Raw genomic sequence first — 114,701 nt, forward strand, 5'->3', positions numbered from 1 at the left:
TGTGATGATTAAGCAGCCAAACTCTTCGCCGCGCATTTCATTGATTCCTTTAGAAACAACCTTCAATGCATCGATATCCAAACCGGAATCAATTTCGTCAAGGATCGCAATTTTAGGCTCAATCATCATTAATTGAAGAATTTCATTGCGCTTCTTTTCACCGCCTGAGAAGCCTTCATTTAAATAACGCTGAGCCATATCAAGATCCATTTCAAGAAATTCCATCTTGCTGTCCATTTTGCGGATGAATTTCATAAGAGAAATTTCATTGCCTTCCTCAAGGCGGCTGTTAATTGCAGAACGTAAAAAATCGGCATTTGTTACACCGCTGATTTCACTTGGATATTGCATTGCAAGGAATAGGCCCGCTCGTGCGCGTTCGTCAACTTCCATTTCAAGAACATCTTCACCATCTAATGTGATGCTTCCCTGTGTAACTTCATATTTAGGATGGCCCATGATTGCAGAAGATAGAGTTGATTTACCTGTACCGTTCGGCCCCATAATGGCGTGAATTTCTCCGCCTTTGATTTCAAGGTTTACACCTTTTAATATTTCTTTTCCCTCAATAGCAACATGAAGGTCTTTAATTGTAAGTACTGATCCTGCCATAATATATACCTCCGTCAATAAAAGAAGATTTGTAAATCGGCCTGCAGCCGCAAATCTCTATTCTCATTTTATTCTCATTACAATCTTATAACAAATCAAATGTCATAGCAACTCTTTAAGACCATTAACAAACTTTTCAAACAAAAATGTTTAGAAAGCCTGTAAATATAGATTTTATCATATTAACTTAATGGCATCAAAGTGAAAATAACCGGGAACCTGGCATGTCCTATCTATTTTTTCCCGGGACTGTAATTTCATGTATTGCAAAAAAGAAAACCAGTGCATAATTGGCACTGGTTTCTATTTTCTTCATTATTATATATACCATTAACCTAGGAATGAATTTTTCTTTCAAGATCTGCAACTAAGCGCTGACTTTGAAGATAATCTTCTTCGCGTTTTTTTTCAACTTCCATTCGAATATCATGTTTCCGGCTGTACACTTCATATCCAACTCCATGGGCAGCTTGCATAGCTTTTTCCATTTCACTCGTGTAGTTCAGCTGTAACTGACTGATAATGAATCAATCCTTTCGGTTTTTATGCTTTCGCATTTAGTTTTACATCTAAAATCTTAACACTCACCATATACCCCGCACAAAGCGGAAAAAACCTGATTTTTTTAGCAAAATAAGGAACGAGAACCCATGAGGCGCTTTCATAATGCGCATTCTTAAAATACTGGCCATATCCTCTGGATTAATGGTTGTTTCAATAATTTTCTGAAATTATCATGGAAATAATAAAACTCCTGCTATTGAGCAGGAGCTGATTATTAATGATTTTGCTGATTTAATTCTGTCATAGCCTCCTGGACAAGCGTAACCGCCTGGCTCATTGCGGCACCGCCGCCAAAAGCTGCAGTAACTCCTACTGCCTCTAGAATTTCTTCTTCTGACGCACCTTGATCGATGCATCCTTTCGTATGATAAATAATGCAATATTCATCCTGAGAATATAAGCTGATTCCAAGTGCAATCAGCTGCTTCTCCTTTTGGGATAAAACCCCTTCCTTAAAACAGGCTTCTGTAAAAGCATTATAATGCTGTGCTAAATCAGGCATTTTTTCAGTGAAAACACCCAATCCAACTTTATAGTCATGAAGGGCTGCTTCTATCGAGTTTGAAGGTTCATGATAATGTTCCATTCGGCTCCACTCCATTTCGAAATAGTTTCAAGGTTAGTATGTTTGATTACTATTCAATCTATACGGGAAGCAGGCCTGAGATATGGCAATTAAAGCGGAAGCGCCCTGCCCACTCCCGACCTTCGAGGAGGCAGGCGCTAGAACTGGACTGTTATCGACGTTCAAAAATTATACCTATACTATAAAAAAACAGGCGCATAGACGCCTGCCTTTTTAACTCTTACTCAGATACCGGTACAACGGCACCTTCATATTTTTCAAGAATGAAATCCTGAATTTCTTTAGAACGAAGGACTTCTACAAGAGCTTTAATTCCTTCTTTTTCTTCATCGCCTGAGCGGACAGCAATTACATTTACGTATGGGGAATCTTTGTCTTCAATTGCAATTGAATCCTTAAGAGGATTCAAACCGGCATCAATTGCATAATTGGAGTTGATCAGGACTGCATCCCCTTCTTCATTATTGTAGATTTGAGGAAGAAGTGAAGCTTCATATTCAGTATCAAACTTTAACTTTTTAGGATTGTCTTTAATATCTTCCAGAGTTGCTTCGGTTTTTTCTACATCTTCATTTAAAGTAATAAGTCCCTCTGCTTCAAGCATGGAAAGTATACGGCCATGGTCTGCTACTGAGTTGCTCATGATGATTGATGCACCCTCAGGAAGTTCGTCAAGGCTCTTATATTTTTGAGAATATACTCCGATTGGCTCGATATGAATTCCGCCTGCATTTGTAAAATCATATCCATGTTCAGCTTTCTGTGACTCAAGGTAAGGAATGTGCTGGAAATAGTTTGCATCCAGCTCCTTAGACTCAAGAGCCTGGTTTGGCAATACATAATCCTGGAATGGTACAACATCAAGTTCAAAGCCTTTTTCTTCAAGTAATGGCTTTGCCTCTTCAAGGATTTCAGCGTGTGGGACGTTGGAAGCCCCTACTGTAATTTTAGTGCTTTCTTTACTTTCTCCGCCTTCACCGGCATTGCCGTCTTCTTCTGACGTTCCGCAAGCTGCAAGAACAAGTGCTACTGCAAGTGCAAGAGCAATTGATAACCATTTTTTCATATGAATCTCTCCTTAACGTTTGTCTAATTTAGTTGTTATGATATCTCCAATAAACTGGATGATAAATACGATGATTAGAATAATGACAGTCGCCATAAGCGTCACATCACTGCGGCTCCTCTGGAATCCTTCCAGGTAAGCAAGGTTTCCAAGTCCGCCAGCACCGATGACACCGGCCATGGCCGTGTAGCCAACAAGCGCGATGGCTGTAACGGTAATTCCCGAAACAAGGGCGGGCATTGATTCCGGAAGCAGAACCTTCCAGATAATCGTGCTTGTTTTTGCCCCCATAGACTTGGCCGCTTCAATTACACCTTTATCTATTTCCCTCAAGCCTATTTCCACCATACGGGCATAAAACGGGGCGGCACCAATAATTAATGCAGGCAGTGCTGCATCTTCCCCGATCATTGTTCCAAGAAGAAACTTGGTAAATGGAATCAATAACACGATCAGAATAATAAACGGAATTGAGCGGAATATATTGACGAAAGCGGAAATAACTTTATTAATTGCTGCGTTTTCCCAAATGTTACCCTTGGAAGTCAGGAAGAGCAGCAATCCCAGAATTGCACCTAAAATAAAAGTTGCGAGAACAGAAATAGCTGTCATATATAGGGTTTCCATTGTAGCTTCCCACATGGAATCCCATTTCACATTTGGAAACCATTCGTTAAGCATTGGAAATCACCTCCACGCCAACCTGCTGAGAATGAATAAATTCGATGGCTTTTGCAACTTCCTCTGCTTCTCCATCAACATGGATGAATAAAGTACCGTAAGAACCATTCTGTGTCTGGGAAATCTTTCCTTGAAGGATATTTACGGTTACCTGGAAATTACGGATCAGGTTTGTAATCAACGGCTGTTCAGCTGATTCGCCGACAAACCCTAATTGCACTACTTTTCCTTTTGGATACAAATCGACCAGATGATCAATCGTTTCCTTAGTTTCTTCAGGCTCTGTCACCTGCTGTACAAACCGCTTTGTAATCACAGCTTTTGGATTCCTAAATACATCCAATACAGGCCCGATTTCAACAATTCGGCCGCCTTCCATGACTGCAACCCGATGGCAGATTTTACGGATAACGTGCATTTCATGAGTAATTAGGACAATCGTTAAGCCCAGACGCTCATTGATGTCAACAAGCAGCTCCAAAATGGAATCTGTAGTCTGCGGATCAAGTGCAGATGTCGCCTCATCACAAAGCAGTACTTTTGGATTGTTGGCAAGGGCTCTAGCAATTCCAACCCTTTGTTTTTGACCGCCGCTGAGCTGGGAAGGATAGGCATCTTCTCTTCCTTCAAGGCCAACGAGTTTAATGAGCTCGTCTACCCTTTTCAGCCTTTCCTGCCGGGAAACACCAGCAATTTCAAGCGGAAAAGCGATATTCTCTCTTACCGTTCTCGACCATAATAGGTTGAAATGCTGGAAGATCATGCTTATTTCCTGACGCGCTTTTCTTAGCTTGCTTCCCTTTATCTTTGAAACCTCATTTCCTGCAACTGTCACACTGCCATGGGTAGGAAGCTCCAGCCCATTCAGCATGCGGATCAAGGTACTTTTACCTGCACCGCTATATCCGATAACTCCGAAGATTTCTCCTTCCTTTACTTCCAGGTTTACATTGTCAACAGCTTTTACCTGGCCTTTTTTTGAAGAGAAAATCTTCTGTACATCTTTTATAGAAATCAACGTGAATTGTCACCTCTTTAATCGAAAGATACAGATTATAATTATTAGACTGCTTATATTCCCCTATTTTTTACTCCTTATAGGCTTTCATGCGCTAAAAGCAAAAATGCCTTTCTGCACATGAGCAGAAAGGCATTAAAAATTAAGTCCTTTCTCTCATCTGTCAAAGCTATGCTTTGAGTGAATTGGCACCATTTCAAATAATTGACGGTTGCCGGGCTTCATAGGGCACTTCCCTCCACCTCTCTTGATAAGAGCGTAACGATTTATATTCAATTAATATTTTAATAAATTAAGCAGTTTATTAATTACGTTTGCTATCGTATCATAGCCATCAAAAAGGTGTCAACGAAGAAATTTTAAACTTTCGGAAAAAAATGAATGGTAAATTTTCCTTTATGCTTTTGCAGAAAGTGATGTAATGCCTGCAGCTGCTTCGATCGCCTGTTCCAGATCTTCAATCAAATCTTCCGCATTCTCGATTCCGATAGAAATTCGAATTAGATCCTCCGGCACTCCCGCAGCTTTTAAACCTTCTTCATCCAGCTGCTGGTGAGTTGTACTTGCAGGGTGGATAATCAGGCTCTTTGCATCCCCGACATTTGCCACATGTGCCCAAAGCTTCAGGCTGTTTATTAGCTTGGCACCTGCTTCTCTTCCGCCAGCAATTCCAAACACAGCCACAGCTCCTGCTCCTTTCGGCAAGTACTTATCCGCCAATTTTTTATCCGGATGGCTTTCATTTCCAGGATACAGGACCCAATTAACAGCTGGATGCGCCTCTAGATACTCCACTACTTTTTTCGTATTGGCAACATGCTCTTTCATCCGTACATGCAAAGTTTCAAGCCCCAATGTGAATTGAAATGCACTTTGCGCACTCATAGCAGGCCCTAAGTCTCTTAAAAGCTGTACGCGTGCTTTGATAATATAAGCCGCCTCGCCAATTGCTTCGCTATAGACAATATCATGGTAGCTGGGATCTGGCTCTGTAAAGCCCGGGAACTTATGGGAATTCCAGTCAAATTTTCCTCCGTCTACAATAATTCCTCCCATTGTTGTTCCATTGCCGAGCAGCCATTTAGTCGCAGAGTGTATAACAATGTCAGCCCCATGTTCGATCGGCCTGCATAGATAAGGTGTAGCAAAAGTGTTATCGACAATCAGCGGCACACCATTCTCGTGTGCAATTGCTGCTACCTTTTCAATATCCAGGATTTTTAAGCTTGGGTTCCCTATCGTTTCGGCAAAGATGGCCTTTGTTTTATCTGTAATCGCGTTACGGAAATTTTCCGGCTCTTTTGGATCAACCAGTTTCACTTTAATTCCATACTTGGGAAGTGTGACTGCAAACAAATTATAAGTACCGCCATATAAATTGGACGCAGCAATAATTTCATCCCCTGCTTCAGCTATGTTTAAAATGGCAAGCGTAATGGCAGATTGTCCGCTTGCAAGAGCCAGGGCACCAACTCCTCCTTCAAGCAAGGCCACTCTTTCCTCAAATACACTTACAGTCGGATTATGTATCCTGCTATAAATATATCCTGGCTCTTTAAGAGCAAAGAGATCTGCAGCGTGATCTGTATTCTTGAACTGGTAAGCATTGTTCTGGTAAATCGGTACCGCCCTTGCGCCAGTTACAGGGTCTGGCTTCAGTCCCCCATGCACTCCAATTGTTTCAAAACGGTAATTTTTTTGTTTATCAGTCATTGCTTTCTCTCCTCTATAAAAATTTTAGTATTTCTTATCGAAGAACTAAGAAAAATGCAAGGTGCCTGGAGCTAGACAGTTATCAAATTTCAAAGAAAAAAGTCTGATATTATGAAAAAACCCTCTTCATAAGAAGAGGGCTTTATCGTCTCTTCTTATCTTCCAGAGCATCCCGCTCTGCTGGATTTAGCACCGTGTACTTTACCGGTTGCCGGGCTTCGCTGGGCCAGTCCCTCCGCCTCTCTTGATAAGAATATTCAGTTAATTGATATTAAAACGATATTATCATACTATTTAAAAAATGGTCAAGTATTGTGATATGAAATTTTCCCTAAACAGAAAAAGGATTCGAGGAGCAATTTTTTTCTGAAGGTGGTTTCCATCTTTATTTTATTTTGGAAAATAGCATCCCTTAACTTTAACTCGCCTGAAATCAATGACAGCACAGCTTCTTCAGAGCCCGAGACCTCCACATCAAAATTACTGGTGTGACTGGCCTTCCGGATTTCCCCATTCATAATTTCCAGAGGAATGCTTATATTTCCCGCCTTAATAAGCAAAGAGAAATTTGATTTTCTTAAAAAGTATCCAAGATGACCTTTAGACTTTAATTCCCGGATAAATACATCAGGTAAATCCTTCACAGCCTCACCTCTTTTAATGGGTTTATCATCTTTAATATTCAGTAATAAATGGCTTCAATCCTTTAATTTTCTTTCGACAAAATCAGAAGATCGCTGGAGCCAGACAGTTCTCGCATTTCAAATTTATTAATTCTGGAAGAACCAGAAAGACAATACCTGTTTATTAGGCATTGTCTTTCATTTCCCGAGAAATATGTCAGATTATACTGTTTTTACGGAAGGTGATGCAGTTTTTGTCTTTTTATAGTTTTTGAAAACAAAGAAAAAATAGAGAGAGCCAATCAAATATAAAGAAGCTGTAATGGAGAATACGAGTGCATATCCCCAATAATCTCCATATCTCATGACAATTCCTGTTGAAATAGGCCCCATTACAGCCCAGCCCAGATTGAAAACCATCTGATTAACGGAGTTTGCCAGCCCTTTCATCGAATCATTTACCCTAGACATCATCAGCGACATTTGTATTGGGTTTCCAGCATTCATTAATGCCTGCCGGAACAAAAAGCCGATGGCAGCCAGCCAAAGATTCTCTGTATAAGCAGTTAAAAGCAGAAAAGGAAGTGACATGAGCTGCAGGATTACAACTGCTCTGACTTCTCCCACCTTCCTTACCACAACCGGGCCGATAATCATAGCAAAAGCTGTGGCAGCCTGCCCTAATGAAATAATAATGCCAATGGTTGAATTGGAAGCTTCAAAACGGTCTGCGAAGTATAGATTTAGATAAGGGATAACCAGTCCTGCTCCAATTCCTATCAGCAGCTGCGCAAAAGCAAACATGGCGATAATTTTGACGCCTTCATTATTAGCGGATAGGTTTTTGAACGAAAAACCTTTTATGCCTCTTACATCGTTTTTATCTTTCGGAGCTTCTGCGAAACGAAGGATGGGAACAAGGCCTGCTATGAAGAAAACACTTGCAATCAGAAGTGTAATCCGGATGCTGGTGAGCTGGTCCACAAATAAAGAAAATACATCCGTAAAGATGCCTCCGCTTAAGTTTCCGATTACATTTGCACCCGTCATAATGGCAAAATGGGTGCTGAATAAATGAACCCGTTGGTCAGCCTTAGAATTCTCAGCCAGCCATGGTATGCCGGATACTTGCAGAAATGCTGTAGTCAGCCCTGTAAAAAAGGCAAATAAAATCAGGAGTTCCTGCATTTCAACCATACTTCTGAAAAGCATAGCGACACCCGTTGCAACAGCCCCGAACAGCATCGCTCTTTTTCTTCCAATTCGGTCGCTTGCGATTCCTGCCGGCACAAGAATCAGTGCTGTGGCGAGTGCAGTCATAGATATGATTTGCCCATTAACACTTTCGGAGTAGCCAAGCTCCCTTATGTAAAAATTATAGATTACCATGAATATCCCAAAGCCTATTTGTGTAAGGGTATTCGCCATAAAAGCCAATTTTATATTGCGGTTATAGCCTTTAAATTGGCCTGCCCACTCCTTGTAAAATGCCATCCGGATCCCTTCCTGCACTGTATGATTATTTCGATTCCCTAAGTATCATACTCTTTCAAAAGGGTTTTGTAAATATATTTAGAATATTGAAAAGTCTAATTTCTATATTTTTTTAAAATGCAAAAAACCAGGAAGCTTTGCTCCTGGCTTTCTCAATAGATGCTTCTGATTCTATCCAACAAATAGGGAACTGATCGGAATGCATATAATTTTCCCTGTAAATTTCCTTCTTTAAAGATGAGAAGACAAGGTACGCTTTCCACTCCCCATTGTTCAGCCAATTGCGGCATATAATTTAAGTCCGCTTTCCCAATCTTTTGCTCAGGCAGCAATTGTTCTGTAACTGTCAGCATCTTTCCTGCCATCTGACAGGTTCCGCACATAGGCGTGTACAAATAGATAAGGGCAGTTTCTTGCCCGTTAACCGCTTCCTCAATCTCCAGCTGCGACCATTCCTGCATTTTATCATCCTTACTTTATCTGTCTAAATATTGTGTATAAACGTCAATATTAGCTCCCAGCAGCACTGTAGCCAAATGATGTTCCGGTGCTGTCGCTACTTCTCTGTACATTCTATCGATGTATAGATGCTCTGCCTCTGGAAATTCCCTTTTAAACTGTTTTCTCAGCTTTTCACCGGCTGAATCGGCATCCACCAATATATATACATCCTTATCAAACAGTGTGTCAATTAATTCATCCAGCTTGGTAATGCTTATTGTTCCATTTGTGCAGATAATCTCTACAGGTTCTCTTATTATGTTTTTAACCTTCGTTTTATCTGACTTTCCCTCGACAATAATAACTTTTTCCGGAATTCCCTCGTTCATCGTCATCACCTGAAAGGAGTTATTTTGAAACTGTTGCTTTAATGTTAGCTGTTTACTCATGAGATTGATCTTAGATTGTAAATGAATCCCGTTGATTTCCGCTGGGAGAAATGAGAGCCTCCTGCAGGATATTGAATAAGCTTCCTGAATTAGCATCGTACAAAGAAAATGCGGAAGCTTTTTCGAGGATCAAGTGCCCTCCGACCCAATCAACTCAGTTGACAAACTTAGTTTATCGTAAGCTAAGTTTACAAAACAGCCAAATTTAAAAAACCAGTCTTACATTGGTACTTATCTTAATATATTCAATATTCTCGGTTATGGTGTGAATCTCCTGCCCATATTGGAGGTTAGGACTGCGCTGATTTTACATATTATTCTACAGCTTGATAAAGGAAATATTTTTGAAGAAAGATAATCATTGTAGTACTCTTAAACAGCCTATTTCATTGTATGCCCGGTAATATTGCTTTATCCTATTAAATAAACAGCGGAATCCATTCCGCTGTTTACAGTAGTCAGCACCAGCCGCCTTCGTCACAGTCTGTGTAGCGCTCTTGCGCTTTATCTGGAACGGAGACATTCTGATATATTTTTTGGTGGTCGGTCTCAAAATGATGGGCCAGGTTAAAGGAAGAGCCTTCAGGAAGGCTGATTTGGCCAATTTTTTCGTTCTCAAGATAAAGATCAATCCCATTACTTTTAAGCTTGCCGACAACCCGATCTGTAATATCGATTTTCTGCTGATTCAATGTCATGGGTAACCAATCCTTTCATGCTTTTGGGTATCTATAGTTTGCCCTTTCTCTGCAAAAGAAAAAATAGCAATTAAAGCCAGTTAGAAAAGCGCAAGCGCCTTGTCCACCCCGACAATCACAAGACGAGCCTCACAGAAAGGCGTCCTTTGCCTTTTTGGGAGGATTGCCTGAAATGTGGAGGCGACTGCCCAGGCACGACAGGCATAAGACGGTTCCTGTAAGAAGGCGTTTTTCCTTCTGAAAGTAATCGGCTTATGCTTCCGAGTCCCCAGGAGCCGCAACTAGACAAACCGAAATGTGGAGGCGATTGCTCAGGGACGACAAGCATAAGACGAGCCCTGCAAGAAGGTGTTCTTTCCTTCTGGAAGGGATTGGCTTATGTCTCGAGTCCCTAGGAGCCGCAACTAGACAAGCTTGTGACCTCGAGGGGGTAGGCGCTGGAGCTAGACAGGTCTCGAAGTACATAGATACAAATTCTAATAGCAGAACCCTTGATCAGCCCCTCAGTTACATAAACAGCATAAAAGCCGGTTCTTATAGAACCGGCTTTCATACATTAGTCTTCGTTTGTCATTTCTTCATATTGCTCAGCAGTCATCAAGCTCTCTACTTCGCTTAAATCTGAAGGCTCAACCACAACCATCCATGCTTTTTCGTATGGGGATTCGTTTACGAATTCAGGGTTGTCGTTAAGGTCTTCATTTACTTCAACCACTTTACCGCTTAATGGCGCATAAAGTTCAGAAACTGTTTTTACAGATTCTACGCTTCCGAATGGCTCGTTTGCACTTAGCTCATCGCCAACTTCAGGAAGCTCAACAAATACGATGTCACCAAGTTCTGATTGCGCGAAATGCGTAATCCCGATACGTACTTTCCCATCTTCTGTTTTTACCCACTCATGCTCTTCTGAATAACGTAATTCTTTTGGTGTGCTCATTATGTATCCCTCCAAATTAATATTTCAATTTATGATCAGTAAATCGATCTCATGGTTAAATATGGCTTAAAAGGCTAAAGTCCAGCGCTTAGGAAAGCCATGTCTTTTCATATTCCTCTTCTTTGAAGCCCACTGTAACCTTTTCTCCATCTGTCAGCAGCGGACGCTTAATCAGCATGCCGTCTGTTGCCAAAATATCGAGCAGTTCTTCTTCCGTAGAGGTCTTCACCTTGTCCTTCAGGCCGAGTTCCCGGTATTTTTGACCACTCGTATTAAAGAACTTTTTCAGTTCTAAACCGCTCTTTTTATAAAGCGTTTCAAGTTCGCTTCGAGAAGGCGGATTGTCTGTTATATGTATTTCTTCATAGGACAGATTATGTTCATCAAGCCATTTCTTGGCCTTTCGGCATGTCCCGCATTTAGGATACCAATAAAAAGTCAACGCCATTTTTTCACCACCCATTTTAGCAAATTCAGGCTTATCCAAAATTGCTGCCTTTTAATTGAATAGTAACATAAATGGATGACAAAGCATAACATTGATCTCCAAATTTATATTCGACAAATTTCTATATTATCCTTCTGGCAAAAAAAATTTTTTGAAGGGTTATTTTTGGCAAAAAATAAAGCTCCCTTCATGATGAAGAGAGCCTAAGATCAATTAAACTGTAAAACGTTCCGCGTCGATCAGTTTTTCTGATGCTTCACGCTTCTTTGCAATGACGTTGATTGGGGTGTGGCGGGTAAATTTGCGAAGTGCTGACATCATCATGCGCAGAGCATCGCCGTTTTCTACTGCCACAAGTGTTTCTTTTGCATCCTGCTCGATTTTGTTAAATGCTTCCTGGCAGAAGATTTGAGTGTAAAGAAGTTTTTGCTTGTTCTTTTCAAGCCCTGCCTTTTCAATAGCCTTTTCCGTACGGAGAACAACCGACTCCATTGCATAAGCATTTGATATAATATCCGCAATGTTTACGAGCACTTCCTGTTCTTTTTCAAGAGCTTTTCCGTACTTCTGTGCTGCTAAACCAGCTGCAAGCAAGCCGATTTTCTTTGCATTTTTCACCAGATATTTTTCCTGTGCAAGCGGCTCGTCACCAGGCTCTTCAGGCATCAACATCATAAGCTCTTCCTGCAGTGCCTGGGCTTTCTGGAATAATGGAAGCTCTCCTTTTAATGCTTTGCGGAGGTACGTGCCCGGCACCAATAGACGATTGATTTCGTTTGTTCCTTCGAAAATACGGTTAATGCGTGAATCACGGTAAGCTCTTTCAATCTCATATTCAGCCATGAAACCGTAGCCTCCGTGGATCTGAACACCCTCATCTACTACATAGTCGAGGACTTCCGTATTAAAGAATTTATTCATGGAGCACTCTATAGCATATTCAGCGATTGACTTCGCCACTTCTTTTCCATCTTTCACTTCTTCGTCCGAAAGCTTGCTCATACGGTCCTCGAATAAGCCTACAGTCCGGTATACTGCACTTTCAGCGGCATATATCTTAGAAGCCATTGTTCCCAGTTTCTCTTTTGTCAAATTAAACTGAGAGATTGGTGTCTTAAACTGCTGGCGCTGATTGGCATATTGAACAGCAAGTTCGAATGCCCGCTTCGCACCGCCGACTGCTCCAACACCTAACTTATAGCGGCCAATATTTAATATATTAAATGCAATCACATGTCCCTTGCCAAATTCACCAAGAAGGTTTTCCTTTGGCACCTGGGCATCTTCAAGAATTAACGTACGGGTAGAAGAGCTCTTAATTCCCATTTTCTTTTCTTCTGCTCCTACAGAAACACCCGGGAACTCCCTTTCAACGATAAATGCTGAGAAGTGTTCACCGTCAATTTTTGCGTATACTACGAATACATCTGCGAAGCCTGCATTCGTTATCCATTGCTTTTCCCCGTTTAATACATAGTGCGTACCTTCTGCATTCAGCTTGGCAGTCGTCTTTGCTCCAAGAGCATCAGAACCTGAGCTTGGCTCCGTCAATGCATAAGCAGCAAGTTTTTCGCCAGTAGCTAATGCAGGAAGGTATTTTTGCTTTTGCTCTTCATTTCCGAAAAGAACAATTGGAAGGGAACCAATTCCAACATGTGCACCATGCGAGATGGAAAAGCCGCCTGCACGCGCCATTTTCTCGGCTATAAGTGCAGAGCTAACTTTATCTAAAGCAAGTCCGCCGTATTCCTCTGGAACATCTGCGCCTAATAGTCCGAGGTCTCCAGCTTGCTTCAATAACTTTACCGAACGGTCAAATTCGTGGTTTTCCAGATGCTCAATTTGCGGAACAACTTCATTTACAACATAATCTTCAGTCGTCTTAGCAATCATAACCTGCTCATCTGTATAGTCTTCAGGCGTAAAAACCCGGTCATAGGAAACATCTTCGATTAAAAAGCTTCCGCCTTTGATAAGGTTTTCAGTTTGGTTTGACATTTTCTTATTTCCTCCATTCTGTTTTGCGGAGAAGCCTTTGGCTTCTCTCCAAATTCCTGCTCAATTTATAAAAGTTCAAATACTCCGGCTGCGCCCATTCCGCCACCGATGCACATTGTTACAACTCCAAATTGCTGATTGCGGCGCTTCATTTCATGAATTAGAGATAGAGTGAGCTTGGCACCGGAACAGCCCAGCGGGTGTCCAAGTGCAATGGCCCCTCCATTTACATTTACTTTCTCTTCATCTAAGTCCAGCTCACGGATAATTTGAATGGATTGGGACGCAAAAGCTTCATTCAATTCAAATAAACCGATATCAGAAAGCTCCAGCCCTGCAAGCTTTAATGCTTTAGGAATGGCCACAACTGGACCGACACCCATGATTTCAGGAGGAACACCGCCTACTGCAAAGCTTCTGAATTTAGCCATTGGCTTCAACCCAGAAGACTCCGCCTTTTCCCTGTCCATTACCATTACTGCTGCAGCTCCATCACTTGTCTGCGATGAATTCCCAGCTGTGACACTGCCGGTTACCGAGAATGCCGGACGCAGTTTTCCGAGTGTTTCAACTGTGGAATCTGAACGGACGCCTTCATCCTGGCGGAACTGGATTGTTTTTTCTTTAAGCTTATTGTCTTTTCCAACGGATCTAAACGTTACGTCTACTGGCACAATTTCTTCTTCAAATTTGCCATCCTGGATTGCCTGTGCAGCTCTCTGATGACTTCTGACCGCAAATGCATCCTGGTCTTCTCGTGTAATGCCATACTTCTTTGCAACTTCTTCAGCTGTATGTCCCATACCCATATAGTATTGGGGGGCTGTTTCGGCAAGTTTGGCATTCGGGCGGACTACATGCCCCATCATCGGCACAAGGCTCATAGATTCCGCTCCGCCTGCAATGATTGTATCAGCATGGCCAATCATGATTTTTTCAGCTGCATAAGCAATTGCCTGCAGGCCTGAAGAACAATAGCGATTAATTGTTATTCCCGGCACTTCATGTGAAAGTCCGGCAAGAGCTCCGATATTCCTTGCCATGTTCAGCCCCTGTTCGGCTTCAGGCATAGAACAGCCGATAATTAAATCATCGATGTTTCCTTCATAATTTCCTGCGCGCTTAAGGGTTTCCTTTACTACAAGTGCACCTAAGTCATCCGGCCTGACGTTTGCAAGCGTACCTTTTTTGGCTTTTCCGACCGGTGTCCTGGCACCTGCAACTATTACCGCTTCTCTCATTATTTTCCCTCTCTTTCTCTTAATGTCTCAAACTATTACTTTAATTACGCAACGGTTTCCCTTTTAAGAGCATGTGCTGCATCCGCTGCTGTGATTTCGGTTCAGCTACAAGGCTTAGGAATGCTTCTCTCTCCAAGTCAAGCAAATATTGCTCATCCACTTCTGTACCGTATGGCACTTTTCCGCCTGCGATTACATAAGCAAGCTTCTTCGCGATTTTTAGATCATGCTCTGAGATATACCCTGAGTAGAGCATTGCCTGCGCTCCAAGCAGGAGTGTTGCATATCCTGTTTCGCCGACAACCGGCACCTTCTTCCTTACAGGAGGCTTATAGCCTTTTTTGTGCAGAGCAAGAACTGCCTGCTTTGCATCATAAAGGAGATGGTCCCCATTCACACTGATGCCATCTGCCAGGTTCAGAAAGTTATTATCCCTAGCTTCCTCGCCTGATGTTGAAACCTTTGCCATTGCAATCGATTCAAATACTTTATTGGCAACCTTTTGAAGGTCAAATTCCACACCATTTGGCATATTTTTAAGATGCTTAATGTAGAGCTCTTTGTTACCGCTTCCTCCTGGAATCAGGCCTACCCCCACTTCAACAAGTCCCATATATGTTTCGGTTGATGCCTGAATATGTGCTGCCGGCAGACAAACCTCAGCCCCGCCGCCAAGTGTCATGCCAAATGGAGCAGCAACTACCGGTTTCGCACTGTACTTAATTTTCATCATGGCATTCTGGAACTGACGGACTACCATATCCAATTCATAAATATTGTCATCCTGCGCTTCCATGAGGATCATTCCAAGGTTGGCGCCTACACAGAAATTCTTGCCCTGATTCCCGATAACAAGTCCTTTGTAGTTCTTCTCCACTTCATCCACTGCAAAATTGATCATTTGGATAATATCCAGTCCAATGGCATTGCTTTGCGAATGGAATTCAAGCAATGCAACACCATCGCCTAAATCAATCAGGTTTGCACCGGTATTTTTTTTAATTACACCTTTTTGCTTTTTAATCTGTTTCAAATTGATTGCTTTAGGGTTTTCCTCGATTAATCTGTACTCGCCATTGTGATAGAAATATTGCTTGCCTTCTTCTTCTTTATAGAAAGAATCAAAGCCTTTTTCCAGCATATCCTTTACCCATGTCGGCACTTCCTCACCTGCATCTTCCATCTTCTGGACAGATTTCCCTACTCCAATGGCATCCCAGGTTTCAAATGGCCCCAATTCCCAGCCAAAGCCCCATTTCATCGCTTTGTCTATTGCTGTTACATCATCAGCTATTTCGCCGAGTAATTGCGCCGAGTAAAGAAGAGCCGGACTCAGGATGTTCCACAATAATTGGCCTGCGCGGTCATCTGAGTATACAAGCGCTTTCAATTTTCCAGGAGTGCCTTTTTCCTGCTTGCTCAATTCCGTCGAAGCTGTCTTAAGCTTTTTGCGCGGACCGTATTCCAGAGATTCAGGATTCAGTTCAAGAATCTCTTTGCCCTTTTTCAAGAAAAATCCTTGCCCTGACTTGCTTCCAAGCCAGCCTTTTTCCTGCATAACTTTCATAAAGCCCGGAACTTCAAATACTTCCTTTTCTTTCCCGTCTACCTGGTCATAAACATTGTTTGCCACGTGTATAAATGTATCAAGCCCTACTACATCAAGTGTTCTGAATGTAGCACTTTTCGGGCGGCCAATCAGCGGACCAGTTATGGAATCTACTTCACCGATACTGTACCCGCCCTTTAGCATCTCCTGCACTGTAACCAGCAGGCCATAAGTGCCGATTCGGTTGGCGATAAAGTTTGGTGTATCTTTAGCTTCAACTACTCCTTTTCCCAGTACATCTTCTCCAAATTGCTTCATAAATGACAGCACTTCGGAAGAAGTGTTTTTAGTAGGTATGACCTCGAGAAGTTTTAAGTAACGAGGAGGATTAAAGAAATGTGTTCCAAGAAAGTGTTTTTGGAAATCTTCCGAGCGCCCTTCTGACATTGCTTCTACAGATATTCCAGACGTATTGGAGCTGACGATGCTTCCTGGCTTGCGGGATTGGTCCACCTTTTCAAAAACCTGCTTCTTAATGGCGAGGTTCTCCACAACAACTTCAATAATCCAATCGACATCCTTTAGACGCTCCATGTCATCTTCAAAGTTTCCTGCCTCAACTAACGCAATATTATTTTTGGAAGTTAATGGAGCCGGTTTTTGTTTTAATAATTTTTGGCGGTTTCCTTCACTGATTCGATTGCGGACTGCTTTATCTTCAAGAGTAAGCCCCTTTGCCTTTTCAGCATCCGTTAATTCGCGAGGCGCGATATCCAATAATAATGTCGGGATCCCGATATTGGCCAGATGGGCTGCGATCCCTGAACCCATGACCCCTGAGCCTAAAACTGCCGCCTTCTTTATTTGTTGGATCAACTTTATTTCCCCCTTTAACTTTTTTGAATGAATACTCATTCATTTTATTCTCAAAAAAAATATGCATCTCTTCTGAATGAGTTCTGTTAGTTATAACTATAAAATATTTGCAAAATTTACGCAATGATTTTAAGCGGAAATTTAAAAATGTTTTGAAATTTTTCATGGCTCAAAGTAATTTATATATTTTATGCGAAATGTAAATAGGTGTTTTGGACACTCTAAAAAGGAAACACTTTTTGTTCGTTACGGAGGTGAAAGAAATGGGAAAAATGAAAAAAGATCCTTCCAAAGCAGGAGTCAGCGCTGCAAGTGTCCAGGGAGATGCAGGTCCTACCGTTGAAAGGCAAGGGCCTAAAAAAAGGAATAGCCAAAATAATCAATATAAGCGGTAACACGCTGTTTAAAGGCTGGCTGCCGTCAGCCTTTTATAGTTTCCATTATGTATATAGGTAATTCATCTTCTGCAGAATAGCAAACGTTTTTCAGAGGAAAGATATCCTCGAAAAGAATTGAAGCTATTATAGGCTAAAAGAATTGGAGGGACAATTAATGCAACAGCAAAATATGAATATGCAGAACCAGCAGGGCATTATGCAGCAGCCTCCTGCGGTTATTTCCACTAAGGATGCTCTTTACTTAACAGATATGCTTACCTGGAACCTTCTCGCCTGTAAAAAAGCGCATTTTTACGCGCAGCAATGCCAGGACCAGGAGCTAAAAACACACTTCGAGCAATGCGGCCAAATGCATCAGCGTCACTACGAACAGCTGCTTGCTCATTTAAACCAGCAAAATCAGCAGAACTTTATGGGAATGCAATAGAAAGGAGTCTTGAAAATGAACCAGAACCAGAATCCAAATACGATTCAAAATCCCGAGACACAGGTAAATAAAACTCCGCAAATGAATGATCGGGATTTTACAAATGATATTTTATCTACAGAAAAATATATGACAGATGCATATTCTGTCGCCCTAAATGAGGCAAGCCATCAGAGCCTGTATCAGGATATTCTTGCGGCTTTTAACGAAACACAAAACCAGCAGAGAGAATTTTATAACCTAATGTTCAAAAAAGGCTGGTATAAGGTTGAAGCGGCTGACCAGCAGAAGCTTCAGCAATCTTATCAGCAGTTCCAGGGCTATACAAATCAATTGCCATATGGCAATGGTCAGATGCAATAAGAAGGAGTGCCAAACAAAAAACCGCTGTTTTTATCTCCAGCGGTTTTTTAGATTCTACAAATTTTTATTTTTTGCTTCTCATCTCTTCATTCATTGTTTTAATTTCAGCGACCAGAGCCTTCATTTCCTCTTTTGCAGAAGGGTATGTATCATTCCAGTGCTTGGCTAGAGGCGGCATGGATTTCGCAATAAAAGAGTACAGCACCCAAGCTTCAACCTTTTCCTTTAACTCCGGGGAGGTCTCTCCAATTAGGAGTTCGGTATATTTTTCAAGCAGGCCATCCAGCTGTTCCTTCAACTCCTCATTCATTGCGATTCCTCCTTTGATTAGTTCAGCTATCAATCATTGGGATAAAGCCGAAGTTTCATTTTATCCTGCAGGCCTGAGGACATGTCCCGCATCGTTTTCCGCTGCTGGTCAAATAGGAATAGCAGCATGTTTTTCTTGGCCTCACCGTTTGGCCGGTACTTTCAATCAGTATTTTAGTACTGTCAAATTTCTTTAAGGGATTCGTTTTTTCGCAGCCGAACAAATTGCCTGAAGCCTTTTCCAGGATAAACTCAAAATCTTCAGCAGCCCTTTCAGAATGTGTTTCCAAAGGCAAAATCTTCTCGTAAAGCCAGAAGAGATAAATCGCTATATTCTCCCAAAGAATTAGTTTAGAAACATTTGCTTCGTTTGCTATTCTATTCAGCACCGGAAAAATATGGCCATTAAAAAGAGTCCGCAAAGCATCCTCTCTCCATTTTTCCCTTTCCTCCTCAATTTCTTGGCCTTGAAGGTGAATAAAACTAAAGCATGGAAGCCATAGTCCATCTTTTTCCTGACTGACAAATGTTATATTTTCAGGCCTTATATCTAATTTGATGTTCCAGGATGTCATGCTATACAAGTAAATTACAGGCAGAAAGGCATATCTTTTAATTAAAATAGAAGCAGCCGTTTTCTTGTCAGTTACTCCTATATGATTTTTCACTTTATCCAGGTATGGACCTGTCTGACTCGAATCCAGCAGCTTTTTCACTTCAATTGTTAAAGGAGAACCTTCTCCTGAATCCAGGACAAGTCTGAACTGCCCGAGAGCTTCTGCCTGTTCTCCAGTTAATTTAATCATTCCTGGAATCCTTGCCCTTTTAAAATACATCTGCCCTTCCCATAAGGAATGCAAAGCGGCGTGCCGAATAATGGATCTATCGTAACCTCGCATTCCATGCCAAATACGGTTTTGACTAATCCGCAATTGATGACATGTTCAGGCTTGCCCTGAGCGAAAACCTTCTGATCCTTTATGGCAACAATATTATGGGCATAGCGGCAGGCTAAATTCAGATCATGCAGCACCATGACGATGGTACGCTCTTCAATTTCATTTAATTCAAATAATAAATCCAGTATTTCAATTTGGTGGGTCATATCTAAATACGTAGTAGGCTCATCAAGCAGAATCGTATCAGTATCCTGAGCCAACGTCATGGCAATCCAGGCGCGCTGGCGCTGTCCGCCCGATAATGAATCCACTGTCCGATCTTTCAATTCCTCCATGCCTGTAGCCTTTAATGCATTTCTGACCTTTATTTCATCTTCAGTTGACCATTGCTTCAGCCAAGTTTGATAAGGGTACCGCCCCTGTTTGACAAGCTGAAGCACTGTGAGTCCTTCTGGAGCAGTAGGGGATTGGGGCAGAATCGCCATCTTTCTGGCAACATCTTTGGTTGAAAGTTTGGCTATAGCCTCACCTTCCAATAAAACGGCACCTGATTTCGGCTTTAGCAGCCGGGCAATGGACCTTAGCAATGTCGATTTTCCGCAGCCATTTCCACCAATAAATACTGTGATTTCTCCCTTGGGAATTTCCAGGTCCAATTCATTAATAATAATGGTTTCCCCATATGACAAGGTTAAGTCTTTTGTTGCGATCGCTTGCCCTGCTGTCATTTCTGCCCTCTCCTTTTCCTTAATATCTATATCTATAGGCTATCCATTTACCAGTACGATACGAGTTTCAAGCTTTTCCAGATTATGCGTTTCTTGTCTTGAAAAGCAGGTAAATAAAGTAAGGTGCTCCAATGCTGGCTGTAAATACACCCGCCGGAATTTCAAGCGGTGAGAACAAAGTCCTGCCTATCAGGTCGGCTGCCATCACAAGGATTCCTCCAATCAGCGCAGAAGCCGGAAGCAAAGCGCCAAAAGCAGAGCCAACCAGCCTGCGGGCCATATGAGGAGCCATCAATCCAACAAAGCCTATCCCGCCGCCAAATGCAACAGCTCCGCCAATTAATGCTGTGCTGACCATGAGCAGAAGAAACCGGTATTTTTGGACTGTGCTCCCTACACCCTTGGCAATATCATCGCCAAGTTCCTGGATATTAACATTTCGTGCTAAAACAAAGGCAAGTATCAGAAACACGATGGTCCAAGGGACCAAAATTGTGACATTATCCCAATTTGAACCGTAAACAGTCCCGGTTATCCAAATATTTGCCTGGCTTGCCTGGTAAATCGGCCCAAAGACCATCATCAAGGTGGTGAGTGCCTTCATTAGGGCTGCAAGCCCGATCCCGATTAAAACAAGCCGTACTGGTGATACCCCATCCTTATAGGCGAGAAAATAAACAAGGAAGGCCAAAATAGCAGCACCCGCGAAAGCTGCAAGAGGCATCCAATTAATACTTACAGTTAATGCATTATTTTTATCACTAAAAAAAGCAAGAAATGCTACAACTGCTGCAGAGGCCCCTCCTGTAATCCCGATTATGTCAGGAGATGCAAGCGGATTTCTGATTATCCCCTGCAGGATTCCACCGGCTGCAGCAAGCGCCATTCCTACCATTAAGGCAACGATAATTCTTGGAAGTCTGAATGACTGAATGACCAGTCTATCCATATCCGAACCCCCGCCAAAGAAAACCTGCACTACCTTCAGAGGGCTGATTTTCATTTCACCCGTGCCGGCGCTGATGACAAATACTCCGGCAGCAGCTGCTGCCAATAATAAAAAAGTGATAAGTGCTTTCCGGTTTACTAAAAAAGAAATTCTATCGCCAAACAGGCGCAAGTTATAATATTTTTTCATTACTGATTGAACCCCCTTCTGGCAATATACACAAAGAAAGGAGTTCCAATTACAGCTGTCATGACGCCAACAGGAACTTCCTGCGGCATGATGATATACCTTGATGCTATGTCCGCTACAAGAAGGAGCATCCCCCCGAATAGACCCGCATAAGGAATGACCCAGCGATGATCAATGCCGACAACCGCCCGGGTTAAATGGGGAATGACAATGCCTAAAAAGCCGATAGGACCAGCAACAGCTACCGCTCCTCCTGACAGAAGCACAATAACAATGCCCGCACCCAATTTCAGCAATCCTGTTTTCAAGCCCAGCCCCTTTGCGACATCCTCGCCCATTGATAAGACGTTCAATTTCCCCGCAATGATCAGGGAAAAGATCCAGCCGGCTAATAAATATGGAAATACAGCTGCGAGGGTGTCCAGCTTCCTTCCCGATACCGATCCTGCCAGCCAAAATAGCACCTGTTCCAGGGCAGTCTCATTAATAACGAGGAAGCCTTGTGTCATCGAAGCAAACATGGCACTCATCGCTGCACCGGCAAGGGTCAATTTCATGGGGGTCAGCCCTTCCCTGCCGATAGACCCAATTATATATACGAATATAAATGAAACAGCAGCTCCCAGAAATGAAACCCATGTAAAGACCTGAAGATTACTAATTGAAAAAAGCGTTACTGTAATAACGACTGCAAATCCAGCACCTGCGTTTATTCCAAAAATTTCAGGAGCAGCAAGGGGATTCTTTGTCAATGTCTGGAGCAGTACACCCGCAATCGCAAGGCTTGCCCCTACGGCCGCCGCAATCAATGCTCTCGGCAGACGGACTGATTGAATGATTATGTGTTCATTCGTTCCATCGAATTGGGTAAAGGCTTCAAGTGCCATCTTCCAGGTTGTGTCGGTATACCCGTATACAATACTGAAAGACATTAATACTAATAATAGGAGCATAGCTGCAAATAGCCCAGCCCACCTCAGAGAATTTGTTTTTAATAGCATAGCGAGACCCTTCTTGCGTCTATTTAATAAGGTTTAGTTACATTTTCAGTCTATTGTACAGAGGATTAGCTGTCAATGAGTTTGAAAATCATTTTCAGTGATGATTTGAAAAAATTAAATGAAAATGATTTTCAATTACCTATTGACATTTTACCGTGGCCACATTACTATAAAAATGTCAAATGAAAATGATTATCATTAACAACGCGATGGAGGAGTACATAATGAAATTCAAATCTTTACTTGCCATTCTTTCAGTTTTCACAATCTTGTTCCTGGCAGCCTGCGGGAACAACAATGAACAGGATGAGACAGCTGACAAAGAAAAAGAAGGAAGCAAAACAGAAGATACAGGTTACACAGTAGAGCATGCAATGGGCACAACTAAGCTTGATAAAACACCTGAAAAGGTAGTAATTCTGACAAACGAAGGTACAGAAGCATTACTTTCCATGGGTGTTACTCCAGTCGGTGCCGTTCAGTCCTGGACTGGCGATCCATGGTATGAACATATAGCAGAAGATATGAAAGATGTTCAGGTTGTGGGAACAGAAAGCGAAGTCAATGTAGAAGCAATTGCAGCGCTGCAGCCGGACCTTATCATCGGAAACAAGATGCGCCAGGAAAAAATCTATGATCAATTAAATGATATTGCCCCTACTGTTTTTGCTGAAACATTGCGCGGAGACTGGAAGGAAAACTTTGAGCTTTACGCTAAAGCACTGAATAAAGAAGAAGAAGGCAAAAAAGTCCTTGCTGATTATGACAGCCGCATCCAGGAAATCAAAACAAGCCTTGGCGACAAAATAAACCAGGAAGTTTCCATTGTCCGCTTTATGGCTGGAGATGTCCGCATCTACCATAAAGATACCTTCTCTGGTGTAATCCTTGACCAAATCGGTTTTGCAAGACCTGAAAGCCAGAATGTTGATGATTTTGCAGAAAAAAATGCTACAAAAGAGCGAATTCCTGCCATGGATGGAGATATCTTATTCTACTTCACATATGAAACTGGCGACGGTGAAGCAAGCCAGCTTGAGAAAGAATGGATTGAAGATCCACTATTCAAAAACTTAAAGGTATCCCAGGACGGCAATGTCCACAAGGTTAATGACACAATCTGGAACACTGCCGGCGGAGTCATAGCTGCAAACCTGCTTCTGGATGATATCGAAAAATATTTTTCCAAGTAATCTCAACTCGTGATTGCGCTCCCATAATACCCCCTCTTTTATAGGAGCTCAAATATATTAAAAGGAACCTGAACCAACCAGGTTCCTTTTTTATTTTTCCATATTACATTTTCCCGATCTTACCTGCCGTACATCCAAACCCTTCTTTTTTTATTGCCTTCCATTCATAAGTTTTCCAAAACCGGCAACAATAAGCGTAATGCCGAAAATGATGGTGATTTTCCTATGAGAAACTGGTTGAAAAACAAACGGATTAAAGAGGATATCCAGCATAAGGATTGGGAAAGATCCTTGATTAAATCCAAAGACTTCAAAAAAATATTTTATTATAACCAAAAAACAAATGTGCGCTTTGGACTTACTTTCATGGCTACTTTAATTGATGAAAATATTATTCAGGATGGTGTTCTCCCTAATCTTCTGGAAGAAGAATTCCGGGAAATAGAGGATATTAAGCAGCTTGTCCCTGTGGCCGATGTACAGATTTGTGATGACCCTTCTCTAATCGAACAAAAGCTTTTAAATGGCTACGTCATGCTGACGATTGAGACAGAACTTAAACATTTCGGCTTTATAGCTGCGCAAAAAGAAATCGTCAGGGGGTTAAGCCAGCCTGAAGTTGAATTTTCGGTTATCGGCCCTAAAGAAGCTTTTGTAGAGTCAATGGGCCAAAATTTAAACTTAATCAGGAAACGTCTTCCGGTAAAAGAACTGATTATTGAAGAGTTTAAGCTAGGAAGCCTGTCAAAAACCGCTGTAGCCATGCTTTATATGGAAGATATCACAAATGAGGATAATGTAAATACTGTCAGGCAGAGACTTACAAACGTGAAGTTTGATGCCATTACAGACAGTTCTTATATTGTACAGCTGATTAGTGATAACTCCAATTCCCCTTTTCCTCAGCTGCTTGATACGGAGCGGCCTGATAGGGTCGCGGGAATTTTGGCAGAGGGAAAAATAGCCATTGTGGTTGACGGCTCACCCCTTGTGTTAATCACACCAACCACGCTTGTTGAATTTTTCAGTTCTTTTGAAGATTATTTTTTAAATTGGATTTTGTCTTCTTTTTTCCGGCTGATCCGGTTGTTCGCGGTTGCGTTTTCAATTCTCATTACACCTATTTATGTAGCAACCCTTTCATATCATTATGAACTTATTCCAAAAGACTTGCTGAGCACATTAATTACATCAAGACGGGAAATTCCGCTCCCTCCCATTTTGGAGGCATTATTTCTGGAGCTGACCATTGAACTGCTGCGTGAGGCAGGAGCCCGCCTTCCGACCAAGGTTGGCCAGACAATCGGTATCGTTGGAGGAATCGTAATCGGGACTGCATCTGTAGAAGCAGGCTTGACGAGTAACGTCCTGCTCATTATTGTAGCTCTCGCCGCTCTCGCCTCCTTTACAACACCTGTATACAGGATGGGCAATACGATCCGCCTGCTTCGCTTCCCTTTCCTGTTTTTTGCAGAACTATGGGGCCTGCTCGGGATTGTGTTTTGTTTCTGTGTACTGCTGACTCATTTAATAAGGCTGACTTCACTTGGAAGGCCATTCCTTGAGCCGCTCTATCCGCCTCGGGTTATGGATATGAAAGATGCCCTTATCAGGCTTCCATTTGAAAAGCAATCCAAAAGGCCGATATTTTTACGGACAAAAAATCCAATCCGTTTCAGTAGGAAAAAGGCCAAAGAGAAAAAAGATATCGACGAGTAATGCCCAATGTACCAACTTAAGTGGAGGTGAACCAGATGAAGGAACAGCCAGTACCAGAGAGATTGCAGATATCTCCCTTTTTAGTATTTTACTTGGTCATGTCCATGCAAATTGGGATCGGTGTGTTAGGCTATCAGAGGATTATCGCAATGGATGCAGGATACGATGCCTGGATCTCCATATTATTTGCCGGCGCATGCATTCATGTAATTGTTTGGATGATCTATAAAATTGGCGATACCGTTGGCGGCGATATTGTAACAGCACATAAATACGTCGTGGGTAACTTTCTCGGCAAGGCACTCTGCTTCATTTTTATTGGCTATTTTATCCTGTATTCCTTAACAGTAGTAAGGACATTTATTGAAGTCATACAGGTTTGGATGTTCCCTGAATTAAGCACTTTCTGGTTCTCCTTCGGTTTTATGATTCTTTGTGTTTATATTATTTTTGGAGGATTTAGAACGGTAGTCGGTACAGCCTTCTTCGGGCTTGTTCTGCCGGCTTACCTCCTCCTCACATTCGGCTGGGCGATTAAATTCTCCAACTTTTACAATCTGTTGCCCATCTGGGATCATTCCATTAAAGAACTGCTTACAGCTTCTTATCATATGTCCCTTACTTTCATTGGGTTTGAGATCATCCTTTTTTTCTATCCATTTATTAAAGAACCAAAAAAATCGCAGAAATGGGCTCATCTGGCCGTATTAACAACTACTCTTATTTACACTATTCTAGCCATCATTACTTTTGCCTATTTTTCTGAAGACCAGCTGGCTAAACAAATTTGGGCCAGCTTAACGATGTGGAAAATAGTTGAGATGCCCTTTGTTGAACGATTTGAATATATCGGGATAGCCAACTGGAACTTAATCATCCTTCCTAATGTTTGCATTTCCATTTGGATCGCCTCCAGACTTATTAAAAGGGTATTTAACATCCGCCAGAAAGTGGGAGTGTTTTTTGTTGTTGCAGCAGTGCTTTCCGTTATACATTTTCTGGACACAAGAGAAAAAATTAATATGCTTAATAACTATGTTGGAAAAATGGGATTTGCTTTTACCTTTCTTTATATTCCTTTGCTTTTCGCTGCTGTAATGATCGCCAAGAAGCTAAAAAAGGGGAAGAAGAAATGAAGAAGCTAATACTGCTCTGTCTCGTCTTGCTGCTTTCCGGCTGTGTGGATAAAGAAATACTAGATGATATTAATATTGAAGTAGGAGTGGGCTACGATTTAGCAGATGATTTAAAAGACAAGTATAGAGGTACTGTATTATTTCAGGAATTTCAGCCTGATAAAAGTGTGATTAATCGGACATTTTCTGGAAGTGGAAAACTGCGCCAGGACCTTCTGCTCGAAGTGACTAAACAATCATCAGAGCCAGTCGTAACAGGAGGGTTAAAACTGGCAGTCTTTGGACCTGAACTTTCCAAGAAAGGAATTTATGATCTTGTAGATTCCTTTCAAAGAGACGCAAGTATCGGAGCACGTGTATTTGTTGCAACTTCGGAAGGGAAGGCAGAAGACATGTTAAATGGTGAGTATGGAACACGAGGAAACTCAACCTACATCTACAATCTAATCCAGCATAATATTGAACATCGGGATATTCCTAAAACCAACTTGCATATCCTAGCCAATGATTATTACCAGGAAGGCAAGGACCCATTTCTGCCGCGTCTAAAAAAATTAGATGATGATAAAGTGGAAATAGCCGGCATCAGCCTTTTCAGCAAGGATAGGGAAGTAGAGGTCCTTCCTGTGAAAGACATGTTCTTTTTTAAATTGCTGGTCGATAAATATAGCGAAGGAAACTTCGATGTTAAGTTAAAAAAGGACGAGTTAGCTGCTGTAAAGAGTTTAAGGTCCAAGCATAAAATTAAGATAACTGATCATCATGCTTCCATAACCATTAACATTGAAGGGATTATTCGTGAGTATACCGGAGATAAGTTAGCATCAGAGGTTGTTGGCGCCGTTCAAAAGAAACTGGAGAAAAAGGTCGAAAAAGAATGCCTCAGACTACTAAAACAGTTTCAGGAACTCGGAATTGATCCAATTGGGCTCGGCCAAATGAAAAAATCCAAGCATCGGAATTTTGATTTTAAAAAGTGGGAAGATGATTATAAAACGCTGAGTTTTGATGTAAAATGCAATGTAACAATTGAGGAAACCGGCGTAATTGAGTAAAAGAGCGGGCTTTCACAGCCCGCTCTTTCAATTTTAATCATTTGTCGAGAACATATATTTTTTATAGTGATAACGAATCGAGAAAATCAGCCCCATGGCCAGCATATTCCCCATCAGCGAGCTTCCTCCATAGCTGATGAAAGGAAGCGGTATGCCTGTGATTGGCAAAAGGCCGATAGTCATCCCGATATTTTGAAAGACATGGAATGTAACCATGCTGATGACACCTACACAAATATAGGTATAAAAGTTGTTTTTGGTTTCCATGCCGATCTTAGTAATATGGTAAATCAGCAGAAAGAAAAGGCTGACGACAATACTTGTGCCTACAAAGCCAAACTCTTCCCCTACGATACTGAAAATAAAGTCGGTATGGCTTTCAGGCAGATAGACTTCCCTCGTTCCATATCCTTTCCCGCTTGTTTCCCCTGATCCAATGGCAAGGAGTGAGCGTGTCAGCTGAAATCCGGTTGAACTTTGATAGTTATAAGGATCAATCCAGGAATAAATACGCGCAAACTGATATTCCTTTACCCCTAGATACTTCTCAAGAATATCCGGATGCCATAAAACAAAATACAAAATAGTGCCAGCCAGAGCCGCCCCTGTTCCAAATATTGGCGCCAGAAGCTTCCAGCTGATTCCTGAAATGAATATCATGCCAAGCATGATTGCCAGAAATACAAGGCTTGTCCCTAAATCGGGCTGCTGCATAACAAGCAGCAGAGGCACCATAGTTAAACCAACCAGTTTAATGAGCAGCCATAAATCAGTCTGCATGGTTTTGTATACATTTTTTTGATGATGCTCGTCAATTGTTTTTGCCAAAACCAGAATAATAAACACTTTAACAAGCTCGGCAGGCTGAAGTGAGCCCATACCCGGAACCTTGTACCATGCCTTTGCCCCATTAATGACAGGGGCAATGCTTGATGGCGCCACAATCAGGAATCCAAGCAGTACAATCCCCAGGCCATACACATACCAGGATATCTTCTTCAGCTGATCGGAATCCAGTGTGATTACCGCAGCTATGATTCCTGTTCCAACAGCATACCAGACAACCTGCTTCAAAAGGAAGTTTTCTGTATATTGACCTGTTGTCTGTGCGCTGTAAATGGAAATGGCGCTTACCAGGAATAAAAGCATCAATATTAATACTAAGCCCCAATCCAGCTTAGGAGGTGTATATCGATTTGAGGTCATGATCATTCTCCTTTAAAAAACAAAACCATTTGCCTTTATCTTTTAAGGCATAACGGAGCACAGCGCAAGAAATAAAATATGTACTTCATATAATTTCTCACTACAATATTTCATTATATTTTTTATAGAGATAAATCACAACTTCTAAAAGCGAATGGTTATTATTTCAAATTTTTACGATTACTGAGAATGGTTATTTCCGTCCATATCCGGCATCCGTCGAAGGTACCCATCAATCGGGTATACCAGGCATTAAGGCCTGACTTTAAATTCCCCGCTGAAATATCTCACTTTTATATCATCTCTCATCCATTCAAGATTATTAGGAACCTGAGGGATGCTGTAGCCAATAAAAATTGGCGTGGTAATATAGCGTGGAACAATTTTTGCGTAAATATCCCTGCCCAGCTTGTAGAAAAACAAATTATAGCTATTGCTCGGAAAAGGAAAGGCATTCAGAATATAATGAGCAGCTGTCTGGATGCATTTTGCAAAGTGCGGAATATCATCCTGATCGGCAAGCTTAACGTTGAATTCATAGAAACCGATTCTCGGAGAAGTCGATAAAGTGAACACCGTATTGCTTTCCTCATGAATAAGGAGACCTTCAAAGTCCTCTGCCTGAATTTTTTCCTTGTAATCAATATTTCTCAATCCGACAATTTGCATATGTGGATGGGCGATACTCCCCCCGGATAATGGGCCGTGGTTTTTGAAAAATAACACAGATTCATATTCTCCGCTCTTTTCCATCTGAAGCCAATGCTTCAACCCAAATGAAATCAGCCTGACCAAATGCTCCTCTGAATAAATGGACAGCTCTCCGTCACATTGATCCGTTTCAATCAGCACGGTCTGATAGGAACTTTCAAGAACAGGAAACTTATTTTTCAGCAGAATGATTGAATCCTCAACGGCGATGATATCCGTCAGCTCCTCCCTTGCACAAAAAGGGCAGCTTATATCCTTATTCCGAATGCTATTAGGCTTTTGGACCCCAATCCCCGTATTAAAATGCAAATGTGTATCTGACATCTCTTTGACACCTGCTTTTCTGTAATCTCTCCTTTTATTTTATCATGAAAATGGCAGCGAAGTACCTCAGGCAGTTTCTTGGGTGATTTTGACCGAAGAAGCCCCGGGTTTGGACAGACTCTGGACTTTTTCTGCCTTTCCTGTCCGAACTTGCCTCAGGTTCGGACAGACTCTGGACTTTTCTTGCCTTTCCTGTCCGAACCTGGCCCGGGTTCGGACAGATTCTGGACTTTTTCTGTCTTTTCTGTCCGAACTTGCCCGGGATTCGGACAGACTCTGGACTTTTCCTGCCTTGCCTGTCCAAACTTGCCTCAGGTTCGGACAGACTCAGGACTTTTTCTGCCTTTCCTGTCCGAATTTGCCCCGGGTTCGGACAGACTCTGGACTTTTCCTGCCTTCCCTGTCCGAACTTGCCTCAGGTTCGGACAGACTCGGGCCCTTTTCTGCCTTTCCTGTCCGAACTTGCCTCAGGTTCGGACAGACTCTGGACTTTTTCTGCCTTTCCTGTCCGAATTTGCCCCGGGTTCGGACAGAACTCTGGACTTTTCCTGCCTTCCCTGTCCGAACTTGCCCTGGATTCGGACAGACTGGGGCCTTTTTCTCGCTTTTCTGTCCGAACTTGCCCTGGGTTCGGACAACAACAGGCAATTTCCTGCCTTTCCTGTCCGAACTTACCCCGCATTATTTAAAACTACAGCTAAAGTTCATCTGTTTAATTAAATATTTCCTGTCTGACCCATCAAAAAATCAGCAGGGCATGAAAAACCCCGCTGATTAATGCTTTATTGTACCGTTAATTCAGTTTCTGTGTGCTCGTGAATATCGTCGCCTTTTTCAATATGGGTCGTGATCGTGTATGTGCCCGGTTCGGTAAACTGATGGTCGGCAGTGTATTTGCCTGGTTCTGTTTCAGACATGTTCACCCATTGAGGTGTTGCGCCATTAAGCGCAATTTCAAGCTTTACTTTAGCCTCCGCCAGCGGTTCCCCTTCATTATCAACCTTGACAGATAAAGCTGTTTGTTCGTTTGCATGAATTTGGTCAGATGCCTGCAGCTCAATGGATACCTCTCCGCCATGACTGTGAGAGTGGCCTTCTCCATGTCCCTCATTTTCTTGTTCATGCCCCGTTCCTGAGTCCTCCGCTTTTGCCTCGCCAACTTGTACGGAAACCATTGGCATTGTATGCTGGCTTCTAGCCGTTACATGGGACTGAACATAGTAAAGGCCTTCTTCTGCAAATATATGATCAGCGGTATATTTCCCCTCTGAATCATGCTTTGCCTCTGCCATATCACCGTTTTCTTTTTGTCCTTCCTGCCATATTTCAAATTTCACCTCATCCGCATCCGTTACGGCCTCATCGCCCTGTCTTACAGTGACGGCAAGGGTTGCCTCCTCTCCAGGATTAATGGTTTCAGGCACCTGGATGACGGCTTCAATGATTTGCGGCACTTCGTCGTTTTTTGCGGGCTTTTCTTCTTCTGATTGGCTGCATCCGCCAAGAACAAGCAAGCTCGCCATTATGCTGAATAATATCTTTTTCAATTTAGTGTCCCTCTCTTTATCTATATTGTCTTTTGATATTATCAATATAAAAGCCAATTGTGATAAAACAATGAAATTTTTTCAAAAAATAAAAGACCCTCCTTTTCAGGCCTTTTGAGATTTAGTAAAAAGGATTGCTTTTTATAATGTGTTTTATACCAGATGGACGCAAGATCATTCAGGACCGCTTTTTTGCCCCCTTCTTTCGAGATCTCTTCTGCAGCCTCTTTTCATATTAAGGGAATCCCCCATCTTCTAAATCAGCTTATCCGTCATATATTTAGAGAGTGGAGGGATTTATATGAATTCTAAATTAACAATCCATTCTATTTTCTTTTATATAAACAGCTGGCTTTTCAGTATTTGTGCAGTAGTCGCGATCGCTGGAATTGTTACGCTTTATCCGGCTGCCTTCTCTTCATCACATATGAATGTGCTGCTTAAGGACATTAAAGCCGACCAGCTCTTCATTCACTTTTTGAAAGCTGAAAACCATTATTTTCACAAGGATGTTCCTGCTGAAAGCTACTCCCTATCCGGAACCCTTTTTAAGCTGGCAACCAACACACAGCCGAAGGATATCAGAACATTCCTTGGCCGGGAGCTGCCTGGTTTTTCAATCTTTGACACCGGTATTGCTGTTGCCGGAGAGGGTACCGACTTTACCAACCTGCCAGTGGAATCTGCCCCTCCCCTTGAAGTCCTTTTAAAAGAAAAAGAACTTGCTATGAATGACGGTCAAAATGAAGAAAATACGGCTCCTCCAGTTATTCCGGACAAGAAAGGGGTCCTTATTTACCATTCCCACAGCTGGGAATCGTTCGCTCCGCTTTTAAAAGATGTAACGGATACAGATGAGGCCGTTAGTCCAAATGAGCAGGTGAATGTAATTGCTGTCGGGAAAAAGCTTAGTGAAGAGCTGGCGAGAAAAGGCATAGGTGCTGAGCATGATAAAACCAATATTGCCGCAGAACTGAAAAAGAAGGGCTGGAACTGGGAAAATTCCTATGCCATGTCCAGAGAGACTGTACAATCCGCCATGACAGAGAATAAGGATGTTAAATTCCTAATTGATATCCATAGGGATTCGCTGCCCCGAGGGAAAACAACCGCAGTAATTGGCCAGGAACCATACGCGCGACTATTTTTTGTCGTCGGCAAAGAGCACAAAAACTATGAACAGAATTTAAAAGTGGCTACCGAGCTCCATAAAGCGCTGGAAGCAAAATATAAAGGAATAAGCAGAGGAGTATTTGTTAAAGGAAAAAGTGAAGGCAACGGCATTTACAACCAGGATCTTTCCGAGCGGGCCCTTTTGCTGGAATTCGGAGGTGTGGAAAACAATCTGGATGAACTAAATAACTCCATAAAAGCATTTGCTGATGTATTTAGTGATTATTATTGGAAGGCAGAGCCAGTCAATGCGGAAAATTAAAGCTTGCCATTATTGTCTGCTGTTTACTTTTTTCATCACGTTTATTCTTTACCTTCTGTTTGGCATAAGCACTATTACGGTTTCCTGCCTGTTTTCAGGAATTATCCTCTCAATCATCAATTTAATAGAAGATGAAATGATGGCATTCAGAAAGGACCATAATGGCTGATAAAAGAAAAAATGATTATTTTCTGTTTTAATAGAAGATAATGAAACAGGAAATAGGAGTGATCAAAGTGAAATTAGCTATCATAACAGGTGCATCCAAAGGTTTAGGAGCTTCCATCGCCAAGAGAATGATAACAGAAGGAACTGGCATCATATCTGTATCAAGGACTGAAAACCCTGAGTTGGCAAAACTTGCTGCAGAGAATCAAGTTTTTTTTGCGCAATATTTCTGCAATCTCTCCTCACCGGATGAGCTTGAATCTGCTTTCAGCGAACTGACAGCACTATTGCAGGAAAAACAGCCGGAAACCCTATATGTATTTAACAACGCAGGGGTCATAGACCCCATTGGAACAGCCGGAAATCTTGATCATGCGGCATTAATTCAAAATGCCCACGTTAATCTGATTGCTCCTATTATGATTTCCAACATCCTGATGCGTGAGGTTTCAAGTGAAATGACCATTGTCAACATTACTTCAGGTGCTGCTGAAAGGCCCATACAGGGGTGGAGTGCTTACTGCAGCACTAAAGCCGGGATAAATATGTTCACGGAAACAGCAGCATTGGAATTGCAGACAGCAGGCAGCAGCCATAAGGTTATTGCCTTTAGTCCCGGTGTTATGGATACCGCTATGCAGGGAACCATACGTTCTTCAGCGAAGGAAGCATTTCATGATCTTGAGAAATTCCAGGCATACAAGGAGAAAGGAATGCTGCGGGATACGGAAACTGTGGCTAATGCACTAGTCGATTTGCTGCTCCAGAAGGAAATTGAGAGCGGAAAAGTTTATTATGTAAATGACTTAATCTAAAAGGCAACAAAAGCCGGCTAAATGAGCCGGCTTATTTATCTCCCAATATATTACTATCTACAACACCATGGTGAATACGGAGCACTTCATGATTATTATCTTTTTGTATAACAAAAAAACCGTTCGAGAAGTCGGAGGATAATTCTTTAAAGAAGATGCCCTTTATTCCATTTTCCTGATCTTCCCCAATGATCAGGTGATAATCGGAGCCTTTTTTGACTATCTGGGCCGGGAGCCCTTTATCCCAGTCGTCAGAGGGATCATGAACCTTTCTTGAAACTTCAACGACATGTATGTCCACCCCTTCAAGCAGCTGGAATAAATCATTGATCAGCGAATGCTTTACCATCCGCTCCAGCTTGGTTTGAACAGCCTGCCCAAGGATAATCTGGGTAATTTTATGCTCCTGTACCACATCAGCTATCACCCTGGCGACTTTTTTGCCCTCAGCATACTTGGAGAGCATATTTAGCCCGTATTTCTCTGCCAAACTTTCGAACAAATATTTTGTCTGAAGCTCGTTAAAGTCAAGCTCTTCCTGCTTCCGGTTTTCCACGTAGAGAATATAGCCATCCCCCTGAAATGCTTCCTTCAGTTTTTTGCCTCTATGGGCCAGTATCTCCGCATGATTGGGATTGCTTACACATATTAGAATATTTTCCTTCATTTTTACACCTCTCCCACGGATTCTATATTCAGTATAGCACGAATACCATGGAATAAACCCCGCGGCAAAAGGGCTCCATGAGAATGTGTTAAAATCAATTAATAATTTTTAGAAAATATGAATAAGAATATCTCTGCCCGGGCATACTAATCCTACAAGTGTAAATCCCCCTTTTTTTCCGCTTCCTGTTAAGGAAGCATTTTTTTTGATAAAAATTGACCTCTGCCAGTATGCAGAGGTCTTTTTATTGAATTAAATTCAGGAATTGGCTGGTGCGCGCTTCTTTTGGACTGGAAAATATCTGTTCAGGCTTGCCGCGTTCTATTATAATACCGCCGTCCATGAAAATGACTTCATCCGCTGCTTCCCTGGCAAATCTCATCTCATGAGTAACGATCACCATTGTCATTCCTTCAGCGGCCAGGTCCCTCATCACCTTCAGCACTTCTCCAACAAGTTCAGGGTCCAGTGCCGAAGTAGGTTCATCGAAAAGCATAACCTTTGGCTCCATAGCAAGAGCCCTAGCAATCCCAACCCGCTGCTGCTGGCCCCCTGAAAGCTGGTAAGGATAATAGCCGGCTTTATCCGCTAAACCAACTTTTCTTAAAAGCAGTTCCCCCTTTTCCTTTGCAGTTTCCTTTGATTCGCCTTTAACTGTAACCGGCCCTTCCATGACATTTTCCAGTGCAGTCATATGCGGAAATAAGTTATAGTTCTGAAAAACCATTCCTGTAAGGCGCCTGAAGGGAGGAATTTGCCTTTTCGAGACCTGCTGAGAAAAGTCGAGGACTTGATCGCCAATGGCAAGCAGTCCTGAAGTAGGCTGCTCCAGCACATTTATGCACCGCAGCAAGGTTGTTTTTCCGGAGCCGGATGGCCCAATCACTACAACCACTTGCCCTGTTTTCACTTCCAAATTAATTCCTTTCAGTACTTTCAGCTGATCAAATTGCTTATGCAGATCCTTTATATTAATCATCTATAGCACTGCCTCTTTTCATGAAGAAATATATCTGTCCAGACGGTGTTCAAGCCTCCCCTGCAAGATCGAGAGCATAAAGCAAATCACCCAATATATGAAGGCAGCCTGTGTATAGAGAAGTAAAAATTCATAATTGGTTGCAGCTATTTCCTGTGCTCTTCGGAACATCTCTGTAACCAAAATCATGGAAGCCAGAGAGGTATCTTTTACAAGGCTGATGAATGAATTGGATAGCGGCGGTATCGATACCCTGGAAGCCTGCGGAAGAATAATTCTCTTAAGCGTCTGCGAATAAGACATGCCAATGGAATACCCCGCTTCCCATTGTCCTTTTGGGATCGAAAGGATGGCTGCCCGGATAATTTCGGAGGAGTACGCCCCTACATTCAGCGAAAATCCTATAATCGCCGAAGGGAAAGGATCAATAATGACACCAATCGTCGGGAGCCCGTAAAAAATGATGAACAGCTGCACAAGAAGCGGCGTGCCCCTTATTGCTGATACATATATTCCCGCTATCGTCTCTAGTGCCTTATTACCCGAAATGCGTGCAAGTGCCGTAAATATTGCCAATGCCAGCCCAAATATAAATGAAATCAATGTTAAAGGGATGGTATAAACAATGGCCCCCTCCAGCAATGGCTGGAATGAATTCTTCCCAATCTCTATAAGTCTTTCGACCCTTTCCGGGTTGGCAAAAATACTACTTAAGTACATCTTCGCCAAACCATTTTTCCGAAATTTTCAAGTAAGTGCCATCCTCCACCATTTCGGTCAAAGCTTTATTAACCTCATCAACCAATGTATCGCTCCCCTTCCTGAACATTAGGCCGCTTTGGGAAGCATCTTCGGATTCATCCGCGATTTTGACTGGAGCATCAGGCTTATGTTTTTTAAAGTCCAAAAAAGACAAATTATCGTTGAGTGTAACATCTGCTCGCTTTGAATTAATCAGCTCAATCGCCTGGTTAAATCCGTCTACTCCTACAATTTCTGCTCCATAAGACTTTGCCAGATCAGCATAATTGCTTGTCATGGACTGTGCGGCTTTCAAACCCTCTATGTCTTCAAAGCTTGAAACTGATTCATTTGATTCATGAGTAATCAAAACAGCTGCAGAAGAAATGTAGGGATCCGAGAAATCATATTTCTCCTGGCGATCAGGTCGAATCCCCACCTGGTTTGCAATCATATCGAATCGTTTTGAATCCAATCCGGCGAACATGGCATCCCATTGTGTTTCCAGAAATTCCGGCTTTAAACCAAGCCTTTTGGCCACTTCCTTTGAGATTTCCACATCAAAACCGGTAAGCTCGCCTTTATCGTCATGGAACGTGAATGGCGGATAAGTGCCTTCCGTTCCAATTAGCAGCTTCCCCTCATCCTGGACCTTTTTCCATAAGTCCTGCTCCTGCTCTTCTGACGCAGGCTGATCCTGATTGTCCGGGTTTGCTTTATTCGTTCCGCACCCTGAAATGATTAAAACAAAACAGATTAGAACAGCAGTAAAAAGAGTCTTTTTCATGTTTGCCTCCTGTTTGAGAAATGATTTTATTTTATCTTTTCCTAAAGTGCTTAGTTTATAGGAGGTCAAAGAAAAAAACCCTCTTTCTAAAAGAAGGCTTAGGATACTAAGTATAAGATGGTTTTTTCAAAGAACATTTAGAAGCTTCTTCCGCAAGTTCAGGTGCATAGTAGCTGAGCTTTTTAATTAAATAGCAGGCTTCAGGGAAATGATGTTCGAGAAACCTCAGGGTTGTCTTATTGAGAATCCTTTTGCCGGCGTATTTCTGGACTATCCCCTTAATGTATTCATTCATTTCAATCACAGCCAGCCCTACATCCCTGGCCATTTCCTGCTGCCGCGGAAATCCTGGCTGCGTAAACCGGAGATATCCTTTCATATGTCGGTTCTGCACCAGGAAACCCTGAAAAATCCGGGTATAAATTTCTGCCTGTTCATTTACAAATACCTCAATGGGATCGATTGAATTTCTCAGAAGAATGATGTGCCCCAGCTGATCCTCAAGCCACAAATCCAGCAAATCAAATAGGGATTGCGGCTGTGGTATAAGCCCTTTTACATAATAGGACAGCAAGCGCAGATATTCCTCATTTTCACTTAATGTGCCGTTAAAATATGTTGGCGAGAGATTAAGATTGATTAAATTATTGATTCTCAGATTCTGAAGCTTTCCTTCAAATTGAAAATAGCCGTTTGCAATTGGCCATATCTCCATGGCCATGGCGATTGCCCCCTGTGTGTTTGCTTCTGAAGATGGAGATAACTGATTAAGCCTATTTCTAAGGTTACGGAAGGCTTGTCTGTATTCATCCGCTCTTTTTACATACTTGCTTTCTGTTGGAGAAAGATTGTCCCTGACAAAAATTGCATGGTCTTCAAGAATCTCCAGCCAAAAGGCATGCTCCTCCCAAGGTGTCAATCCTATCTCATTCATTTAGATCCCCCCATTATAATCCTTTTAGATGTATATGCCATTCATAAAGGAAAGATGAAGGCCGGTCCGGATAAAAAAGGGGCGCTTTAGAAAAAATAAGGAAGCATTTATAAGAAAGGAGAATCGCTATGACAAAAAAGTTCAATAAAGGCAGTAATAATCAAAACTCACCAAGAGGAAATCAATCAGCCATCAGCGGAGATAACAGCAAGGGCAATAAGAGGAATAAAGATCAAAAGGATAAGACTGATTTGGATTAAGAAAAGCGCAAGGCGCCCGCCTATCTAGGAACGCAGACTAAAACCGCCACGTCCTGTGGCAACGTCTGCATGACCCGCATCCTGCGGGCCTCAAGCATAAGACAAGCCGGCTGAAAGGTTGTTCTTTAACCTTTTGGACGGATTGGCTTAGACCCGAGAGCCTATGGCGCCTGGAGCTAGACAGTTATCGAAGTTCAAAGTTATACTTTTAATCTTTTAAGAGAAAACCGGCTTCCTTATCGAAGCCGGTTTCTATTCGTCATCTCCTGAAATTTTAATTGCAGGCGTGTTGTTATAAAGATAGGTTGGAGCCATGTTTTGTGTCCCATCACGATTATTCATAGCTTCTTGCAATTTTAGATTAGCATCCTCTGTTTCTGTCTTGCTGTTCATTTGGGAGTGAACAGTCTGATCCTCAAGCTTTTCATTAAGCTTGATATTGGTTTCAGCAGTTTTATCATCCATTTGCCTAATCCTCCTTTTGTTATAGTTTGTTATAATCGGTTATAAATTATTTACCACATCCTGTTCCCACAAAACAAAAAGCATAAACCCATGGTCTATGCTTCTAAAAGTTCTCCATAACCGAGTTTTCCGGAACTCTGAACGGATCATTTCTATTAATTCGATCATAAAACATTATTCCGTTCAGATGGTCGATTTCATGCTGCATAATGATGGCCGGAATCCCCTTGAATCGGAGTGTCACTTCTTCGCCTTCAAGATTATGGGCTTTTACCTTAATGCGCTCATAACGGGGCACATACCCTTTTACGTCACGGTCTACTGACAGGCAGCCCTCTCCCTCAGGCAGGAAAATGACACCGACAGAGTGGCTGATGATTTTCGGGTTAATTACGAAATACTCCTGAGGCTCAGCTTTTGCATTGGTAAAATAGGCGGTAAACATGCGTTTGTTAAGGCCGATTTGGTTGGCAGATAGCCCAATGCCCGGACGTAAGCCATATTTCTTTGCAATGGCAGGATCCTGGCTGTTCTTCAAATATTGCATCATCGCAATCAGCGTTCCGCGATCTTCTTCAGTCAAAGGCACTGTGACTTCTTTTGTTACCTCCCGCAGGATCGGATCCCCTTCCCGCACAATATCTTTCATAGTAATGATCATATCAGCATTAAATTTACTCATAAATAAACAATTCATCTACCTTTACTTTTAATGTTTTGGAAATTTTAAAAGCGAGCTCCAGTGTGGGATCATATTTATTATTTTCTATGCAATTGATTGTCTGCCTGGCCACACTGCATTCTTGAGCGAGCCTTTTCTGTGTTATTCCCAGCTTTTTTCGTATTTCCTTTATTTTATTTTTCATCCTATCACCTTTTGGGCTGAAACTATTATTATGGTAGCATTTCAGGCGGCAGGATGTCCAATACTTTGGACATTAGTTGATGCGCATGAAAATTTTTCGCGAAAAACAGAAGATAATCGCGATATTTTGATTTTATCCGCTATTTTACTTGGTTTATCCGCGAAAAAACACAAATATCCGTGAAATTGCAAAAAAACCAGTGCAGATCTTTCTCCACACTAGTTCCTTATTTGACTACGCCTCTGCTTCTACCAGAGTTTCAGCTGTTTTTTTCTTTTTCAGCAGCAGCTTGAGCTCTCTTTTATATTTTCTCTTAGTAAGGATGTAAAGAAAATCTCCCTGCTCAATTTGGGTGTTGCCTGTTGGAGTAATTAACTCATCTTTACGAATGATTGCATTGACCAGTGCGCCTTCAGGAAACGGGATCTCCATCAGATTTTGCCCGATAATGAATGCATCATCTTCTATTTCGAATTCAATCATTTCAGCATCTGCTTTTCCAAGGGAAACCAATTCCAGGGAATGCATGGGAGTAGCCTTCTCAGGCCCAGTAAGACCGAGCTTTTCGGCTAACAATGTAATCGTTGACCCCTGGATAAGAGCGCTTGTCAGAACAACGAAGAAGACAACATTGAAAATTTCGTGACTTCCTTCCACACCAGATAACAGCGGGAAAGTGGCCAGCACGATTGGCACAGCTCCTTTTAATCCTGCCCAAGATAAGAAGATCAATTCCTTCATTGAGAAGCCCATCTTGATGGTGGTTAAGAACACAGCAGCAGGTCTGGCAACAAATATAAGAAGAGCTGAAAGAGCCAGGCCTTTTAGCAAAATGTCAGATTGGAAAAGCTCATTCGGGAAGACCAGGAGACCCAAAATAACGAACATCGCAATTTGCATCATCCAGGCAAACCCTTCTGTAAAACGGAAAACAGAGTGGCGATAGGCAATGTCTGCGTTTCCTATCATAATACCCGCCACATATACAGCAAGAAGGCCGCTGCCTCCCAGATAAGCTGTTATTCCATATGTCAGCATGGCAAATCCTGTTGCAAACACAGGATAAAGCCCGCTTGAATCCAAGTTAATTTTATTCAATGACCATATTGCGAATTTGCCAAACAGGAGACCGGCTATTGCTCCCACTCCCATTTGGATAAAGAAGGAACCAACAAGCGAGAAAATGCCGGAGCCGGGAGTCATGATTAATTCAATCATGGCAACTGTCAGGAATACTGCCATGGGATCATTGGAGCCAGATTCGGCTTCCAATGTTGCGGAAATCCTGGATTTTATATTTTGCCCTTTCAATACAGCAAAAACGGCAGCTGCATCAGTCGATCCGACAATCGCGCCAAAAAGCACCGCGACAGTCCAATCCACCCCAAGAATAAACTTTGCCGCCACAGCAACAAGACCAGTGGTAATCACAACACCTAAGGTTGCCAGTGATAAGGAAGGTGCAATGACCGTCCGAGCTGTTTTCCAGTTCGTCTGCAGTCCACCTTCAAACAAAATAATGATAAAGGCCAAAACCCCAATCATCTGAGCAATTCTCGCATTATCAAAATAAATGAATTGCCCTAATCCCATCCCGACCGCGATAAAGAGAACAAGAGCAGGCACGCCGAGCCGTGCAGAAAATTTAGTTGTCATAACTCCAGTAATAAACAGAATAGCAGCCAATAGGATAAGTGCATCTGTGTGCCAAATAAATTCAGCCAATACGAATCACCTTCTTTATTTAGATTTAATTAAAGGATATAGATTATAAAAAATGTTTTATTATTGTTGAGGAATTCTTTTTATGAATCAGTAAAGCTGTATGAAAGGAGACAATATCATGCAAAATTAAGTCTCAGTTTGTTCAGACTTAAGTGACTTTTTTACAACGGAGAATTTGCCTTGCTTTTGAACAATTTCTTTTAAAGTGAAGAATGACTTGTGTTCTTTACGAAAAAGGCAGAATTTAATGTTAGCCAGTGTAATGCCCGGAGAAGTGATGACAACAGTTCATGACGGATCTTTAGCATGGTGAAGAGCTGCTGTAAGAATAGAAGTGACAGTGAGCCGCGAGCTTTGTTTCCAGCATAAGATTATCTTTTGCCGCTTCCGCTGTCTTTATCGTTTTTTTAATGTAACATAAATACATCATAACATATATTATGTAACATTGCACTTCATATGCATGCTTTTAATAAAAATCGGACTTGCCATTAGGCAAATCCGCTAAATTTCTTTAGATAGATGAATCATCTCATCTTCCAGTTTATACTCCTTATATCCGCAGCATTTATAGAGGTTTACCGCACTATTCCAGGCAATATTTGTTTCGAGGACAACTTTTCTGTAACCGGCTGCTTTGGCGCGTTCCTCCAGTTGCCGTACCATCATACTGGCAATGCCCTGACCCCGGAATTCCTTTTTTACAGACATTCGCTGCAGCCTGCATTCCCCATTGCCTTCATTGGTCACTGCACCCGTACACACCAATTCATTTTCAATCAAACCAGCCAGAAAAAGGGTACCCTCACCGTTATATGTTTCTGTAAGGTAATTCAAATCAGAATTTAACGAATGGTCAATAAATCCGAAGCGTTCCTTGAATCCATTCAGTATTAATTCTTTTGCAGCAGTCTCGTGATCTTTTGAGATCTGTACAATCTTTAAATCCGATTTAATCATTTTCAGCTCAGCAGCAGCCAGTTTTTTATCGCATACCTCAGGCATACCCCCATTAATTGTTTTTCCATTGACAGTAGTGGTTTTCATAGATTCTCCTGTTTTTTCCTTTTATAATAAGATATTAGCAGTAAAAAGAAAATTCTTTTTAGAAAGTTAAAATAAGCGGAGCTTCTCTCTAGAACTTTTGCTGCTCTGAATACATTCAAGTTTGCGCATCCCCGGGACAAAAAAACGTTTTACTTTATTCCGTACGCCTCAAGTCTTAGCTGAATTTAAAGCTGGGGCTCAATGTGCATGAATTGGGATTAACATAAAATATAATTAAGAAATTTATGAAGGAAAGCAGGGGTTCATAGTGAAAAGGATTTTCGCCATTTTTATCATTTTAATCTGTTCTTATTTGCTCTTTACCGGCGTAAACAGCTGGCTCAGTTCTGGAGGAAACAGTACCGAAGCTTCTCTCAGCAAGAGGACAGATCATATCAGCATAGATGTATCAAGTTCAGATACAGTCATTATTCCTGAAAAGAGAAATGATGTTAGAGCAGTGCTTGACGGTAAAGGGAAAGTGACCGTAAATAAGTCAGGAAACGAAGTTCGTGTAGAATACAAAAGAAAATGGCTGGACGGCTTTCAGTTTTTCAATAATAAAAGCAATCTGAGGATTTACATTCCTGAAGATTTCAATAAGTCCATGTCAATTGACATTGGTTCTGGCCGTCTGAATTTTGCCGGTGAATCTAAAAGCAAGCCTTTCGAGCTTGAGAGTCTGGATGTTCATATGAGCTCCGGCAAAGTCAGCCTTGCCAACATTAAGACTGATGAATTTGAGCATGAAGGTTCATCAGGGATGATGGAAGCAGATCATATAACTACCCGTGCAGGAGAAATAGATATGAGTTCCGGCAAAGTAAAGATCCGCAACTACCAGGGCAAGCTTGATGCCGGAGTATCGTCGGGACAGCTGGATATAATGGTCGGCAAACTGATTGACTCAATTAAAGTGGAAGCAAGTTCAGGCTTTGTCCGTCTTGATTTGCCTGATGATGCGGGCTTCACCTTAAAGGGCAAAGCAAGCAGCGGCCATATCAGCAGCAATATTGAATTGGATGATGAGAAACGCGATAAAAATGATATTTCCGGCAAACATGGATCTGGAGAACATGACATCCGTATCTCTGTCTCCAGCGGAAAAGCTGAAATTAATTAACTGCTGCATTGAAGTCCGGGAAACCGGGCTTTTTTTAATGCTGAATGAGGATTAAGACTCGACAGCATGGGGAAATAGTCTTATACCATTATTTTGACAAGCGAAATCTCACAAAGGAGTGTGAATCTTGAAGAAAGCTATTTTACTGGCATCCATTCTGCTGTCAGGCTGCTCTTCACCATCCTGGATTCCCGGCCAGGAAAGTGAAACTGAATCCGCAGAGCAGGAGGACGGCAAAGTGTTAATTGATGCCCCTCATTATTCGCAAAAGCCTGAGCTTGAAAGAGGATGTGAAGTAACCAGCCTTGCCATGCTCCTGAATCATGCAGGAGAAGAGACCAGTAAAATGGAATTAGCCGAAAAAATAAACCGTGTTCCTTTCGAAATGGATGGCTATAGGGGAAACATTCATAAAGGCTTTGTTGGCAATATGCAGACATTGGATGAACCTGGACTCGGTGCCTACCATGAACCCGTTGCAGAACTGGCTGAAAGCCATTTGCCCGGAAAAATTGAAGACCTGACAGGCAGCGGGTTCGACAAAGTAATCGAGCAGCTTGATGACGGGAGACCAGTCTGGGTGATCATCACCAGCACTTACGACGTATTGCCTGATTCAGAATGGGAAACCTGGGAAACTAAAGATGGCCCGGTCAAAATAACCTACCGAATGCATGCTGTATTAGTCACAGGCTATGATGAAGATCATATCTATGCAAACGATCCGCTTAAGGAGAAAAATACCCAATACCAAAAGGACAAGTTCATTGCCGGATGGGAACAGATGGGAAGACAGGCAATCACTTATGTGGATAAATAAAAATCGCGAATGTATGGGGATAATTTTTTGTCTCGATCAAGATCACCTATGTGGATAACTCTATTATTTCCTTGGATTATCCACTTAATGTGGATGAATCGGACAAAAAACACCTTATATTGTGGATACTTCTGAAAAATTGAAAAAGTCAATGAATTAGTTATGCACATTTTGAAATATGGGAAGCTCTAAAATAAAAATCATCCTCAATCCGCGGATGATTTGTGAATTACAAATTTTTAACTAAGCCGAAAGCTTCGGCCAGCAGTTTGTAAGAATTTAGCTTGTCTTGAAAGCCATGAATATTGGTAATGACCATAAACTCATCTGTTCCGTAGATTTCGCTGAGCAGCTTCAATTCCTCTTTTATTTTTGCTGGGGTACCAACTAACATCCGTTGGCGGTTTTCAGTAATTTTTCCTTTTTCCACATGTGTGAGCTGGATACCTTCAGCTTCTATGCTTGGGATTAATCTCGTATCTCTCCCTTTTTCAACTGCCAGAAGCCACAGATCCTGGCTCAAAGCCAGCTTCTCGGCCTCTTCCTGTGTCTCAGCGCATACAACAAAAATACACACATTTGCTTTCGGCTCAGACAAAGCTGCTGAAGGCTGGAATTGGCTGAAATATGTATCCATTGCTCTCTTTCCATTGGCAGGATTGATAAAGTGGCCATACGTAAAGGCAGCTCCATGTTCTGCTGCCAGTCTTGCTCCGCGATGCGTGATTCCAAGAAGCCATAATAATGCAGGATCTTCAGCCTGCGGAAAAGCTTTCACTTGCTGATAAGGATGGCCTTCTGGAAGCTCTTTGTTCAAAAATCCCAGCAAATCCCTAAGCTGTCTCGGAAACTCATTCAGACTTTTCCTTACTCCATCTGTCAGGGCAAGCCGGGTGGATGCGGATCCTCCGGGAGACCTTCCAATGCCCAGATCAATTCGTCCTGGAAATAGAGTTTGGAGCACATTAAAATTTTCGGCAATTTTATAAGGGCTGTATTGCGGCAGAAGGATTCCGCCTGAACCGACCTTAATGCGGCTGGTGCTTGATGCAATATGGGAGATAAGAATTTCCGGTGAGGAGCCAGCCATTCCATTCGAATTATGATGCTCAGCCACCCAAAAACGGGTGTAGCCAAGCTCTTCTGCCACTTGGGCAAGCTTGACTGTTTTACGAAAAGCTTCAGCTGCAGTATCCCCTTTTGCCACGACAGATTGATCCAAAACACTGAGCTTCATTAGAACTCCCCCTTTTATTGAAGATGATCTTATCACAAGGGATGCAGTTTCCTCAAATGTCCCGGCTGCGCAAGCGATTTATTAGGAAATTTACAGCCTTTCTGGTAGTATATGAATGATTTTTTTTAAGGAGGAAAAACGATGCATACATTAAAAGGCAAAACAGCTCTAATCACAGGAGCAGGCAGAGGGATCGGGCGTGCAGCAGCTATCGCGCTTGCGAAAGAAGGCGTCAATATTGGTTTGCTTGGCCGCACGATTGAAAATCTTGAAAAAATGGCGGATGAACTTAGCCAGTACGATGTGAATGTATCTGCTGCTGCAGCCGATGTTGCCGACCTTGAAGCCGTTACTCATGCAGTCGAGCATATTAAGTCAGACCTTGGCTCTGTGGATATCCTGATCAACAATGCCGGAATTGCCAAGTTTGGAGGATTCCTGGAGCTATCTCCTGATGAGTGGGAAAGCATCATCCAGGTCAACTTGATGGGTGTTTATAATGTTACAAGAGCCGTTCTTCCTGAAATGATCGAACAGAAGTCCGGAGACATTATCAACATTGCATCCACAGCCGGCCAAAAAGGCGCACCTGTCACTAGTGCATACAGCGCATCCAAATTTGCCGTTTTAGGCTTAACAGAATCCCTGATGCTTGAGGTTCGAAAGCATAATATTCGAGTTAGCGCATTGACTCCAAGCACGGTTGCCACTGATCTTGCGATTGAAACAAACCTGACAGACGGCAACCCGGAAAAGGTTATGCAGCCGGAAGACCTCGCAGAATTCATGGTAGCACAGCTGAAATTGAACCCTCGGGTGTTTGTGAAGACAGCAGGCATGTGGTCGACAAATCCGTAAGATTTTGGAGGAGCCCCTATCGCTTTATGATTGGGGCTTTATTTTTCTTTTTGAATTAAACTCTTTCTCCATCAAAAATAGACTGCCTTAAAGACAGTCTCGACATACATTAATTTGCACTTCTTTTAAACGGCCACCAGTTTGCCTGGCCGAAGTTCTTGACCATAACCGGAATAAACAACGGCAGCACTACCAGTGCATAAAGCATTAATCCGACCAGAACGATAGACGCGATCTGCAATAGCGACAGCATCCCGGATGGCATCATGGCCGCGAATGTTCCGCCAAGGATAACAGCAGCTGAGATAATAACTGTGCCCATCTTTTTCATGGACAACAGCATTGCATCTGCAATTGAAAGGTCACGATATTCATTAAAGCGGTCCATTAAGAAAATGCTATAATCAACGCCAAGTGCGACCAAAATAACGAATGCAAAGAATGGAACCGCCCAGCTGATGCCCGAATATCCAAGCAGGTTTACAAAAATCGCTTCATTCATTGCCATACTTGTATAGTAGGTCAAAATCAATGAACCAATTAAATAGATTGGCATGATAATAGACCTGAAAAGGAACACAAGAATAATCGAAATACCAAGCAGCATCAATACAACTGTACGGGAATAATCCTGATCTGACATCGTGCTCAAATCAGCATTCGTACTTGTTATCCCTCCTACTGCGACAACCGCATTTTCAAGCTTGGTCCCTTTTGTCGCTCTTTCCACCGCTTCTTTAATTTCATCCACCTGGTTAATGGCTTCGTTGGAATAAGGATTTGCTTCTAGCACTACATCCATTGTCATGACTTTTCGGTCCTCCGACAAATAGACATCAAACACCTGGGCAAACTCTTCATCCTCCAGAACTTCAGGCGGCAGATAGAAACCATCCATATTTTCCGAATTTGATAGACCTGCCAGATAATCCTGTGCCGAACCGAGACCTTCAGACACCTGTTCCAGCCCATCTGCACTCTGGCCAAGACCATCTGTCAGCTGGCTGATTTGTCCGCCAAGACCGCTGAATCCTGCGAGCAGCTGTTCCTGCCCGCCATTGATTCCTGCTAAACCATTTGTCAGCTTCGGAAAATTATCGACGATTTGCCCCTGCCCGTCAGCAAGCTGATTGAGGCCAGCCTGCTGGGCTTCGATTCCGTCGATTAGCTGCTGAAGGCCTGCAGCTAATTCTTTTTGGCCCGATATGGCAGTTCCAAAGTTTCTATTCGCTTCGGCCAAGCCAGTCTGCAGCTTTGTTAAGCCACCATTAGCAGCATTAATCCCTTCGGAAACCTTTGGAAGCTGCTGCTGCAGGCCTGCAACCTGACCTTTAATAGCTTGGTACTGGGGATCTTGGGCCAATGCTGGGTCATTTGTTTCAACATAGCCAAACAGTGCATCATTCGCCTGTTTGATGCCATCCGATAGCTGATTTACATTCGTCTGGATTTCTTTATAACCTGCAATTAGTGAAGGAATTAACTGTTCCGCTGACTGATATCCAACTAGCAGCTTCTGGTATCCGGCAAGAAGCTCTTCGGCACCAGCCTTGGATTTTTCCAAGCCATCTTTAATTTGATCTGAACCCACAGACCCCTGGCGAATTCCATCTTCAATTTTTGCAAGGTTCGTCTGAATTTCACCAAGTCCGGACTTGATTTCATTGGTGCCAGAGATCAAATCGTTGATGCCTTTTGTGGAATTCTGCAGCTCAGGCTCTGATTTGGACAGTTCGCTGCTTGCTTCATTTAAGCCGTCTGAAATTTTATTTAATCCGTCCTTACCTTCTCCAAGGCCTTCTTCAAGAGTCTCAGCTTGTTTGGCAACAAAGAAGTCTTCGATTGGCTCTCCAGTTGGTCTTGTGACAGATCGGACTGTATCCACCAGATTTACTTTTTCAACCTCTCGGCTGATTTTTTCAGCCAGGCCTACATATTCTGCGGAATCCATTTCCTCATCGTTTTTCAAGACGATTTGCGTTGGCATGGATTCTCCTGGCCCAAAGCTGTCAGCAATGGCATTAAACGCTTTAATGGAATTAACATCTCCTCCGATTTCCTCAAGGGAGTTGTAAGAAAGTTCTCCGTCATATGTCACCAGGAACGGCACACAAACGGCTGCCACTATAAGCAATGCCACGAATGGACGCGCAAGAGAGAATCGCCCGACTGTACCCCATAGCTTGCTTTCTCCATGCTCGGCACTCTTTTTCGAAGGCCAGAAAATTTTCTGCCCCAGCACCGCCATAAAGAATGGCACAATGGTAAATAAAGCAATTAATAATATTGCTACACCAATGGCCACAGCTGCTGCTGACTGATAAAGAATAAATTGCGAGAAGCCAATTGCAGCAAAGCCAATCATAACAGCCAAGCCGCTGAAAAATACTGTGCGGCCTGCATTCCGGTATGTTGCCACAATGGCATCCGCTGTGCTTTCATTGTAGGAAAGTTCTTCTTTAAAGCGGCTTAGCAGCAGGATACAATAGTCTGTTCCAATCCCAAACAGAATTGCCACAAGGAAAATCTGAGTATAGTTTGAAATTGGAAAATCCAGTCTATCCACTAAAAATGCCACAATGGATTGTGAGGCAAGATAGGTAAATCCAACTGTCAGCAGCGGGATAATGGGCGCAACCACTGATCGGAATACCAGCAGCAAAACAACCAGAATAAAGACGACTGTGATTCCTTCCGTCTTTTTCAGTCCTTCCTGCGAACTGTTCATGAGATCTTCATTGATCAGCCATTCACTCGTATAATAATGATCTACCTTTGCATCATCAATAGCTGAGTAAAGCTCTTCACTCAGCTCAGCTGGCTCACGGTCGTTCCAGCTTACATTGACAGAGGTCAGAATGGACTTGCCATCCTCTGAAACAAGCTGATCTTTCAAGCTTTCTTCATTAAAGTGGGTAAGAATTTCCGTAATTCCCATTTCGCCGCTTTTTTCTTCAAGCGTTCGGACAGCTTTCTCCGCTTCTTGGATTTCTTCTTCTGTCAGCTTTTTATCATTATGAAAAACAAGTGCGACCTGGGTCTCATCCCCGCCGCCTTCCTGCTTCTGCACTTCTTGCATGATATCCCCGGCAAGTGTGGATGAATACTCTTCAGGCACAGTAATCTGCCCTTTGTCACGGACCAGATCTGCCATGTTTGGCGCTGCCATAAACAAGCCGGCAACCACTGCGATCCAAACGACAATGACAAGCCATTTTCTTTTAATAATTGAATACACTCTTTAATCCCCCGCTTTGTTTTCTGATAAAGTGAAACTTCAATCAGTGGGGGTTCTCTCCCCCCACTGATTGTTAGTTGAACCAATCGGGCCTATACGGGCAGTTTGACTCCCGCTCATACTCCTTCGATTGCTCCTGAGTCTAGAACGGGAGCCTTACTGCCCGTTAGACTGCGATAGTACTTTATCCAATTTTTCAAAGGTTTCAATGAACTGCTGGATTTCGGCCTGATCAAATCTGTTTATCAGCGATTCTACAAGGTTATGAATCTTTTCTTCTGCTTTGACGTACAACTCATTCCCTTTTTCGGTAAGAGTCAGATAGACAACCCTGCGATCATTTTCATCTCGTGTTCGCTGAATCAGCCCTTTTTCCCACATGCGCGTGATCATCGCCGTAATCGCGCTCTTTTTCACGTCAAACACTTCTGCAAGCTCTGACGAAGTACAAGATCCCACCTGATTTATGTACCTCAGTGTAAAATGCTGGTCATTGGTCAGATCGCTGCCTATTTGATTTTTCACAAGTGACGCAGCCTTTTTCTCAACGGAAAAAGAAACGGCAATATACCGGTCGACCAAATCCTTAATATTTGGCACATTCACTTATATATTCACCTCACAAAGTAATTATTCTATCGTTTAACTGTTCAACTGTTTAACTATTAACGTAGTTAACTTTAATACAGGGGAAGATGGTTGTCAATTAAACTTCATCAAAAGGAATAAAATAACGTTTTCCTTTTTTATTTCCTGCACTGTACCCAGGACCCTGATCAGCAAATATAATTTCCAGCAAAAAAGACCCCATCTCTGGAGCCTTGTCCGTTAAAATTCGATTTGAATCTTTTCCGCATCTTGAATCTTCTTCCCATCAGCACTAAACACATCGCTGGTGGTGATTTCGAAATGTGTCAAATCCGATTCTTCTATAATAAAGCCAACATTGCCAGCTTTGGTTTCGTTTGGCCCAATTTCTTCTGTTAGCCCATCAAGGTAAATATCCTTTTCCCAGGTGATTTGCTCACCTTTACTTGTTTCAAGGATGGCTGCCGGGGCAAAGTTCACTTTTTGATCTGAAGTGTTCTTTATTTCAACAAAGACTTTAACAAAATCAAATTCCTCGTCATGCGTCAGGGTATGAAAATAATCCACTAAGCTGTAGTCTGGCTTCAAATGCATTACTTTTGCATCTGTCACTTTCATTTCAATGGGGCCGATACTATGAATACCATTAACGTTTTTTGTTTTTTTCAAAGTAAGTTCACCTTTTTCGTCCAGGTGAGTCTGTCCTGCTTTTTCCAACTGCCGATCATCCGGAACCTGAGGGTTTGGTGCATAATTTTTCACAGTTTCACTTTTTTCCGGAGCTTCAGCACTGACATCAGAAGGCTGTTCCGGCGCGTTTGAGCATCCAAATAAAACAAACGATAAGAGAGCAATCATTGTTATCAGTTTTTTCATGATGATCCCCCTTCCATTGGTGTAAAAAGTTCCCGCTGCTCCTTGAAAGCAGCGGGAGATGATACATTATTTATCTTCAACTTTTACATTGGACTTCAATATTTCAAAAATCAATTTAGCATGGTCTGTATTTTCGATTTGCCCTGCAAAGCGGTCGCTTGAAGGGCCAAATGCATATACTGGCACGTCTTCACCAGTATGGCCGCCAGTTGTCCAGCCAGTATGTGATCGCTCATTAAAGATTTCCTCAATCGCGTTATCAATATCTGTTACATTCTTCGTTTCGGCAGCATCTTTAACAGATTGGATCTCTTCACCAGTTAGATCAAGGTCGATATATTGGTTCAAAGTTTTTTCTGCATCTGCACCTTTTACAATTTCCGCTGCCATAAAGTCAGGTGTACGCTTTGCTGCTTTAATTGGCTCGCTGAACCAATTATAGATGCCGTCAGAACCGATGGAATAGCCCCCAGTTGAGTGGTCAGCAGTTGCAACAACAAGGGTATGCTTGTCCTTTTTTGCAAAATCAATAGCTGCTTTGAATGCCTTTTCGAAGTCTTCCATTTCGCTCATTGCCCCAACTATATCATTATCATGGCCAGCCCAGTCTACCTGGCTGCCCTCTACCATCAGGAAGAAACCGTCTTTATCCTTGTTCAGACGCTGGATTGCAGAACTCGTCATTTCTTCCAATGAAGGAGTATCTTCTGTGCGGTCAATCATTTTTGGCAAGCCGCGCTCTGCAAATAAACCAAGAACCTGCTCATTGTCATCCGCAAATAACTGGTCGCGGTCTGTTACATAGCTGAATCCATCCTTCTTAAACTCTTCTGTAAGATTTCTGTCATTGCGGACAAATAAATCTGTGCCTCCGCCAAGAAGTACATCTACCTTATGATCGCCATTGATAAGGTCATCATAGTAATCATCCGCAATGGCATTCATATTCTTGCGGCTTTCGTCATGGGAGCCGAATGATGCAGGAGTCGCATGCGTAATTTCAGAGGTTGCCACAAGTCCTGTTGCTTTTCCTTTCTCTTTTGCAGCTTCCAAAACGGTTTTCACTTCTGATCCATCGTTATCTACGGCAATCGCATTGTTATAAGTTTTAATGCCTGCAGACATTGCTGTTGCTGCAGATGCGGAGTCTGTTACATTTTGTTCCGGATCTTCCGGGTAAGTCATTTGCTGGCCGACCAAATATTTATCCAGCTCGGAACGCTCAACAAATTTTGTGCTTGGGTCGTCTTTCATATAACGGTATGCAGATGTATAAGATACTCCCATTCCATCACCGATAAGGAAAATTACATTCTTAATTTTTCTATTATCTTCGTTCCCTTTTGCTTCTGTATGCTGAACTGTACCCATCAGTCCTCCAAACGCAACTGCAGAAGCAGCAAGAACCGGAATTGCTTTTTTTGTCAATTTCTTTAATCTCATTCTAGTAATCCTCCCTGTTGTTTTTAACCACAATTAAAAGTATAGTGACAGTGTGTAAATGGAAGATTAATAGAATGTAAAGATTAGAGGGCACTTATGTAAAGACCTGGTCTTTGCTTTCTTGGAATTTTTTGTGTAAAATCCATTAACAAATGAAAGTGTTGAAGGAGCGATTTTTTATGAAAGTTTTGGCCCTGCTGGGAAGCACAAGAGAAAATGGCAACTCCGAATTCATGGCAAAAAAAATAGTAGAAGGCACTGAACATACCCTTGTTCAGCTGTCTGAAATGCATATTGAACCGATTATTGATAAGAGGCATGCAGCAGGCGGTTTTTCACCGGTAAAAGACGATTATGAGCAATTAATTCAGCATATGCTGTCACATGATGTTTTTCTATTTGCCACGCCTCTGTATTGGTATGGGATGAGCGGTCCGATGAAGGATTTCTTTGATCGCTGGTCACAGTATCTAAGGGATGAACGCTTTAACCTGAAAGAAGAGCTGGCAAAGAAGAAAGCTTACGTTGTTATTACAGGCGGCAGCAGCGCGAAAGTAAAAGGACTTCCCCTTGTTCAGCAATTTCAATATATCTTCGAGTTTGTAGGCATGGAGTTTGCTGACTATATCATTGGAAGCGGAGTAAAGCCGGGAGAAGTTAAAGAGGACACTCTTGCTTTAGCCAAGGCCGAACAGTGGAATACATTGTTTTCAAAATAAAAAGGCGGACTCACCGGTCCGCCTTTTTTTTCATATCACGATTCCTGTCTTACCCTGGAATCTTTATTCAGCTGATTTTCCCCATCAGGGTCTAAATATAATTTCCTGCTTGGCATAGCTACATAAACACGCTCATTTTCAAGAATGTCCATGATCTCAAAATTAATTTCTTCCTTAATTTTCAGGAATTCTCCCCAATTTGTCGTTTTGGTAAAGAAATAAAGGAAGATATCGAGTCCATTTTCTTTGTAGTCGTCAAAGGTCACAAGAATGGTTTCCGGGTGTATATCGGGATGATTTTTTAACAGATACTCGATCTGCCCTACCACATTCGCCATTTGATCTTTCGTTGTATCATGAGTAACGCGCAATCTGAAGCTGATTTGCCTTTTCCCCATCTTGCTCCAGTTTGTAATCGATTCATTGGCTAAAGTAGCATTTGGAACTGTGACCAGCGCCTGGGCAAATGTCCTTACCCTGGTGCTTCGAAAAGAAATATCTTCAACTGTTCCCTCCACACTTGGCGTCATAATCCAATCGCCAATCGTGAACGGCTTTTCAGTAATGATGACAAATCCGCCAAACAAATTGCCCAGTACATCCTTGGCAGCAAAAGCAATGGCGACTCCGCCTAATCCAAGTCCAGCAACAAAGCCATTAACATCATAATCAAATTCCTGGGCAACCACGCTGATACTGATTGCCACAATAACAACTCTCAAGGACTTTGATATAAATGGAATGAGAATATCATCAATTTCCAGATTATACCTAACCTTTAAACTGGTAAAAAGGGCAGATGATGCAGCTGCCATATTGTACAAGCCCCAGGTAATCATAATGATAACAGACGCTCTAATAATATCTAAAAACAAGGAATTATGCTGGTTTAAGTGAGGAAAATAACCGACAGAAACATAGATTCCTATAATGATAAATAACCACTGAATCGGCTTTTGAAATGAAACAAAAATATGTGAGAAAAAGTCATTTGGCGCTTTTCTGCTAAGCCTTAATAATAGTGTAAATACATATTTGGTGAAAAGCTTCCGGAAAAGGAGAAACAGCAGGAAAATCCCAATTGATATTCCCAGATCCACCAATATATCTTCATTCATGTAAGTTTCCCAGAACATATGAATAACCTCCTTGATGCTATTTGTTATCATAACATAATTCTATAAGACAGGTTATCATACGAAATTCCCTAAAAAACGCATTGGAAAAACCTTTCTTCATCCGAAGAGCTTGCCCAGTTCAATCCCCAGCAAAGCCAGGAATATTCCGCCGCCATAGCTCAATACATTATAAAGGATGAGCTCCTTTTTCCTTTTATCCAAATGGAGCTGTATTGCTTCCAGCTTAAATGTAGAAAAAGTAGTGAAAGCTCCCATAAAACCAGTGCCGATCAGCATAAAAAGACTGCCTTCTATTCCTGAGCCCACCATGATTCCAAGAAGAAGGGAACCACTTAAGTTAATAACAAGCGTAGCTGCAGGGAACCTCGACACAATCCTTTTATTTATAACCTGACTGACCCACAGCCGGCATATCGCTCCAAAGAAACCGCCCATCCCCACCATCAGAAAATGAAACATACTCATTCTGCTTCTTCTCCTTTCGTGACTCGGAATCCTAGTAGGCTCATCCATAATCCGCCAAAAATGCTGGCTGCAACATACAAAACTGCCAGTGCTGTCTTTCCATCGAGAAAGAGTGTTACCGTTTCAACACTTAAGGTTGAAAAAGTCGTAAAGGAGCCAACAAAACCAGTTCCCAGAGCTGTTTTTAAATGGGCTGGCAAGGAAAAACGCACAAGCAGACCCGTCATAAGCCAAGCGAGAAGAAAACTTCCCAGCAAATTAACCATCAAAGTAGCAAATGGAAAAACCGCACTCTCATGAAAGAGGAAAATACCAATGGAGTACCTCAAAGAGGCTCCAAGAAATCCTGCAGCCCCAACTAATAAATAAACCATCCCTATCCCTCCCTTTTTTCTTAGTTTGTCCAATATAAAAAGACTCCTGCCAGCTACCTCACAACTGACAGGAGTCATTAGCCTAAAGGCGGTTAAAGGTGAACTCCATCACCTATTACTTGTTATCTTCATTAACACTATAAAACATATGAACAGGGATTAAAAGACCTTTAAAAAATCTTCTTTAACAACATCATCACTATCAAGGCGAAAATCCTGGTCTCGTCATCCACCTCATATTGGTTTCGGTCAATTTATATGTCCTCCTGTTAAATTTCTTGTAGCAAAAGTATTGAATTACTATTCTCGCAGAACAAATACTCAGCACATTTTATTCAAGTAACATTGCCTCATCCCCAACTCTTATCTCACCACATCGTTCAACTTTTGCCCAAACCCCAAACATTGCAGCATGGTTAGTTGCCAAGGTTTTCAATATACGAGCATCCTGCTTTAGTTCCTCTTGAGGATTGTTTACCATAATACACCTTTGAAGCGGGGCAATAATTTTCAGGGTAACACTTTCTCCTACTTGAATTAGCCGATCCACCCATTCATCCTCAAGATACCCTGTTGCTTCTGTTTCGATTACTAGGTTTGCCCGAAATCGGCGAGAGTCTGCTATTTCCCCTAAATCCTTACTTAACATTTTTAACGCAGAGGTTGTGATGATACTTATGGGCCCTTCATCAAAATGTGATATTGACTCTTCCTTTGCCAATGTACAGCTCACTTAGTGCCTTGTTTACCCTTTCCTGATCACCTCGATATTCTGTTCCATCGGGCATAGTGATAAGGGGGGTGTCCCGCTCATATTTTGCTTTAAAGTTAAACAAGCCTTCCATCTGCTGAAAGCGCAGTGTAGTCTTTCCACTGCCAAATTTTCCATCCTCATTTTTAATTGCCCATAAACGGTCTCCGAGTATACCTCGACTATCAACTGGGGCAGAGGATAAAGACTCCCCCAAAACTGATTTCACTGGAAACCTATTGATTTCTTGGACTCTTCCAATACGTTCATTCTTTTGATTCAAAGTCTATCCCCCGTATTTGGCCTAAACCTGCAGTTCGTAAGATTAACTCTCCTTCATTTTACTTCGTATCCCTTTAAACTTGATCAATAGCAAGTTCGACAAAAAAGAGCGTTAACCCTTTTTGGATCACCGGGAACCGTAACTTATTTATATTTATTAAAAAGTGAGATAAGAAGGCAAGACCAATCTTATTGAAGAAAAACACCGTTAGGTAAGTAAGGAAAAAACAGTATCAGGTAATTGATGCGGGGTTAAAAAGCGTGTTGAAATATTTATACAAACACAACAGCCAGTGATTTTGTCTGCGGAATATTACTGTGGGCTTTAAGAATGTAACTTCAAATTTTTACGATTGGAAGAGGACACCATATTGCAATGTCCCCAATCATTAAAGTGACTTCTCGAAATGCATTAGCACTTCTCTTTGTTTCGAAAGATAGAGTTACACTTAACTTTATTCAATGCATTTAAAGCATAACATTGTCAAAAACACTTTAAAGAATCATATAGTTTAAGTTACAACAAATAAAAAACCACCAAATATGTATTTGGTGGAGACGGAGGGAGTCGAACCCTCGTCCAGAAATATCGGCACTTAAGCTTCTACGAGTGTAGTCGATATATTCGCAATTCGCTGATCCTTATGCCTATCGACGGGCGTCCGGCCAGCTAGCCTGGTTGTTCTCTTCCTTCATCCTCAGGCGGTGGAATCCGGCGTAGCCCACTAAGAGTGAGTCCGCTACCCTACCACATGGGCTATGGAGGGGCGAACCGCTAAAGGCCTATTAGGCAGCTAAAGCGAAGTTGTTTTGAGTTTTGCCAGTTATTGGCTTTGACGTTTTAACGAGGCCGATCCCCTCGACTCGCAACCTAAGCTCGAACTATCCCTGTCGAATCCGTAGCGTCCCCATTATAATAGGTCTGCGTCGAATCTTATTCAGCACGCTGACGTTCGGATAAGCTCGAATAGATGAGCTAAAGATTGTGTCACTCGCTGTGACAATTACTATTATAGCACACTGAACTAATTTTTCAATTGTAAGGTTCTGGGTTTACATTTTCTGCCTTTCACGGAAAGCACGCTCTACTTCACGCTTGGCTTCTTTCTTCTTCAGATCCTCACGCTTGTCATATTTCTTTTTCCCCCTTGCCAGGCCAATTAAAACTTTTGCATAACCATTTTTAAGATACATTTTTAATGGAACGATCGAATAGCCGACTTCCTTTGACTCGCCAATCAGCTTGCTGATTTCTTTTCTATGCAAAAGAAGCTTTCTTGTCCTTAGCGGATCGTGATTGTAGCGGTTTCCCTGCTCATAAGGACTGACATGCATGCCGAAAAGATAGATTTCATTGTTTTGAATTCTGGCATATGAGTCCTTCAGATTCACCTTGCCCGCACGGATCGATTTAATTTCCGTCCCCTGCAGAACAATGCCTGCTTCATATGTTTCTTCTATAGCATAGTCATGATAGGCCTTTTTATTTTGCGCAACCATTTTGCCAGTTCCTTTTGGCATGTTGAATCCCCCTTTGCTCCTCTTTCCTGAAATCAGGAAATGCAGCATCCGTTCTATAGCGGTCTCTCTATTATAGCAAAATTGCGTGCCCCTCTCAACGAGTAGCCCTGCTGTGAAGGGAAAGAGAGAGCCTTTTCGGCCCTCCCAATTTTCTTTACCTCTTCTTTTTCTTCCGCTTTGCTTTTGGCGCATTTTCGTAATGCTTTTTCTCTTTTTTCTTTCTCGGGCCGCCTGAACTGTTTCCATTTCCCTGGTCAGTCTTACTTCTGCGCGGCTTTTTCTCGGTGCTGCCTGTCTTGAACACCTTTGGAGCTTCACGTGGTTCCCGTCTGCGGGTTCCCTTCATGCCGACGATTTCAAAATCAATCGAGCGTTCGTCTTTATTTACATTGACGACACGAACAGTGATCTCGTCGCCTATGCGGAACACATTGCCCGTACGCTCGCCAATCATCGCCATCTGGCGCTCGTCATAGCGGTAATAATCGTCCGTCATATAGCTGACATGAATAAGGCCTTCAATCGTGTTTGGAAGCTCGACAAACATTCCAAAATTCGTAACGGAACTGATGATCCCATCATATTCTTCGCCAATTTTATCAGCCATATATTCCGCTTTCTTAAGCTCATCTGTTTCGCGTTCCGCTTCCACTGCACGGCGCTCCATATTGGAAGAATGCTCAGCAATATCCGGGAGCTGTACATTCCACTTTTCCCTTGTCGCCTGATCCAGCTTGCCTTCAATTAAATAGGTGCGGATTAGTCTGTGGACAATTAAGTCCGGGTAACGGCGAATCGGTGATGTGAAGTGTGTGTAAAACTCTGTTGATAACCCGAAATGGCCCAGGCTCTCTTCATAATATTTCGCCTGCTGCATGGAGCGGAGCATCACTGTGGATACAACCATTTCTTCCGGCTTTCCCTGAACCTCTTCAATGATTTCCTGAAGAGCACGCGGGTGAACGGAATTGGCTGTTCCTTTTACAATATAGCCAAAGTTCGTGATGAACTCGAAAAATCTTCTCAGCTTATCTTCCTTCGGATCTTCATGGATACGGTAAATGAAAGGTACATCCATCCAATGGAAGTGCTCAGCAACGGTTTCATTGGCTGCGAGCATAAACTCTTCAATTAGGCGCTCCGCAATCGAGCGTTCGCGCAATGCCACCTCTGTCGGATTGCCCTCTTCATCCACAATGACTTTCGCTTCTTTAAAATCAAAGTCGATGGCTCCGCGATGCATTCTCTTATTACGCAAGATCAGAGAAAGCTCCTTCATCAGCTCGAACATCGGCACAAGCGGCTGGTACCTGTTGATAAGTTCTTCGTCCTGCTCTTCCAAAATCTTATTCACATCTGAATAAGTCATCCGTTCCGTTGTTTTGATCACACTCTGGAAAATCTCGTGATTCACCACTTCCCCATCCGGTGTGATTTCCATCTCACAAGAAAGGGTAAGACGGTCCACTTTCGGATTCAAAGAACAGATACCGTTTGATAAGCGATGCGGAATCATCGGAATCACCCGGTCCACTAAATACACGGAGGTTGCCCGCTCTTCAGCCTCCCGGTCGATTGGTGAATCTTCGCGTACATAATACGTTACATCTGCAATATGGACACCAAGTCTGTAATGTCCGTTTTCAAGCTTTTGGACCATTACTGCGTCATCAAGGTCTTTCGCATCAGCACCGTCAATGGTAACGATGACTTCGTTCCTAAGATCCCGGCGGTTTTCCAATTCACTTGGATCAATCGTATCCGGCGTTTCTTCAGCTTGCTTAAGCACCTCATCCGGAAACTCAAGCGGAAGGCCATGCTTGTGAATAACAGATAGAATATCCACACCCGGGTCATTTTTATGCCCGAGAATGTCAATAACTTCTCCTTCTGCACTCTTTCTGCCTTCTGGATAAGTGGTCAGTTTTACAACGACCTTGTGCCCTTCAACAGCGCCTTTTGATGCTGCTTTGGGGATAAAAATATCACTGGCAAACTTTTTATCATCCGGGATAACAAATCCAAAATGCTTACTTTCCGTATAAGTTCCGACAATTTGTGTCACACCGCGCTCTAAGATGCGGACAATTGTACCTTCCCGCCTCTGCCCTGAACTCTCAGTCGTCACACGCGCAAGAACGATATCGCCATTTAAAGCATTATTCGTTTCATTGGGCGGGATAAAAATATCATCCATTCCCTGCTCTTCCGGAATGACAAAGGCAAATCCCTTTGCATGGCCGGAAAGCTTGCCGCGGATAAGATTCATTTTTTCCGGCAAGCCGTAGCGATTGCTTCTCGTCCTGACGACAAGCCCTTTTTCCTCCATGACAACAAGTGCCTTGACGAAATCTTTGAAGCCTGTGGAATCCTCTATTCCAAACCCAGCTTCAAGCTCCTGAACCGTCAATGGCTTATACGCTTCATCTTTCATATAATGAAGCAGCTTGTCGATCAGTTGTTGTATACTATTTTCCATATCTTCATCCCTCCTTGGGGAGTTTTTCTTCTGGTATTATTCTTCCCAATCAAGCTTTTCTAAAAACCCATACACATCTTCGTGCAGCTGATCACGCTCTTTATCGAGAGTAATCACGTGCCCGGATTCTTCGTACCACTTCAGCTGCTTTAAGTCATTCTCCACTTCATTAAAAATGATATTAGCACTGTCCGTGTTGATCATATGGTCATGTCGTGCCTGTACAACAAATGTTGGGGAGTAAATCATATCCACATGATTTCGCACATCCGCGATCAGCTCCTGGAGTGCCTTTAATGTATTCATCGGTTTTTTTTGGAACTCTTCCATTTCCTGTTCAATTTGTTCTTCCGGCTTACCTTCAAGTCTCTTATATTCTCTCGCGTAGCTCAGAATTCCTTCATACATGACTTCTTCGCTTTTTATGTACATAGGTGCGCACATCGGAACAATACCCTTTACAGGTACAGTGTAACCCAATTTAAGGGAAAATACGCCGCCAAGGGAAAGTCCGGCCACTGCAATTTCTTTATGTCCCTTGTTTTTTAGAAATTCATACCCTTCCACCACATCTTTCCACCAGTCTTCCGGGCCTGTATGAACCAGCTCTTCTGGCGGAACTCCATGTCCCTTATACTGCGGGGCATGGCAGGTGTATCCCTTCGTTTCAAGAAATCTTGCCATCATTCTTACATCTGCTGTATTTCCGGTAAAACCATGCAGCAGCAGGACTGCTCTTTTTCCATTTCCAAATGTAAACGGTTTTGGCGCCACAACTCTCATTGATAAAACTCCTTTTACCTTTATAATTCCTATATTTTTATTAATCAAACGTGTGATTAAATCTGCATTCCTTATTTTTAGCAAACAGCGGGGCAACATGCCAATAAAAAAGCTTTCTTATGTAAAAAATGTGAACGTTAGCCAAAATAGGCAAATGTACAGAGCCAAAAATAAAAGCCTGACCTTCTGAAGGCCAGGCGCTGCATTCATTTATATCGCGAAATAAGAAACTAAAACAGTAAGGATAAAGAATAAAACAGAAAGAACGATCGTGATGCGGTGAAGAATCAGATCAATCCCGCGTGCTTTTTGCTTTCCAAAAAGCTGCTCAGCTCCCCCTGAAATGGCACCGGAAAGACCTGCGCTTTTACCAGACTGAAGGAGTACAACTACAATTAGGCCAATCGAAACTATGACTAAAAGGGTAATCAATAATGTATGCATGAAGCCACCTCCTGAAAACGTACAATCACATTATTCTTAATTTATCACATTTTTATTGCATAAACAATAAGATTTTGGCAGGACCTGTTAGTTGGAAGGACTTTTATAGCAGCTGAGAGAATTTATATTGTGAAAGGAATGATGCCGTTGATCATAAAAGAGAGGAAAATATCAAATTTTATTCTAAGCATTAATGCCTGAGTAGACTCCCGCTATCACAGCCAAAAAGGGGTCTCATCGAAAGTGATTAACGAAGCGAAAAGCAGGTATTCGCGGAGAAGAGGCTGTGGATTACTTTTTAAAAGATTAACCTGAGTTCATAATCGTTAAAGATACTCGGCTTTCCAATGGCAACGGAGACTTCTTTCAAATCGATATGCTTCTCCTATGCCCAAACTTCCTTCTTATCCTCGAAATTAAGAACATCTCCGGCACTATTTATTTTGACCCCGCATTTAACCAGCTGATTCAGAGCAAGCAAGAAAAGGAAAGGAAAGAGGTTTTCTCGATCCTTTAATACAAGCTAAAAGGCAGCAAAAGGAACTTGGAAAATGGCTGGCTGGTCATAAGATTCACTCACCCATTGAATATCTTGTTGTAATCAGTAATCCTTCTACTGTTATCAAGACTTCCTCTTATCACAAATTGGCCATAGAAAAGGTGCTGCATGCGAGCCATTTGAGAGAAAGGATAGATAAACTAAAGGAGAACTATCCGGCAGAGACATTAACAGACAGAGAGATCAGAAAGTTAAGCAGAGCTATTACAAAAAAGAATATCCCTGCGAATTACAATGTCCTAAAATACTATGACATTGATATAAAAGAGATTATTACCGGCATTCAATGTCCTGAATGCAGCAGATTTTCAATGAAAAGGATGCTGGGCACCTGGAAATACAGTAATTGCCATACTGCTGATAAGGAAGCACATATTAGAACCCTCCATGATTACCTTCTTTCGATTAGTTCCTCCATTACGAATCAGCAATTTCGGGAATTCACCCATTTATCTTCCTCAAATATTGCCAAAAAGCTGCTTACTGCGCTGAAACTTCCCTTTTCCAGTTCATATAAAGACCGAACCTATCAATTATCTGCCGATTTTTTTGAGAGACTCCATTTTACCGGCCGAAAATGAATATTTACCGGCCAATATTTGATTTTTACCGGCCAAAACCGGGAAAATGCCGGCCAAACTGTCCTATTTACCGGCCAACATCAAAAAAACAGCCGCCCCACGCGGGACGGCTGCACAAGCAAGATTACTTGCTCAAGTTATAGAAGGATTTTAATCCATCATATACAGCTAAATCGCCAAGCTCGTCTTCGATGCGAAGAAGCTGGTTGTATTTAGCAATACGGTCTGTACGTGACATTGAACCAGTTTTGATTTGGCCAGCGTTTGTTGCAACAGCGATGTCAGCGATTGTAGCATCTTCTGTTTCACCAGAACGGTGAGATACAACTGCTGTGTAGCCGGCACGCTTCGCCATTTCGATTGCTTCGAATGTTTCCGTTAAAGTACCGATTTGGTTTACTTTGATCAGGATTGAGTTGCCTACGCCCTGCTCGATTCCTTGAGCAAGCTTCTTCGTGTTTGTAACGAATAAGTCGTCACCAACAAGCTGAACTTTTCCGCCGATGCGATCAGTTAATAGCTTGTGTCCTTCCCAGTCGTTTTCGTCAAGACCATCTTCAATTGAGATGATTGGGAACTCGTTTACAAGCTCTTCGTAGAAGTTAACCATGTCTTCTGAAGTTAAGCCAGTACGGCCTTCGCCTGCAAGATCGTATTTGCCAGTTTCTTTGTTGAAGAACTCAGAAGAAGCAACATCCATTGCAAGGTAGATGTCTTTGCCTGCTTCGTAGCCAGCATTTGTGATAGCTTCAATGATGACTTCAAGAGCTTCACGGTTAGAGCCAAGGTTTGGAGCGAATCCGCCTTCATCACCTACAGCTGTGTTCAGGCCTTTGCCAGATAAAACTTTTTTCAATGAATGGAAAACTTCAGCACCCATACGGATTGCTTCTTTAAAAGTAGGAGCTCCTACAGGCATGATCATGAATTCCTGGAAGTCCACGTTGTTGTCAGCGTGAGATCCGCCGTTGATGATGTTCATCATTGGTGTTGGAAGCTGCTTCGCATTGAAGCCTCCAAGGTAACGGTATAACGGAAGTCCTACAGACTCGGCAGCAGCATGTGCACAAGCCATGGATACGCCAAGGATCGCATTCGCGCCAAGCTTGCCTTTGTTTTCAGTTCCATCTAATGCGATCATCGTGCGGTCGATGCCAACCTGGTCAGTTACATCTAGACCAATAACAGCGTCAGCAATTAGGTTGTTTACGTTGTCTACTGCTTTTTGAACGCCTTTTCCAAGGTAACGGGACTTGTCGCCGTCACGAAGTTCTACTGCTTCGTGCTCACCAGTGGACGCTCCAGAAGGAACGATGGCACGGCCAAAAAATCCTGATTCTGTTAAAACTTCAACTTCAACTGTTGGGTTACCGCGGGAATCTAATACTTCACGAGCATATACTTGTTCGATAAATGGCATAGTAATTCTCTCCTTTTTTATAAATAATCTTTTATTTTTTCAATAAAGAGGTTCCTGTCATTTCTTCAGGTTTTTCCAATCCAAGCAGGTCCAGGACAGTTGGAGCAAGGTCTCCTAAAATTCCGTCTGTACGGAGCTCTGCACCATCCTGTGTAACGATGACTGGAACTGGGTTTGTTGTATGAGCGGTCATTGGGCTGCCTTCCAAGGTAACAACTTCATCAGCGTTGCCATGGTCAGCTGTGATAATCGCTTTTCCGCCTTTAGAAATAATCAAATCAACAATTTTGCCAAGGCATTCGTCAACTGTTTCAACCGCCTTGATCGTTGGCTCAAGCATGCCTGAGTGCCCCACCATGTCCGGGTTAGCAAAGTTCAGGATGATCGCATCGAAATTATCAGCCTCTATTTCCTTCAGCAACGCGTCCGTTACTTCATAAGCGCTCATTTCAGGCTTAAGGTCATAGGTAGCTACTTTCGGTGAATCGATCAGGATCCGCTCTTCGCCAGGGAATTTCTCTTCACGTCCGCCGCTCATAAAGAACGTCACATGAGGGTACTTTTCTGTTTCCGCAATGCGGAGCTGTGTTTTTCCATTTTGCGCCAGAACTTCACCAAGGGTGTTATCAAGGTTGGTCGGTTTGAACGCTACATATCCGTCAACTGTTTCACTGAAGTGGGTTAAACAAACGAAGAACAAGTTCTCAGGATGTCCTGGCCCTCTATCAAATGAACGGAAGTCTTTATTTGTAAAAGTGTTCGAAATCTGGATTGCCCGATCCGGACGGAAGTTATAGAAAATGACTGCATCATTTTTCTTAATTGTTGCAACCGGTTTACCATCTTCTGCTGTTATGACAGATGGAATGACGAACTCATCAAAGATACCATTCTTATAGTTATCTTCAACTAAATCCAGGGGATCGCTGTATGATGGGCCATCGCCATACACCATGGAACGGTATGACTTTTCAACTCGCTCCCAGCGTTTGTCGCGGTCCATGGAATAATAGCGTCCAGAAATCGTCGCAAATTCGCCGACTCCGTATTCCTTCATTTTTTCCTGCGTTTCTTTAATGTAGCCTGCTGCTGTTTGCGGGCCAACATCACGTCCATCCAGGAACCCATGAACATAGACATTCTTCACGCCTTCTTCAGCAGCCATGCGAAGCAGTGCGAATAAGTGCTGAATATGGCTGTGAACGCCTCCATCTGAAAGAAGTCCCATCAAATGAAGATCCGTGCCATTCTTTTTGACATGGTCAATCGCAGAACGGAACGTTTCGTTTTTCTCAAAATGTCCTTCACGAATGGCCACGTTTACTCTTGTTAAGCTCTGATAAACAATCCGGCCTGCACCAATGTTTAAGTGGCCTACTTCAGAGTTTCCCATCTGCCCTTCCGGAAGACCTACTGCTTCGCCGCTGGCTGTCAGAGTTGCGTTAGGGTAGGTATTCCAGTAGCGTTCGAAGTTTGGCTTCTTTGCCTGGGCAACGGCATTTCCCATCCGCTCTCCACGCAATGCGAAGCCATCTAAGATGATTAATGCAACTGGAGATTTACTCATTCTTGCCTGCCTCCAATAATTGAAGGAATGATTGCGGCTCAAGGCTTGCGCCGCCTACAAGAGCTCCATCAATATCAGGCTGGCTCATATATTCTTTAATATTTGCAGGCTTTACGCTTCCGCCGTACTGAATGCGGACTGCATCTGCTGCAACTTGGGAAAATTGCTTCGCAACTACAGAGCGGATATGTGCACATACCTCATTCGCATCTGCCGATGTTGAAGACTTGCCAGTTCCGATTGCCCAGATTGGCTCATACGCAATAACAGTCTGCTTTACCTGATCTTCAGTTAGACCATTAAGAGCCTTTTCCACCTGAGAGCCTACAAGATCCATTGTTTCGCCCTTTTCACGCTGTTCAAGCGATTCACCGACACAAACGATAGGAGTTAAATTGTATTTAAAAGCAGCCAGAGTTTTTTTGTTAACGGCCTCGTCTGTTTCATTAAACATTTCCCGGCGCTCGGAATGACCAAGGATTACATATTTTACCCCAAGGTCTTCAAGTGCCACAGGGCTGATTTCGCCTGTAAAAGCACCACTTTCTTCAAAGTGCATGTTTTGCGCGCCGATTTCAACATCATAACCCTTTGCGCTATCCACAAGGCGTTCCAGGAATAGTGCAGGGGCACATACAACTGTTTCTACCTGCTCTTTCCCCGGTACTAAGCCATTGATTTCTTCAAGAAATACTTTCGCTTCCGGAAGTGTTTTATGCATTTTCCAGTTTCCTGCGATAATTGGTTTACGCATGTTGCACGTCCTTTCATGCTTTTATTATTGTCAAAAGACAGGGCTAAACAGCCCTGGTTAAATTATTTATCGTTTAAAGCCACTACGCCAGGCAGAGCCTTTCCTTCCATAAACTCAAGGGAAGCGCCGCCGCCTGTTGAGATATGGCTCATGCGGTCAGCAAGATGGAATTTCTCAACTGCAGCTGCAGAATCTCCGCCGCCAATGACTGAATATGTATCGTTCGCTTCTGCTAAAGCCTCAGCCACTGCTCTTGTTCCGCCGGCGAATTTTTTCAATTCGAACACACCCATTGGCCCATTCCAGATGACCAGCTTGGAATTCTGGATTACATCACTGTAGATTTCGCGCGTTTTAGGTCCGATATCAAGTGCTTCCCAATCAGAAGGAATTTCTTCAATTGCTACTGTCTTAATATTGGCTTCCTCGGAAAAATCGTCTGCTACCACGACATCAACAGGCATGTAGAAGTTCACGCCTTTTTCTTTCGCTTTTTCCATAAAGGACTTTGCAAGTTCAATCTTATCTTCTTCCAATAGGGATTTCCCTACTTCATGGCCCTGTGCCTTTACAAATGTATAGGCCAGTCCGCCGCCAATGATCAGGTTATCTACCTTTTCAAGAAGGTTTTCTATTACACCGATCTTATCTTTAACCTTTGCGCCGCCGATAATGGCTGTAAATGGACGCTCAGGATTTGAAAGAGCTTTTCCAAGTACATCCAGTTCTTTTTCCATTAATAGTCCTGATACTGCAGGAAGATGATGCGCAATTCCTTCCGTTGAGGCATGTGCACGGTGTGCTGCTCCAAAGGCATCGTTCACATACACGTCAGCAAGCTCAGCAAATGCCTTTGCAAGTTCAGAATCATTCTTTTCCTCTCCAGGATAGAAACGCACGTTTTCAAGAAGAAGAACATCTCCTTCACTTAGCGTGTCAACCATTGCTTTTACAGAATCGCCATATGCTTCATCGGCCTTCTTCACTTCTTTGCCAAGAAGCTCTGACAAACGCTTTGCTACTGGTGTTAAACGCAATTCTTCAACAACTGAACCCTTCGGACGGCCCAAATGGCTTGCTAAGATTACTTTAGCACCCTGGTTAGTCAAATACTCAATAGTTGGAAGAGCTGCACGGATACGAGTTTCATCTGTAACCTGTCCATCCTTCATAGGTACGTTGAAATCAACGCGGCAAAAAACTCGTTTGCCTTTTAACTCCACATCTTTTACGCTTTTTTTGTTCACAGCAAAAGGACCTCCTTACCAGGAAAAGCGGAAGCGCCTTGCCCAGGGGCGACAAGTATAAGACGAGCGCTGGCAGAAGGCGTGCTTTGCCTTCAGAAGCGATTGGCTTATGACTCGAGACCCCAGGCGCTGGAGCTAGACACCAACCTAGTCAATTATTTTTACTTTTTGCTTTAAAACAAAAGGGAGAGGGATTGTTTCCCTGCTCCCCTTTTACCCTTATCCATTATAGACGTTAGAGATTTTAATATCCAACAAGATGAGGTATTTTTTTAGAGAAAAAATTCACCTTGAGAATGCTTCGCAAAACGAATTTTTTTCTCGTAAAGATTTCTCAATTGCCGCGATTAACGGGCAGTAGCCCCCTGGAGTAAAACGAGGAGTAACTTCCCGTTATGCCCGGTAACTTCAATTAACCATCAAAGGAGAAGAACTAATTCCCCTCTGATGGAAGTTTTCTTTTTTAAAGTCCTTTTTGAGCGATGTAGTCAACAAGGTCAACTACACGGTTAGAATAACCAGACTCGTTGTCATACCAAGAGATAACTTTTACCATGCTGCCTTCCATAACCATTGTAGACAGTGCATCGATTGTAGAAGAAGCTGGGTTTCCGTTGTAGTCGCCAGATACTAATGGCTCTTCGCTGTATGCAAGAATGCCTTTAAGTTCGCCTTCAGCAGCTGCTTTAAGAGCGCTGTTTACTTCTTCTGCTGTTACATCTTTGTCAAGCTCAGCAACAAGGTCAACAAGAGAAACGTTTGGAGTTGGAACACGCATAGCTCCACCGTTCAATTTGCCTTTAAGTTCAGGCAATACTAGAGATACTGCTTTTGCAGCGCCAGTAGTTGTTGGAATGATATTTTCTGCTGCTGCACGGGCACGGCGGTAGTCTTTGTGCGGCAAGTCAAGGATTTGCTGGTCATTTGTGTATGAGTGAACAGTTGTCATCATACCGCGCTTGATTCCGAAGCTGTCGTTCAATACTTTTGCAAATGGAGCCAAGCAGTTTGTTGTACAAGATGCGTTAGAGATTACATGGTGGTTTGCAGGGTCATATTTATCATGGTTAACACCCATAACCACTGTGATATCTTCGTCACTTGCAGGAGCTGAAATGATTACTTTCTTCGCACCAGCTTCAAGGTGTTTCGCAGCGTCAGCACGCTTTGTGAAACGGCCAGTAGATTCTACTACTACTTCTACGCCAAGGTCTCCCCATCCTAATTGAGCAGGATCGCGCTCAGCAAGTACTTTTACTTTATGGCCGCCAACAACAAGGTAATCGCCATCAACTGTTACTTCTTCATTTAATGTTCCGTGTACGGAATCATATTTTAAAAGGTGTGCAAGCATGTTTGCATCTGTAAGGTCATTTACTGCTACAACCTCTACGTTAGGGTTTTTAAGAGCTGCACGGAAAACAACACGCCCGATTCTTCCAAATCCGTTAATACCAACTTTAACTGCCATGATTATTTCCTCCTTAGAAAGGTAGATTTAATATTTGAAAAGGGATTACCCTTTTAACAACTGTTTTGCTGCACCTTCATCTGTCACTAAAATGGTAGAGGATGGTGCCCGTTTCATGTATGCAGCAATGGCTTTTGCCTTTGAAGAGCCGCCTGCCACTGCAATGACATGTTCAATATGGGATAGGTCATCCAGCTGAAGGCCGATGGTCTGAACCTTATGTACAACCTCGCCGCCTTCATTGAAGTAATAACCAAAGGATTCTCCTACTGCTTGGGCATGCTTGATTTTAACAAAATCTTCTTCACTGGTTTTGCGGCGTTCCGCCATTGTAATAGCGTCCCCAATCCCGTGTAAAACCATGCTAGCAGATTTGATCTGGGTGATTACTTCTTTAATATTGGGTTCCTTAATAATGCTTTCATACATCTCCCTGCTCACCTGGTCCGGTACATAAAGGACGCGGTGTCTGGAATCTGTATGATCAGCCATTTTTGCACAAATGGTGTTAGCCTGATTTTTAACATCTTCCCCAATTCCGCCCCGTGCCGGCACAAACAGCCAATCCCGTTCAGCAAGATCAGGGGTTAGCATCTCCGCTACGGCTGCCATTGTGGATCCGCCGGTAACTGCGATGATATTTTTGCCTTTGAGCCTTGATTTCATACACATCGCTGTTGCCCTGCCAAGCTCCTGCTTTACCCATGGAGATTCATCGCTGTTGCCCGAAACAATGATCGCCTGGCGAATGCCAAGTTTTCGGGATAATTCCTGCTCCATTACGGCTATACCCGATATATCCCTCATTATTCCTTCAAGAGCTTCAAGCAAATCCCTGCCATCGGCAGAAAGGCTCATCCCCGTACTTGAAATGCGGATCAGATTCTGGTCTTTTAAAAATTCAACCTCACTTCTCAGCACTCTTTCCGTCAGGCCCAAACTTACTGCAAGGCTCCTTCTTCCAACCGGCTCCATCAGCCCTATGTAATGAAGGATCCCATAGCGCTTCTGCATAACCGCAAGCATATCAGGCAATAATCTTTTTTGAATATCAATTAGTGAGTACATCCGGATAGCTCCTTAATCATATGTGGTCATTTTTTGTCCCGCATAGACATATTATGTCCCACTTACCACAAAAAAAATCACCCTTGCTTCTCTTCAATAATAGCAAGAGTGAGTAGTGAAATCAACTGATAAAACTCAGTTTTTTTCTGTAAGCGCTTCACTTACCGTAATGGCATCAATATGCCCGAACTGCACTTTATACCCATCAATTTCAACAACCGGGATCATGAGCCCATACTTCTCTGTCAGTTCATCGCTACCATCAATGTCTTTCTCAATTAAAATAAATTCGTACTCTTTCTTTAATTCCATTATTACATCCTTGGCTTTATCACACAGCGGGCATCTGCTGCGTGTATAAAACACGACCTCTGGCTGTTTCAATCAGCAAATCTCCTTTATCAGTCATACCTTTTCCGTTTAGATGATGATGGGATGCCCAGCTGATCCCGATATTTTGCTATCGTCCTTCTGCTGACAACCATCCCCTCTTCTTCCTTCAGCAGCTTCACAAGCTCCTGGTCGGATAAAGGCTTTTGCTTATTTTCCTTTTCTATCATTTTACCAATTATCGTCTTGACCTGCTGTGAAGACGTATTTTCATCGGATGTTGTTTTAATCGTGCTTGAGAAAAACGACCTCAGCTCATAGGTCCCATATGGCGTTTGCGCATATTTTTCCCGGACAGCACGGCTGACAGTTGATTCATGAATATCGAGTTCATCTGATATTTCCTTCATGGTCATCGGCTTCAGATGTGAAGGTCCTTTTATAAAGAAGTCCTGCTGTTTTTCAACGATTTTAAGGGTCACATTCGCAAGAGTCTCTTTTCTCTGCTCTATGCTCCTCATGATCCATTGATAATCCTGCTGCTTTTCCTGAAGGAAGCGGCTGACATTCCGGTCTCCAGAGGCCGCAAACTTTTTATAATAACCTTCATTAAAACTGATTTTAGGAAGCACTTCATCAAAAACACTTACAGAAAAGGAGCTTCCATCCCACTTAATTATCACGTCCGGTGTTATATATGCCGATTTCTCGCTTTGGAAGGATGAAGCCGGCCTAGGATTCAAGGTCTGCACAAGGTCGAATACCTCCTGAATCTCTTTTAGCCCCACACCAAGCTGCTTGGAAATCTCTTTCCATTTCTTCTCCGCAAAAAAGGTAAAGTATTCAGCTAAAATAATTTCAGCGAGTTCATTTCTCTCTGGCAATCTCTTAATCTGCAGGGAAAGGCACTCCTGGAGATTCCTCGCGCCAACACCAGCAGGCTCGAGTTCCTGCAATTCTTCAAGCATCTGTTCCATATTTTCAAGAGGCATCTGGAGCGCCTTGGCAGCTGTCTGCAAATCCGCTCGCAAGTAACCGTTTTCATCAAGGCTCTCAATAAGATGCTCAATTACTTTTTGTTCGTCCTTGTTTAATTTCAAATGAAGCTGCGACTTCAAATATTCATCCAGCTTCATCGTCTTTCCGCAGCCAATCTGCTCAATCCAATTTATTTTATCTTTTTCGACTTTTATTCTCGTCGGTTTGACACGGTCATAACGGGGATCCATCGTCTGGACTTGACCGGACTCTACTTTTAAAAGGGGATTTTCAAGCGCCTTGCTTTCCAAAAAAGCAGAAAGCTCCTGTGTGCTGTATTGCAGAAGGGCAATCGCCTGCGTCAGCTCCTGTGTCATTGTTAATTTCATTGTCTGCTGCTGCCATAACCCAGCTTTCAAATTCATCGTACATTCCCCCTGTCCCCATTTTACAATATTCCAGGTAAATGTTGTATGGAAATATCTTGGCAAATGCCAATCGCACGGGCACTTTACCATCTTTCTGAATACTTCACAATATGCATGGAAGAGGGAAGAATATTCATTTTTTATGGTGAAAACTGTGGATTTTAAGGATTTTTTTGAAATTCAGGCTTAAGTTTAGGAAGTTTTTTAGATTTATGTGCGGATAGAGGAATTTTATTTGCGTATAGGGCCAATTTACTTGCGGATAAATTTTTTTGTGTGCGCATAGGCTGGATTTATTTGCGGATAGCGTAAAAAGTAAAAACTCCCTGTCCATATCAGACAAGGAGTTTTGGCAGCGCCCTCGGCAGGAATCGAACCCACATCTTAAGAACCGGAATCTCACGTGCTATCCGTTGCACCACGAGGGCAGATATTTTAACAGGTGGCTGACCAAGCGCTCAGCCGCTACGATAACTAATTATATGATAAGTTTATTCACTTTGCAAGCCTCCTTTTAGTTTAAAAATTGGAACAATGGGTATCATGGAATGAGATAGCACAGCACAGAAAAAAGTGTCGAACGAATCAAGCACAAATTCTATGCGATTTGTTTGACCTTAATTGACCATCAGTGTATCATGATAATACATAGGAGTTAAAAAATTTTCTTTACTTGGAAGAACATGCTTGTTCATCTTGTGTGTTGACCTTATCTTGAAGGAGGAATTGGAAAATGAACTTAATCCCTACAGTTATTGAACAAACAAACCGCGGGGAGCGCGCTTATGATATTTACTCCCGCCTTTTAAAAGACCGCATCATTATGCTGGGAAGCGCAATCGATGACAATGTGGCAAACTCAATTGTTGCCCAGCTTTTATTCCTTGAAGCAGAAAATCCTGAAAAAGACATTTCCATTTACATTAATAGCCCGGGCGGTAGCATTACAGCTGGTATGGCTATTTATGATACGATGCAATTTATCAAGCCAAAGGTACAAACGATCTGTATCGGTATGGCAGCATCCATGGGTGCGTTCCTTCTTGCTGCTGGTGAGAAAGGCAAGCGTTTTGCCCTTCCAAACAGTGAAGTCATGATTCATCAGCCGCTAGGCGGAGCTCAGGGACAGGCGACTGAAATTGAAATCGCTGCAAAGCGCATTCTTTTCCTTCGCGAAAAATTAAACACAATTCTTTCAGAGCGCACTGGACAGCCGCTTGAAGTCATTGCGAGAGACACTGACCGCGATAACTTTATGACAGCTGAAAGAGCTCTTGAATACGGTTTGGTTGACCAAATCATTACCAGAAACTCTTTGGATGAGAAGAAAGATAAATAATAAGCATAAAAAAACAACTCGCATCTTCCCGATGCGAGTTGTTTTAGTTTTCCTTTTGAATATAGTTCGCAAGTGCCTCAAGAGCTTCGTTTTCGTCGTTCCCTTCAGCCTTGAGGGTAATGACCGATCCTGAGCTTACTGCCAGACTCATCAGCCCCATTATGCTTTTGGCATTTACCTTCTTTCCGTCCTTCTCCAGAAAAATATCGGATGAGAACCGATTGGCCTCCTGTACGAACAATGCCGCCGGACGTGCCTGTAATCCTGTTTTCAGCTTAACTTCAACCTGTTTTTCCGCCATTGTATATCTCCTCCCTGCTGATCCCTCTATCAGTGAGCATCTATAGTGTCGCCTGCCCGGAGTTTCTCAGCGATTTCATCTATTTTTCTTAATCTGTGATTAATACCCGATTTACTGATATTTCCGCCTGAGACCATTTCCCCAAGCTCTTTTAAAGTGACATCCTGGTAAGCTACACGCAATTCGGCAATTTCCCGCAGTTTGTCAGGAAGAACCTGAAGTCCGACAGTTTGATCGATGAACCGGATATTTTCCACCTGGCGCAAAGCAGCTCCAATTGTTTTGTTTAAGTTCGCTGTTTCACAATTTACGAGCCGGTTGACCGAGTTTCGCATATCGCGGACAATCCGGATGTCTTCAAACCGGAGCAGAGCTGCGTGTGCACCGATAATATTTAGGAACTCCGTTATTTTTTCGGCTTCCTTTAAATACGTGATATAGCCTTTTTTCCGTTCAAGCGTTTTGCTGTTCAGCCCGAACGTATTCATCAATTCACACAGGGAGTCATTATGCTCCTTGTAAAGTGAAAAGATCTCCAAATGATAGGAGGAGGTCTCCGGATTATTTACCGATCCCCCGGCAAGGAATGCACCGCGCAGATAAGAACGCTTACAGCATTTCTTTTTTATGAGCTCATTGGAAATATCGTGTGTAAATACGAATCCCTCGCTTAAAATTTTCAGATCATCAAGAATCATGCTGGCCTGTTCCGTTAGCCTGACAATATAAACATTGTTCTTTTTCAGCCGCATTTTTTTCCGGACCAGGAGCTCGACCTGAACGTTGTAATTCCTTTTAATCAGAGTGTAAATCCTTCTTGCAATTGCTGCATTCTCCGTCTGTATATCCACAATCAATTTCCGGCTGGAAAAAGAAAGTGAACCATTCATCCTGATTAAGGCGGACAATTCCGCCTTCCCGCAGCAGTCTTTTATTTCCAGGTTCGTCAATTCTTTTTTCGTTTCCGAAGCGAAAGACATCCCTTCACCTCCTATCCGCAAAAGCGCTAAGCCAGTAGCATATAAAAAGATATTCTTTACTGAGCAAACGTATGCACAGTTTATTTTTTTACCGGCAAAAGCCCTTTCACACCTGTATACTACGCGTTAAAACGCCTATTGGTTTCATGTAAAAGTAAATTATATAGCATTTGGGCAACTTCTTTTGTATCATGGCGAATGATCCCGCCTTCGTGGCTGACAATTTCACCGTGCATTATTTCAAGGCCCAGTTCGGTAAGAGCACCTGTATCATACACAACAGGCTTTGCCATTTCCTCGCTGTACCTCTCCTGAATATGAGGAGGAATTTCCTCATTGTTTACCAGAATGGTATTGATAAAAGCACAGCTCATATGATCATACAATGCTTTTACGTGATCACTTGCCGTGTAATCGAGCGTCTCTCCTGCCTGTGTCATTAAATTGCATATATACACCTTTTTCGCCTTAGAATGACAGACCTCACGTCCCAGCCTAGGGACAAGCAGGTTTGGAAGAATACTGGTATATAAGCTTCCAGGCCCTATGATGATCATATCAGCCTGTCTGATTGCCTGCAGTGATTCAGGCAGGGCTTTGATATTTTTAGGGGTTAAAAATACCCGTTTAATTTTTTTGCCGGAATAGGGAATCTTTGATTCTCCCGATACTATGGTCCCGTCTTCCATTTCTGCATGAAGGACCACACTCTGGTTTGCAGCCGGCAATACCTTTCCCCTTACGTTTAACACCTTGCTCATTTCCTGAATCGCATGAACAAAGTTTCCTGTAATCGAGGTCATGGCCGCTAGAATCAGATTGCCAAGCGAATGCCCGGATAACTCATTGGATGTCGCAAAGCGGTGCTGGAACATCTCCTCAATGAGCGGCTCCACGTCTGAAAGAGCTGCCAGTACATTGCGGATGTCACCGGGCGGCGGGATATGAAGATCATTTCTCAATCTTCCTGAACTGCCGCCATCATCGGCAACTGTCACAATGGCAGTAATATCAACAGGGAATTGTTTCAATCCCCTTAAGAGGACAGGCAGCCCTGTTCCTCCACCGATGATGACGATTCTTGGCTGTCGGTTCATTTGATGTTTTCCTTTCTCCTCTCGATGTCACGGTGCGTGATTGCCGTATGGTAATCCTTGCCGAAATAGTCAGCAATATACTCTGTCAGCGCTACCGAACGATGCTGGCCTCCCGTACAGCCGATTGCAACGACCAATTGAGCTTTCCCTTCCCGTTTATAATGCGGAAGCATGAAGCTCAGCAGCTCCGTAACCTTCTCGAGAAATTTACTTGTTTCAGTCCATTTCAGCACATAGCTGGATACCTCTTCATCTAATCCTGTCTTCGGCCTCATATGCTCAATATAATGCGGATTCGGAAGGAACCGGACATCGAACACCAGGTCGGCATCAATTGGAATTCCATGCTTAAAGCCAAAAGACATGACGTTAACCGTAAATATAGTTTTCTTATTTAATGAGAATTCCGTGAGAATTTTCTCTCGCAATTCCCTTGGTTTCATTTGTGATGTGTTATAAATAAGCTGGGCCCTGCCTTTTAATTCTTCAAGCAGTTCCCGTTCAAGCTTTATGCCTTCAAGAGGCAATCCTGATGGTGCAAGGGGATGGAATCGTCTTGTTTCTTTATATCTTCTGACGAGCGTCGAATCATCAGCATCAAGATATAAAATTTGCGGGGTGACCCAGGATGTCTCGGATAATTCATCCAGCGCTTTAAATAAGTGGTCAAAAAACTCACGGCCGCGCAAATCCATCACCAATGCCACCTTATTCATTTTATTCCCTGATTCCTTCATAAGTTCAAGGAATTTCGGCAGCAGTGTCGGCGGCAAGTTGTCTACACAGAAGAAGCCAAGATCTTCAAAGCTTTGGATGGCTACTGTTTTCCCTGCCCCTGACATTCCCGTAATAATCACCATTTGAGTATCATTAACTGCACCCGTGCTCATTTATAATTTCCCCCTGTTTCTGTCAAATTCAGCTTGGATCCAGCCTGTAACTAAGCAGTTCAAAATCAGGCGTATACGTAAACGTTCCATAAATCATGCCCTGTCCATGAATCATATACTCCAAAATATGTGAATCTCCGGCAGCCATCGGCAGATTCTTAACCTCTGAAAACGGATGCCAGCGAAGTTTGCCTTCATCTGATTCCTCCAGGTTCAGCCCATCAGAAGCTGTAGCCAGGAAAGTAAACATCATCCACTCCTGTACAACCTTATCGCCATCCTTCATGATGAACGTAAAAATGCCTTTAATATTCGGATTTCGCAGATAAATGCCTGTTTCTTCCCTGAACTCACGGATGCACGAGTCCCTCACTGATTCACCCGGCTCCATTTTTCCGCCCGGAGCCACCCACCAGCCTCTTCTCGGCTTCTGTAAAAGCAATACTTTATCGTCTTTCAGTAACACACAGTTCGTGACTCGCTGCAACACATTTCACCTCTAATTTTCCGAAATCATACCGCTGCCGCCTTTTCATGAAATCGCTTAAAGTAAAGGCCGGCTAACGTTCTTTTCTTATTCATTTCATTATACTATTTTTGGCTTACAGCCACAATGAATACAGGTTTCCAAAAAACATTCTTCACTGTATTTATGCAAAAAAAGAGCACAGGCATGTGCCTGTGCTTTAAAAGGATTATATCTTTAAAAGGGGGTCAATTTCTATTCCTATACTACCCGAAATTTATTTCATGAAGGTTACAGGAGAATTAAAACCACATGACTTTTTGTAAAACTTTTCAACCAGTGGCTTTTTTTACTAAAATAAAAGGCATACAGCCCCTAGGACCATATGCCTGTTCCCATTATTTCTTCACTTTAAGGCGTTCTTGCAATTCTTCAACATAGTGCTGGGCGCTTTGGGCAGCGATGCTTCCATCACCTGTTGCTGTAACGATTTGGCGAAGGGATTTTTCGCGGATATCTCCGGCTGCAAAAATGCCTTCCACCCTTGTTTCCATTCGGTCGTTTGTTTCAATATAGCCATTGCTGTTCGTGATGCCAAGGCTTTCAAATGGCTTGGAAAGAGGAACCATGCCGATATAGATGAAGACACCATCTGCTTTGAATTCTCTTTCTTCCCCTGTTTCAGTAGACACAAGCGTTACGCTGCCTACTTTTCCGTCCTTATCATTAACTTCCTTCACTGTAGTGTTCCAGATAAAGTCGATTTTTTCATTGTCAAACGCACGCTGCTGAAGAATCGCCTGCGCACGAAGCTGGTCCCGTCTATGAACGATTGTCACCTTAGAGGCGAAACGGGTCAAATATACGCCTTCCTCAACAGCAGAGTCACCGCCGCCGACTACAACAAGCTCTTTGCCTTTAAAGAATGCTCCATCACAAACTGCACAATAGGATACACCGCGTCCGCCAAGCTCTTTCTCACCAGGAATGCCAAGCTTTTTGTATTCGGCACCAGCAGAAATAATTACTGAGCGTGCTTTATATTGCTTCGATCCAGCAATAACAGTTTTATATTCTTCGCCGTCAATGATTTCTTTAATATCTCCATACGCATATTCAGCGCCAAATTTCTTCGCATGATCGAACATTTTGGTGGATAAATCCGGGCCTAAAATATGGTCAAAACCAGGATAGTTCTCAACTTCTTCTGTATTGGCCATTTGTCCGCCCGGAACACCGCGTTCAATCATTAGTGTAGACAGATTTGCACGAGATGTATATACAGCTGCCGTCATCCCTGCCGGACCTGCGCCAGCGATAATGACATCATAAATTTTTTCTTCAGTCACAGCGATTCACTCCTTCAGTAATCAGAAATCCAGTATTTTAAATAAAACACTCTATAAATACGCATATTATAGTATGACCTTCTTACTGTTATCCTATAAAATTGGCGCGTGTTTCGTCCATACATCTGCTCACTGAAGGCGGTCGTTCACCGATTTTACATATTTACCCATCGTTGAAGCGGAAATCCCGTATCTTCCTGCAATTTTTGATTGGGAAACCTTTTCGTTTCGAAGCTTATGCCAGACATACTCAATTGCTGCAGCCCAAGCCTTATTGTTTTTTATATTCTGGCAGTTATTTGTCAATTCAGCAAAAATGGTAAACCACATTAAATACAGGCCGGCTTCCACCGTGCCAATCGGATGGTAGTTTTCATAAAACAGTTCAGCTGTCTCATGCGCAGCCTGAACCTGGGCAGGCGCTTCCTGGTCTGTTTTCACAAAAGAGAGATATTCCTTCTCCACAGCTGAAAACTTATTGTTTCGTACAATTGCTTCAGAGATCAAAATTTCATCTCTTCTGCTGGATACTGACGTAAGGAAAAGGCCGAATAACCGCTCTTCAATATAGTCGCTTTCCAGCTTTTTTAGAATGGATGAATAATGGTCTTCAAAGCCGCTGCTGGTTACTTTTTCATCGTTCCAGGGCTCAAAGCCTTCTTTTTCCGGATTAATCTCAATGGCTTTCTTCCATGCTGATTTCGCCATTTCTTCACGTCCGGTAAAATATGCGGAATAGGATAGCCAGTAATAAAATGGTCCGTCCCCTTCAAAGCCTTTCTTTTGAAGCTTGCGAAGCCATGCAAAGGCAGCCTCATATTCGCCGGTCAAAGCAAAAGTGGCACCAAGCTTGAACTGATGTTCAATTGAAAGCGGCTTAATTTTTTTCAGAGCCTCTTTCAACAAGCGCACCTGCCTGAAATCCCGCTCGTAAAAAGCAAAGACAAGCTTGTTGCACAAAGCGTGCAGATTACCCGGATTTTCTTCCAGCACCTTCTCTAAAATATCTGCTGCCTTTTGCACTTCTCCAAGGTAAAAATACGCCAAGGCCAAATTGTTGTATGCGGACCAGTACTCCGGATACTCATCAATCACAGAGTTCAGTATCTCAACCGCTTTTGGAAAATGACCGGACTCCAGCAATTCCCGTGCGTGTTCCTGTTTCGTTATCAGGTCATCCTGCTCGTAGAGCTCATCATCCAAATCTTCCCCTTCAAGCGTCAGAAGTTCCAGCAGATCCTCTGTATCTTCCGTAAACTCTCCGTCCCGATCCAAATCCAGATACGTATTTGCATGCGTGTAAGCATCTTTGAAAAGGCCCATATGAGCATAGTTGTTGGCAAGGAAATAATGGCATTCCACCATATCCTCATCAAGCTCTTCCAATATCATATGAAGCAGCTTATTCGACTCCTGATACTCACCCATTTCTGAATGGACAATTGCAAGCTGGCAGATAATCATCGGTTCACCCGGCTCAAGCTGCATCGCCCGCATTAAATATTTCTTTGCTTTATGAAAATCCCTGCGGTGGTACGCCTTAATCCCTTTGGAAAAATAGTACTCACCATTCGGGATAAATGACAGTAACTTTCCCTTTTGGTGTCTAGCTTTAGAGTCTTTACTCATGAAATCCTCCATAAATGTTAGTAACTAAAGTAGTATATCACACGAACAAGCCTGTGGAGAAGGGAAGAAATGACAATACTATTTCCCATCGGAATTTTTTATTGGAAATCTTATCGCGGTTATGTTTTAAAGGGTTGTTGCGGTGGTTTAATAGGGGAGCTAAATTCGGAGATAAACTGCTCGCTTCGCGCCGGGTGATAGCAGCGGCCTTTGGTGGTGCCGGTGTGGGGGATGAGGGAATCGAATAACCTTCTGGATATATGAGGAGATTTCAGTGAAGGAGCTCCCGAAAGTCCTTATTCGCAATCGGAGTCTGTAAGTGGGGTTTCGGATCTAGTTGCTGAACATAAAGATGGTGACAGCCTGGAGTACTGGCCATTTGGGCTCCAGCAGTTGGTGAAGAAGCTGCCACCACATGCAATAAGGATTTTAGAAGTAAAAGCGGGAAGTGTTCTCTGTTTCCGGCTGCACTTAAATTACCTTCTTGCCTTTTGAATTGCTTTCTTTCACTTTCTCCTCCCAAAAATCAGCACCTTTAATGCCAAGTTTAACAGGATCGAAGACTGGTTCAATGCCCGCTTTCTTCTGTTCTTCATAATCTTTAAATACTTTTAAGGCTGTTTTAGTCAAAAATAGAATAGCGACTAAGTTAAGCCAGGCCATACTTCCGAAGCCAAAGTCTCCGAGCGCCCATAATAGGGATGCATTTTCAACACTGCCTAAGTAGATCATTCCTAAGAAAAGAATCATTAAGCCTGCTTTTAGCCCTTTTAGATTTCTCTTTCTGCCAAGGTAAACGAGGGTTGTTTCAGAAATATAGTAGTAAGCCAACAGGGTTGTAAAGGCAAAGAAGAAGATAGCAATAGCTACGAAAAAACCGCCAAATCCAGGGATAACGCTTTCAACGGCCGCCTGTGTCCACATTGGTCCAGCTTCAACACCTGGGATGTTCTCAACAATCGGCTGCTTTCCTTCTGGTGTAACGCTGTACATTCCGGTGATTAGAATCATAAGTGCAGTAGCTGTGCAAACAATGATAGTATCAATATAAACAGAGAATGCTTGAACAAGACCTTGTTTTGCCGGATGGGATACATCTGCTGCAGCTGAACTATAAGTTCCTTCCCCTACACCAGCAACGTTAGAGAATACCGCTCTCTTAACGCCCCATGCAATCGCTGCACCGATAATACCGCCAAACATTTCATTTGCACCAAATGCACTTGAAATAATCAGCCAAAGCATGGCTGGAATTTCTGCTGCATTGGCAAATAAAAGAACGAAAGTAATAACCACATATCCTAAGGCCATAAAAGGGACAACTTTTTCCGAAACAGTAGCAATTCGCTTAACGCCGCCAAAAATAATGATGCCAAGTAATACAACAAGAATGATTCCAGTGATGCTTTTATTGAGGCCAATTGTGTTTTCGAACCCAACAGCAATCGTATTTGCCTGAATACCTGGAACTAAAATTCCGTAGCAGAGGGTAACAACAATCGCAACAAATACCGCGAACCATTTTATATTTAAACCTTTTTCAATGAAATAAGGAGTTCCGCCCCGGTATTGATTACCATCTTTTACTTTATAGACCTGAGCAAGAGTAGATTCTATAAAAGCACTTGCTCCACCTAATAAAGCCATGATCCACATCCAGAAAACCGCTCCCGGACCTCCGAATGCAATCGCAGTAGCAACCCCGGCGATATTGCCAATACCGACCCGGCCAGCTAAAGCCATTGTAAATGCCTGGAAAGAGGATACACCTGATTCCGGGTTACCCTTTTCAAAAAGAAGTTTAATCATTTCCTTAAAATATCTAAATTGCACAAAACGTGTCATAATGGAAAAGAACAATCCAGCACCAAGCGCGAACGCTACCAATCCAAGACTCCAAACTAAACCCGACGCTTTATTCACTAATTCTTCCATCTTATCCCACCTATTTTCAAACTTTAAGTAGATAGTTCCGTTTCTGTTTTAATTTATAATATTAATAATATTCAGACATATAAATGTGCAAAATGGGACATTGTAACAAAACGCTGTCCCACTCCCATCCAATTAGTACACAGGATTGTCCAATTGTTCCTTAAAATTTCTCATCATGCTTGATGTTAACAAATACACTTTTCACTTCCGTATAGTTTTGTAAGCCATATTCTCCACCCATTTCGCGGCCGATGCCTGATTGTTTGTAGCCGCCGAAAGGCATAGTTTCCCATTCAAGACCAAAATCATTAATCCAGACTGTACCTGATTGCAGCTTGCTTGCAATATAATGTCCCTTTTTCATACTTTCTGTCCAGATACTTGCAGCTAAGCCATATTCACTATCGTTCGCGCGTTTAATGACCTCATTAATCGTATCGAAAACGAAAATGGACATGACAGGACCAAAGATTTCTTCACGAGCAATAACCATATGATCTTGTACATCAGCAAAAATGGTTGGCTGTACAAAATAACCTTTTTCAAATCCTTTTTCGCCCCCTGCCACGAGGCGCGCCCCTTCTTTCTTCCCTTGTTCAATATACTTAAGAACAGTTTGATGCTGTTTTGCTGAAACAAGCGGGCCCATTTCCGTTTCGGGGTTCATTCCATCACCTAACTTCATTGCATTCGCTCGTTCTGCTAAGGCTTTTACTACATGATCATATATGTTTCTCTGTACAAATACACGTGTACAAGCACTGCAGTTTTGCCCATGATTGTACATTGTTCCGTTAAATACCCCTTCAATTGCTTCCTCAAGATTAGCATCATCTAAGACAATGGCTGGCGATTTTCCGCCAAGCTCCAGCGTAACACCTTTAATTTGATCTGCAGCTTTTTTCATTACTTCTTTTCCGACAGCAGTTGATCCTGTGAATGCTACCTTATCGATATCTTTATGTGCAGTAATTGCTTCTCCCGCAACCCTGCCCGTTCCTGGCACAATATTTACAACACCATCCGGGAACCCGGCTTCCTTGAATAGCTTTCCTGCGTAGAGAAGAGATAATGGTGTTTCAGTTGCCGGTTTAATCACAATCGTACAGCCGACTGCGAGTGCAGATCCAAGCTTCCAGGCAGCCATGGCGAGCGGAAAGTTCCATGGAATAATTTGGCCTACAACCCCAACCGGCTCGTGTACAGTATAGGTTACATAATTCTTTGAAACCTGAGTTGTCTTACCAAATATTTTTGTGGCCCAGCCTGCGTAATATCTAAAATGCTGGATTGTTCCGTCGACATCATCTGCCAAGGCGACCTTATAGGGCTTTCCGTTATCCAATGATTCCAGTTGTGCAAGTTCCTCTCGATTTTCTTCTAAGAGATCCGCAAATTTATAGATTAGGCGGGAGCGTTCAGCGGCATCCATTTTTGTCCATTGGCCATCATCAAATGCTTTTCTTGCAGCAGCTACCGCAGCGTTAATATCTTCCTCTTGCGCTTCACTTACTTCTGCAATCACCTCTTCGTTTGCAGGATTAACGACGGTAAACCTTTTACCACTGATCGCCGGTACATATTTACCGTTAATATATAGCCCTTTCACACCTTCCAGGAATTCTTGAACTTTCGGTTTTAAATTGTATTTTGTCGCTTGCATATCCTCACTCCTTCACTTTTTTAGTTTTTTACTGTCTCTAAACTTGCAAGCAGGTCTTTTAGCTTTTGATCCTCCTCAGGTGATAGGCCTAGACGAGGGTAACGCGCAGGTCCGCCAGCCTGGCCGGTTAATTCCATGGCTCTCTTCACAATTTGCACATACTTTCCAGATCCTTCAAGGAACGCGCACAGTGGTAAAATACGATCATTGATTGACCAAGCTTCTTCTAACTCACCGTTTTGGAAATGGTTATACATGTCTGTAACCAGCTTTGGCACAATATTTCCTGCAACAGAAATCCACCCGGTTGCTCCAACTAAGTAAGACTCCATTACAAGCTCTTCAGCACCGCAGAATACTTCAAAGTCTCCTTTTCCTTTTCTTGCAAGATCTCTTACCTTGCCAATTTCACCGCTTGATTCCTTAATGTGAGTTACATTTTTACAATCCTTGCCAATTTGAAGCATTAAATCTGCGCTCATATTAACGCCAGAAGTAAATGGGTTGTTATAAAGCATGATTGGAAGATTAACACTGCCAGATACTTCTTTAAAATGATGGTAGATTTCATTTTCCTTTGGCTTCATGTAAAAAGGGTTAATGATTAGAGCACAATCCGCTCCATGTACTTCAGCTTGCTTTGTATACTCGATTGTTTCCCTTGTTGTTTCAGCAGCTGTCCCCACAATAACAGGGATGCGGCCGCTTACTTCCTTCATAACAGTTTCTACCATCTGGAATTTTTCTTCTCTTGATAGACTGACAAATTCACCAGTACTCCCATTGATGACGATACCTGCCACACCTTGATCCACAAAGTAATTAACATTATTCTTTACACCGCCCCAATCAATCTCCTGCTCCTGTGTCATTGGTGTAATTAATACTGGATAAGCTCCTCTAATTCTAGTCATTTTAATTTTCCTCCCTATAATTAATAGTTTTTTATTTTAATAAAAACCCTGCGAATAATGGATCTGTCGGGTCTAATACATATGTCTGCATACCCGTAATAAATCCGCGGGCTGAAAAACTAAACTCGTAACTGGTTTCAATTTGTGCTGAATACTCGGCTCTTAATTTACCTTTGAAAAGGCTTTCATTTTCAATTGGGCTGCCTGCAGATATATCGCCATTCCTTAATAAATAGCTACTGCAGGCAGCCAGAGTGCCAAATCCCGGAGAACGCACAATATAACGATCCGGACGGAAGGTTACCGTTTTGATTTTGCCTTCACTTTTTTGCGAATGATCCAGCAATATCACTCTGCTGAAAGCATATTTGCCTTCTAATGCTTCAATCGTCTTTTGCCCCCATTGATTAATAACTGGAAGGTTCTCCATCTCAATCTCAAAAGGCAGCTCTGCTTTATCAAAAATGGCATAAATATGATCGGCTTGGACTAGAGATACTTCGGTATTTAAATCAAAATAAGACACCGGCGCATTGACCTGTACAACCTGGCAAGGCCCGCTTTTTAACTTAACTGATTTCACTTCACCGTCTTTAATTGCTGCAGTAACAGAAACAACACCGTTAATTGTTTCAATTCTGTATACATTTGAAGGCCTGGCCTTTAATTGGCCGCACTCTAACAATGCGGTTATGACAGCAACAATTCCGCCATATTGCATCGGAACGGTTCCGTAATGATCGAAAAAGATTACAGCTGCATCGGCATCGCTTTTAAAAGGCGGGACGATCAAACAACCCATTAATCCAGCAAATCCGCGGGGCTCATTTAATAGAAGTTTAATTTCCTCCTGATAGGCAAGCGAAAACTGCTCATTCAGCTCCTGTATACTTTGATAATGAACAAATGGTCCATCCTTAACAATACGATAAGCCTGACCTGCTACGTGTACATCGGTTGCTGTATACGTCTTTTGAATTATCATTTCACATCCTCCATTTCATGTTTCATTGGGGGAATAAGTAAGAAGCCTTCTTTAAGCGGATCCTCCTCGTTATAAAAGAACCGGTGCATTCCCATTAGCCATGCTGAACCAGTGATTCTTGTAATAACAGCCTCCACACCCAGAACATCTGCTGTTTCAAGGACTTCTCCGCGGAATAAAGAGCCGACAATACTCTCATGTACAAATTCTTCTTTGATACCAATCTCCTTTTTGGCATAGAGGACAGATAATTTGGCCGAAGTACCTGTACCGCATGGTGAACGATCAATCCCGCCTGGAGGGACAACAACTGTATTTTTTACATCAGCTTCTTCATGGGTTGGCACAGTGAAAAATTCAATATGGGTCAAACCGCGAATAAATGGATATTGCGGATGAATGACATCCGTTTTTTCGTTAATTGTATTCCTAATTTTGATAGCTTTTTCAATGATTGTTGAAGCATTCTCCGGTGTCAGTTCTAATCCAACAGATTGGGCATTAATGATTCCATAGAAGTTGCCCCCATAAGCAATGTCTGCATCAACGGTTCCGATTCCCTCAACTTCAACAGAGACACTCTTTAACAGGAACGCAGGGACATTACAGAAGGAAACCTCTTTTGCTTTACCGTTCTCTACCTTAATCTCTGCCTTAACAAGACCTGCTGGTGTATCAATCCTGATGGTAGTAACTGGCTCCTGAACAGGGAATAGCCCTGCTTCCACTAATGCTGTACAAACTCCGATTGTGTCATGGCCGCACATTGGCAAATATCCGCCGGTTTCGATATATATAACACCGATATCTGCTTCCGGATGACATGGATCTGTTAAAAGTACTCCTGACATTACATCATGCCCTCTTGGTTCATTCATCAGGAGCTTACGAATCCAATCATATTCCTTTTGCATATGAAGCATTTTTTCGGACATTGTCGCTCCTTTTAGTACTGGGAGTCCACTAATCAATGTCCTTGTCGGATTTCCGCCCGTGTGTGTATCAATGGTTGTAAAAACCCGATTTGCTTTCATCAGCTCCTCACCCTTTCCTTAAATCGAGAAAATCTCAGCGGTTCAATTGGGATGCAAGTTTCCTTTTCATTAAGCATTTCCTCTATCACTTTTCCAGTAACAGCGGCAAGGCTAATTCCGTCTCCCTCATGACCGGCTGCAATATAATAGTTAGGAATTCCTTCCACTTCTGACACAATTGGCAAGTGATCCTCCGTCCAGGGCCGTAAGCCAGCATAAGTACGTATGACCATCATGTCAGCCATTTTCGGATAGAATCTAATGGCCCTATTGGCAATGCATTTAATAATTTCATTATTGATTTTTGTATTAAACCCAACAAATTCACGGCTGCTTCCAATCAGGAAGTTTTGACTTTCAGTCGGTTCAAAAACAAGTGCTACTCCGTATTTTTCAGTAATCGGGTCAACCTGGCGCTTGCCGCCAAATTTTGATATTAAATAGCCAAATTCCATGACTTTTCTTGGCCCAACAAAATCCTGGCGTGATGCGACCATAATGTGGCCTTTTCTTGGTTTAATTGGAATAGACAAGTCCAGCATCTCACCGATATATGGAGCCCATACACCTGCCGCATTAATGACATAGTTAGCGGTGAAGGTCCCATTGGATGTTTCAACGCTAAATGTACCGTCCGTCTTCCTTCTCATTCCGGTAACCTCAGTTTGTTTATGGGCTTTAGCACCCATCTCCTTTGCCCCCTCAAGAAGGTTAAAGGCAAGTAGATATGGATTGACTGTAGAATCTGTTGCACACTCTAAGCCGCCTAATAAATCATCAGCAAAATACTTGGAGTCTTGGCGGATGTCCTGTCTGTCCAGCATCCTGAACGGCAAGCCGGCCTCACTCTGACGGTCAACCCACTTTTGTGCTGCTTCCATTTCTTCTTCTGTCTCGCATACAAGGATGCTTCCGGGAGCCCGATATTCAAAAGGCTGTTTCAATTCTCTGCTTAATTCATCTACTAATTTCTGATTGACAAGTGACATTTGACTATCGAAGCCAGGATCTTTATCAATAGCTAAAATATTTCCGTCACAGCGGGAAGACGTGCCACTGACAAATTCACCTTTTTCAATAACTGTTACATTTCTTCCAGATTTAGAAGTATAATAGGCAATTGCACAGCCTATGATTCCCCCGCCTATAACCAAAACGTCACAATGATATTTCACAAAACCAACTTCCCTTCGTCTTGTTACATCATTTTATTAATGCAAATAACATGCCAACTTTTTATATCTTACGCAGAAATGAGAACCTTCTAATAATTTTGCTGCTAACCCAAATATAGATTTTTTTGACCTGTTCTTAATTGTCAAAAAATTTGATAAAATAGTGTATAAAATATTGAACAGTGTATAAAAAATTTTACATTCAGGAGGCTGTCATGTTTGAATTACCATCAGTCAAAGAAATAATTGAAAGTAATTTTATCTGTCTGAACCAAGTTGATAATGAAGGCGCTTTACCAAAAGTTTATTTGGATGATTCCTTTGCTGCATTAGCTGATGCCTGCAAGCGCTATGCAGCCGTTGCCGTTGTAAATTCAGGCGGCCAAGTACTCGGCTGCATCACAAATGAACAAATCATTGATTTTTTGTATGATTCCTACAATCAATTAAAGGCTTTCTATGAGGCTGTCATCAAAACATCGGACGCTTCAGTCACAGTGATTGATGCTGATGAACGTGTCCGCACATGGACCGAAGGAGCTGAAAAAATTTTCTCTGTAAAAAAAGATGAGATTGTGGGCAAACCAATAATAGAATTCTTTGAACATCAGAATCTGCAAATCTTAGAATCCTTATACAAAGGAAAGAGAATACAAGGAAAGCATCACCAGCCAAGATCTGATCTCTTTGTCCTAATAAATTCAAACCCTGTTTACTTTAATGGACGCATTATCGGGGCAGTTGTGTCGGAAACTGATGTGACAAGCCAGGTTGTTCTTAATGAAAAATTATTTAATATGTCGACTGAGGTTCATCGTTTAGAACAGGAGATGGCGAAATACAGACCTTCAGATCCCTTCAGATACATTAAAGGGAAAAGCGCTGTGATGGAAAAGACGGTGCAAATGGCAAAAAAGGTGTGCTCTGTCCGTTCAACTGTATTGATCTTAGGAGAAAGCGGAGTCGGCAAGGAGGTCTTTGCCAAATCCATTCATGAGGCAACTGAAGGACCTGAAGCTCCATTTATTTCAATTAACTGCGGTGCTATTCCAGCCTCATTATTTGAAAGCGAATTATTTGGCTATGAACGCGGCGCCTTTTCCGGTGCGGATCATAGAGGAAAAAAAGGAAAAATTGAGCTTGCTAAAGGGGGCACTCTTTTTCTGGATGAAATTGGTGAAATGCCTTTAGAAATGCAGGTCAAGATGCTTCGTGTGCTTCAAGAAAGAAAATATTACAAGGTTGGCGGTGAAAAAGAAATTGAGGCTAATTTCCGGGTAATTGCTGCAACAAATAGGGATTTAAAAGAATTAATAAAAGAAGGCCAATTCCGGGAGGATTTATATTATCGGCTAAATGTTGTCAGTTTAAAAATTCCTCCTTTAAAAGAACGCTGTGAAGATATCGTTGAACTAATTCATTACTTTTTAAATGATTTTTCACTGCGCTATCAGCGGCCGATCCATCATTTTTCACAGGAAGTTATGCAAGAGATGCTTCAATATGATTGGCCGGGCAATGTTCGGGAGCTGCGTAATGTCGTTGAACGTCTGGTTGTTTTTGCAACAGATGGAGTCATTCGAAAAGAATATTTGCCATTTCACTCAGCAATGAGCTATTCAGCTGTATCTGATACGGAACTTCAGGAAAACAACATAGAAATGAAAACGGTCATTGTGCCTCTTCAGGAGGAAATGGACCAGCACGAAAAGAAGGTACTCGAAAAAGCATTGGCATTAACCAGCGGCAACAAATTAGAATGCTCGAAAAAACTGGGAATCACCCGGGCGACCCTTTACAATCGTCTAAAACGTCTTGGCTTAAGCTAATTTGAAATACTGGCTTCAAAGTTGGTACGATTTTTGCATTATATTTTTACATGTACCTGAAGAGGAGGGATTTCCAAATGAATAACAATGAGGCACTTATGATCTGTCGTTGTGAAGAGGTTACCTATGGGCGGCTTTTCGCAACAGCAAAAGAACATCAATGTACATCCAGGGAACTGAAGCTTAGAACAAGAGCTGGAATGGGGTTTTGTGGAGGACGCACTTGCAGGGTCATGGTCGATCGGATTATTGAAAGTATCGTACCTAATACAGGAGAAGGTGAAATTCCTTTAAAATATCAGCCTCCAATTCGCCCTGTAACTTTTGGAACGGCAGGTGAAAAGAATGACTAGAATTATAGATCATCCGGTTTTAGGAAAATTAGATGATAGAAAAAAGATTCCATTCACTTTTGATGGGAAAGTATATGAAGCATTTGAAACTGAAACAATCGCGGCAGCTCTGCTGGCAAACTTTGTGAGAACACTGCGTGTTCATGAGGAAAGTGGAACACCAAGAGGGTTTTATTGCAATATCGGCCACTGTATGGAATGCCGTGTAAATGTTAATGGGCAGGCCAATATAAGAGCCTGTTTAACTGTTGTGAAGGAGAATATGGTTGTTGAAAGAGGAAAACAGCATCCTAATATTGTTAAAAGGATGGTGGAGAATATATGATAGATGTAATCGTTATTGGAGCTGGACCAGCCGGTTTAGCTGGTGCCATAACCTGTGCTGAATACGGCTTAAAAGTTACCGTCATTGATGAATTTGTCAGGCCAGGCGGAAGATTAATCGGTCAATTGCACCAGGAACCGTCTGGAGAATGGTGGAATGGAATAAAAGAATCCACTCGTATGCATAACGAAGCACAGAAACTCTCTGTAGATATCCGCTGCGGCGTTTCTGTATATAACCTTGAAAAAGATAAGGATTGCTGGAATGTTCATACTAATATAGGAACACTGATAGCTCCTTATGTGCTGGTAGCAACTGGTGCAGCTGAGTTCCCTATTCCTGTGCCAGGCTGGACTCTTCCAGGTGTTATGTCCATCGGGGCTGCACAGGTCATGACGAATGTTCATCGTGTTGAGGTTGGCAAAAAAGGCATCATCATTGGTGCTAACATTTTAGCATTTGCGATTTTAAACGAGCTCCAAATAGCCGGAATTAATGTGGAACATATTGTACTGCCAGAAAAGAGTCCGCTTAGCCAAAAAGCGGGAGAACCTGAGGAAGTCTTGAAGTCACTTCTAAATGCGGCCCATCTTGCCCCGTCACCCATTTTGCGGCTGGGCAGTCGCTTTATGAGAAATAGAGGATTCCGCAAATTAGGGATGAAATTTTATCCTAAAAGCGGCGTTAAGGTGAATGGAACACCATTGCAGCTTAGAAAAGCAGCACTTGAAATTCTTGGAAAGGATCAGGTAGAAGGCGTACTCACTGCAGAAATAGATGTGAATGGTAACGTAATCAAAGGTACAGAAAAAATTTACGAAGCAGATTTCGTGTGTATCGCAGGCGGCTTGTATCCGTTAGCAGAGCTTACAGCAGTTGCCGGATGCCCATTCCAATACGTTCCAGAACTTGGGGGACATGTTCCGCTTCATTCTGAAAAAATGGAAACTCCGCTCGAAGGATTATTTGTTGCCGGGAATATCACCGGCATTGAAAGCGGAAAAATCGCCATGGCCCAAGGAACAACAGCAGGCATTTCGATTGCTAAACACGCTGGAAAAGGCAGCACCGACATCAACAAGAAGCTTGAACAGGCATTGAAAAATGTTCATGCTGTCCGTCAAAACGCTGCCATCCAATTCAACCCTGAAATTGCAAACGGCCGGAGGAAAATCTATGAACTTTGGGAGGATCTTTATGGGAAAGAACAGGATTCTTTAAAGGAAATAGGATAAAATGTAATGATCCAATAGCAAATTTTCGTAAAAAAACCGCCCTCCCTATTCGGAGGCCGGTTCGCTTTTCTTGTCATGCCGTTTATTCAGTATTTTTAATACCTCATTAAAAGGCAGTTCCTGCTCCCGCAGCAGCACCATCAAATGATAAATCAGGTCGGCTGCTTCCCATTTCAGTTCGTCCTTATCACGGTTTTTCGCAGCGATGATGACTTCTGCGGATTCTTCGCCGACCTTCTTCAGGATTTTATCCACGCCCTTTTCAAAAAGATATGTCGTGTATGCTCCTTCAGGGCGTGTCTTTTCCCGTTCTTCAATGACCTTTTCAAGTGTATAAAGGATTTCGTACTCAGATAAGCCGCCTGACCCTTCCCCGTATACTCTTTCCTCAAAGCAGCTGACTGTTCCATTGTGGCAGGCAGGACCTGCTGGTTCAACCATAACCACAATCGCATCCTGATCACAGTCAAGCTTCATTTCAACAATTTTCTGTGTGTTGCCGCTTGTTGCCCCTTTGTGCCAAAGCTCATTGCGGGAACGGCTGAAAAACCAGGTCTCACCTGTTTCCGCCGATTTTAAAAGGGATTCCCGATTCATATATGCTAACGTTAATACTTCTTTTGTTTTTGCATCCTGTACAACTGCAGGGATCAGTCCCTTTTCATCGAACTTTACACTTTCAATATTCATCGGACAACCACCCCTTTTTCCTCAATATATGACTTTACTTCTGCAACAGACGTTTCTTTATAGTGAAAAATCGATGCAGCCAATGCGGCATCCGCTTTTCCATCGATAAATGCTTCAGCAAAGTGATCAGCATTTCCGGCACCGCCTGAAGCAATTACCGGAATCGAAACCGCCTCGCTGACTGCTTTTGTCAGCTTAATATCGAAGCCTTTTTTCTCACCGTCTGAGTCCATGCTTGTGAGTAAAATTTCTCCGGCCCCGCGCTCCGCTGCTTCATGGGCCCAAGCGATGACCTCAAGGTCAGTCGGTGTCCGTCCACCATGTGTGTACACGCGCCAGGAACCAAGGTCTTCATCGTATTTTGCATCAATCGCAACAACGATGCACTGTGATCCGAAAAAATTTGCCCCTTCTGTAATTAAATCAGGATTGTTTACGGCAGCTGTATTGAGAGAAACCTTATCAGCCCCTGCCCGCAAAATTCGTTTCATATCTTCCAGCGCGTTAATCCCGCCGCCGACTGTAAATGGAATGGCAAGCTCAGACGCAACAGCCTTTACAACCTCAACCATAGTTTTCCGACCTTCATGTGAAGCGGAGATATCGAGGAAGACCAGCTCGTCAGCTCCCTGCTCATCATAAAAGCGGGCAAGCTCAACCGGATCTCCGGCATCACGCAGCTGCACGAATTGGACCCCTTTTACCACACGGCCGTCTTTTACATCCAGACAGGGAACGATGCGTTTCGTCAGCATGATTCCTTCACCTCTTTCAGAGCTTCCGCTACGGTAAAACGGCCTTCATAAATGGCCTTTCCGACAATGGCGCCAGCAACACCTTCTGAAGAATACTCCCGCAGCTTCGCCAAATCAGCCAGCTGGCTGACGCCGCCAGATGCAATGACACTTTTTCCGGTTTCCCCTGCAAGCAGACGAACAGCTTCAATATTTGGCCCCGATAGCATTCCGTCTGTTGCGATGTCTGTAAAAATAAAAGTTTCCGCACCTGCGTCGGCAAATCGCCTTCCTAAGTCAACTGCCCTCACTTCAGACGTTTCCAGCCAGCCATGTGTGGCCACAAAGCCATTTTTCGCATCAAGGCCGACTGCAATGGCTTTGCTGTATTTGCGGATCATTTCAATAGCAAACTCAGGATTGGAGACGGCGATGCTTCCAATGATTACGCGTGTTACGCCATTATCCAGATAATGCAGGATGTCTTCTTCCGTACGGATTCCCCCGCCGATCTGGACGGAGGCGCCAAGTTCGCGGGAAGCCTGAATGACATATTGATCATTAACCCGCTTCCCATCCTTTGCCCCGTCTAGATCTACCATATGAATCCAGTCTGCTCCTTCATCAGCAAACTTTTTGGCCATATCAAACGGAGAGTCGCCATACACCGTTTCCTTATCGTAATCCCCCTGCAGCAGCCGGACGCACTTGCCGCCTCTCATATCGATTGCCGGATAGATCGTAAAACTCATTTCACAGACATCCTTTCTTCAACCAGCTCGGTAAAATTGCGTAAAAGCGCCATGCCGAGCGAACTGCTTTTTTCAGGGTGGAACTGCATGCCGAACACATTGCCCCTTCCGGCAACTGCCGGCACTTCTACATCATACATACTTCTGCTGATAACAACTTCTCTATCATCTGTATCTACAAAGTAGGAGTGGACGAAATAGACATAACCTTCATTAAGTCCTTTTAAAATTGGCGAACCCTGTAAGAATTCAAGACGGTTCCAGCCCATATGCGGAACTTTATACGTTTCGCCTTCTGCTGTTGCACCGGGAAAACGCCTCACATGGCCAGGGAGAAGCTTCAGGCCTTCCGTCATGCCATTCTCCTCACTGCTCTCAAATAAAAGCTGCATGCCAAGGCAAATGCCAAGAAGCGGCTTGCCTGTATCAGCAAACTCCTTTACCAGATCTGCCAGACCTGTAGAATTTAAGATGGTCATGGCATCTTTGAAAGAGCCGACACCCGGCAGAATTAAGGCGTCTGCTTTAAGGAGCTCGTCTTTATTTTCAGAAAGGAAATAAGGAACCTCCAACCGTTCAAGCGCTTTACTGACACTGAACAAATTCCCCATTCCGTAATCGATGATGCCGATCATTTACAACATCCCTTTCGTTGATGGAACTCCCTTAATCCTTGGATCAATCGTTGTTGCCTCATCAAGCGCACGAGCGAGTGCTTTGAAAATCGCTTCGATAATGTGGTGTGTATTCTGTCCATAGTGGACGATGACATGCAGGTTCATTCTGGCTTCAAGTGCAAGTTTCCAAAGAAACTCGTGAACAAGCTCGGTATCAAATGTACCGACTTTTTGGCTCGGGAACTCGGCACGCATCTCCAAGTGAGGGCGGTTGCTGAGGTCAACTGTAACTTGAGCCAATGCTTCGTCCATCGGAACGAAAGCATTTCCATAGCGCTTAATGCCTTTCTTATCGCCTAAAGCGTCCTTCAGTACCTGGCCTAAGCAGATGCCAATGTCCTCTGTTGTGTGGTGATCATCCACGTCTGTATCGCCATTTGCAACGATGTTCAAGTCAAATTGTCCGTGCTTGGCAAACAGGTCCAGCATATGCGTCATAAAAGGCACCCCTGTTTCCAGATCGCTTTTGCCTTCGCCGTCTATATTTAAGGATAGAGTGATATTCGTTTCATTGGTTTTACGTGAAATTTCAGCAGTTCTGGCCATGATTATTCCTCCAGCTTATTTTCTTAGTCTTGTTTCAATGGATCTGGCATGGGCTTCAAGGCCTTCCAGACGCGCAAAGGCCGCTATTTTTTCGCCATTATCCTTTAATGCTTTTTCACTGTATAAAAGAATACTTGATTTCTTTTGAAAATCCTCCACATTAAGCGGGCTTGAGAAACGGGCCGTTCCGTTTGTCGGCAGGACGTGGTTCGGGCCGGCAAAATAGTCACCGACCGGTTCAGGGCTAAACCTCCCGAGGAAGATTGCTCCGGCGTGGCGAATCCGTCCGAGAAGCTCCATCGGATTCTCCGTTAAAATCTCCAGATGCTCAGGAGCCAGACTATTCACCGTTTCAATAGCTACATCCATGTTTTCCGCCACATAGACAGCACCATAGTTTTCAATTGATTGAAAGGCAATTTGCTGCCTTGGCAGCTCAGCCAGCTGGCGGTCCACTTCTCTTGAGACCTGCGCTGCAAGCGCTGATGATGGTGTCACAAGGACTGCACTTGCCATAGGGTCGTGTTCGGCCTGTGATAAAAGATCTGAAGCCACTTCATCTGCGTGTGCCGTATCATCTGCTAAAATCGCAATCTCACTGGGGCCTGCGATCATATCAATATCAACGTCCCCGAAAACTTCACGCTTTGCAAGAGCGACAAAGATATTTCCGGGACCTGTAATTTTATCAACAGGAGCTATCGTTTCGGTTCCATATGCAAGAGCGGCAATTGCCTGGGCACCGCCTGCTTTATAGATTTCTTCTGCTCCTGCAATTTTGGCCGCAGCAAGGACCGCAGGAGGCAGCTTTCCAGTCTTTTTATCAGGAGGAGAGGTAATGACGATCCGTTTGACGCCCGCAACTTTTGCCGGGATCACATTCATAAGTACTGATGATGGATAGGCAGCCGTACCGCCTGGGACATACAGGCCGACTGAATCAAGCGGTGTGATCTTTTGGCCAAGCACTGTGCCGTTTTCTTCTGTTGTCATCCAGGAAGGACGCAGCTGCTTTTCATGAAAAGACCGGATATTCTCGGCAGCTGCTTTAATGATCTCCAGGATTTTTCCATCCACTTGACTAAAAGCTTCCTCTATTTCAGCCTGCGATACCTTGAAATCATCCAGGGATATGCCATCAAATTTTTCTGTGTAATCTTTTAATGCCTGATCTCCGTTTTGGCGGACTGATTCAATTATATCTTTTACAATCGCCCGCTGTTCTTCTGTTCCGTTATCAACAGACCGTTTAATTGAAATCTGGTCATTTACTTTTAAAATTTTCATAGACCTCTACATCCTTTATCGCAGATTAACGTGCAGTAATATCCCTACCTTATATTATCAATCAAGACCTAATTAGAATCAGGTAGGGATAAACTGCCCATAAAGGCCCGATTGGTACAACTAACCATCAGTGGAAGAACACCACTGATGGAAGTTTCACTTTAAGAACGAATTTCTTCTCCAGCTATTACTTCCGTAAGACGTCCAACCAGCTCGCTTATGCGTTCATCCTTCATGCGGTAGCTGACAGGATTGACAATCAATCTTGAAGTGATGCCGACGATGGTTTCGTATTCAACGAGCCCGTTCTCTTTTAGCGTTCGGCCGGTTGATACAATGTCCACGATCCGGTCTGCCAGCCCGATCATAGGCGCAAGCTCTATGGAACCGTTCAATTTAATGATCTCCACCTGCTCCCCCTGCTCACGGAAATACGCTGCCGCAATCTGCGGATACTTCGTTGCAATTTTAGGAGCAACATCGTTCAGCCTGGTATTTGGCAGTCCTGCGACCGCGAGATAGCAGGCGCTGATCTTTAAATCAAGAAGCTCGTAAACATCCCGCTCTTCTTCAAGCATTACATCCTTCCCCGCAATCCCAAGGTCTGCCACACCATGCTCTACATATGTTGGCACATCCATCGGCTTTGCAAGGATAAAGCGAAAATTCTCTTCCGGTACATCTATAATCAATTTACGTGAATCATCAAATTCCGGAGGCAATTGAAAGCCTGCCTGGCGGAGCAATTCAGCCGCTTCTTCAAAAATGCGGCCCTTTGGCATCGCAATCGTTAAAACATCACTCATTTTATGCTCTCCTTTCCAGCTTTTCCGACTAAAAAGGTAATATCCTCATATTGGCTGGTGCAGGCATCGATGTCCTTGACACCGCTAATATCCTGCAGAACCACTTTCTTTCCGGCAGAACGTTCCTTCTTCGCAAAATCGAATGCCTCTTTGCGGCGTTCCGGACTGTATAGAACGCAGTACACAGGTTCAGCCGCAATGCTGTCTTCCAGAGCCTCAAGCAGGCGGTCCATTCTGATGGCAAAGCCGGTTGCTCCCGTATCTTTTCCGAACTTTTGGAGCAGCAGATCATAGCGGCCGCCATTCCCGATCGGGAAACCAACATTTTCTGCATATACCTCAAAAAGAATGCCCGTGTAGTAGCTCATATGGCTGACGAGCGTTAAATCAAATTTAACTGTCCCTTCCTGGCCGTAGTCCTGCATAATGCCCCAAAGCTGTTCGAGCTCGGCTAATGCTTTTTTTCCTGTGCCGTTTTCCAGAAGGCCATAAGCAATCTCAATGACTTCTTCCCCGCCTCTTAATTTAAGGAAATCGAGAAGCCTTTGTTTATCAATGGATGAAAGAGCCAGGCTCTTAACATGTTCTCTGTACCCGACATAATTTTTCTCATATAAATATCTTGTCAGGTTTTCCACTCTTTCTTCCGTTCCTAAAATCTGCTGGAAGAAGTCCCGGACAAAACCGATGTGGCCGGCGGAAAGCTGGAAGTTCTGAAGACCAGCTTCTTTTAAAGCAGAGATCATCATCGCCATCCCTTCGCCATCTGCACTGATCGTATGGTCGCCAATGCATTCAACACCGATCTGCTCAAACTCAGCTGGCCTGCCGCCCTCCCGCTGCTGGGCGCGGTATACATTGGCAGAATATGCAAGCCTGATCGGCAGTTCGTCTTTTAAAAGACGGGATGCTGCCACCCTTGCGATCGGCGCTGTCATATCCGGCCGCAGCACAAGGGTATGGCCCTGCTGATCAAGCAGCTTGAACAGCTGCTGATCAAGTATTGCTGATGCCGCTCCAACTGTTTCGTAGTATTCGAGTGCAGGCGTTTCGATAAACTGATAGCCCCACCGTTTCATTTCCTCCTGGATGGATGACCGGACTGCTGCCTTTCTTTCATATAAATCTGGTAATGTATCTCTCATGCCTAACGGCTTTTCAAACATAAATAATCGGCTCAAAAGTATTCACCTCTATGACTTAAAAATTCCGAATCCTTTAGTTCGCTAATATGGTAGCAAATTGAAGTTACATGTAGTTTAACGCGCAAATTCTATGCCGTCAACCAAAAGAATCAGAAAAATAAAAAAAACTCCCTTTTTTTAAAAACGAGCTTTCATATAGTTTGTACTTTTTTGGAAAGGTTATTTGAGTTAAAGACTTGCATCTAAATATATCGAGCATCTTTTGGAATCTATCCAACATCTCACACAATAATAAAAAAACCCCGCCAGCCTAAGCTAACGGAGTTTGGTCTTTATTAATGCCATATATCGGATCATCCGCCCAGCGTGCGGCAAGTTCTTCCTTTGTATAGATGACACGCATCGGGTTGCCGCCAACAAAAGCGCCAGACGGGACATCTTTATGAACAAGCGTTCCAGCTGAAACAATCGCACCATCTCCGATCGTGACGCCGGGAAGAATGGTTGAATTGGCGCCAATCATGACTTCACTGCCAATTTTAACCCTGCCGAGGCGATATTCCTTAATCAAATATTCATGGGCAAGGATCGTAGTGTTATATCCAATGACCGTGTTGCGGCCGACACTTATTTTTTCCGGGAACATGACGTCCAGCATAACCATGAGTGCGAATGATGTCTGATCCCCCACCTTCATTCTCAGGAGATTACGATAGAGCCAATTTTTCATACCCAGAAATGGCGTGTAGCGCGCAAGCTGGATCACAATAAAGTTTTTGACCACCTTCAAGAACGGAACCGTTTTATACACATGCCAGAGAGAATTGCCTCCCTCTACCGGAAAACGCTCCGTTTTTCTCATTGGTTTTCTGCCTCAAGAATATCGAGCAGGTCAGCCATATTGTCCAGCATATAATCCGGTTCAAAGCCCGCGAGGAAATCACGGCCTTTCGCTGTCCAGGCAACACCAGCCGTTTTTGTGCCGGCGTTTTTTCCTCCATCGATATCGTGCGAATTATCGCCGACCATAATAGCTTCTTCCGGCTTCGCATCCAGCAGGCTTAATGCCTTCAAGATTGGCTCCGGATCGGGCTTTGGCTTATCCACGTGGTCGAGCGTAACAACCACGTCGAAAAACTGGTCAAGCTTTGTCAGCTTTAAGCCCTTTTCAACTACATTGGAAACTTTTGTCGTAACAATGCCCAGTTTATATCCCGATTCTTTTAAAGTCCGAACCGTTTCAAATACGCCAGCAAATTCCTTCACAAGCACGTCGTGGTTCTTAATATTGTACTCCCTGTAAACCGAGATCATCTCCTCCACTTTTTCCGGGTTGATGGACTCGAATGTTTCATGCAGGGTCGGCCCCATGAATGGGAGAACATCTTCCCGCTGATAGCGGTCTGGATAATATTTTCCCAGCGTATGCAAAAATGAGGAAATAATCAATTCGTTTGTGTCGATCAATGTTCCATCTAAGTCAAATAATAGTGTGTTAATGCTCATATGTTGCTTCCTTTCTTTTTGCCAGATCAGCACGCTTCCAGATCGCTGCCACTGCCAATGTCAGGATAATTGCCACACCCAGGCGAATCAGCAGAAGCGGTAATACCGGAATGCCAAGCGGCACAAAAATCAAAGTATCTTCAACGACTGCGTGGCAGGCAACGAGGAAAATAAATGCGATCGTTACATCTCGTTTACTGACGCCATCTTCCTCTACTGCCTGAATCATGACGCCCGCCCCATAGGCAAGGCCAATCAGCAAGCCGGCTGCAAGAGTTGTAGACGTATTTTCTTTCATTCCAAGTGCCCTGGTCACAGGCGCCATCCATTTTGAAAAAACAGCAAGCCATTGCTTATCTTTTAAGATTTGAATAATTATCATCAGTGGAATAACGATGATGGCAAGCTGGAGAATACCGAGCAATGCAGTCTGCAGTGCATCCAGCAGGATGGGCAATGCACCGGATACCTGCTCTTCTTTTGCCGGAATAAATCCGTACTTAGCAGTTTCGGATCCTCCCTGCCAAACAAGGTTGATGACAATTGCGCTTAAAAGCGCCAGTCCGATGCGTACTGCCAGAACGACCCAAAGCTTAACGCCGACCTTCAATGCCACTCCGGTTTCAATCAGCATATTATGTGAAAAAGACAGCATGACGGCAATAATAAATACTTCTTTAACCGAGAGATCGAGTGTTAAAATGGCTCCAATCCCCGCATACAAATTTAAGAAGTTCCCCAATACAAGCGGTATGGCTGCATCTCCTGACAGCCCAATCAGATTCATAAGGGGCGTGATCAGCTTGATTACCCATGGAAGCACTGGCGTATGCTGAAGCAGTGCCACAATCAGCGTGACCGGGAATATGACTTTCCCGAGTGTCCATGTTGTCTTTAAGCCGGCCATCAGCCCCCGTTTGCAAGATTCAACCAGCATCTCTACTCTCCCCTGTCCGTTATTTCCCCTCGGCTTTATCCAAATAACGAGCTTTGGCAAGACCCTCTGCTCTTCTATAAAAAATCAGGACTAGCGCACCAATAATAAGAACGATGGATATCGTCTGAGCAATCCTTAAATTCTCAGTAAGCATCAGGCTGTCGGTCCGCAGGCCTTCTACGAAGAAACGGCCGATCGAATACCAGATTACATACGAGAGGAAAAGTTCCCCGCGCCTTAAGTTTGCTCTTCTTAATAATATAAGGATGATAAATCCGATGATATTCCAGATTGATTCATATAAAAACGTCGGATGATAATAGGCACCGTTAATATACATCTGGTCAACGATAAATTCAGGCAAATACATATTTTCCAGGAATGCCCGGCTGACTTCCCTGCCATGAGCCTCCTGGTTCATGAAGTTGCCCCAGCGCCCGATTGCCTGCCCTAAGATGATGCTTGGCGCTGCAATATCAGCCAGCTTCCAGAACGATATCTTCCTTTTCTTTGCAAAAACATAAGCTGTGATGACAGAACCAATCAAAGCTCCATGAATGGCAATTCCGCCATTCCAAATTTTAATGATTTCACCCGGATTCTGCGAGTAAAAATCCCATTGAAAAATAACGTAATAGATTCTTGCGGAAATAATCGCAATGGGAATAGCCCACAGCATCAAATCGGCAAAAATATCTTTAGGGAGTCCCCTTCTCTCCCCTTCTCTCATCGCGATAATGAGTGCCAGTGCAATGCCAACACCGATAATCAGTCCGTACCAGTGGACCTGAATCGGCCCAAGGGATATGGCAATCGGATCTAACGGCTGAATATTTTTTTCCATGATCACTTCTCCTTCTCATCGAAAAGCGCAAGGCGCCCGCTCATCGGCGGCAAGCATAAGACAAGCCGGCCTAAAGGCTGTTTTTAACCTTTGTGACGGATTGGCATAGACCCGAGAGCCGATGGCGCCTGGAGCTAGACAGTTATCTAAGTTCAAAGATATAAATTCTATTATTGCAAGAAAAGCGCAAGCACCTCTGGGGTGGTTTTTGCCACAAGCGCTATAGATCCTAAGCTAGTCAGGCTTATCAGCTTTCAATCAAACGTTTGATTGAAAGTGTTTTGCCCTCTTTAACGATCATCATGGTCTCCGTCCTCAATCACATCCGACAGGCGGTTCGTGAACTGTTCCGCTGCATTCATCCCCATTCTTTTTAATCGGAAATTCATGGCAGCCACTTCAATGATGACAGCCAGGTTTCGTCCGGGTCTTACCGGAATGGTCAGCTTTGTAACTTCTGTATCGATGATTTTCATCTTTTCTTCATCAAGGCCAAGACGGTCGTACTGCTTTTTCGGATCCCACAGCTCCAAATTCATGACCACAGAGATTTTCTTATAGCTGCGGACTGCTCCAGCACCAAACAGGGTCATGACATTGATAATGCCGAGGCCGCGGATTTCAAGCAGATGTTCAATCAATTCCGGTGAGTTTCCGACCAGGTAATCTTCATCTTCCTGCCTGATCTCCACGCAGTCATCCGCAACAAGGCGGTGTCCCCGCTTAACAAGCTCAAGCGCCGTCTCGCTCTTACCAACTCCGCTTTTTCCAGTTATCAGTACACCTACCCCATAAATATCGACAAGGACGCCGTGTACAGCAGTAGTTGGAGCAAGCTTGCTTTCCAAAAAGTTTGTCAGCAAACTGGAAAAACGGGTCGTTTTCTGTTTGGAGCGCAGCAGCGGAACCGATTCTCTCTCTGCCGCTTCAATCAGTTCGTCAGGTATATCCAGTCCTCTTGTGACGATTATGCCGGGTGTAATATCTGTACAGAGGCGTTCAAGCCGGATCTCCCGCTCGGAATTATTTAACTTTTCAACGAAAGACAGCTCGGTTTTCCCGACCAATTGAATACGTTCAGCCGGATAGTAATCAAAATAACCAGCCATCTCCAGGCCCGGACGGGAAATATCACTCGTCGTAATCGGCCGGTTAATGCCTTCCTCTCCGGCAATCAATTCGAGCCCAAATTTTTCTATAATATCTTTTGTGCGCACTTTTACCAAAATAGGTTCCTCCTTTAATGCTGGCACTTCTGGATGATCTCTTTATATGTAACTTATAATTTCTAAAAAATTCACTCTGAAGTTTCACTCTATTTTAGCACTTTTTAACGCAGAACCAAATTTCTGAAAACGATTTTTACAAAATTAACACTAGGCCCATATGCTTAATCCTTCTCGACAGGGACAATTTTCAGGGATATTCTGCGTATAAATATGATGATATGCTTTTTGTAAAAATATTCAGATGGTATAGACAACTATACTAAACCTTGGTAATATGATTATGTAAGCGAATTCATTTACATTTTTTAGCTTTTATTACGTTCATTCATTTTTAAAAAAAGAGGGGGAAAAACTCATGCGTAAAGAAGAACGCTTGGCGAAAGAGATTACGGAGCAGTTGGGCGGCACCGGCAATATCGCGGAACTGGCCTCCTGCATGACCCGCCTTCGCGTGAAGCCGGTCGATGAAAGCAAAGTCAACCTGAATGGCATCAAGGATATTGATGGCGTTATGGGTGTGGTGGAAGCAGAAACACTCCAAATCATCCTCGGACCCGGGATCGTCACCAAGGTAGCTGACGAAGTTTCCAGGATGACAGGCAAAAATGTTTCATCCGTTGATGATGATGATGAAGAGATTGACACTTCATTGGAAGGACTGGCAGCCCGGACGAAAGCCGGACTCAATGAGAAAAACGCTACTCCTTTCAAGTTATTTTTAAGAAAAATTGCAAGTATCTTTATCCCGCTGATTCCAGCTATCGTTGCTTCCGGTTTGATTGCAGGGATCAATAATGTAATCATCAAATCAGGCGGAGATCCGGAATCCACACTCGTTCAAATGCTTGATTTGATTGGCTGGGGTTTATTCGGTTACCTGGGCGTGTTTGTAGGTATTAACACAGCGAAGGAGTTTGGAGGGTCTCCTGCTCTGGGCGGTGCAGCCGGTATTCTATTAATCAATCCCGGCCTTGCCAATATAACTCTTTTCGGTGAAGCATTGGTGCCAGGCCGGGGCGGCTTGATTGGAGTCATGCTCGCTGCTGCGCTTGTGGCCTTTTTGGAAAAAAGAATCCGCAAAGTCGTTCCATCAGCAATTGATATTATTGTAACACCGACACTGGCATTATTAATTACAGGCTTTGCGACATTCTTTGTCCTGCAGCCTGTTGGCGGATTCCTTTCTGACATTATCACAAAAGGTCTCCTTGGCGTTCTGGATGTTGGCGGCATCCTGGCTGGCTTAGTACTTGCCGGAACCTTCCTTCCGCTTGTTGTAACTGGGCTGCATCAAGGTTTAACTCCAGTTCATATGGAATTGATTAACTCAATCGGTGACGATCCGCTCCTGCCGATTCTTGCAATGGGAGGCGCCGGCCAAGTAGGTGCGGCATTCGCCATCTACTTCAAAACAAAAAATGCCCGTCTGAAGAAAGTGATTAAAGGCGGACTTCCGGTTGGAATGCTCGGTATTGGTGAACCGCTTATTTTCGGGGTGACACTGCCGCTGGGACGTCCTTTCTTAACAGCATGTCTAGGAGCTGCTGTGGGCGGTGCTTTCCAGGCGTTCTTCAAGATTGCTACAGTAGCCATCGGGGTTTCCGGCATACCGCTTGCCTTCCTCGTTCACACAAATCAAATCGTACTGTATCTGATCGGCCTTTTAATTGCCTATGCGTTTGGCTTCTTATTCACATGGATGTTCGGATTCAAAGAGGAAATGGCTAAAAACATATAGAAAAGCGGAAGCGCTTTGTCCACAGAGGAACGCAGACTAACCAACGCCACGTCCTGTGGCAGTCTGCATGCCCCCCTCCTCCCAAAAGCTGTCGCTTTCGGTCGTGCGATGTTTATGCTGACGAGGCCTTCCTTATCCTGGGGGCCTCAAGCACAAGACGAGCCTCACGGAAAGGCGCTCTTTGCCTTTTTGGGAGGATTGCCAGAATGTGGAGGTGACAGCCCAGGGACGACAGGCATAAGACGGTTTCTGTAAGTAGGCGTTCTTCCTTCTGAAAGGAAACGGCTTATGCCCCGAGTCCATAGGAGCCCTTGTGACCTCGAGGGGGTAGGCGCTGGAGCTAGACAGTTATCTATATTCAAGATTTTATATTTTCTAATTTAGGAGAAGGAGGAGTATTCCTCCTTCTTTACTTATGAACTCGCATTTTTGAAAAATTCAGACTTATAGAGGTGACTATGATGCTTGGAATATCAGTTTATCTATCAGAGGAGCGCCAGCTTCAAAATGCAAAATGGATTGAGCGGGCGGCTTCTCACGGCTTCACATCCATCTTCACTTCCCTCCATATTCCCGAAGATGACCACAGCACATATAAACAACTGCTGCAGAACCTCGGTGCTCTTGCAAAGCAGCATCAAATGGAACTCCTCGCCGACGTTTCCCCTCAGTCATTGGACCATCTAGGATTGGACTGGGGAACGCTCGATACTCTTCTTGAATGGGGTCTCTCCGGAATCCGGGCAGACTACGGCTTTACTTCTGAACAGATTGTAGAACTCTCTAAAAAAATGAAACTTGGAATCAATGCGAGCACTATCTCTGCTGCAGAACTGCAGGAGTGGATGGAAGCGGGATTAAACGCCCATAATGTTGAAGCCTGGCATAATTTTTATCCGCGGCCTGAAACGGGTTTGGATAAAGACTTTTTTATAGAGCGAAATCGGTTCCTTAAAAGCATGGGGATAACCACCATGGCGTTTGCGCCTGGTGACGCTGAACATCGCGGACCCATTTTCGCAGGGCTTCCTACTCTTGAGAAGCACCGGGGCTATCCACCCGCTGCGGCGGCGGCTGAATTGATGAACAGCTGCTATACAGACAAGGTGCTGATCGGTGATCATTCAGTAAAAGACGGGACTCTTGCACAACTGGCGAAAATCGCCAATGCTACTGTGCCTCTTCGAATCGAGCTAATTGGCGGACAAACCTATGAGGAGCTTTTTAATAAACCTCATACAAATCGGATGGATCCTGCCCGGGATGTTGTAAGGTCAGTGGAATCAAGGTCATATGCTGGCCAGGGATCAAATAAATGGGAACCTATGAACCAGCTGGAACGTAAAAAAGGGAGTGTCACAGTTGATAATATCCTATACGGCCGCTACGCAGGCGAGATGCAGATTACTTTAGCAGATCTCCCCCGGGATGAACGCGTGAATGTGATCGCAAGAGTTATGGATGAGGATCTGCCACTCCTTGACCAGATCAAGGCAGGAACTAAATTTCAATTAATAGTGAGGGATTAACAATGAATATTACAAAGCTAAATACCGAGCAGCGAAACCCTAAAACAATGGAAGTAGATTTAATGACAACCGAAGAAATTATTACAATCATAAACCAGGAAGATGCGATTGTTCCAAATGCCATTGCAAGAGAAATTCCTCACATTGTAAAAGTGGTGGATGAAATTACGGATAGTTTTAAAAAAGGAGGGCGCTTGATTTACGTTGGTGCAGGCACCTCAGGACGCCTTGGCATTATCGATGCTTCAGAATGTCCGCCCACTTATGGAACGGACCCGGAAATGGTTGTCGGCATTATTGCCGGCGGCAAAGAAGCCATGACCGAGGCAGTTGAAGGCGCCGAGGATGACAGTGAACAGGGACGCCAGGATGTCGCAGATATTCAATTGTCGGACAAGGATGTGCTTGTCGGCATTGCAGCGAGCGGCCGTACGCCGTATACGATCGGTGCTCTTCAATATGGAAATGAAGTCGGTGCTGTTACTGTTGCTGTTGCCTGCACTAAAGACTCCGAAATGGGGAGAATTGCAAAATATACGATAGCACCTATCACAGGGCCCGAAGTTGTTACAGGCTCTACAAGAATGAAAGCAGGCACTGCACAAAAGCTCGTCCTGAACATGTTAACAACAGCTTCCATGATCAAACTCGGAAAAGTATACGGCAATCTGATGGTGGATGTGCAGATGACAAATGAGAAGCTGTTTAAACGTGCTGAAAATATCGTCAAAATGGCCACAGGTGCATCTGATGAAGAAGCCCAGGCCGCTCTCAAAGAACAAAACCATAATACAAAGGCTGCGATTCTTCAAATTTTAACAGGATTAAAAGGTGAAGCAGCCGCCAGGCTTCTGAAAAAGCATAATGGTTATTTACGGGAAGCCATTGCGGAATATCATACTAAATAATCAGATATATTGTATGAAATTCCCTTAAAACTCAAATTAATAGGATAGAAAGCGTCCACCCGCCTTCTATCCTATTTTAGTTGTATAGACCAAAACACCAGATAGAGTTAATTATCCCAACTGGTATAGACATCTAAACACAAACCTTTTATAATAAAAGTATCATTCAAACGGAGATGAACTAAAATGAGCCGTCTATTACTGAAAAACGCTAGAATTATTCTGGAAAACAGCATGATTGATCAAGGGTTTATTCTAATAGAGAAAGACCGAATCTTAAAAACTGGAACTTTGGAGGAGCTTCCTGCCATCGGCCAGGATACAGAAATCATAGAACTTTCCCCTGAGCATACAATCAGTCCGGGGTTTATTGATGTTCACATTCACGGCGCTGGCGGTGCCGATACAATGGATGCAACATTTGAAGCACTTAACACGATGGCCAGCGTGCTGCCTGAAGAAGGGACCACCAGCTTCCTGGCCACGACTATCACACAGGAAAAGGAAAAAATAGAAGGCGCGCTGATCAATGCAGCCCACTTTCAAAAAGAACAAAATACTCCTGGCCAGGCGGAAGTAATCGGAATCCACCTGGAGGGCCCGTTTATTAACGAAGCAAGAGGCGGAGCCCAGCCGAAGGATCATATACTCGAGCCTGATATTGAACTTTTTAAGCGCTGGCAGGAAGCAGCAAATGGAACCATCAAGCTGATTACACTTGCACCTGAGAAAGCAAATGGCTATGAATTTATCCGCTACTTGAGTGAAAACGGTGTTGTCCCCTCAATCGGCCATAGCGATGCCCTTTTTACAGAAATGGAGAAAGCTGTTCAGGCGGGAGCTAAGCAGGTGACTCACCTTTTTAACGGAATGAGAGGCATGCATCACCGTGAACCTGGAGTAGCCGGCGCTTCGCTTTTATTCAAAGAATTGATAGTTGAAATGATTGCTGATGGAATCCATGTCCGGCCTGAAATGATCAAGCTTGCACTAAACGCCAAGGGCCCGGATGGAATGATCCTGATAACCGATTCCATGAGAGCAAAATGCCTGAAAAATGGCCATTATGATCTTGGCGGACAGGATGTAAAGGTTGAAAATGGCCAGGCACTGCTTGCTGACGGCACACTGGCTGGAAGTATTTTGAAAATGAAAGATTCCATTAAAAATATGATTGATTTTACTGATATTCAGCTGTCTGAAGCTGTCCAGCTTGCAAGCAGCAACCCGGCCAGACAGCTCAATATATTTGACCGGAAAGGCAGCATTTCGGAAGGAAAGGATGCCGACCTGGTTGTACTCGATGAGAACCTTGAGGTTGCCATGACTTTCTGCAGAGGCGTCAAAGCCTTTGAACGCGAGGTGAAAAGACCTTGAAAATCATTCGAACAGCCAATTATAACGATATGAGCCAAAAAGCTGCCCAGATGATGATTGAAAAAATCCGGCAGCAGCCGGATCTGACATTAGGGCTTGCAACCGGCAGCACACCAAAAGGAGTTTATGCTGAACTGATTAAAGATCATCAAAAAAATGGCACTTCTTATGATAAAATCACGACGATTAATTTGGACGAATATATCGGCCTGCCTCCTTTCGACCCTAATAGCTACAGGCATTTCATGAATAGTGAACTATTTGATCATCTGGACATCCGGCTGGAAAACACTCACCTTCCAAAAGGAGCAGCAGAAGATATGCCACAGGAATGCGAACGGTATGAGCAGCTGATCAAGGATCTGGCAGATATCGATCTGCAGCTGCTGGGAATTGGACGCAATGGACATATCGGCTTCAATGAACCCGGCACGTCTTTTCAAAGCCGTACGCATGTCGTGGACCTGGCTGAAAGTACACGTAAGGCGAACGCAAGGTTTTTCAATTCTATTGAAGACGTTCCAGCCCAAGCGATTACTATGGGAATCGCTTCGATTCTTGATAGCCGGGAAATCATCCTGCTCGCTTCAGGTTCAGCCAAGGCAGAAGCTATCAGGCAACTGGTTTATGGAGAACCTGATGAACAGTTCCCCGCATCAGCTTTGAAGCTTCATGAGAATGTGACAATCATAGCCGATGAAGAAGCACTTAGTCTTGTCAGTAAGGATTGATGAGCACTACTAATAGTGATAGGAGAATTCCCATGATCGATAAGCAATCACCCATCCCGATATATCACCAATTGGAAGAGTATATTAAACAATTAATAGAAAGCGGCAAATTAAAGCCTGATGAAGCAATCCCTTCTGAGCGCGAGTATTCTGAGCAATACCAGATTAGCCGCATGACAGTCAGACAGGCATTAAACAACCTTGTCAATGATGGCTATCTATACAGGCAAAAAGGGCGCGGAACTTTCGTCAACAAGCAGAAGGTCGAACAAAAGCTTCAGGGATTGACCAGCTTTACTGAAGATATGAAAGAGCGCGGCATGGTGCCGAGCAGCCGTCTGATTTCATTTGAAATCATCCCGGCCGAGCCGCAGCTGGCGAGAAAGCTTGATATAAAAGAAAACACACCTGTTTATGAAATTAAACGGGTGCGTATGGCAGATAATCTGCCAATGGCGCTGGAAACTACCTGCCTGCCTGCTAATCTCGTTAAAGGGCTTACAGAAGAAATCATCAACAAGTCCCTTTACCAGCATATTGAAGAAAAATTGTCCCTGACCATCAGTGAAGCAACCCAGCAAATTGAAGCTTCCATCGCTAAGGAAACGGAAGTAAACCACTTGCAGGTCGAATCCGGATCGCCTGTACTGCTTATTGTCCGAACTTCCTTTTTAGAGGATGGCACGCCTTTTGAGCTTGTCAAATCAGCATACCGCGCAGACCGCTATAAATTTGTTCATACGATGCAGCGCGCCGCAAAATAGGAGAAAGCCCATCAGGGTTTTCTCCTATTTTCATTTTACCATGTCCTTTTGGAAGGTTTGTCCATATTATATACATGAGAATATTTTTTATTGAAAGGAGCGATTAGATGAAAATCATACTGGATGCCGGGCATGGATACAGCACCTCCGGCAAACGGAGCCCTAACGGAATGAGAGAATATGAATTCAATCGGGCTGTTGCCGAACTAGCAAAGGAGATGCTGGAAAGCTATCAAACCACAGTGGTTTCCTTTGCACACTCGGATGTACGGGACGTGCCGCTTGCCGAAAGGACCGAGCTGGCAAATAAACAAAACGCGGACTGCTATGTGTCCATCCATGCCAATGCTTACGGAACAGGCGGATGGAACAGTGCAGGCGGAATTGAGACATATGTCTACCCTTCAAAACCTCGGGAAGCGCTGGCATTAGCCCAAAAGATACAGCGAAACTTAATCAGTTCTACAGGCTTGCGGGACCGGGGAGTCAAAACAGCTGATTTCCAGGTTCTTCGTGAGACAAAAATGACTGCTGTACTTGTGGAATGCGGGTTTATGACCAATAAAGAAGAAGCTTCCCTTCTCCGGACCCCTCTCTATCGAAAACGCTGTGCACAAGCCATAGTAAAAGCAATCGCCGAACAATACGGCTTGAGAAAGAATGATAAAATCAAACAATATAAAGTTCAAGTTGCATTTTCAGAAAAGCAGCTTGCCGAGAAACTTGCCGGGAGTCTGAAGAGGGACGGCTTTAATGCCACCATCATTGAATAGAAAAAAGCCAGCATCACGGATGCTGGCTTTTTAACGCATTTACTTTTCCCTTGCCGGTTCGAGGATCGCTTTTTGAATGATCAGATTAACAATTGACATAATCACAGACACAAGAATCGCTGTGCCAAACCCGTCAATTTCAAAAGAATCCCCCATAAAGCCATCTGTAATCATTAATGTAACAGCATTGATGACGAACAAAAACAGACCGAGCGTTAAAACAGTGACTGGCAGAGTTAATATAATCAGGATTGGTTTCACGAGAATGTTCAGGATGGAAAGCATGAAGCTGGCACCGATGGCAGCCCCAAATCCCGATAAGTAAAACGAATCCTTAAAAAAACCGGCGATCGCTACAAATAGGACCGCATTAATCAAAATTCCCAGAATCCATCTCATTTTCTACAGCACCTCTTCATTAGGAAGCAAGAACACAAGCAGAGCATAAATGAGTGTCATTGGAAAAACGCCTGTTGTAAATAATAAAACAATGAAAATCACCCTGAGTACGGTAGGATCTATACCGATCGATTTTGATAAGCCGCCCAATACCCCCGCTAATTTCCGGTTGCTGCGGGAGCGAACCAATTTATTCACAAAGTATCCCTCCTATCAAGAAAAGCGAAAGCCCCTTGCCCACCCCAGACCCCTCGAGGGGGCAGGCGCTCCTCCTAAAAAGCTGGCGCTTTTAGTCGTGCGATGATAAAGCTGTCGAGCGTTCCTTGTGGAGCTAGACAGTAATGTTCAAAATTTTATACTATCTATCAACAGCCAAATTCCTTACGCTTTACCAGGCAGTTGACCGCTTGATCGTGATCGTACCTGTTTTTGAGTCAGCCCTCAGCTTGAGTCCGCTGCCGCTTTCTTTTACAGACTTGAAGCGCAGCATTTTCTGAATCACTTCGCTCTTTTCTTCTATAACTTCAATACCCTCAATATCAGGGTGGAAACTGCCCAGATTGGTGCGAAGTTCTCCGCTGACAGCAGCGAAATCCGGAACAAACAAGTCGATGCTGCCCGTCGCTGCCTTCGCTTCGATCCATTCGCAGCGTTCATTTTCTGCCCTGCATGTTACATTTCCATTAAACGATTGGAGTTCGGCTTTTTTGAAGTCTCCTTCAGCCAGAATTGCACCATTCAACGTTTCGGCTTCTACATGATCAATTCGGCTTTTTTGAATGGTAATCTGCCCGTTGGCGGTTTCAGCCTCAACATTTTTACTGTTTAAATCACTAACCGTAATCTTTCCATTGGCCGTTTTCGCTTTAAAGTTTTCCACTGTTAAGTTTTGACTTTCAATCGGGCCATTAAACATGCGGATTTTCACATTTTCATATTCAGATCTTGGAATATAGATGACTGCTTCAAGCTTCATCCACTTTTGCTGACTGGAAAATCTCAGCCTTTGCCCCTCAATGGCAAAAATAACATCCTTCAGGAAATTTCTGCGTGCTTCATCCTGATTATCCACACGATAGACCTTAGCTTTGCATTCAACGCGGACATCACTTTGCTCCCATGGAATCACCTTAACTGTCCCATTGGCAACATCAATGTCCAGATCTTTTAAGTATGCGTCTGCATGCTGAAATATATGAGAGATCTCAACACTTTTCCCAAAATTAAAATCAAGATCGAGATCCTTCACTTTCTTAAATGCTGAATCTACAAAATCAATGATTTTTTCCTTGGCACTTTGTTGCTTTGAGCTGTATGGCTCACCCTTTTTAGCTTCTTCAAACTTAACCTCAGCAGATAGCTCCTTAATTAAATCCTCCTGCTTCTGTTCCATCGTCTGGTTTGTTTTTTCAAGCTGCTCCAGCAGAGTTAAAGCTTCGTCAACCGTAAGCTTTCCATCCTCGACCATTTTCAAAATACGTTTGCGTTCCTCTTTCATTCTTTGGCCCTCCTCTATTATTTCTATTCTTGTATCAGGACTTTTACCCCTTTAATGATATTCCAGATAAGTACAATTAATAGCAGAATGATCGTGATGCCCACAGCTGCAAGAAATAGGACCGGGATTTCCTGATCATTTACTGTGAACTGGGTCACCCCAGCAAAAACAATAAACGGAACAGGAACCAGCGGAATCAAATGTGATAAGAATGCACTCTTGGCATGCCGCTTCACTTCCGTGTCTTCTGATGCAAAAAATACAATGAGCGGAAAAATAAATCCTGCGAACATAATGCTAAAATAGCTTAAGGCAGACAGAACCTTTCTTGTTTCCATTGTTTTCAGCTCCTTTATCGCAGTCTAACGGGCAGTAAGACCCCCACTTCAAGACTCAGAGAAACCAATGGAGGATAAGTGGGGGGGCAAACTGCCCGTAAAGGCCCGATTGGTTCAACTAACAATCAATGGGGATAAAAAAACCCCACTGATTGAAGTTTCACCTTATCTGTCATACGGAAATGGAGCGCTAAAAGTTTCAGCCTCTTCTTCATTATAGAAAATCAAAGGAGCATTTTCCTCCATATTTCTAAAAATACATCTGCAGGCTGAGGGGTTCCATAGCCTCAAGTCGCATAGCTTTTTTCTATATTAAAAACCGCCTTTCTTGAAAAGACGGTTTTATGATTATGTCCTATTTATAGGCAGCTGCCAGGTCAGTGCGAGGCGCTTCCTTCTTTTTCACTTCGTCGATTTTATTGACAAACATTTGGAAAACTTTTCGTTTTTCATCCAAATCACGTATGTATTCTTTCAATTCGTTATACTTCTCTTCAAAAGGCTTATGATACATTTCGCGGATATTATCAATAATCTCTTCGTTCACAGTAGACTGGATAACCTGCTTTGTAATTCCATATTTGTAGGAATATACTTTAAGCTCTTTTTTAACATCCTCATATTCATTATTAATCTGATCCAAAACCTCAGAAATATCTTCTTTCCATTCTTCCAGAGACTTCTCTAAATAATCCTCCATAATGACCTCCCCTTCTGTTTCCAGGCAATAGCTTCCCTTATATAGGAGTATAACGCTGCTTGTTTACATCGATTTTGCTGGAACATTACATTGTGTTATCAAATGGTCAGAAAGGAAGGAACTTCAAATGGTTCTTTTGATTTGACCTGTTGATTTCCGCTCCAGGCAACAGGGTGCTAAAATCAATTTAGTAAGCTTTAAATTTTATTAAAAAGAAAAGCCTTCCATAATCCTATCCGCAATCATCTCATATCCCTTTCCGTTCGGATGAAGGGAATCAGCGAAGTACTGTTTCTTGTTTTTTCGCTTGAATAGTTCATTGGTAGAAATGTAGGTGATATTTTTATCTTCCGCTGCTTTTTTTCTTATGGAATTGTTCCAATGGTCAATATATTTTTCAATCTGGTCACCGTCCGGATAGGGATTGTATAGTCCGAGAAGGATAACAGGTGCATCACTGTTGGCGGTTTCCAGTGTTTCCAGGATTCCATTCAGTTTATCCTCATAAATGTCTTTAGCTTCAACCAGTTTTTCGTGATGGAGCGGATAAAGATCCCCTCCGTTGCTTTTCAGCAAATCGTTTGTTCCAATATATACGATAAACATATCTGCATTTTTAATATCCTGTGCCACTTCCGGTTTGAGCATTTGCTGAAGGACATCCGAAGATTTAAAGCCATACACTCCATGATTTGTTATTGTATAATTCTTCTCCGGAAATGTCCGATCCAGTTTGCTCTGCAGCCTGCCAATGTACCCCTCCTCAGTTTCATCTCCATATCCGTAGGTGAGCGAATCGCCAAAAGCTACAATCGATTGATTGCTTTCAGCCTTTTTTTCCTCTCCAAGAAATGTGATGGATAGATAGATGCCGAACCCAAGCAAAATAAGGCCTGCCAAAAGATAGATTTTATTTTTCATAGTGAATGTTCCTTTCTTGGTTGAGATTATTGAGGGTTGCTGCAGACGCATGTTCTATACCCCTCATCCAGGAGAATTAATCTCTTTTACATAAAAAAGAAACAGTACCAAAACGGTACTGCTTCCTCCTAATTAAGCGTTTGTCACGCCCTCTTTCTCTTCAATTTGCTGTTTCATTCTCAGGCGGTCTCTTTCCAGGATTGGTTTGAGGTATTTGCCTGTGTAGGATTCCGGGACTTCGGCAATTTTTTCCGGTGTACCGGCTGCTAAGATGGTACCTCCCTTATCTCCGCCCTCAGGTCCAAGGTCCACTATATAGTCGGCTGCCTTGATGACATCAAGATTATGCTCAATAACCAGTACCGTGTCTCCATTTTCAACAAGACGCTGAAGGACCACGAGAAGTCTTGAGATATCATCAACATGAAGACCTGTTGTCGGTTCATCAAGAATGTACAGGGAGCGGCCCGTTGAACGGCGGTGCAATTCGGAAGCAAGTTTGACACGCTGCGCTTCACCGCCGGACAATGTTGTCGCAGGCTGTCCCAAAGTGATGTAGCCCAGGCCAACATCATAAATCGTCTGCAGCTTGCGGCGGATTTTAGGAATATTTTCGAAAAACTCCAGTGCATCTTCCACTGTCATATCGAGAATCTCCGAAATATTCTTCCCTTTATACTTCACTTCAAGTGTTTCCCTGTTATAGCGTTTGCCATGACATACTTCACATGGCACATACACATCAGGCAGGAAGTGCATTTCAATCTTGATGATCCCGTCTCCGCGGCAT

Annotated in this window: 119 protein-coding genes, 1 tRNA gene, 1 other RNA gene and 3 riboswitches (2 of these 124 cut by a window edge); of the genes, 29 read left to right on the forward strand and 92 right to left on the reverse strand. The window is 43.1% G+C overall.

Going from position 1 to position 114,701, the window contains the following annotated elements; genetic code table 11:
• The 17 genes from sufC to AC0VZ9_RS23905 form a co-directional block, all read right to left on the reverse strand.
• A protein-coding gene (gene sufC / locus AC0VZ9_RS23825) for a Fe-S cluster assembly ATPase SufC (RefSeq protein ID WP_009331732.1) crosses the window boundary here: on the reverse strand, positions 1–612 show its 5' portion. Its footprint begins 174 nt before the window's first position; the window shows 612 of its 786 coding nt (coding positions 1–612); the start codon lies at positions 610–612; the stop codon falls past the left edge of the window.
• A 335-nt stretch (positions 613–947) separates the two neighbouring features.
• Positions 948–1,100: a YuzK family famiily protein gene (locus AC0VZ9_RS23830; protein WP_009331733.1), complete on the reverse strand. Its 153-nt coding sequence runs from the start codon at positions 1,098–1,100 to the stop codon at positions 948–950.
• 290 nt (positions 1,101–1,390) lie between these two features.
• Positions 1,391–1,762, reverse strand: a complete 372-nt coding sequence (locus tag AC0VZ9_RS23835) for a carboxymuconolactone decarboxylase family protein (RefSeq protein ID WP_009331734.1) — start codon at positions 1,760–1,762, stop codon at positions 1,391–1,393.
• Positions 1,763–1,982: 220 nt separating this feature from the next.
• Entirely contained in the window at positions 1,983–2,828 is an 846-nt protein-coding gene (locus AC0VZ9_RS23840) for a MetQ/NlpA family ABC transporter substrate-binding protein (protein ID WP_217026114.1), read from the reverse strand.
• Positions 2,829–2,840: 12 nt separating this feature from the next.
• Positions 2,841–3,509 carry a methionine ABC transporter permease gene (locus tag AC0VZ9_RS23845; protein WP_009331736.1) on the reverse strand — a complete coding sequence of 223 codons (669 nt, stop codon included), beginning with the start codon at positions 3,507–3,509 and terminating at the stop codon, positions 2,841–2,843.
• Positions 3,502–4,527, reverse strand: a complete 1,026-nt coding sequence (locus AC0VZ9_RS23850; RefSeq protein ID WP_009331737.1) for a methionine ABC transporter ATP-binding protein — start codon at positions 4,525–4,527, stop codon at positions 3,502–3,504. Before AC0VZ9_RS23850 ends, AC0VZ9_RS23845 begins: the two co-directional genes overlap by 8 nt.
• Positions 4,528–4,680: 153 nt before the next feature.
• Positions 4,681–4,784, reverse strand: a riboswitch (SAM riboswitch).
• A gap of 139 nt (positions 4,785–4,923) precedes the next feature.
• Positions 4,924–6,240 (reverse strand): O-acetylhomoserine aminocarboxypropyltransferase/cysteine synthase family protein, encoded by a 1,317-nt coding sequence (locus tag AC0VZ9_RS23855; protein WP_071156673.1) that lies wholly within the window; start codon positions 6,238–6,240, stop codon positions 4,924–4,926.
• Positions 6,241–6,392: 152 nt separating this feature from the next.
• Positions 6,393–6,494, reverse strand: a riboswitch (SAM riboswitch).
• 51 nt (positions 6,495–6,545) lie between these two features.
• Positions 6,546–6,884 (reverse strand): SCP2 sterol-binding domain-containing protein, encoded by a 339-nt coding sequence (locus AC0VZ9_RS23860; RefSeq protein WP_217026113.1) that lies wholly within the window; start codon positions 6,882–6,884, stop codon positions 6,546–6,548.
• Positions 6,885–7,085: 201 nt separating this feature from the next.
• Positions 7,086–8,357, reverse strand: coding sequence for an MFS transporter (locus AC0VZ9_RS23865; protein WP_475396787.1), 1,272 nt, complete (start codon positions 8,355–8,357; stop codon positions 7,086–7,088).
• Positions 8,358–8,509: 152 nt separating this feature from the next.
• The gene (locus AC0VZ9_RS23870) at positions 8,510–8,818 is read right to left on the reverse strand and encodes a thioredoxin family protein (protein WP_251156282.1); all 309 of its coding nucleotides are present in this window, start codon (positions 8,816–8,818) and stop codon (positions 8,510–8,512) included.
• 15 nt (positions 8,819–8,833) lie between these two features.
• A complete protein-coding gene (locus AC0VZ9_RS23875) occupies positions 8,834–9,187 on the reverse strand; it encodes a toprim domain-containing protein (RefSeq protein ID WP_034296067.1) in 354 nt (117 codons plus the stop codon).
• A 518-nt stretch (positions 9,188–9,705) separates the two neighbouring features.
• A complete protein-coding gene (locus AC0VZ9_RS23880) occupies positions 9,706–9,945 on the reverse strand; it encodes a YusG family protein (RefSeq protein WP_009331743.1) in 240 nt (79 codons plus the stop codon).
• A gap of 556 nt (positions 9,946–10,501) precedes the next feature.
• The gene (gcvH, locus tag AC0VZ9_RS23885) at positions 10,502–10,885 is read right to left on the reverse strand and encodes a glycine cleavage system protein GcvH (protein ID WP_009331744.1); all 384 of its coding nucleotides are present in this window, start codon (positions 10,883–10,885) and stop codon (positions 10,502–10,504) included.
• A gap of 88 nt (positions 10,886–10,973) precedes the next feature.
• Positions 10,974–11,333, reverse strand: a complete 360-nt coding sequence (locus AC0VZ9_RS23890) for an arsenate reductase family protein (protein WP_034296263.1) — start codon at positions 11,331–11,333, stop codon at positions 10,974–10,976.
• 213 nt (positions 11,334–11,546) lie between these two features.
• Positions 11,547–13,331: an acyl-CoA dehydrogenase family protein gene (locus tag AC0VZ9_RS23895; RefSeq protein ID WP_251156281.1), complete on the reverse strand. Its 1,785-nt coding sequence runs from the start codon at positions 13,329–13,331 to the stop codon at positions 11,547–11,549.
• Between the two features lie 65 nt (positions 13,332–13,396).
• Positions 13,397–14,572, reverse strand: a complete 1,176-nt coding sequence (locus tag AC0VZ9_RS23900) for an acetyl-CoA C-acetyltransferase (protein WP_009331747.1) — start codon at positions 14,570–14,572, stop codon at positions 13,397–13,399.
• Between the two features lie 40 nt (positions 14,573–14,612).
• Positions 14,613–16,994, reverse strand: coding sequence for a 3-hydroxyacyl-CoA dehydrogenase/enoyl-CoA hydratase family protein (locus tag AC0VZ9_RS23905; RefSeq protein ID WP_475397522.1), 2,382 nt, complete (start codon positions 16,992–16,994; stop codon positions 14,613–14,615).
• A 266-nt stretch (positions 16,995–17,260) separates the two neighbouring features.
• On the opposite strand from AC0VZ9_RS23905, the gene AC0VZ9_RS23910 reads away from it, so the two are divergent.
• The 3 genes from AC0VZ9_RS23910 (at position 17,261) to AC0VZ9_RS23920 (ending at position 18,185) form a co-directional block, all read left to right on the forward strand.
• The gene (locus AC0VZ9_RS23910) at positions 17,261–17,392 is read left to right on the forward strand and encodes a YuzL family protein (protein ID WP_019383262.1); all 132 of its coding nucleotides are present in this window, start codon (positions 17,261–17,263) and stop codon (positions 17,390–17,392) included.
• Between the two features lie 157 nt (positions 17,393–17,549).
• Positions 17,550–17,822, forward strand: a complete 273-nt coding sequence (locus AC0VZ9_RS23915; RefSeq protein WP_009331749.1) for a hypothetical protein — start codon at positions 17,550–17,552, stop codon at positions 17,820–17,822.
• Positions 17,823–17,837: 15 nt separating this feature from the next.
• A complete protein-coding gene (locus AC0VZ9_RS23920; RefSeq protein ID WP_009331750.1) occupies positions 17,838–18,185 on the forward strand; it encodes a spore coat protein in 348 nt (115 codons plus the stop codon).
• A gap of 64 nt (positions 18,186–18,249) precedes the next feature.
• On the opposite strand, the gene AC0VZ9_RS23925 is transcribed toward AC0VZ9_RS23920, so the two are convergent.
• From AC0VZ9_RS23925 to AC0VZ9_RS23945, 5 genes are all read right to left on the reverse strand, one after another.
• Entirely contained in the window at positions 18,250–18,495 is a 246-nt protein-coding gene (locus AC0VZ9_RS23925; protein WP_019383264.1) for a DUF2573 family protein, read from the reverse strand.
• Positions 18,496–18,550: 55 nt separating this feature from the next.
• Positions 18,551–19,300, reverse strand: a complete 750-nt coding sequence (locus AC0VZ9_RS23930) for an IucA/IucC family C-terminal-domain containing protein (protein ID WP_475396788.1) — start codon at positions 19,298–19,300, stop codon at positions 18,551–18,553.
• Positions 19,297–20,121: an ABC transporter ATP-binding protein gene (locus AC0VZ9_RS23935; protein WP_475396789.1), complete on the reverse strand. Its 825-nt coding sequence runs from the start codon at positions 20,119–20,121 to the stop codon at positions 19,297–19,299. The genes AC0VZ9_RS23930 and AC0VZ9_RS23935 overlap by 4 nt, the downstream gene beginning before the upstream one ends.
• 82 nt (positions 20,122–20,203) lie before the next feature.
• Positions 20,204–21,259, reverse strand: a complete 1,056-nt coding sequence (locus AC0VZ9_RS23940) for a FecCD family ABC transporter permease (RefSeq protein ID WP_475396790.1) — start codon at positions 21,257–21,259, stop codon at positions 20,204–20,206.
• Positions 21,259–22,260 (reverse strand): FecCD family ABC transporter permease, encoded by a 1,002-nt coding sequence (locus AC0VZ9_RS23945; RefSeq protein WP_217026108.1) that lies wholly within the window; start codon positions 22,258–22,260, stop codon positions 21,259–21,261. The genes AC0VZ9_RS23940 and AC0VZ9_RS23945 overlap by 1 nt, the downstream gene beginning before the upstream one ends.
• Positions 22,261–22,484: 224 nt before the next feature.
• On the opposite strand from AC0VZ9_RS23945, the gene AC0VZ9_RS23950 reads away from it, so the two are divergent.
• The 4 genes from AC0VZ9_RS23950 (at position 22,485) to AC0VZ9_RS23965 (ending at position 27,363) form a co-directional block, all read left to right on the forward strand.
• Positions 22,485–23,453: an ABC transporter substrate-binding protein gene (locus tag AC0VZ9_RS23950; protein WP_251175019.1), complete on the forward strand. Its 969-nt coding sequence runs from the start codon at positions 22,485–22,487 to the stop codon at positions 23,451–23,453.
• A 225-nt stretch (positions 23,454–23,678) separates the two neighbouring features.
• Positions 23,679–25,172 carry a spore germination protein gene (locus AC0VZ9_RS23955; RefSeq protein WP_475396791.1) on the forward strand — a complete coding sequence of 498 codons (1,494 nt, stop codon included), beginning with the start codon at positions 23,679–23,681 and terminating at the stop codon, positions 25,170–25,172.
• A 35-nt stretch (positions 25,173–25,207) separates the two neighbouring features.
• Complete coding sequence (locus AC0VZ9_RS23960; protein ID WP_009331758.1) at positions 25,208–26,308, forward strand: GerAB/ArcD/ProY family transporter; 1,101 nt, start codon at positions 25,208–25,210, stop codon at positions 26,306–26,308.
• Positions 26,305–27,363: a Ger(x)C family spore germination protein gene (locus AC0VZ9_RS23965; protein ID WP_251175018.1), complete on the forward strand. Its 1,059-nt coding sequence runs from the start codon at positions 26,305–26,307 to the stop codon at positions 27,361–27,363. The genes AC0VZ9_RS23960 and AC0VZ9_RS23965 overlap by 4 nt, the downstream gene beginning before the upstream one ends.
• A gap of 33 nt (positions 27,364–27,396) precedes the next feature.
• On the opposite strand, the gene rodA is transcribed toward AC0VZ9_RS23965, so the two are convergent.
• The 3 genes from rodA to AC0VZ9_RS23980 all read right to left on the reverse strand — a co-directional run bounded on the left by rodA (position 27,397) and on the right by AC0VZ9_RS23980 (position 31,151).
• Positions 27,397–28,569, reverse strand: coding sequence for a rod shape-determining protein RodA (gene rodA, locus AC0VZ9_RS23970; RefSeq protein WP_475396792.1), 1,173 nt, complete (start codon positions 28,567–28,569; stop codon positions 27,397–27,399).
• A gap of 252 nt (positions 28,570–28,821) precedes the next feature.
• Positions 28,822–29,604, reverse strand: a complete 783-nt coding sequence (locus AC0VZ9_RS23975; RefSeq protein WP_019383270.1) for a DUF4931 domain-containing protein — start codon at positions 29,602–29,604, stop codon at positions 28,822–28,824.
• Positions 29,605–30,386: 782 nt separating this feature from the next.
• The gene (locus AC0VZ9_RS23980; protein WP_475396793.1) at positions 30,387–31,151 is read right to left on the reverse strand and encodes a FixH family protein; all 765 of its coding nucleotides are present in this window, start codon (positions 31,149–31,151) and stop codon (positions 30,387–30,389) included.
• Positions 31,152–31,452: 301 nt separating this feature from the next.
• Here AC0VZ9_RS23980 and spoIIP point away from each other — a divergent pair, with 301 nt between their 5' ends.
• From spoIIP to AC0VZ9_RS23995, 3 genes are all read left to right on the forward strand, one after another.
• The gene (spoIIP, locus tag AC0VZ9_RS23985; protein WP_071156654.1) at positions 31,453–32,586 is read left to right on the forward strand and encodes a stage II sporulation protein P; all 1,134 of its coding nucleotides are present in this window, start codon (positions 31,453–31,455) and stop codon (positions 32,584–32,586) included.
• A complete protein-coding gene (locus tag AC0VZ9_RS23990; RefSeq protein ID WP_019383274.1) occupies positions 32,573–32,755 on the forward strand; it encodes a hypothetical protein in 183 nt (60 codons plus the stop codon). The genes spoIIP and AC0VZ9_RS23990 overlap by 14 nt, the downstream gene beginning before the upstream one ends.
• A gap of 67 nt (positions 32,756–32,822) precedes the next feature.
• Positions 32,823–33,569: a (S)-benzoin forming benzil reductase gene (locus AC0VZ9_RS23995; RefSeq protein ID WP_019383275.1), complete on the forward strand. Its 747-nt coding sequence runs from the start codon at positions 32,823–32,825 to the stop codon at positions 33,567–33,569.
• 31 nt (positions 33,570–33,600) lie between these two features.
• Here AC0VZ9_RS23995 and AC0VZ9_RS24000 read toward each other — a convergent pair whose 3' ends face one another.
• The 5 genes from AC0VZ9_RS24000 to AC0VZ9_RS24020 form a co-directional block, all read right to left on the reverse strand.
• Positions 33,601–34,236: an adenine nucleotide alpha hydrolase family protein gene (locus AC0VZ9_RS24000; protein WP_009331766.1), complete on the reverse strand. Its 636-nt coding sequence runs from the start codon at positions 34,234–34,236 to the stop codon at positions 33,601–33,603.
• A gap of 244 nt (positions 34,237–34,480) precedes the next feature.
• Positions 34,481–35,215 (reverse strand): amino acid ABC transporter ATP-binding protein, encoded by a 735-nt coding sequence (locus AC0VZ9_RS24005; protein ID WP_009331769.1) that lies wholly within the window; start codon positions 35,213–35,215, stop codon positions 34,481–34,483.
• Positions 35,216–35,233: 18 nt separating this feature from the next.
• On the reverse strand, positions 35,234–35,935 hold the full coding sequence (locus tag AC0VZ9_RS24010) for an amino acid ABC transporter permease (RefSeq protein WP_192908973.1): 702 nt from the start codon (positions 35,933–35,935) through the stop codon (positions 35,234–35,236).
• On the reverse strand, positions 35,922–36,743 hold the full coding sequence (locus AC0VZ9_RS24015) for an amino acid ABC transporter substrate-binding protein (RefSeq protein ID WP_258759426.1): 822 nt from the start codon (positions 36,741–36,743) through the stop codon (positions 35,922–35,924). The genes AC0VZ9_RS24010 and AC0VZ9_RS24015 overlap by 14 nt, the downstream gene beginning before the upstream one ends.
• A 106-nt stretch (positions 36,744–36,849) precedes the next feature.
• Positions 36,850–37,677 (reverse strand): DUF2935 domain-containing protein, encoded by an 828-nt coding sequence (locus tag AC0VZ9_RS24020; protein WP_009331772.1) that lies wholly within the window; start codon positions 37,675–37,677, stop codon positions 36,850–36,852.
• A gap of 128 nt (positions 37,678–37,805) precedes the next feature.
• On the opposite strand from AC0VZ9_RS24020, the gene AC0VZ9_RS24025 reads away from it, so the two are divergent.
• The gene (locus AC0VZ9_RS24025; RefSeq protein ID WP_019383278.1) at positions 37,806–37,937 is read left to right on the forward strand and encodes a hypothetical protein; all 132 of its coding nucleotides are present in this window, start codon (positions 37,806–37,808) and stop codon (positions 37,935–37,937) included.
• Positions 37,938–38,189: 252 nt separating this feature from the next.
• On the opposite strand, the gene AC0VZ9_RS24030 is transcribed toward AC0VZ9_RS24025, so the two are convergent.
• The 5 genes from AC0VZ9_RS24030 to AC0VZ9_RS24050 form a co-directional block, all read right to left on the reverse strand.
• Positions 38,190–38,402 carry a hypothetical protein gene (locus tag AC0VZ9_RS24030; RefSeq protein ID WP_251156277.1) on the reverse strand — a complete coding sequence of 71 codons (213 nt, stop codon included), beginning with the start codon at positions 38,400–38,402 and terminating at the stop codon, positions 38,190–38,192.
• Positions 38,403–38,505: 103 nt separating this feature from the next.
• Positions 38,506–39,084: a peptide deformylase gene (gene def / locus AC0VZ9_RS24035; RefSeq protein ID WP_475396794.1), complete on the reverse strand. Its 579-nt coding sequence runs from the start codon at positions 39,082–39,084 to the stop codon at positions 38,506–38,508.
• On the reverse strand, positions 39,077–39,268 hold the full coding sequence (locus tag AC0VZ9_RS24040) for a helix-turn-helix transcriptional regulator (RefSeq protein ID WP_009331775.1): 192 nt from the start codon (positions 39,266–39,268) through the stop codon (positions 39,077–39,079). The genes def and AC0VZ9_RS24040 overlap by 8 nt, the downstream gene beginning before the upstream one ends.
• A gap of 234 nt (positions 39,269–39,502) precedes the next feature.
• Complete coding sequence (locus AC0VZ9_RS24045; RefSeq protein ID WP_475396795.1) at positions 39,503–40,993, reverse strand: potassium/proton antiporter; 1,491 nt, start codon at positions 40,991–40,993, stop codon at positions 39,503–39,505.
• A gap of 504 nt (positions 40,994–41,497) precedes the next feature.
• The gene (locus AC0VZ9_RS24050) at positions 41,498–42,040 is read right to left on the reverse strand and encodes a GNAT family N-acetyltransferase (RefSeq protein WP_475396796.1); all 543 of its coding nucleotides are present in this window, start codon (positions 42,038–42,040) and stop codon (positions 41,498–41,500) included.
• Between the two features lie 268 nt (positions 42,041–42,308).
• On the opposite strand from AC0VZ9_RS24050, the gene liaG reads away from it, so the two are divergent.
• Together liaG and AC0VZ9_RS24060 are read left to right on the forward strand one after the other, a co-directional pair.
• Positions 42,309–43,163: a LiaG family protein gene (gene liaG, locus AC0VZ9_RS24055; protein WP_009331787.1), complete on the forward strand. Its 855-nt coding sequence runs from the start codon at positions 42,309–42,311 to the stop codon at positions 43,161–43,163.
• A gap of 127 nt (positions 43,164–43,290) precedes the next feature.
• A complete protein-coding gene (locus tag AC0VZ9_RS24060; protein ID WP_251264569.1) occupies positions 43,291–43,983 on the forward strand; it encodes a C39 family peptidase in 693 nt (230 codons plus the stop codon).
• Positions 43,984–44,212: 229 nt separating this feature from the next.
• On the opposite strand, the gene AC0VZ9_RS24065 is transcribed toward AC0VZ9_RS24060, so the two are convergent.
• Positions 44,213–45,220 (reverse strand): LLM class flavin-dependent oxidoreductase, encoded by a 1,008-nt coding sequence (locus AC0VZ9_RS24065; protein ID WP_475396797.1) that lies wholly within the window; start codon positions 45,218–45,220, stop codon positions 44,213–44,215.
• Between the two features lie 141 nt (positions 45,221–45,361).
• Here AC0VZ9_RS24065 and AC0VZ9_RS24070 point away from each other — a divergent pair, with 141 nt between their 5' ends.
• A complete protein-coding gene (locus tag AC0VZ9_RS24070) occupies positions 45,362–46,078 on the forward strand; it encodes a 3-ketoacyl-ACP reductase (protein ID WP_009331790.1) in 717 nt (238 codons plus the stop codon).
• Between the two features lie 109 nt (positions 46,079–46,187).
• On the opposite strand, the gene AC0VZ9_RS24075 is transcribed toward AC0VZ9_RS24070, so the two are convergent.
• The 4 genes from AC0VZ9_RS24075 to AC0VZ9_RS24090 all read right to left on the reverse strand — a co-directional run bounded on the left by AC0VZ9_RS24075 (position 46,188) and on the right by AC0VZ9_RS24090 (position 52,223).
• Positions 46,188–49,316 carry an MMPL family transporter gene (locus AC0VZ9_RS24075; RefSeq protein ID WP_475396798.1) on the reverse strand — a complete coding sequence of 1,043 codons (3,129 nt, stop codon included), beginning with the start codon at positions 49,314–49,316 and terminating at the stop codon, positions 46,188–46,190.
• A gap of 156 nt (positions 49,317–49,472) precedes the next feature.
• Positions 49,473–49,922: a MarR family winged helix-turn-helix transcriptional regulator gene (locus AC0VZ9_RS24080; RefSeq protein WP_009331792.1), complete on the reverse strand. Its 450-nt coding sequence runs from the start codon at positions 49,920–49,922 to the stop codon at positions 49,473–49,475.
• A 222-nt stretch (positions 49,923–50,144) separates the two neighbouring features.
• Complete coding sequence (locus AC0VZ9_RS24085) at positions 50,145–50,780, reverse strand: DUF4352 domain-containing protein (RefSeq protein ID WP_251156272.1); 636 nt, start codon at positions 50,778–50,780, stop codon at positions 50,145–50,147.
• Between the two features lie 66 nt (positions 50,781–50,846).
• The gene (locus tag AC0VZ9_RS24090) at positions 50,847–52,223 is read right to left on the reverse strand and encodes an alkaline phosphatase (protein WP_009331801.1); all 1,377 of its coding nucleotides are present in this window, start codon (positions 52,221–52,223) and stop codon (positions 50,847–50,849) included.
• 179 nt (positions 52,224–52,402) lie between these two features.
• Between AC0VZ9_RS24090 and AC0VZ9_RS24095 the strand changes: the two genes are divergently transcribed.
• A complete protein-coding gene (locus AC0VZ9_RS24095; RefSeq protein ID WP_251156270.1) occupies positions 52,403–52,942 on the forward strand; it encodes a flavodoxin family protein in 540 nt (179 codons plus the stop codon).
• Positions 52,943–52,977: 35 nt separating this feature from the next.
• On the opposite strand, the gene AC0VZ9_RS24100 is transcribed toward AC0VZ9_RS24095, so the two are convergent.
• The 10 genes from AC0VZ9_RS24100 to secG form a co-directional block, all read right to left on the reverse strand.
• Complete coding sequence (locus AC0VZ9_RS24100) at positions 52,978–54,078, reverse strand: mechanosensitive ion channel family protein (RefSeq protein WP_251266878.1); 1,101 nt, start codon at positions 54,076–54,078, stop codon at positions 52,978–52,980.
• Between the two features lie 99 nt (positions 54,079–54,177).
• Positions 54,178–54,546, reverse strand: coding sequence for a fluoride efflux transporter CrcB (gene crcB / locus AC0VZ9_RS24105; RefSeq protein ID WP_251266877.1), 369 nt, complete (start codon positions 54,544–54,546; stop codon positions 54,178–54,180).
• The gene (locus AC0VZ9_RS24110; RefSeq protein ID WP_251266876.1) at positions 54,543–54,920 is read right to left on the reverse strand and encodes a fluoride efflux transporter FluC; all 378 of its coding nucleotides are present in this window, start codon (positions 54,918–54,920) and stop codon (positions 54,543–54,545) included. The genes crcB and AC0VZ9_RS24110 overlap by 4 nt, the downstream gene beginning before the upstream one ends.
• A gap of 61 nt (positions 54,921–54,981) precedes the next feature.
• Positions 54,982–55,042, reverse strand: a riboswitch (Fluoride riboswitch).
• Between the two features lie 209 nt (positions 55,043–55,251).
• Complete coding sequence (locus AC0VZ9_RS24115) at positions 55,252–55,641, reverse strand: MOSC domain-containing protein (protein ID WP_475396799.1); 390 nt, start codon at positions 55,639–55,641, stop codon at positions 55,252–55,254.
• Positions 55,610–55,954, reverse strand: coding sequence for an MOSC N-terminal beta barrel domain-containing protein (locus AC0VZ9_RS24120; RefSeq protein ID WP_475396800.1), 345 nt, complete (start codon positions 55,952–55,954; stop codon positions 55,610–55,612). The genes AC0VZ9_RS24115 and AC0VZ9_RS24120 overlap by 32 nt, the downstream gene beginning before the upstream one ends.
• A 549-nt stretch (positions 55,955–56,503) precedes the next feature.
• Positions 56,504–56,863: a transfer-messenger RNA gene (gene ssrA / locus AC0VZ9_RS24125) on the reverse strand.
• Positions 56,864–57,006: 143 nt separating this feature from the next.
• Entirely contained in the window at positions 57,007–57,474 is a 468-nt protein-coding gene (gene smpB / locus AC0VZ9_RS24130; RefSeq protein ID WP_009331807.1) for an SsrA-binding protein SmpB, read from the reverse strand.
• Between the two features lie 154 nt (positions 57,475–57,628).
• A complete protein-coding gene (gene rnr, locus AC0VZ9_RS24135; RefSeq protein WP_475396801.1) occupies positions 57,629–59,953 on the reverse strand; it encodes a ribonuclease R in 2,325 nt (774 codons plus the stop codon).
• Positions 59,954–59,989: 36 nt separating this feature from the next.
• Entirely contained in the window at positions 59,990–60,736 is a 747-nt protein-coding gene (locus AC0VZ9_RS24140) for an alpha/beta hydrolase (RefSeq protein WP_192907866.1), read from the reverse strand.
• A 210-nt stretch (positions 60,737–60,946) separates the two neighbouring features.
• Positions 60,947–61,180: a preprotein translocase subunit SecG gene (secG, locus tag AC0VZ9_RS24145; RefSeq protein ID WP_009331810.1), complete on the reverse strand. Its 234-nt coding sequence runs from the start codon at positions 61,178–61,180 to the stop codon at positions 60,947–60,949.
• 322 nt (positions 61,181–61,502) lie between these two features.
• Between secG and AC0VZ9_RS24150 the strand changes: the two genes are divergently transcribed.
• Entirely contained in the window at positions 61,503–61,697 is a 195-nt protein-coding gene (locus AC0VZ9_RS24150; protein ID WP_475397523.1) for a nuclease-related domain-containing protein, read from the forward strand.
• Between the two features lie 161 nt (positions 61,698–61,858).
• Positions 61,859–62,320: a hypothetical protein gene (locus AC0VZ9_RS24155; RefSeq protein ID WP_475396802.1), complete on the forward strand. Its 462-nt coding sequence runs from the start codon at positions 61,859–61,861 to the stop codon at positions 62,318–62,320.
• A 124-nt stretch (positions 62,321–62,444) separates the two neighbouring features.
• On the opposite strand, the gene eno is transcribed toward AC0VZ9_RS24155, so the two are convergent.
• The 9 genes from eno to AC0VZ9_RS24200 form a co-directional block, all read right to left on the reverse strand.
• Positions 62,445–63,740, reverse strand: a complete 1,296-nt coding sequence (gene eno / locus AC0VZ9_RS24160; protein WP_019383296.1) for a phosphopyruvate hydratase — start codon at positions 63,738–63,740, stop codon at positions 62,445–62,447.
• Positions 63,741–63,771: 31 nt separating this feature from the next.
• Positions 63,772–65,307: a 2,3-bisphosphoglycerate-independent phosphoglycerate mutase gene (gpmI, locus tag AC0VZ9_RS24165; RefSeq protein ID WP_009331814.1), complete on the reverse strand. Its 1,536-nt coding sequence runs from the start codon at positions 65,305–65,307 to the stop codon at positions 63,772–63,774.
• Positions 65,300–66,061, reverse strand: a complete 762-nt coding sequence (tpiA, locus tag AC0VZ9_RS24170; protein WP_019383298.1) for a triose-phosphate isomerase — start codon at positions 66,059–66,061, stop codon at positions 65,300–65,302. Before tpiA ends, gpmI begins: the two co-directional genes overlap by 8 nt.
• A gap of 62 nt (positions 66,062–66,123) precedes the next feature.
• On the reverse strand, positions 66,124–67,308 hold the full coding sequence (locus AC0VZ9_RS24175; protein ID WP_009331816.1) for a phosphoglycerate kinase: 1,185 nt from the start codon (positions 67,306–67,308) through the stop codon (positions 66,124–66,126).
• Between the two features lie 463 nt (positions 67,309–67,771).
• Entirely contained in the window at positions 67,772–68,779 is a 1,008-nt protein-coding gene (gap, locus tag AC0VZ9_RS24180; RefSeq protein ID WP_009331817.1) for a type I glyceraldehyde-3-phosphate dehydrogenase, read from the reverse strand.
• Between the two features lie 45 nt (positions 68,780–68,824).
• Complete coding sequence (locus AC0VZ9_RS24185) at positions 68,825–69,847, reverse strand: sugar-binding transcriptional regulator (protein WP_009331818.1); 1,023 nt, start codon at positions 69,845–69,847, stop codon at positions 68,825–68,827.
• A 135-nt stretch (positions 69,848–69,982) separates the two neighbouring features.
• Positions 69,983–70,231: a glutaredoxin family protein gene (locus AC0VZ9_RS24190; RefSeq protein ID WP_083390465.1), complete on the reverse strand. Its 249-nt coding sequence runs from the start codon at positions 70,229–70,231 to the stop codon at positions 69,983–69,985.
• A gap of 17 nt (positions 70,232–70,248) precedes the next feature.
• Positions 70,249–71,580: an RNA polymerase factor sigma-54 gene (gene rpoN / locus AC0VZ9_RS24195; protein ID WP_475396803.1), complete on the reverse strand. Its 1,332-nt coding sequence runs from the start codon at positions 71,578–71,580 to the stop codon at positions 70,249–70,251.
• 359 nt (positions 71,581–71,939) lie between these two features.
• Positions 71,940–72,011 (reverse strand) — tRNA-Arg (locus tag AC0VZ9_RS24200).
• A gap of 305 nt (positions 72,012–72,316) precedes the next feature.
• On the opposite strand from AC0VZ9_RS24200, the gene clpP reads away from it, so the two are divergent.
• Positions 72,317–72,922, forward strand: coding sequence for an ATP-dependent Clp endopeptidase proteolytic subunit ClpP (gene clpP, locus AC0VZ9_RS24205; protein ID WP_009331821.1), 606 nt, complete (start codon positions 72,317–72,319; stop codon positions 72,920–72,922).
• Between the two features lie 43 nt (positions 72,923–72,965).
• On the opposite strand, the gene AC0VZ9_RS24210 is transcribed toward clpP, so the two are convergent.
• From AC0VZ9_RS24210 to AC0VZ9_RS24270, 13 genes are all read right to left on the reverse strand, one after another.
• Positions 72,966–73,223: an HPr family phosphocarrier protein gene (locus AC0VZ9_RS24210; protein ID WP_009331822.1), complete on the reverse strand. Its 258-nt coding sequence runs from the start codon at positions 73,221–73,223 to the stop codon at positions 72,966–72,968.
• 29 nt (positions 73,224–73,252) lie between these two features.
• Positions 73,253–74,203 (reverse strand): DNA-binding protein WhiA, encoded by a 951-nt coding sequence (gene whiA / locus AC0VZ9_RS24215; RefSeq protein WP_009331823.1) that lies wholly within the window; start codon positions 74,201–74,203, stop codon positions 73,253–73,255.
• Between the two features lie 119 nt (positions 74,204–74,322).
• Positions 74,323–75,300: a gluconeogenesis factor YvcK family protein gene (locus AC0VZ9_RS24220; protein ID WP_009331824.1), complete on the reverse strand. Its 978-nt coding sequence runs from the start codon at positions 75,298–75,300 to the stop codon at positions 74,323–74,325.
• Positions 75,297–76,190 (reverse strand): RNase adapter RapZ, encoded by an 894-nt coding sequence (gene rapZ, locus AC0VZ9_RS24225; protein WP_009331825.1) that lies wholly within the window; start codon positions 76,188–76,190, stop codon positions 75,297–75,299. The genes AC0VZ9_RS24220 and rapZ overlap by 4 nt, the downstream gene beginning before the upstream one ends.
• Positions 76,191–76,218: 28 nt before the next feature.
• On the reverse strand, positions 76,219–76,677 hold the full coding sequence (locus AC0VZ9_RS24230; RefSeq protein ID WP_019383301.1) for an 8-oxo-dGTP diphosphatase: 459 nt from the start codon (positions 76,675–76,677) through the stop codon (positions 76,219–76,221).
• A gap of 377 nt (positions 76,678–77,054) precedes the next feature.
• The gene (gene trxB / locus AC0VZ9_RS24235; protein WP_071156433.1) at positions 77,055–78,005 is read right to left on the reverse strand and encodes a thioredoxin-disulfide reductase; all 951 of its coding nucleotides are present in this window, start codon (positions 78,003–78,005) and stop codon (positions 77,055–77,057) included.
• Positions 78,006–78,134: 129 nt separating this feature from the next.
• Positions 78,135–79,634, reverse strand: coding sequence for a tetratricopeptide repeat protein (locus AC0VZ9_RS24240; RefSeq protein WP_071156431.1), 1,500 nt, complete (start codon positions 79,632–79,634; stop codon positions 78,135–78,137).
• Between the two features lie 471 nt (positions 79,635–80,105).
• Entirely contained in the window at positions 80,106–81,569 is a 1,464-nt protein-coding gene (locus AC0VZ9_RS24245; protein WP_009331829.1) for an alanine/glycine:cation symporter family protein, read from the reverse strand.
• A 160-nt stretch (positions 81,570–81,729) separates the two neighbouring features.
• Positions 81,730–83,232: an aldehyde dehydrogenase family protein gene (locus tag AC0VZ9_RS24250; protein WP_071156429.1), complete on the reverse strand. Its 1,503-nt coding sequence runs from the start codon at positions 83,230–83,232 to the stop codon at positions 81,730–81,732.
• Between the two features lie 20 nt (positions 83,233–83,252).
• The gene (gene dapA, locus AC0VZ9_RS24255) at positions 83,253–84,146 is read right to left on the reverse strand and encodes a 4-hydroxy-tetrahydrodipicolinate synthase (RefSeq protein ID WP_009331831.1); all 894 of its coding nucleotides are present in this window, start codon (positions 84,144–84,146) and stop codon (positions 83,253–83,255) included.
• A gap of 31 nt (positions 84,147–84,177) precedes the next feature.
• Positions 84,178–85,131, reverse strand: a complete 954-nt coding sequence (locus AC0VZ9_RS24260; protein ID WP_009331832.1) for a proline racemase family protein — start codon at positions 85,129–85,131, stop codon at positions 84,178–84,180.
• The gene (locus tag AC0VZ9_RS24265) at positions 85,128–86,165 is read right to left on the reverse strand and encodes a proline racemase family protein (RefSeq protein WP_071156427.1); all 1,038 of its coding nucleotides are present in this window, start codon (positions 86,163–86,165) and stop codon (positions 85,128–85,130) included. Before AC0VZ9_RS24265 ends, AC0VZ9_RS24260 begins: the two co-directional genes overlap by 4 nt.
• Positions 86,165–87,340, reverse strand: coding sequence for an NAD(P)/FAD-dependent oxidoreductase (locus tag AC0VZ9_RS24270; protein ID WP_475396804.1), 1,176 nt, complete (start codon positions 87,338–87,340; stop codon positions 86,165–86,167). The genes AC0VZ9_RS24265 and AC0VZ9_RS24270 overlap by 1 nt, the downstream gene beginning before the upstream one ends.
• Positions 87,341–87,555: 215 nt before the next feature.
• Between AC0VZ9_RS24270 and AC0VZ9_RS24275 the strand changes: the two genes are divergently transcribed.
• The 4 genes from AC0VZ9_RS24275 (at position 87,556) to AC0VZ9_RS24290 (ending at position 91,082) form a co-directional block, all read left to right on the forward strand.
• Entirely contained in the window at positions 87,556–89,169 is a 1,614-nt protein-coding gene (locus AC0VZ9_RS24275) for a sigma-54 interaction domain-containing protein (RefSeq protein ID WP_009331835.1), read from the forward strand.
• 77 nt (positions 89,170–89,246) lie between these two features.
• Positions 89,247–89,522: a (2Fe-2S)-binding protein gene (locus AC0VZ9_RS24280; protein ID WP_071156423.1), complete on the forward strand. Its 276-nt coding sequence runs from the start codon at positions 89,247–89,249 to the stop codon at positions 89,520–89,522.
• Positions 89,515–89,847, forward strand: a complete 333-nt coding sequence (locus tag AC0VZ9_RS24285) for a (2Fe-2S)-binding protein (protein WP_192907873.1) — start codon at positions 89,515–89,517, stop codon at positions 89,845–89,847. The genes AC0VZ9_RS24280 and AC0VZ9_RS24285 overlap by 8 nt, the downstream gene beginning before the upstream one ends.
• On the forward strand, positions 89,844–91,082 hold the full coding sequence (locus AC0VZ9_RS24290; RefSeq protein WP_071156419.1) for an NAD(P)/FAD-dependent oxidoreductase: 1,239 nt from the start codon (positions 89,844–89,846) through the stop codon (positions 91,080–91,082). Before AC0VZ9_RS24285 ends, AC0VZ9_RS24290 begins: the two co-directional genes overlap by 4 nt.
• 45 nt (positions 91,083–91,127) lie before the next feature.
• On the opposite strand, the gene hisIE is transcribed toward AC0VZ9_RS24290, so the two are convergent.
• The 13 genes from hisIE to hprK all read right to left on the reverse strand — a co-directional run bounded on the left by hisIE (position 91,128) and on the right by hprK (position 102,232).
• Positions 91,128–91,772, reverse strand: a complete 645-nt coding sequence (hisIE, locus tag AC0VZ9_RS24295) for a bifunctional phosphoribosyl-AMP cyclohydrolase/phosphoribosyl-ATP diphosphatase HisIE (RefSeq protein ID WP_019383313.1) — start codon at positions 91,770–91,772, stop codon at positions 91,128–91,130.
• Complete coding sequence (gene hisF / locus AC0VZ9_RS24300; RefSeq protein WP_009331840.1) at positions 91,769–92,527, reverse strand: imidazole glycerol phosphate synthase subunit HisF; 759 nt, start codon at positions 92,525–92,527, stop codon at positions 91,769–91,771. Before hisF ends, hisIE begins: the two co-directional genes overlap by 4 nt.
• Positions 92,521–93,258 (reverse strand): 1-(5-phosphoribosyl)-5-[(5-phosphoribosylamino)methylideneamino]imidazole-4-carboxamide isomerase, encoded by a 738-nt coding sequence (hisA, locus tag AC0VZ9_RS24305; RefSeq protein ID WP_251156265.1) that lies wholly within the window; start codon positions 93,256–93,258, stop codon positions 92,521–92,523. The genes hisF and hisA overlap by 7 nt, the downstream gene beginning before the upstream one ends.
• The gene (hisH, locus tag AC0VZ9_RS24310) at positions 93,255–93,893 is read right to left on the reverse strand and encodes an imidazole glycerol phosphate synthase subunit HisH (protein ID WP_251156264.1); all 639 of its coding nucleotides are present in this window, start codon (positions 93,891–93,893) and stop codon (positions 93,255–93,257) included. The genes hisA and hisH overlap by 4 nt, the downstream gene beginning before the upstream one ends.
• On the reverse strand, positions 93,894–94,481 hold the full coding sequence (gene hisB, locus AC0VZ9_RS24315) for an imidazoleglycerol-phosphate dehydratase HisB (RefSeq protein ID WP_009331843.1): 588 nt from the start codon (positions 94,479–94,481) through the stop codon (positions 93,894–93,896).
• A gap of 15 nt (positions 94,482–94,496) precedes the next feature.
• Positions 94,497–95,768 carry a histidinol dehydrogenase gene (gene hisD, locus AC0VZ9_RS24320; protein ID WP_251156263.1) on the reverse strand — a complete coding sequence of 424 codons (1,272 nt, stop codon included), beginning with the start codon at positions 95,766–95,768 and terminating at the stop codon, positions 94,497–94,499.
• 161 nt (positions 95,769–95,929) lie between these two features.
• The gene (gene hisG / locus AC0VZ9_RS24325) at positions 95,930–96,574 is read right to left on the reverse strand and encodes an ATP phosphoribosyltransferase (RefSeq protein ID WP_009331845.1); all 645 of its coding nucleotides are present in this window, start codon (positions 96,572–96,574) and stop codon (positions 95,930–95,932) included.
• Positions 96,571–97,755, reverse strand: a complete 1,185-nt coding sequence (locus AC0VZ9_RS24330) for an ATP phosphoribosyltransferase regulatory subunit (protein ID WP_251156262.1) — start codon at positions 97,753–97,755, stop codon at positions 96,571–96,573. Before AC0VZ9_RS24330 ends, hisG begins: the two co-directional genes overlap by 4 nt.
• Before the next feature lie 274 nt (positions 97,756–98,029).
• Complete coding sequence (locus AC0VZ9_RS24335; protein WP_009331847.1) at positions 98,030–98,581, reverse strand: acyltransferase; 552 nt, start codon at positions 98,579–98,581, stop codon at positions 98,030–98,032.
• Positions 98,578–99,225, reverse strand: coding sequence for a pyrophosphatase PpaX (ppaX, locus tag AC0VZ9_RS24340; RefSeq protein WP_009331848.1), 648 nt, complete (start codon positions 99,223–99,225; stop codon positions 98,578–98,580). Before ppaX ends, AC0VZ9_RS24335 begins: the two co-directional genes overlap by 4 nt.
• Positions 99,215–100,162, reverse strand: a complete 948-nt coding sequence (locus tag AC0VZ9_RS24345; RefSeq protein ID WP_217026086.1) for a nucleoside recognition domain-containing protein — start codon at positions 100,160–100,162, stop codon at positions 99,215–99,217. Before AC0VZ9_RS24345 ends, ppaX begins: the two co-directional genes overlap by 11 nt.
• 19 nt (positions 100,163–100,181) lie before the next feature.
• Positions 100,182–101,006, reverse strand: coding sequence for a prolipoprotein diacylglyceryl transferase (gene lgt / locus AC0VZ9_RS24350; protein ID WP_009331850.1), 825 nt, complete (start codon positions 101,004–101,006; stop codon positions 100,182–100,184).
• Positions 101,007–101,296: 290 nt separating this feature from the next.
• Positions 101,297–102,232 (reverse strand): HPr(Ser) kinase/phosphatase, encoded by a 936-nt coding sequence (gene hprK, locus AC0VZ9_RS24355; RefSeq protein WP_009331851.1) that lies wholly within the window; start codon positions 102,230–102,232, stop codon positions 101,297–101,299.
• Between the two features lie 358 nt (positions 102,233–102,590).
• Between hprK and AC0VZ9_RS24360 the strand changes: the two genes are divergently transcribed.
• The 7 genes from AC0VZ9_RS24360 to AC0VZ9_RS24390 all read left to right on the forward strand — a co-directional run bounded on the left by AC0VZ9_RS24360 (position 102,591) and on the right by AC0VZ9_RS24390 (position 110,055).
• Complete coding sequence (locus AC0VZ9_RS24360) at positions 102,591–103,973, forward strand: PTS transporter subunit EIIC (protein ID WP_113883733.1); 1,383 nt, start codon at positions 102,591–102,593, stop codon at positions 103,971–103,973.
• A 461-nt stretch (positions 103,974–104,434) separates the two neighbouring features.
• Positions 104,435–105,502 carry a DUF871 domain-containing protein gene (locus AC0VZ9_RS24365; protein WP_071156409.1) on the forward strand — a complete coding sequence of 356 codons (1,068 nt, stop codon included), beginning with the start codon at positions 104,435–104,437 and terminating at the stop codon, positions 105,500–105,502.
• A 2-nt stretch (positions 105,503–105,504) separates the two neighbouring features.
• On the forward strand, positions 105,505–106,410 hold the full coding sequence (gene murQ / locus AC0VZ9_RS24370) for an N-acetylmuramic acid 6-phosphate etherase (protein ID WP_251156261.1): 906 nt from the start codon (positions 105,505–105,507) through the stop codon (positions 106,408–106,410).
• 186 nt (positions 106,411–106,596) lie between these two features.
• Positions 106,597–107,787: an N-acetylglucosamine-6-phosphate deacetylase gene (gene nagA, locus AC0VZ9_RS24375; protein WP_009331855.1), complete on the forward strand. Its 1,191-nt coding sequence runs from the start codon at positions 106,597–106,599 to the stop codon at positions 107,785–107,787.
• Complete coding sequence (gene nagB, locus AC0VZ9_RS24380; protein ID WP_251156260.1) at positions 107,784–108,518, forward strand: glucosamine-6-phosphate deaminase; 735 nt, start codon at positions 107,784–107,786, stop codon at positions 108,516–108,518. The genes nagA and nagB overlap by 4 nt, the downstream gene beginning before the upstream one ends.
• A gap of 32 nt (positions 108,519–108,550) precedes the next feature.
• Entirely contained in the window at positions 108,551–109,282 is a 732-nt protein-coding gene (locus AC0VZ9_RS24385) for a GntR family transcriptional regulator (RefSeq protein ID WP_009331857.1), read from the forward strand.
• 107 nt (positions 109,283–109,389) lie between these two features.
• Entirely contained in the window at positions 109,390–110,055 is a 666-nt protein-coding gene (locus AC0VZ9_RS24390; protein WP_251156259.1) for an N-acetylmuramoyl-L-alanine amidase, read from the forward strand.
• Between the two features lie 39 nt (positions 110,056–110,094).
• Here the strand turns inward: AC0VZ9_RS24390 and AC0VZ9_RS24395 are convergent, their stop codons facing one another.
• From AC0VZ9_RS24395 to uvrA, 7 genes are all read right to left on the reverse strand, one after another.
• The gene (locus tag AC0VZ9_RS24395; RefSeq protein WP_009331859.1) at positions 110,095–110,454 is read right to left on the reverse strand and encodes a phage holin family protein; all 360 of its coding nucleotides are present in this window, start codon (positions 110,452–110,454) and stop codon (positions 110,095–110,097) included.
• A gap of 3 nt (positions 110,455–110,457) precedes the next feature.
• Positions 110,458–110,652 (reverse strand): PspC domain-containing protein, encoded by a 195-nt coding sequence (locus tag AC0VZ9_RS24400; protein WP_009331860.1) that lies wholly within the window; start codon positions 110,650–110,652, stop codon positions 110,458–110,460.
• Positions 110,653–110,842: 190 nt separating this feature from the next.
• Positions 110,843–111,952, reverse strand: coding sequence for a DUF4097 family beta strand repeat-containing protein (locus AC0VZ9_RS24405; RefSeq protein ID WP_009331861.1), 1,110 nt, complete (start codon positions 111,950–111,952; stop codon positions 110,843–110,845).
• A 23-nt stretch (positions 111,953–111,975) separates the two neighbouring features.
• Positions 111,976–112,290, reverse strand: coding sequence for a magnetosome magnetite crystal formation protein family (locus tag AC0VZ9_RS24410; RefSeq protein ID WP_009331862.1), 315 nt, complete (start codon positions 112,288–112,290; stop codon positions 111,976–111,978).
• A gap of 355 nt (positions 112,291–112,645) precedes the next feature.
• Positions 112,646–112,990 (reverse strand): hypothetical protein, encoded by a 345-nt coding sequence (locus tag AC0VZ9_RS24415; RefSeq protein WP_009331863.1) that lies wholly within the window; start codon positions 112,988–112,990, stop codon positions 112,646–112,648.
• Between the two features lie 207 nt (positions 112,991–113,197).
• Positions 113,198–113,911 carry a DUF459 domain-containing protein gene (locus tag AC0VZ9_RS24420; RefSeq protein ID WP_251156258.1) on the reverse strand — a complete coding sequence of 238 codons (714 nt, stop codon included), beginning with the start codon at positions 113,909–113,911 and terminating at the stop codon, positions 113,198–113,200.
• Positions 113,912–114,043: 132 nt separating this feature from the next.
• Positions 114,044–114,701: the end of an excinuclease ABC subunit UvrA gene (gene uvrA, locus AC0VZ9_RS24425; protein WP_217026076.1), read on the reverse strand. Its footprint extends 2,219 nt past the window's final position; only the last 658 of its 2,877 coding nucleotides appear in the window; its start codon lies beyond the right edge, outside the window — the gene reads right to left on this strand; it ends in the stop codon at positions 114,044–114,046.

Source organism: Cytobacillus sp. QJM3NY_8 (assembly GCF_056173585.1).

Coding starts and splice junctions, on each gene's coding strand:
- AC0VZ9_RS23950 (WP_251175019.1), top strand. CDS start 22,485: ATGAAATTCAAATCTTTACTTGCCATTCTTTCAGTTTTCACAATCTTG.
- AC0VZ9_RS24280 (WP_071156423.1), top strand. CDS start 89,247: ATGAATAACAATGAGGCACTTATGATCTGTCGTTGTGAAGAGGTTACC.
- tpiA (WP_019383298.1), bottom strand. CDS start 66,061: ATGCGTAAACCAATTATCGCAGGAAACTGGAAAATGCATAAAACACTT.
- AC0VZ9_RS24210 (WP_009331822.1), bottom strand. CDS start 73,223: ATGGCGGAAAAACAGGTTGAAGTTAAGCTGAAAACAGGATTACAGGCA.
- rpoN (WP_475396803.1), bottom strand. CDS start 71,580: ATGAATTTGAAAGCTGGGTTATGGCAGCAGCAGACAATGAAATTAACA.
- clpP (WP_009331821.1), top strand. CDS start 72,317: ATGAACTTAATCCCTACAGTTATTGAACAAACAAACCGCGGGGAGCGC.
- whiA (WP_009331823.1), bottom strand. CDS start 74,203: ATGTCTTTCGCTTCGGAAACGAAAAAAGAATTGACGAACCTGGAAATA.
- AC0VZ9_RS24285 (WP_192907873.1), top strand. CDS start 89,515: ATGACTAGAATTATAGATCATCCGGTTTTAGGAAAATTAGATGATAGA.
- hisA (WP_251156265.1), bottom strand. CDS start 93,258: ATGAGTTTTACGATCTATCCGGCAATCGATATGAGAGGCGGCAAGTGC.
- AC0VZ9_RS23835 (WP_009331734.1), bottom strand. CDS start 1,762: ATGGAACATTATCATGAACCTTCAAACTCGATAGAAGCAGCCCTTCAT.
- AC0VZ9_RS24110 (WP_251266876.1), bottom strand. CDS start 54,920: ATGGTTTATTTATTAGTTGGGGCTGCAGGATTTCTTGGAGCCTCTTTG.
- rnr (WP_475396801.1), bottom strand. CDS start 59,953: ATGGAAAATAGTATACAACAACTGATCGACAAGCTGCTTCATTATATG.
- hisB (WP_009331843.1), bottom strand. CDS start 94,481: ATGGCCAGAACTGCTGAAATTTCACGTAAAACCAATGAAACGAATATC.
- AC0VZ9_RS23910 (WP_019383262.1), top strand. CDS start 17,261: ATGGGAAAAATGAAAAAAGATCCTTCCAAAGCAGGAGTCAGCGCTGCA.
- AC0VZ9_RS23935 (WP_475396789.1), bottom strand. CDS start 20,121: ATGACAGCAGGGCAAGCGATCGCAACAAAAGACTTAACCTTGTCATAT.
- AC0VZ9_RS24100 (WP_251266878.1), bottom strand. CDS start 54,078: ATGTTCTGGGAAACTTACATGAATGAAGATATATTGGTGGATCTGGGA.
- AC0VZ9_RS23870 (WP_251156282.1), bottom strand. CDS start 8,818: ATGCAGGAATGGTCGCAGCTGGAGATTGAGGAAGCGGTTAACGGGCAA.
- AC0VZ9_RS24240 (WP_071156431.1), bottom strand. CDS start 79,634: ATGAGTAAAGACTCTAAAGCTAGACACCAAAAGGGAAAGTTACTGTCA.
- AC0VZ9_RS23865 (WP_475396787.1), bottom strand. CDS start 8,357: ATGGCATTTTACAAGGAGTGGGCAGGCCAATTTAAAGGCTATAACCGC.
- def (WP_475396794.1), bottom strand. CDS start 39,084: ATGAGTAAATTTAATGCTGATATGATCATTACTATGAAAGATATTGTG.
- AC0VZ9_RS24260 (WP_009331832.1), bottom strand. CDS start 85,131: ATGATAATTCAAAAGACGTATACAGCAACCGATGTACACGTAGCAGGT.
- AC0VZ9_RS23895 (WP_251156281.1), bottom strand. CDS start 13,331: ATGTCAAACCAAACTGAAAACCTTATCAAAGGCGGAAGCTTTTTAATC.
- crcB (WP_251266877.1), bottom strand. CDS start 54,546: ATGAGTATGTTTCATTTTCTGATGGTGGGGATGGGCGGTTTCTTTGGA.
- AC0VZ9_RS23925 (WP_019383264.1), bottom strand. CDS start 18,495: ATGAATGAGGAGTTGAAGGAACAGCTGGATGGCCTGCTTGAAAAATAT.
- AC0VZ9_RS23955 (WP_475396791.1), top strand. CDS start 23,679: ATGAGAAACTGGTTGAAAAACAAACGGATTAAAGAGGATATCCAGCAT.
- AC0VZ9_RS23875 (WP_034296067.1), bottom strand. CDS start 9,187: ATGAACGAGGGAATTCCGGAAAAAGTTATTATTGTCGAGGGAAAGTCA.
- hisG (WP_009331845.1), bottom strand. CDS start 96,574: ATGAGTGATGTTTTAACGATTGCGATGCCAAAGGGCCGCATTTTTGAA.
- AC0VZ9_RS23855 (WP_071156673.1), bottom strand. CDS start 6,240: ATGACTGATAAACAAAAAAATTACCGTTTTGAAACAATTGGAGTGCAT.
- AC0VZ9_RS24410 (WP_009331862.1), bottom strand. CDS start 112,290: ATGGAAACAAGAAAGGTTCTGTCTGCCTTAAGCTATTTTAGCATTATG.
- AC0VZ9_RS24085 (WP_251156272.1), bottom strand. CDS start 50,780: ATGAAAAAACTGATAACAATGATTGCTCTCTTATCGTTTGTTTTATTT.
- AC0VZ9_RS24395 (WP_009331859.1), bottom strand. CDS start 110,454: ATGAGATGGATTCTGGGAATTTTGATTAATGCGGTCCTATTTGTAGCG.
- ppaX (WP_009331848.1), bottom strand. CDS start 99,225: ATGAGCATTAACACACTATTATTTGACTTAGATGGAACATTGATCGAC.
- AC0VZ9_RS23845 (WP_009331736.1), bottom strand. CDS start 3,509: ATGCTTAACGAATGGTTTCCAAATGTGAAATGGGATTCCATGTGGGAA.
- AC0VZ9_RS24245 (WP_009331829.1), bottom strand. CDS start 81,569: ATGGAAGAATTAGTGAATAAAGCGTCGGGTTTAGTTTGGAGTCTTGGA.
- dapA (WP_009331831.1), bottom strand. CDS start 84,146: ATGACTAGAATTAGAGGAGCTTATCCAGTATTAATTACACCAATGACA.
- AC0VZ9_RS24040 (WP_009331775.1), bottom strand. CDS start 39,268: ATGAAAAATAAAATAAAGGAAATACGAAAAAAGCTGGGAATAACACAG.
- lgt (WP_009331850.1), bottom strand. CDS start 101,006: ATGGAAAAAAATATTCAGCCGTTAGATCCGATTGCCATATCCCTTGGG.
- AC0VZ9_RS23930 (WP_475396788.1), bottom strand. CDS start 19,300: ATGATTAAATTAACTGGAGAACAGGCAGAAGCTCTCGGGCAGTTCAGA.
- AC0VZ9_RS23840 (WP_217026114.1), bottom strand. CDS start 2,828: ATGAAAAAATGGTTATCAATTGCTCTTGCACTTGCAGTAGCACTTGTT.
- AC0VZ9_RS24405 (WP_009331861.1), bottom strand. CDS start 111,952: ATGAAAGAGGAACGCAAACGTATTTTGAAAATGGTCGAGGATGGAAAG.
- rodA (WP_475396792.1), bottom strand. CDS start 28,569: ATGACCTCAAATCGATATACACCTCCTAAGCTGGATTGGGGCTTAGTA.
- hisF (WP_009331840.1), bottom strand. CDS start 92,527: ATGCTGACGAAACGCATCGTTCCCTGTCTGGATGTAAAAGACGGCCGT.
- AC0VZ9_RS24065 (WP_475396797.1), bottom strand. CDS start 45,220: ATGAAGCTCAGTGTTTTGGATCAATCTGTCGTGGCAAAAGGGGATACT.
- smpB (WP_009331807.1), bottom strand. CDS start 57,474: ATGCCAAAAGGAACTGGCAAAATGGTTGCGCAAAATAAAAAGGCCTAT.
- AC0VZ9_RS24005 (WP_009331769.1), bottom strand. CDS start 35,215: ATGATTAATATAAAGGATCTGCATAAGCAATTTGATCAGCTGAAAGTA.
- hisIE (WP_019383313.1), bottom strand. CDS start 91,772: ATGAATATTGAAAGTGTAAAGTTCGATGAAAAGGGACTGATCCCTGCA.
- eno (WP_019383296.1), bottom strand. CDS start 63,740: ATGCCATTTATCGAACAAGTATATGCTCGTGAAGTATTAGATTCCCGC.
- AC0VZ9_RS24185 (WP_009331818.1), bottom strand. CDS start 69,847: ATGTACTCACTAATTGATATTCAAAAAAGATTATTGCCTGATATGCTT.
- gcvH (WP_009331744.1), bottom strand. CDS start 10,885: ATGAGCACACCAAAAGAATTACGTTATTCAGAAGAGCATGAGTGGGTA.
- AC0VZ9_RS23900 (WP_009331747.1), bottom strand. CDS start 14,572: ATGAGAGAAGCGGTAATAGTTGCAGGTGCCAGGACACCGGTCGGAAAA.
- AC0VZ9_RS24390 (WP_251156259.1), top strand. CDS start 109,390: ATGAAAATCATACTGGATGCCGGGCATGGATACAGCACCTCCGGCAAA.
- AC0VZ9_RS24265 (WP_071156427.1), bottom strand. CDS start 86,165: ATGAAAGCAAATCGGGTTTTTACAACCATTGATACACACACGGGCGGA.
- AC0VZ9_RS23915 (WP_009331749.1), top strand. CDS start 17,550: ATGCAACAGCAAAATATGAATATGCAGAACCAGCAGGGCATTATGCAG.
- AC0VZ9_RS23920 (WP_009331750.1), top strand. CDS start 17,838: ATGAACCAGAACCAGAATCCAAATACGATTCAAAATCCCGAGACACAG.
- rapZ (WP_009331825.1), bottom strand. CDS start 76,190: ATGAGCACGGGTGCAGTTAATGATACTCAAATGGTGATTATTACGGGA.
- hisH (WP_251156264.1), bottom strand. CDS start 93,893: ATGATCGGCATCATCGATTACGGAATGGGGAATTTGTTCAGTGTCAGT.
- AC0VZ9_RS24360 (WP_113883733.1), top strand. CDS start 102,591: ATGCGTAAAGAAGAACGCTTGGCGAAAGAGATTACGGAGCAGTTGGGC.
- AC0VZ9_RS23880 (WP_009331743.1), bottom strand. CDS start 9,945: ATGACATTGAATCAGCAGAAAATCGATATTACAGATCGGGTTGTCGGC.
- nagA (WP_009331855.1), top strand. CDS start 106,597: ATGAGCCGTCTATTACTGAAAAACGCTAGAATTATTCTGGAAAACAGC.
- AC0VZ9_RS23830 (WP_009331733.1), bottom strand. CDS start 1,100: ATGGAAAAAGCTATGCAAGCTGCCCATGGAGTTGGATATGAAGTGTAC.
- AC0VZ9_RS24030 (WP_251156277.1), bottom strand. CDS start 38,402: ATGGATGATAAAACTGCTGAAACCAATATCAAGCTTAATGAAAAGCTT.
- AC0VZ9_RS24000 (WP_009331766.1), bottom strand. CDS start 34,236: ATGAAGGAAAATATTCTAATATGTGTAAGCAATCCCAATCATGCGGAG.
- AC0VZ9_RS24010 (WP_192908973.1), bottom strand. CDS start 35,935: ATGTACTTAAGTAGTATTTTTGCCAACCCGGAAAGGGTCGAAAGACTT.
- murQ (WP_251156261.1), top strand. CDS start 105,505: ATGAATATTACAAAGCTAAATACCGAGCAGCGAAACCCTAAAACAATG.
- AC0VZ9_RS24025 (WP_019383278.1), top strand. CDS start 37,806: ATGACAAAAAAGTTCAATAAAGGCAGTAATAATCAAAACTCACCAAGA.
- AC0VZ9_RS24345 (WP_217026086.1), bottom strand. CDS start 100,162: ATGCTGGTTGAATCTTGCAAACGGGGGCTGATGGCCGGCTTAAAGACA.
- gap (WP_009331817.1), bottom strand. CDS start 68,779: ATGGCAGTTAAAGTTGGTATTAACGGATTTGGAAGAATCGGGCGTGTT.
- AC0VZ9_RS24415 (WP_009331863.1), bottom strand. CDS start 112,990: ATGGAGGATTATTTAGAGAAGTCTCTGGAAGAATGGAAAGAAGATATT.
- AC0VZ9_RS24015 (WP_258759426.1), bottom strand. CDS start 36,743: ATGAAAAAGACTCTTTTTACTGCTGTTCTAATCTGTTTTGTTTTAATC.
- AC0VZ9_RS24090 (WP_009331801.1), bottom strand. CDS start 52,223: ATGAGATTAAAGAAATTGACAAAAAAAGCAATTCCGGTTCTTGCTGCT.
- AC0VZ9_RS24095 (WP_251156270.1), top strand. CDS start 52,403: ATGAAAGTTTTGGCCCTGCTGGGAAGCACAAGAGAAAATGGCAACTCC.
- secG (WP_009331810.1), bottom strand. CDS start 61,180: ATGCATACATTATTGATTACCCTTTTAGTCATAGTTTCGATTGGCCTA.
- gpmI (WP_009331814.1), bottom strand. CDS start 65,307: ATGAGTAAATCTCCAGTTGCATTAATCATCTTAGATGGCTTCGCATTG.
- AC0VZ9_RS24220 (WP_009331824.1), bottom strand. CDS start 75,300: ATGAACCGACAGCCAAGAATCGTCATCATCGGTGGAGGAACAGGGCTG.
- AC0VZ9_RS24070 (WP_009331790.1), top strand. CDS start 45,362: ATGCATACATTAAAAGGCAAAACAGCTCTAATCACAGGAGCAGGCAGA.
- spoIIP (WP_071156654.1), top strand. CDS start 31,453: ATGAATTCTAAATTAACAATCCATTCTATTTTCTTTTATATAAACAGC.
- AC0VZ9_RS23890 (WP_034296263.1), bottom strand. CDS start 11,333: ATGGCGTTGACTTTTTATTGGTATCCTAAATGCGGGACATGCCGAAAG.
- AC0VZ9_RS23945 (WP_217026108.1), bottom strand. CDS start 22,260: ATGCTATTAAAAACAAATTCTCTGAGGTGGGCTGGGCTATTTGCAGCT.
- AC0VZ9_RS24365 (WP_071156409.1), top strand. CDS start 104,435: ATGCTTGGAATATCAGTTTATCTATCAGAGGAGCGCCAGCTTCAAAAT.
- AC0VZ9_RS23960 (WP_009331758.1), top strand. CDS start 25,208: ATGAAGGAACAGCCAGTACCAGAGAGATTGCAGATATCTCCCTTTTTA.
- AC0VZ9_RS23990 (WP_019383274.1), top strand. CDS start 32,573: ATGCGGAAAATTAAAGCTTGCCATTATTGTCTGCTGTTTACTTTTTTC.
- AC0VZ9_RS23975 (WP_019383270.1), bottom strand. CDS start 29,604: ATGTCAGATACACATTTGCATTTTAATACGGGGATTGGGGTCCAAAAG.
- AC0VZ9_RS24385 (WP_009331857.1), top strand. CDS start 108,551: ATGATCGATAAGCAATCACCCATCCCGATATATCACCAATTGGAAGAG.
- AC0VZ9_RS24420 (WP_251156258.1), bottom strand. CDS start 113,911: ATGAAAAATAAAATCTATCTTTTGGCAGGCCTTATTTTGCTTGGGTTC.
- AC0VZ9_RS24050 (WP_475396796.1), bottom strand. CDS start 42,040: ATGAAAACCACTACTGTCAATGGAAAAACAATTAATGGGGGTATGCCT.
- AC0VZ9_RS24275 (WP_009331835.1), top strand. CDS start 87,556: ATGTTTGAATTACCATCAGTCAAAGAAATAATTGAAAGTAATTTTATC.
- hisD (WP_251156263.1), bottom strand. CDS start 95,768: ATGAAAATTTTAAAAGTAAATGACCAGATTTCAATTAAACGGTCTGTT.
- AC0VZ9_RS24250 (WP_071156429.1), bottom strand. CDS start 83,232: ATGCAAGCGACAAAATACAATTTAAAACCGAAAGTTCAAGAATTCCTG.
- AC0VZ9_RS24020 (WP_009331772.1), bottom strand. CDS start 37,677: ATGAATGAGATAGGATTGACACCTTGGGAGGAGCATGCCTTTTGGCTG.
- AC0VZ9_RS24140 (WP_192907866.1), bottom strand. CDS start 60,736: ATGAGAGTTGTGGCGCCAAAACCGTTTACATTTGGAAATGGAAAAAGA.
- AC0VZ9_RS23940 (WP_475396790.1), bottom strand. CDS start 21,259: ATGAAAAAATATTATAACTTGCGCCTGTTTGGCGATAGAATTTCTTTT.
- AC0VZ9_RS24290 (WP_071156419.1), top strand. CDS start 89,844: ATGATAGATGTAATCGTTATTGGAGCTGGACCAGCCGGTTTAGCTGGT.
- AC0VZ9_RS23965 (WP_251175018.1), top strand. CDS start 26,305: ATGAAGAAGCTAATACTGCTCTGTCTCGTCTTGCTGCTTTCCGGCTGT.
- AC0VZ9_RS24335 (WP_009331847.1), bottom strand. CDS start 98,581: ATGAGAAAAACGGAGCGTTTTCCGGTAGAGGGAGGCAATTCTCTCTGG.